This is a genomic window from Streptomyces sp. NBC_01551, assembly GCF_026339935.1.
In the GTDB taxonomy this organism is placed as follows: Bacteria; Actinomycetota; Actinomycetes; order Streptomycetales; family Streptomycetaceae; genus Streptomyces.
Map to the genome: position 1 here is coordinate 4226933 of NZ_JAPEPX010000001.1, position 112208 is coordinate 4339140.

The 112208-nt window shown below is 71.4% G+C and carries 104 protein-coding genes and 2 pseudogenes (2 of these 106 running past the window's edge); 66 read left to right on the top strand and 40 right to left on the bottom strand.

Going from position 1 to position 112208, the window contains the following annotated elements; all coding sequences use genetic code 11:
• The 7 genes from OG982_RS19205 to OG982_RS19235 all read left to right on the top strand — a co-directional run.
• On the top strand, positions 1-165 hold the end of the coding sequence (locus OG982_RS19205) for a DUF5936 domain-containing protein (RefSeq protein ID WP_266791853.1). It extends 726 nt beyond the left edge of the window; the window shows 165 of its 891 coding nt (coding positions 727-891); its start codon lies beyond the left edge, outside the window; the stop codon is at positions 163-165.
• A 3-nt stretch (positions 166-168) separates the two neighbouring features.
• Entirely contained in the window at positions 169-1458 is a 1290-nt protein-coding gene (locus OG982_RS19210; protein ID WP_266948959.1) for a sensor histidine kinase, read from the top strand.
• On the top strand, positions 1455-2141 hold the full coding sequence (locus tag OG982_RS19215) for a response regulator transcription factor (protein ID WP_266785139.1): 687 nt from the start codon (positions 1455-1457) through the stop codon (positions 2139-2141). Before OG982_RS19210 ends, OG982_RS19215 begins: the two co-directional genes overlap by 4 nt.
• A 110-nt stretch (positions 2142-2251) precedes the next feature.
• Positions 2252-2467 carry a hypothetical protein gene (locus OG982_RS19220; RefSeq protein ID WP_266948961.1) on the top strand — a complete coding sequence of 72 codons (216 nt, stop codon included), beginning with the start codon at positions 2252-2254 and terminating at the stop codon, positions 2465-2467.
• Positions 2464-3114 (top strand): pilus assembly protein TadG-related protein, encoded by a 651-nt coding sequence (locus tag OG982_RS19225; protein WP_266948963.1) that lies wholly within the window; start codon positions 2464-2466, stop codon positions 3112-3114. Before OG982_RS19220 ends, OG982_RS19225 begins: the two co-directional genes overlap by 4 nt.
• A 30-nt stretch (positions 3115-3144) precedes the next feature.
• The gene (locus OG982_RS19230) at positions 3145-3729 is read left to right on the top strand and encodes a hypothetical protein (RefSeq protein WP_266948964.1); all 585 of its coding nucleotides are present in this window, start codon (positions 3145-3147) and stop codon (positions 3727-3729) included.
• A 4-nt stretch (positions 3730-3733) separates the two neighbouring features.
• Positions 3734-4372, top strand: a complete 639-nt coding sequence (locus OG982_RS19235) for an OmpA family protein (RefSeq protein WP_266948965.1) — start codon at positions 3734-3736, stop codon at positions 4370-4372.
• Between the two features lie 206 nt (positions 4373-4578).
• Here the strand turns inward: OG982_RS19235 and OG982_RS19240 are convergent, their stop codons facing one another.
• Entirely contained in the window at positions 4579-5118 is a 540-nt protein-coding gene (locus tag OG982_RS19240) for a TetR/AcrR family transcriptional regulator (RefSeq protein ID WP_266785129.1), read from the bottom strand.
• Between the two features lie 140 nt (positions 5119-5258).
• Here OG982_RS19240 and OG982_RS19245 point away from each other — a divergent pair, with 140 nt between their 5' ends.
• Both OG982_RS19245 and OG982_RS19250 read left to right on the top strand, forming a co-directional pair.
• Complete coding sequence (locus tag OG982_RS19245) at positions 5259-5681, top strand: nuclear transport factor 2 family protein (RefSeq protein WP_266791851.1); 423 nt, start codon at positions 5259-5261, stop codon at positions 5679-5681.
• A 71-nt stretch (positions 5682-5752) separates the two neighbouring features.
• Positions 5753-6583, top strand: coding sequence for an alpha/beta fold hydrolase (locus OG982_RS19250; RefSeq protein WP_266785127.1), 831 nt, complete (start codon positions 5753-5755; stop codon positions 6581-6583).
• 10 nt (positions 6584-6593) lie between these two features.
• Here OG982_RS19250 and OG982_RS19255 read toward each other — a convergent pair whose 3' ends face one another.
• Positions 6594-7175 (bottom strand): TetR/AcrR family transcriptional regulator, encoded by a 582-nt coding sequence (locus tag OG982_RS19255; protein WP_266785125.1) that lies wholly within the window; start codon positions 7173-7175, stop codon positions 6594-6596.
• 123 nt (positions 7176-7298) lie between these two features.
• Here OG982_RS19255 and OG982_RS19260 point away from each other — a divergent pair, with 123 nt between their 5' ends.
• The 3 genes from OG982_RS19260 (at position 7299) to OG982_RS19270 (ending at position 10487) form a co-directional block, all read left to right on the top strand.
• Positions 7299-8894 (top strand): MDR family MFS transporter, encoded by a 1596-nt coding sequence (locus tag OG982_RS19260; RefSeq protein WP_266785123.1) that lies wholly within the window; start codon positions 7299-7301, stop codon positions 8892-8894.
• Positions 8895-9154: 260 nt separating this feature from the next.
• Complete coding sequence (locus OG982_RS19265) at positions 9155-10036, top strand: polysaccharide deacetylase family protein (RefSeq protein ID WP_266785121.1); 882 nt, start codon at positions 9155-9157, stop codon at positions 10034-10036.
• A 127-nt stretch (positions 10037-10163) separates the two neighbouring features.
• Entirely contained in the window at positions 10164-10487 is a 324-nt protein-coding gene (locus OG982_RS19270; protein ID WP_266785119.1) for a nuclear transport factor 2 family protein, read from the top strand.
• Positions 10488-10500: 13 nt separating this feature from the next.
• Here the strand turns inward: OG982_RS19270 and OG982_RS19275 are convergent, their stop codons facing one another.
• Complete coding sequence (locus OG982_RS19275; RefSeq protein WP_266785117.1) at positions 10501-11643, bottom strand: serine hydrolase domain-containing protein; 1143 nt, start codon at positions 11641-11643, stop codon at positions 10501-10503.
• A gap of 179 nt (positions 11644-11822) precedes the next feature.
• Here OG982_RS19275 and OG982_RS19280 point away from each other — a divergent pair, with 179 nt between their 5' ends.
• On the top strand, positions 11823-12443 hold the full coding sequence (locus OG982_RS19280; protein ID WP_266785115.1) for a hypothetical protein: 621 nt from the start codon (positions 11823-11825) through the stop codon (positions 12441-12443).
• A 155-nt stretch (positions 12444-12598) separates the two neighbouring features.
• Here OG982_RS19280 and OG982_RS19285 read toward each other — a convergent pair whose 3' ends face one another.
• From OG982_RS19285 to OG982_RS19295, 3 genes are all read right to left on the bottom strand, one after another.
• Positions 12599-13834: an extracellular solute-binding protein gene (locus OG982_RS19285; RefSeq protein WP_266785113.1), complete on the bottom strand. Its 1236-nt coding sequence runs from the start codon at positions 13832-13834 to the stop codon at positions 12599-12601.
• A gap of 366 nt (positions 13835-14200) precedes the next feature.
• A complete protein-coding gene (locus tag OG982_RS19290; RefSeq protein ID WP_266785111.1) occupies positions 14201-14818 on the bottom strand; it encodes an SMI1/KNR4 family protein in 618 nt (205 codons plus the stop codon).
• 59 nt (positions 14819-14877) lie between these two features.
• Entirely contained in the window at positions 14878-15309 is a 432-nt protein-coding gene (locus OG982_RS19295) for a DUF192 domain-containing protein (protein WP_266785109.1), read from the bottom strand.
• 152 nt (positions 15310-15461) lie between these two features.
• Here OG982_RS19295 and OG982_RS19300 point away from each other — a divergent pair, with 152 nt between their 5' ends.
• Positions 15462-16181: an A24 family peptidase gene (locus tag OG982_RS19300; RefSeq protein ID WP_266948966.1), complete on the top strand. Its 720-nt coding sequence runs from the start codon at positions 15462-15464 to the stop codon at positions 16179-16181.
• Positions 16182-16312: 131 nt separating this feature from the next.
• Here OG982_RS19300 and mgrA read toward each other — a convergent pair whose 3' ends face one another.
• A complete protein-coding gene (gene mgrA, locus OG982_RS19305; RefSeq protein WP_266785105.1) occupies positions 16313-17350 on the bottom strand; it encodes an L-glyceraldehyde 3-phosphate reductase in 1038 nt (345 codons plus the stop codon).
• 127 nt (positions 17351-17477) lie between these two features.
• Here mgrA and OG982_RS19310 point away from each other — a divergent pair, with 127 nt between their 5' ends.
• The 5 genes from OG982_RS19310 (at position 17478) to OG982_RS19330 (ending at position 23193) form a co-directional block, all read left to right on the top strand.
• Positions 17478-18239: an isoprenyl transferase gene (locus tag OG982_RS19310; protein ID WP_266785103.1), complete on the top strand. Its 762-nt coding sequence runs from the start codon at positions 17478-17480 to the stop codon at positions 18237-18239.
• Between the two features lie 353 nt (positions 18240-18592).
• Positions 18593-19909: a PhoH family protein gene (locus OG982_RS19315; RefSeq protein WP_266785101.1), complete on the top strand. Its 1317-nt coding sequence runs from the start codon at positions 18593-18595 to the stop codon at positions 19907-19909.
• 432 nt (positions 19910-20341) lie between these two features.
• Positions 20342-21049 carry a transglycosylase SLT domain-containing protein gene (locus tag OG982_RS19320; protein WP_266785099.1) on the top strand — a complete coding sequence of 236 codons (708 nt, stop codon included), beginning with the start codon at positions 20342-20344 and terminating at the stop codon, positions 21047-21049.
• Between the two features lie 129 nt (positions 21050-21178).
• Positions 21179-22492 (top strand): AI-2E family transporter, encoded by a 1314-nt coding sequence (locus tag OG982_RS19325; protein ID WP_266785097.1) that lies wholly within the window; start codon positions 21179-21181, stop codon positions 22490-22492.
• A gap of 20 nt (positions 22493-22512) precedes the next feature.
• On the top strand, positions 22513-23193 hold the full coding sequence (locus OG982_RS19330) for a hypothetical protein (RefSeq protein WP_266785095.1): 681 nt from the start codon (positions 22513-22515) through the stop codon (positions 23191-23193).
• Positions 23194-23269: 76 nt separating this feature from the next.
• Here the strand turns inward: OG982_RS19330 and OG982_RS19335 are convergent, their stop codons facing one another.
• Positions 23270-23809: an alkyl hydroperoxide reductase gene (locus OG982_RS19335; protein WP_266785093.1), complete on the bottom strand. Its 540-nt coding sequence runs from the start codon at positions 23807-23809 to the stop codon at positions 23270-23272.
• Between the two features lie 3 nt (positions 23810-23812).
• Positions 23813-24367 (bottom strand): peroxiredoxin, encoded by a 555-nt coding sequence (locus tag OG982_RS19340; protein WP_266785091.1) that lies wholly within the window; start codon positions 24365-24367, stop codon positions 23813-23815.
• 135 nt (positions 24368-24502) lie between these two features.
• Here OG982_RS19340 and OG982_RS19345 point away from each other — a divergent pair, with 135 nt between their 5' ends.
• Positions 24503-25450, top strand: a complete 948-nt coding sequence (locus OG982_RS19345; protein WP_266785089.1) for a hydrogen peroxide-inducible genes activator — start codon at positions 24503-24505, stop codon at positions 25448-25450.
• 90 nt (positions 25451-25540) lie between these two features.
• Here OG982_RS19345 and OG982_RS19350 read toward each other — a convergent pair whose 3' ends face one another.
• From OG982_RS19350 to OG982_RS19370, 5 genes are all read right to left on the bottom strand, one after another.
• Positions 25541-27880 (bottom strand): ABC transporter permease, encoded by a 2340-nt coding sequence (locus OG982_RS19350; protein ID WP_266785087.1) that lies wholly within the window; start codon positions 27878-27880, stop codon positions 25541-25543.
• A complete protein-coding gene (locus OG982_RS19355) occupies positions 27877-28563 on the bottom strand; it encodes an ABC transporter ATP-binding protein (RefSeq protein ID WP_266785085.1) in 687 nt (228 codons plus the stop codon). The genes OG982_RS19350 and OG982_RS19355 overlap by 4 nt, the downstream gene beginning before the upstream one ends.
• Complete coding sequence (locus OG982_RS19360) at positions 28560-29084, bottom strand: PadR family transcriptional regulator (RefSeq protein WP_266785083.1); 525 nt, start codon at positions 29082-29084, stop codon at positions 28560-28562. Before OG982_RS19360 ends, OG982_RS19355 begins: the two co-directional genes overlap by 4 nt.
• Positions 29085-29247: 163 nt before the next feature.
• Positions 29248-29514, bottom strand: a complete 267-nt coding sequence (locus OG982_RS19365; RefSeq protein ID WP_266785081.1) for a hypothetical protein — start codon at positions 29512-29514, stop codon at positions 29248-29250.
• The gene (locus OG982_RS19370; protein WP_266785079.1) at positions 29511-30461 is read right to left on the bottom strand and encodes an SPFH domain-containing protein; all 951 of its coding nucleotides are present in this window, start codon (positions 30459-30461) and stop codon (positions 29511-29513) included. Before OG982_RS19370 ends, OG982_RS19365 begins: the two co-directional genes overlap by 4 nt.
• A gap of 233 nt (positions 30462-30694) precedes the next feature.
• On the opposite strand from OG982_RS19370, the gene OG982_RS19375 reads away from it, so the two are divergent.
• Entirely contained in the window at positions 30695-32974 is a 2280-nt protein-coding gene (locus OG982_RS19375) for a transglycosylase domain-containing protein (RefSeq protein WP_266785077.1), read from the top strand.
• Positions 32975-33045: 71 nt separating this feature from the next.
• Here OG982_RS19375 and OG982_RS19380 read toward each other — a convergent pair whose 3' ends face one another.
• From OG982_RS19380 to OG982_RS19390, 3 genes are all read right to left on the bottom strand, one after another.
• Positions 33046-35271, bottom strand: coding sequence for an ATP-binding SpoIIE family protein phosphatase (locus OG982_RS19380; protein WP_266785075.1), 2226 nt, complete (start codon positions 35269-35271; stop codon positions 33046-33048).
• Positions 35272-35524: 253 nt separating this feature from the next.
• On the bottom strand, positions 35525-36235 hold the full coding sequence (locus OG982_RS19385) for a DUF402 domain-containing protein (RefSeq protein ID WP_266785073.1): 711 nt from the start codon (positions 36233-36235) through the stop codon (positions 35525-35527).
• Positions 36236-36339: 104 nt separating this feature from the next.
• On the bottom strand, positions 36340-37755 hold the full coding sequence (locus OG982_RS19390; protein WP_266785071.1) for an aspartate ammonia-lyase: 1416 nt from the start codon (positions 37753-37755) through the stop codon (positions 36340-36342).
• A gap of 105 nt (positions 37756-37860) precedes the next feature.
• Between OG982_RS19390 and OG982_RS19395 the strand changes: the two genes are divergently transcribed.
• Positions 37861-39384 (top strand): ricin-type beta-trefoil lectin domain protein, encoded by a 1524-nt coding sequence (locus OG982_RS19395; RefSeq protein WP_266785069.1) that lies wholly within the window; start codon positions 37861-37863, stop codon positions 39382-39384.
• Positions 39385-39534: 150 nt separating this feature from the next.
• Here OG982_RS19395 and OG982_RS19400 read toward each other — a convergent pair whose 3' ends face one another.
• Complete coding sequence (locus tag OG982_RS19400; RefSeq protein ID WP_266785067.1) at positions 39535-40302, bottom strand: glycerophosphodiester phosphodiesterase; 768 nt, start codon at positions 40300-40302, stop codon at positions 39535-39537.
• Between the two features lie 53 nt (positions 40303-40355).
• Between OG982_RS19400 and OG982_RS19405 the strand changes: the two genes are divergently transcribed.
• Positions 40356-40712: a hypothetical protein gene (locus OG982_RS19405; protein ID WP_266785065.1), complete on the top strand. Its 357-nt coding sequence runs from the start codon at positions 40356-40358 to the stop codon at positions 40710-40712.
• On the opposite strand, the gene OG982_RS19410 is transcribed toward OG982_RS19405, so the two are convergent.
• Complete coding sequence (locus OG982_RS19410) at positions 40618-43518, bottom strand: hypothetical protein (RefSeq protein ID WP_266948969.1); 2901 nt, start codon at positions 43516-43518, stop codon at positions 40618-40620. The genes OG982_RS19405 and OG982_RS19410 overlap by 95 nt on opposite strands.
• Positions 43519-43684: 166 nt before the next feature.
• On the opposite strand from OG982_RS19410, the gene OG982_RS19415 reads away from it, so the two are divergent.
• On the top strand, positions 43685-44260 hold the full coding sequence (locus OG982_RS19415; RefSeq protein WP_266785061.1) for a hypothetical protein: 576 nt from the start codon (positions 43685-43687) through the stop codon (positions 44258-44260).
• A gap of 60 nt (positions 44261-44320) precedes the next feature.
• Here OG982_RS19415 and OG982_RS19420 read toward each other — a convergent pair whose 3' ends face one another.
• Positions 44321-45985, bottom strand: coding sequence for a fumarate hydratase (locus OG982_RS19420; protein WP_266785059.1), 1665 nt, complete (start codon positions 45983-45985; stop codon positions 44321-44323).
• Positions 45986-46157: 172 nt separating this feature from the next.
• On the opposite strand from OG982_RS19420, the gene OG982_RS19425 reads away from it, so the two are divergent.
• Positions 46158-46823: a DUF1707 domain-containing protein gene (locus OG982_RS19425; protein ID WP_266785057.1), complete on the top strand. Its 666-nt coding sequence runs from the start codon at positions 46158-46160 to the stop codon at positions 46821-46823.
• A gap of 207 nt (positions 46824-47030) precedes the next feature.
• On the top strand, positions 47031-47405 hold the full coding sequence (locus OG982_RS19430; protein WP_323139296.1) for a WhiB family transcriptional regulator: 375 nt from the start codon (positions 47031-47033) through the stop codon (positions 47403-47405).
• Positions 47406-47515: 110 nt separating this feature from the next.
• Here the strand turns inward: OG982_RS19430 and glpX are convergent, their stop codons facing one another.
• On the bottom strand, positions 47516-48547 hold the full coding sequence (glpX, locus tag OG982_RS19435) for a class II fructose-bisphosphatase (RefSeq protein ID WP_030159594.1): 1032 nt from the start codon (positions 48545-48547) through the stop codon (positions 47516-47518).
• A 213-nt stretch (positions 48548-48760) separates the two neighbouring features.
• Here glpX and OG982_RS19440 point away from each other — a divergent pair, with 213 nt between their 5' ends.
• The gene (locus tag OG982_RS19440; protein ID WP_266791848.1) at positions 48761-49285 is read left to right on the top strand and encodes a DUF4245 domain-containing protein; all 525 of its coding nucleotides are present in this window, start codon (positions 48761-48763) and stop codon (positions 49283-49285) included.
• 96 nt (positions 49286-49381) lie between these two features.
• Here the strand turns inward: OG982_RS19440 and OG982_RS19445 are convergent, their stop codons facing one another.
• From OG982_RS19445 to OG982_RS19460, 4 genes are all read right to left on the bottom strand, one after another.
• On the bottom strand, positions 49382-49975 hold the full coding sequence (locus tag OG982_RS19445) for a malonic semialdehyde reductase (protein ID WP_266785054.1): 594 nt from the start codon (positions 49973-49975) through the stop codon (positions 49382-49384).
• 99 nt (positions 49976-50074) lie between these two features.
• On the bottom strand, positions 50075-50317 hold the full coding sequence (locus OG982_RS19450) for an exodeoxyribonuclease VII small subunit (RefSeq protein ID WP_266785052.1): 243 nt from the start codon (positions 50315-50317) through the stop codon (positions 50075-50077).
• Between the two features lie 35 nt (positions 50318-50352).
• On the bottom strand, positions 50353-51588 hold the full coding sequence (xseA, locus tag OG982_RS19455; RefSeq protein ID WP_266785050.1) for an exodeoxyribonuclease VII large subunit: 1236 nt from the start codon (positions 51586-51588) through the stop codon (positions 50353-50355).
• A gap of 32 nt (positions 51589-51620) precedes the next feature.
• The gene (locus OG982_RS19460) at positions 51621-52994 is read right to left on the bottom strand and encodes an APC family permease (protein ID WP_266948971.1); all 1374 of its coding nucleotides are present in this window, start codon (positions 52992-52994) and stop codon (positions 51621-51623) included.
• An 86-nt stretch (positions 52995-53080) separates the two neighbouring features.
• Here OG982_RS19460 and OG982_RS19465 point away from each other — a divergent pair, with 86 nt between their 5' ends.
• Together OG982_RS19465 and ppgK are read left to right on the top strand one after the other, a co-directional pair.
• Positions 53081-54073 carry a 4-hydroxy-3-methylbut-2-enyl diphosphate reductase gene (locus tag OG982_RS19465; RefSeq protein ID WP_266785046.1) on the top strand — a complete coding sequence of 331 codons (993 nt, stop codon included), beginning with the start codon at positions 53081-53083 and terminating at the stop codon, positions 54071-54073.
• Between the two features lie 26 nt (positions 54074-54099).
• Positions 54100-54843 (top strand): polyphosphate--glucose phosphotransferase, encoded by a 744-nt coding sequence (gene ppgK / locus OG982_RS19470; protein WP_266785044.1) that lies wholly within the window; start codon positions 54100-54102, stop codon positions 54841-54843.
• A gap of 25 nt (positions 54844-54868) precedes the next feature.
• Here ppgK and OG982_RS19475 read toward each other — a convergent pair whose 3' ends face one another.
• Complete coding sequence (locus OG982_RS19475) at positions 54869-55387, bottom strand: DUF6542 domain-containing protein (protein WP_266785042.1); 519 nt, start codon at positions 55385-55387, stop codon at positions 54869-54871.
• 135 nt (positions 55388-55522) lie between these two features.
• Between OG982_RS19475 and ychF the strand changes: the two genes are divergently transcribed.
• A complete protein-coding gene (gene ychF / locus OG982_RS19480; RefSeq protein ID WP_266785040.1) occupies positions 55523-56611 on the top strand; it encodes a redox-regulated ATPase YchF in 1089 nt (362 codons plus the stop codon).
• 200 nt (positions 56612-56811) lie between these two features.
• On the opposite strand, the gene OG982_RS19485 is transcribed toward ychF, so the two are convergent.
• Complete coding sequence (locus OG982_RS19485; protein ID WP_266785038.1) at positions 56812-57426, bottom strand: antibiotic biosynthesis monooxygenase; 615 nt, start codon at positions 57424-57426, stop codon at positions 56812-56814.
• 136 nt (positions 57427-57562) lie between these two features.
• Between OG982_RS19485 and OG982_RS19490 the strand changes: the two are divergent.
• The 4 genes and pseudogenes from OG982_RS19490 to OG982_RS19505 all read left to right on the top strand — a co-directional run.
• A pseudogene (locus OG982_RS19490) lies at positions 57563-57763 on the top strand (type II toxin-antitoxin system Phd/YefM family antitoxin); the annotation flags it as partial.
• 49 nt (positions 57764-57812) lie between these two features.
• Positions 57813-57911: pseudogene (locus OG982_RS19495) on the top strand (DNA-binding protein); the annotation flags it as partial.
• 130 nt (positions 57912-58041) lie between these two features.
• On the top strand, positions 58042-58458 hold the full coding sequence (locus OG982_RS19500) for a hypothetical protein (protein ID WP_266950001.1): 417 nt from the start codon (positions 58042-58044) through the stop codon (positions 58456-58458).
• Between the two features lie 23 nt (positions 58459-58481).
• Positions 58482-59015, top strand: coding sequence for a hypothetical protein (locus OG982_RS19505; protein WP_266948973.1), 534 nt, complete (start codon positions 58482-58484; stop codon positions 59013-59015).
• Positions 59016-59358: 343 nt separating this feature from the next.
• Here the strand turns inward: OG982_RS19505 and OG982_RS19510 are convergent, their stop codons facing one another.
• On the bottom strand, positions 59359-59940 hold the full coding sequence (locus tag OG982_RS19510) for a Uma2 family endonuclease (protein WP_266948975.1): 582 nt from the start codon (positions 59938-59940) through the stop codon (positions 59359-59361).
• 111 nt (positions 59941-60051) lie between these two features.
• On the opposite strand from OG982_RS19510, the gene OG982_RS19515 reads away from it, so the two are divergent.
• Positions 60052-60543, top strand: a complete 492-nt coding sequence (locus OG982_RS19515) for a cupin domain-containing protein (protein WP_266785032.1) — start codon at positions 60052-60054, stop codon at positions 60541-60543.
• An 86-nt stretch (positions 60544-60629) separates the two neighbouring features.
• Here OG982_RS19515 and OG982_RS19520 read toward each other — a convergent pair whose 3' ends face one another.
• Positions 60630-61619, bottom strand: coding sequence for an SMP-30/gluconolactonase/LRE family protein (locus OG982_RS19520; protein WP_266785030.1), 990 nt, complete (start codon positions 61617-61619; stop codon positions 60630-60632).
• 121 nt (positions 61620-61740) lie between these two features.
• Between OG982_RS19520 and OG982_RS19525 the strand changes: the two genes are divergently transcribed.
• The 4 genes from OG982_RS19525 to OG982_RS19540 all read left to right on the top strand — a co-directional run bounded on the left by OG982_RS19525 (position 61741) and on the right by OG982_RS19540 (position 65491).
• Entirely contained in the window at positions 61741-62178 is a 438-nt protein-coding gene (locus tag OG982_RS19525) for a MarR family winged helix-turn-helix transcriptional regulator (RefSeq protein WP_266785028.1), read from the top strand.
• Positions 62179-62321: 143 nt separating this feature from the next.
• Positions 62322-63470, top strand: a complete 1149-nt coding sequence (locus OG982_RS19530; protein WP_266785026.1) for an esterase family protein — start codon at positions 62322-62324, stop codon at positions 63468-63470.
• Between the two features lie 171 nt (positions 63471-63641).
• Positions 63642-64700 carry an esterase family protein gene (locus OG982_RS19535; RefSeq protein WP_266785024.1) on the top strand — a complete coding sequence of 353 codons (1059 nt, stop codon included), beginning with the start codon at positions 63642-63644 and terminating at the stop codon, positions 64698-64700.
• Entirely contained in the window at positions 64697-65491 is a 795-nt protein-coding gene (locus tag OG982_RS19540) for a serine protease (RefSeq protein WP_266785022.1), read from the top strand. Before OG982_RS19535 ends, OG982_RS19540 begins: the two co-directional genes overlap by 4 nt.
• 1 nt (position 65492) lies before the next feature.
• Here the strand turns inward: OG982_RS19540 and OG982_RS19545 are convergent, their stop codons facing one another.
• Positions 65493-66416, bottom strand: a complete 924-nt coding sequence (locus OG982_RS19545; RefSeq protein WP_266785020.1) for an EamA family transporter — start codon at positions 66414-66416, stop codon at positions 65493-65495.
• A gap of 131 nt (positions 66417-66547) precedes the next feature.
• Positions 66548-67660: a pyridoxal-phosphate dependent enzyme gene (locus OG982_RS19550; RefSeq protein ID WP_266785018.1), complete on the bottom strand. Its 1113-nt coding sequence runs from the start codon at positions 67658-67660 to the stop codon at positions 66548-66550.
• A 252-nt stretch (positions 67661-67912) separates the two neighbouring features.
• On the opposite strand from OG982_RS19550, the gene OG982_RS19555 reads away from it, so the two are divergent.
• The 7 genes from OG982_RS19555 to OG982_RS19585 all read left to right on the top strand — a co-directional run bounded on the left by OG982_RS19555 (position 67913) and on the right by OG982_RS19585 (position 76458).
• Entirely contained in the window at positions 67913-69496 is a 1584-nt protein-coding gene (locus OG982_RS19555) for a S8 family peptidase (RefSeq protein ID WP_266785016.1), read from the top strand.
• A gap of 103 nt (positions 69497-69599) precedes the next feature.
• Positions 69600-70793 carry a DUF4190 domain-containing protein gene (locus OG982_RS19560; protein ID WP_266785014.1) on the top strand — a complete coding sequence of 398 codons (1194 nt, stop codon included), beginning with the start codon at positions 69600-69602 and terminating at the stop codon, positions 70791-70793.
• Between the two features lie 179 nt (positions 70794-70972).
• The gene (locus OG982_RS19565; protein WP_266785012.1) at positions 70973-71725 is read left to right on the top strand and encodes a GntR family transcriptional regulator; all 753 of its coding nucleotides are present in this window, start codon (positions 70973-70975) and stop codon (positions 71723-71725) included.
• Between the two features lie 630 nt (positions 71726-72355).
• Positions 72356-72550: an SPOR domain-containing protein gene (locus tag OG982_RS19570; protein ID WP_266785010.1), complete on the top strand. Its 195-nt coding sequence runs from the start codon at positions 72356-72358 to the stop codon at positions 72548-72550.
• 38 nt (positions 72551-72588) lie between these two features.
• Entirely contained in the window at positions 72589-72981 is a 393-nt protein-coding gene (locus OG982_RS19575; protein WP_266785009.1) for a (deoxy)nucleoside triphosphate pyrophosphohydrolase, read from the top strand.
• A 280-nt stretch (positions 72982-73261) separates the two neighbouring features.
• Positions 73262-73690, top strand: coding sequence for an ATP-binding protein (locus OG982_RS19580; RefSeq protein ID WP_266785007.1), 429 nt, complete (start codon positions 73262-73264; stop codon positions 73688-73690).
• 185 nt (positions 73691-73875) lie between these two features.
• A complete protein-coding gene (locus OG982_RS19585; RefSeq protein WP_266791846.1) occupies positions 73876-76458 on the top strand; it encodes a SpoIIE family protein phosphatase in 2583 nt (860 codons plus the stop codon).
• 210 nt (positions 76459-76668) lie between these two features.
• On the opposite strand, the gene OG982_RS19590 is transcribed toward OG982_RS19585, so the two are convergent.
• From OG982_RS19590 to OG982_RS19620, 7 genes are all read right to left on the bottom strand, one after another.
• A complete protein-coding gene (locus OG982_RS19590) occupies positions 76669-77388 on the bottom strand; it encodes a PspA/IM30 family protein (RefSeq protein WP_266785005.1) in 720 nt (239 codons plus the stop codon).
• Positions 77389-77435: 47 nt separating this feature from the next.
• On the bottom strand, positions 77436-79520 hold the full coding sequence (locus OG982_RS19595) for a TPM domain-containing protein (RefSeq protein WP_266785003.1): 2085 nt from the start codon (positions 79518-79520) through the stop codon (positions 77436-77438).
• Positions 79521-80049: 529 nt separating this feature from the next.
• Positions 80050-83124, bottom strand: a complete 3075-nt coding sequence (locus tag OG982_RS19600; protein WP_266948977.1) for a protein kinase — start codon at positions 83122-83124, stop codon at positions 80050-80052.
• An 86-nt stretch (positions 83125-83210) separates the two neighbouring features.
• Positions 83211-83984 (bottom strand): succinate dehydrogenase/fumarate reductase iron-sulfur subunit, encoded by a 774-nt coding sequence (locus OG982_RS19605; RefSeq protein ID WP_266784997.1) that lies wholly within the window; start codon positions 83982-83984, stop codon positions 83211-83213.
• Positions 83981-85894: a fumarate reductase/succinate dehydrogenase flavoprotein subunit gene (locus tag OG982_RS19610; RefSeq protein ID WP_266784995.1), complete on the bottom strand. Its 1914-nt coding sequence runs from the start codon at positions 85892-85894 to the stop codon at positions 83981-83983. The genes OG982_RS19605 and OG982_RS19610 overlap by 4 nt, the downstream gene beginning before the upstream one ends.
• A 1-nt stretch (position 85895) precedes the next feature.
• Complete coding sequence (locus OG982_RS19615; protein WP_266784993.1) at positions 85896-86717, bottom strand: hypothetical protein; 822 nt, start codon at positions 86715-86717, stop codon at positions 85896-85898.
• A gap of 108 nt (positions 86718-86825) precedes the next feature.
• A complete protein-coding gene (locus OG982_RS19620) occupies positions 86826-87047 on the bottom strand; it encodes a hypothetical protein (protein ID WP_214935280.1) in 222 nt (73 codons plus the stop codon).
• 371 nt (positions 87048-87418) lie between these two features.
• On the opposite strand from OG982_RS19620, the gene OG982_RS19625 reads away from it, so the two are divergent.
• The 13 genes from OG982_RS19625 to OG982_RS19685 all read left to right on the top strand — a co-directional run bounded on the left by OG982_RS19625 (position 87419) and on the right by OG982_RS19685 (position 105193).
• Complete coding sequence (locus tag OG982_RS19625; RefSeq protein WP_266784988.1) at positions 87419-89845, top strand: ABC transporter family substrate-binding protein; 2427 nt, start codon at positions 87419-87421, stop codon at positions 89843-89845.
• Positions 89846-90175: 330 nt separating this feature from the next.
• Positions 90176-92080, top strand: a complete 1905-nt coding sequence (gene typA, locus OG982_RS19630; RefSeq protein WP_266784986.1) for a translational GTPase TypA — start codon at positions 90176-90178, stop codon at positions 92078-92080.
• A 438-nt stretch (positions 92081-92518) separates the two neighbouring features.
• Positions 92519-94144 (top strand): ABC transporter substrate-binding protein, encoded by a 1626-nt coding sequence (locus OG982_RS19635; RefSeq protein WP_266784984.1) that lies wholly within the window; start codon positions 92519-92521, stop codon positions 94142-94144.
• Between the two features lie 94 nt (positions 94145-94238).
• A complete protein-coding gene (locus tag OG982_RS19640) occupies positions 94239-95186 on the top strand; it encodes an ABC transporter permease (protein ID WP_266784982.1) in 948 nt (315 codons plus the stop codon).
• Positions 95179-96138 carry an ABC transporter permease gene (locus OG982_RS19645; protein ID WP_266948978.1) on the top strand — a complete coding sequence of 320 codons (960 nt, stop codon included), beginning with the start codon at positions 95179-95181 and terminating at the stop codon, positions 96136-96138. The genes OG982_RS19640 and OG982_RS19645 overlap by 8 nt, the downstream gene beginning before the upstream one ends.
• 13 nt (positions 96139-96151) lie before the next feature.
• Complete coding sequence (locus OG982_RS19650) at positions 96152-97210, top strand: ABC transporter ATP-binding protein (protein ID WP_266784978.1); 1059 nt, start codon at positions 96152-96154, stop codon at positions 97208-97210.
• Complete coding sequence (locus OG982_RS19655) at positions 97203-98255, top strand: ABC transporter ATP-binding protein (protein WP_266784976.1); 1053 nt, start codon at positions 97203-97205, stop codon at positions 98253-98255. Before OG982_RS19650 ends, OG982_RS19655 begins: the two co-directional genes overlap by 8 nt.
• A 128-nt stretch (positions 98256-98383) precedes the next feature.
• Entirely contained in the window at positions 98384-99322 is a 939-nt protein-coding gene (locus OG982_RS19660) for an N-acetyltransferase (protein WP_266784974.1), read from the top strand.
• A 106-nt stretch (positions 99323-99428) separates the two neighbouring features.
• Positions 99429-101063 carry an ABC transporter substrate-binding protein gene (locus OG982_RS19665; protein ID WP_266784972.1) on the top strand — a complete coding sequence of 545 codons (1635 nt, stop codon included), beginning with the start codon at positions 99429-99431 and terminating at the stop codon, positions 101061-101063.
• Positions 101064-101093: 30 nt separating this feature from the next.
• Positions 101094-102017 (top strand): ABC transporter permease, encoded by a 924-nt coding sequence (locus tag OG982_RS19670; RefSeq protein WP_266784970.1) that lies wholly within the window; start codon positions 101094-101096, stop codon positions 102015-102017.
• A 112-nt stretch (positions 102018-102129) separates the two neighbouring features.
• Positions 102130-103080: an ABC transporter permease gene (locus tag OG982_RS19675; protein ID WP_266791844.1), complete on the top strand. Its 951-nt coding sequence runs from the start codon at positions 102130-102132 to the stop codon at positions 103078-103080.
• Between the two features lie 12 nt (positions 103081-103092).
• Positions 103093-104067, top strand: a complete 975-nt coding sequence (locus OG982_RS19680) for an ABC transporter ATP-binding protein (RefSeq protein ID WP_266784968.1) — start codon at positions 103093-103095, stop codon at positions 104065-104067.
• Complete coding sequence (locus tag OG982_RS19685; RefSeq protein WP_266784966.1) at positions 104060-105193, top strand: ABC transporter ATP-binding protein; 1134 nt, start codon at positions 104060-104062, stop codon at positions 105191-105193. Before OG982_RS19680 ends, OG982_RS19685 begins: the two co-directional genes overlap by 8 nt.
• Before the next feature lie 5 nt (positions 105194-105198).
• Here the strand turns inward: OG982_RS19685 and OG982_RS19690 are convergent, their stop codons facing one another.
• The gene (locus OG982_RS19690) at positions 105199-105699 is read right to left on the bottom strand and encodes a DinB family protein (RefSeq protein WP_266784964.1); all 501 of its coding nucleotides are present in this window, start codon (positions 105697-105699) and stop codon (positions 105199-105201) included.
• A gap of 333 nt (positions 105700-106032) precedes the next feature.
• Between OG982_RS19690 and OG982_RS19695 the strand changes: the two genes are divergently transcribed.
• The 3 genes from OG982_RS19695 (at position 106033) to OG982_RS19705 (ending at position 107592) form a co-directional block, all read left to right on the top strand.
• Positions 106033-106227, top strand: a complete 195-nt coding sequence (locus OG982_RS19695) for a hypothetical protein (protein WP_008737225.1) — start codon at positions 106033-106035, stop codon at positions 106225-106227.
• A 73-nt stretch (positions 106228-106300) separates the two neighbouring features.
• On the top strand, positions 106301-107197 hold the full coding sequence (mshB, locus tag OG982_RS19700; protein WP_266784959.1) for an N-acetyl-1-D-myo-inositol-2-amino-2-deoxy-alpha-D-glucopyranoside deacetylase: 897 nt from the start codon (positions 106301-106303) through the stop codon (positions 107195-107197).
• Positions 107194-107592 (top strand): DUF6113 family protein, encoded by a 399-nt coding sequence (locus tag OG982_RS19705; protein ID WP_266784957.1) that lies wholly within the window; start codon positions 107194-107196, stop codon positions 107590-107592. The genes mshB and OG982_RS19705 overlap by 4 nt, the downstream gene beginning before the upstream one ends.
• A gap of 283 nt (positions 107593-107875) precedes the next feature.
• Here OG982_RS19705 and OG982_RS19710 read toward each other — a convergent pair whose 3' ends face one another.
• Entirely contained in the window at positions 107876-108325 is a 450-nt protein-coding gene (locus OG982_RS19710; RefSeq protein ID WP_266948979.1) for a hypothetical protein, read from the bottom strand.
• Positions 108326-108807: 482 nt separating this feature from the next.
• Here OG982_RS19710 and OG982_RS19715 point away from each other — a divergent pair, with 482 nt between their 5' ends.
• The 4 genes from OG982_RS19715 to OG982_RS19730 form a co-directional block, all read left to right on the top strand.
• Positions 108808-109941: a hypothetical protein gene (locus OG982_RS19715; protein ID WP_266948980.1), complete on the top strand. Its 1134-nt coding sequence runs from the start codon at positions 108808-108810 to the stop codon at positions 109939-109941.
• A gap of 176 nt (positions 109942-110117) precedes the next feature.
• Positions 110118-111083 (top strand): ABC transporter ATP-binding protein, encoded by a 966-nt coding sequence (locus OG982_RS19720; RefSeq protein WP_266948981.1) that lies wholly within the window; start codon positions 110118-110120, stop codon positions 111081-111083.
• Entirely contained in the window at positions 111077-111832 is a 756-nt protein-coding gene (locus OG982_RS19725; RefSeq protein WP_266784951.1) for an ABC transporter permease, read from the top strand. The genes OG982_RS19720 and OG982_RS19725 overlap by 7 nt, the downstream gene beginning before the upstream one ends.
• A protein-coding gene (locus OG982_RS19730) for a sensor histidine kinase (RefSeq protein ID WP_266784949.1) crosses the window boundary here: on the top strand, positions 111829-112208 show its 5' portion. It continues 745 nt past the right edge of the window; only the first 380 of its 1125 coding nucleotides appear in the window; it begins with the start codon at positions 111829-111831; its stop codon lies off the right edge, out of view. Before OG982_RS19725 ends, OG982_RS19730 begins: the two co-directional genes overlap by 4 nt.

Below are 112208 nucleotides of genomic sequence, written 5' to 3' on the forward strand. Positions count from 1 at the left end.
CGCCGCACGGACGCCCAGAACGCCCGGCGCAGGGCGGCGCGGGCGGTGCCGAAAGCCACGTTCGCGGTCACGACGTTCATGCTGCCGGGAACGCTCATCCTCCTCGTCTGCGGCTTCGTCTACGGGGCGGACGTCGACTTCGCCGCGCTCCTCGGGGGTGGCTGAGCGATGGCGGTACTGGACGTCACGCCGGCGGGGAAGGACCGTGCCCGCACCGGCACCGGCACCGGCACCCGCACCGGCACCCGCACCGGCACCCGCACCGGGACCGGCACCCGCACCGGGACCCGCTTCCCTGAGCCCTCGCTCGCGCTCCGGGCCAACGCGCTCCAGGCGCTGTGCCGTCAGGTCTTCGCGTTCCGCCTGGTGATGATCGCCCTGGGTGCGCCGCTCGCCCTGGGACGGACGGCGCCCGGGGGGCCGACGTACCTGGTGGGCGGGGCCATCCTGGTCACGTTCATGCTCTCGTACGTGCTCTTCCGCGACTGGGAGCGCTTCGGGCCGCTGCTGCTGGGGCACCGCTGGCTGCTCGCGGCGGACATGGCGTTCAGCGCGCTGTTGCTGATCGCGGCGCGGCCCGAGTCCCCGCTGGGACTCGTCGCGGTCTGCACGCCGCTGCTGGCCGGTCTGGTCTACGGCTGGCGGGGCTCGGCCGTGTACGCGGCGCTCCAGGCGGTCATCGTCGCGGTGTCGGCCGACGGGCTGACCCTGGCGGTGCTCTGCGTACTGGCGGGCGCGGCCGGTGCCCGGCTGCGGGAACTCCTCTTCCGCTTCGGCTCGGCGAGCCGGGCCCTGACGCAGACCCGGGCCCGGCTGGCGGTGGCCGAGGCGGTCCGGGCCGAACGGGAGCGGCTGGCCCGGGACATGCACGACTCGGTGTCCAAGACCCTGCACGGCCTGGCCCTGTCGGCGGACGCCCTGGCCCGGACGACGGATCCGGCGCAGATACGGCGTCAGGCCGAACTGCTCTCCGGCGCGGCCCGCCGCGCGGCGGCCGAATCCCGCGAACTGCTGACGGACCTGCGCCGCGACCTGGACGCCCCGGGGGTCTCCCTGCTGGGCGAACTGCGCCGCCTCGCGCCCGCCGGTACGGAGATCCGCGCGAGCGGGACCCTGCCGGTGGTGCCCGCAGCGGTGGCCCGGCAGCTGCTGGCGGTGACGGCGGAAGCCCTGGAGAACGCCCGGCGGCACGCGGGAGCCGAACGCATCGAGGTCGAGGCCCGCGCCGACGCCACCCGCCTCGCGCTGGCGGTCCGGGACGACGGCCGGGGTCTGCCGGCCGGGACCGACCTGTCGGCGCTGCGCGAGGGGGGCCACTTCGGGTTGCTCGGCATGACGGAACGCGCCGCCGCGATCGGAGCCCGCCTCCACATCGGCGCCCGCGCCGACGGCTCTTGCGGCAGCGAGGTCCGCCTGGACCTCCCGCTCGCCGCCCTGACCGGGGAGGGTGACGCATGACGCCGCTCCGCGTCCTGATCGCCGACGACAACCCGGTCGTCCGGGCCGGCCTGAGCGCCCTCCTCGCCACGGCCGAGGGCATCGAGGTGATCGCCCAGGCGGCCGACGGAGGCGAGGCGTTGCACCTGACCCGGCTCCACACCCCGGACGTCGTCCTGCTGGACGTGCGCATGCCGGGCGTGGACGGCATCTCGGCGCTCCCGCACCTGGTGCGGCTGGCGCCGGTGCTGATGCTGACGTACAGCCGCGAGACCGAAGTGGTCCGGGAGGCGCTGCTGTTGGGCGCGGGCGGCTACCTGGTCCACGGCGAATTCACGCCGGACCACCTGCTCACCGCCGTCCGCGACGTCCACGCGGGCCGCCCCCACCTCAGCCCGACGGCGGCGAGCACCCTGCTCGCCGACCTACGGGCCTCTTCGCATCCGCAACGAACTGTGGCACAGTCTTCTCAGCGCCTGCCCAACCACATTGCTTTCGGGTTGAGTTCACGCGAGGAGGAGGTCATGGATCTCATCGCGTCCGGGATGAGCAACCAGCAGATCGCGGCCACCTGCTTCATCAGTGAGAAGACGGTCAAGAACCACATCAACCGCATCTTCGCGAAGCTCCAGAGCGCGACCCGCAGCGAGGCCATAGCCCGATGGCTGGGAACCGCCCGTCCGGGGGTGGCCGGACATGGGTAGACGCCATGCGCAGTGGGTCCGTAATTGGGCCCCGGGACCCTTTGCAACTGCTGCCGTCCCGCCGTACCGTCCGCGAATCGACACCGGCGACGGACCTGGAGAGGCCCCCTATGCAGAATCTGATGCTGCTCAAGGAGATCGTCGAACAACGCCTCCGCTCACGCGCCCGCCGCGCCGGGGACGAGGGTCAGACGGTCTTCGAATACCTGGGGATCATCGTGATCATCGTCCTGATCATCGGGGCGATCGTGGGCACGGGTCTCGCCGACACCATCGCGAACGCGATCTCGACGGCGGTGGAGAACATCACATCTCAAGGCGGATGACCGGGTCTGCGTCGCGGGACCGAGGGCAGGCCTTCCCCCTGTACATCGCGGTGGTGGCAGGTCTGCTCTTCGCCGCGCTCGCGTTCTTCGTCGTCGGAATGGCCGGTGACACCCGGAGCGACGCACAGGGCGCCGCCGACGCGGCGGCGCTCGCGGCCGCCCGTGAAGCCAGGGACACCGTGTTCGTGGGGGGCGATCTCGTCGCTTTCACGCCCGCAGATTGGGAGAAGATCCTTCAGGGCGACCGCTTCGAACTGCGGGGTGCCTGCGCCAAGGCTCAGAACTTCGCCGCCTCGAACGATGCCACCGCGGAGTGCGAACCGGCGCTTCCCAAGTTTACTGTCGCCGTGACCACGAACGGCACCGTCGGGAAATCGGTCGTCCCGGGCAGCGAGAACGTACACGGCAAGGCCACGGCCACCGCCGTGATCGAGTCGCGCTGCACGCTGAAGTCTGTTCCGACACCGACGGACACACCCACTGCAACGCCCAGCGCGACGCCTTCACCCGGCGGCGATGACACGGACAAGCCCGCTGTCGTCGCGTTCACGTGCAAGGGCGGTGCGTCCCTGGACGTAGATCCCTTGAAACCAGGCTCTTTGACACAGCTGGCGAGAAGACTCTTCAGCATTCGACTCACTGACTGACAGCGAACGAGAGACGAGGAAGCGGCGTAAATGAGCATTCGGCAGAAGGCGAAGGTCCGTGGGGGAGCGGCCGTTGCGGTTGCGGCGGTCTTGGCCCTCGCGTTGGCCGGGTGCGGAGGCGGCGACAAGCCGAAGGAGTCGCAGAAGCCGGCTTCCTCCCAAAGCCAGGGGGGCGGGGCTCAGAAGCCCGCGCCCAGCAGTGGCAACAGCACGGCGGCTCTTGAGGTGATCGCGACGGCGAAGGGGCCGGCCGGCATTGTCCTGGAGGTCAACTCGGTTGTGCGCGACGAGGACGGGTACCTCACCGTCAACGGCCAGCTGAAGAACACCGGGTCGCAGGCCTTCGTGCGGACCTCCGAGTGGAACGGTGTGGAGAAGAACGCCAGTCCGGCCTCCGTCGCCGGAGCCACGCTGGTCGACAGCGTGGGCAAGAAGCGGTACTACGTGCTGCGGGACACCGAGGGCAGGTGCGCGTGCACCACCGGTCTATCGCGCATCGGGGCTTCGGAGACCGTCCCCTTCTTCGCGCAGTTCCCCGCACCGCCGACCACGACCACCGAGGTCGTCTTCGGCCTGCCGACCTTCGACACGGCCACACTCAAGATCTCCGGGTGACCCCATGACCACACGCCACCGCACCACCGCCGCCACGGCCGTCGTCGGTCTCGTCATCGCCGGCGCCCACTTCATAGGCGCCGCCAGCGCCCACGCAGACGACGTCAAGCCGTCCACACCCCCCGGCACCGAGCCTTCCGCCTCGCCGCCCGTGGTCGTCAAGCCCGACTCCCCGCGCCTCAAGCTCCCGCAGGGCGGGGTCCTCGCGCCGCCCAAGGTGCTCGACATGGTGGAGGTCGTCGAAGACCTCGGCGGCGAGCAGCGCCGCCAGGAGACCAACCAGACCGTCATGATGGCGCTCCAGTCCGAGGTGCTCTTCCCCGAGAACAGCGCCGTGTTCAACGCCCAGGCCGCCGCCCGGATACAGGCCATCGCCAACGAGATCAACCAGCAGAAGGCGACCCGCGTCCGGGTCTTCGGGTTCACCGACGACCAGGGCAGCTACGAGCACGGCAAGGAGCTCTCCAAGCAGCGGGCCGACGCCGTGCAGGTGGAGCTGGCCAAGACCGTCACCAACCCCAGCGTCATCTTCGACGTCCGGGGCTACAGCGAGGACTACCCGATCGCCGACAACGGCACCGAGGAAGGCCGCAAGAAGAACCGCCGGGTCGAGATCACCTTCCCGCGCGGCGCGGCCGGCTAGCCCCGCAGGCAGGGCGATCGTCCGTGCTCAGCAGCAGGCGGCCGCCCGGGTTCCACCCGGCGATGCTCGCTCACGCCTGCGGCGGATCCACCCGATCCGCACGCGTCTGCCCCGGAGCAGCGGCGTTCCACCGGGCCGGGCGAGCACGCCCAACGGCGCCCACCGTGCCGCGTCCCAGTCGCGGCCACGCGGAGGGCGGCCCGCGTTCAGCGGCTCGCGTCGAGCAGGACGCGCGCCGCCTCCCCGGCCCGGGTGGCCGGGGCGGGGCCCGGGGTGAGGGCCGCCACCGCCGTCGCGCCCTCGGCCAGGAGCAGGAGCTGGTCCGCCAGGGCCTCGCGGTCCGGGCCGACCAGCTCGCCCAGCAGGGCCCGTAGCTCCGTCTTGTGGCGGCGCACCACGTCCAGGACCCCGGCCGGGCCCGCGCCCAGTTCCCCGTACGCGTTCAGGAACGCGCAGCCGCGGAAGTCCGGCTCCGAGAACCACCGGCCGAGCCAGTCGAAGACGGCCGCGACCGGATCGGCGGCGCCCGCCACCGCCTCGCGCAGGCTCGCCGTCCAGCGCCGGTCGCGGCGTTCCAGGTAGGCCGTGACCAGGGCTTCCTTGGCGGGGAAGAGCCGGTAGAGCCGCTTGAGCGGGACGCCCGACTCGTTGCGGATGCGGTCCATGCCGACGGCCTGGACGCCCTCGGCGTAGAAGAGCGCCTCGGCGGCGTCCAGCAGGCGGGTCCGGGCCTCTTCGTCGTCCATGCAGGCAGCGTAGCCCAGAACCGCTTGCGCTGAGAACGCCCGTTCTCTATGGTCGAGAACGAGCGTTCTCCCGCTCGTCGGGCCGTTCCCGCCGCTTTCGAGAGGTGTCCTCCATGACCGACGTGACTGACATGACTGCCATGACCACTACCGCCGTACGCCCGCCCCTGCCCCCCTTCACCGAGGAGAGCGCCCGCGCCAAGGTCCAGGCCGCCGAGGACGCCTGGAACAGCCGCGACCCCGAACGCGTCGCCCTCGCCTACACCGAGGACTCCGTCTGGCGCAACCGCGACCGCTTCCTCACCGGCCGCGCCGAGATCCGCGCCTTCCTCGCCGACAAGTGGGAGCGCGAGCTCGACTACCGGCTGCGCAAGGAGCTGTGGGCCTACACCGGCAACCGCATCTCCGTCCGCTTCGAGTACGAGTGGCACGACGCGTCCGGCCAGTGGTGGCGCAGCCACGGCAACGAGCAGTGGGAGTTCGACGCCGACGGCCTGATGCGCCGCCGCGAGGCCAGCATCAACGACGTCCCGATCGAGGAGTCGCGCCGCCGCCTGCGCTGAGCCGCCGCGCCGCTGAGCCGGACGCGTGACGCCCGGGGTCGGTGGCCCCCGTCCGAGGTATGTCTGTGGGCATGTCTCGGGTGCGGGTGAACGGCGTCGACCTCTTCTACGAGCTCGCCGGCGCGGGCGAACCGCTCGTCCTGGTGCACGGTTCCTGGACCGACCACCGCGGCTGGCGGTTCGTCCTCCCGCGCCTGACGCGTTCGTTCCGGGTGCTGGTCTACGACCGCCGGGGCCACAGCCTCAGCGAGCGCCCGCCCGGCCAGGGCACCCGGGCGCAGGACGAGGCCGACCTGGCGGCTCTCGTCGAGACCCTGGACCTGGCCCCGGCCCACGTCGTCGGGAACTCCTTCGGCGGGGCCACCGCGCTCGGCCTCGCCACCCGCCGCCCCGAACTCTTGCGCACCCTCGCCGTCCACGAGCCCCCGCTCATGGACGTCGTCGACGGCGACCCGGAACTCCGGCCGCTGATGCGGGCCACCCGGCGCGACATGGACGCCGTCCTCGAAGCCCTGCGCGCGGGCGAGGAGCGCGAGGGCGCCCGCCTCTTCGTGGAGCGCGTCGCCTCCGGGCCCGGCGAGTGGGAGCGGATGCCGGAGCGGATCCGGGAGGGCTTCGTCGCCAACGCGCCCACCTTCGCCGACGAACACGGGGACCCGGACTGGGCGCGCCTCGACCTCACCCGCCTCGCCGGCCACGCCGGACCCGTGATGCTGACGTCGGGCGGCGAGGGCCTGCCCTGGTTCCCCGTGATCATCGGGAAGCTCGCGGCCGTGCTCGGGCGGGCACGGGTCGAGACCCTGGAGGGGGCGGGCCACGTCCCCCACCTGACCCACCCGGACCTGTACGTCGACCGGCTCACGGCCTTCATCGAGGCGTCGGCCGCCCCGCCCCGCCCCTGACCGTTCGGGTTCAGTGCGAGTGCGCCTGCGTGATGAGGTCCATGGCGACCGTGAGGGCCGCCTGGCGGGTCTCCTCCGGGTCGGCCTTCACGTGCTGGAGGAACATCATCCCCGCGTGCAGCGTGAACAGGGCGCTCACGCAGCGGACCTGGTCGTCCAGCGGGCGGTCCGCGGCCTGGAGGAGTTCGACCAGGACGAAGAGCCGGCGCTTCATCGTCTCGCCGATGCTCAACTCCCGCATCGTCGCCTGGTTCTCCTGCATGAAGCGGAACAGCGGCGCGCCCGCCGCCATCGCCTCGCTGTAGCGGCGCAGCACCTCCCGCTTCATCTCCAGCGTCTTCGGCTGCTCCTGCGCCCACTCGATCAGCTCGTCGACCGGCCGCGTCAGGTCGTCGAAGAGGCTGATGATGATGTCTTCCTTGGTCTTGAAGTGGTAGTAGAGCGCCGCCTTCGTGACGTCGAGCCGCTCCGCGATCTCCCGCAGCGACGTCTTCTCGTACCCCTGCTCGGCGAAGAGCTCCAACGCGACGTCCTGGATCCGCTGGCGCGTGTCGCCCCGCCGCTGCTGCGGACTGCTGCTGCTGCTGGACATGACGCTCTCCCCAAAGTTACTTACTTGACGCCCGGCTAGTGGCGGGTCTACCTTCCCCATTGTAGAGAACTAGCCGGGCGTCAAGTAAGTGCCGGTGCCAGGTGCCAGGGGAGTGGAAAGAACATGAGTGACATCACGAAGACGGCGGAGACCTCGGAGGAGGTGAAGCCGCGCAGCGTGCGTGTCGTGCTCATGGCGCTCATGATCGCGATGCTGCTGGCCATGCTGGACAACATGATCATCGGCACCGCGATGCCGACGATCGTCGGCGAGCTCGGCGGCCTGGAGCACCTGTCGTGGGTGGTCACCGCCTACACCCTCGCCACCGCCGCCTCCACCCCGATCTGGGGCAAGCTCGGCGACATGTACGGGCGCAAGGGCGCGTTCCTCACCTCGATCGTGATCTTCCTGGTCGGCTCCGTCCTCAGCGGCATGGCCCAGGACATGGGCCAGCTCATCGGCTTCCGTGCCGTCCAGGGCCTCGGCGCCGGCGGTCTGATGGTCGGCGTCATGGCGATCATCGGCGACCTGATCCCGCCCCGCGAGCGCGGCAAGTACCAGGGCATGATGGCCGGCGTGATGGCTCTCGCCATGATCGGCGGCCCGCTGGTCGGCGGCACCATCACCGACCACATGGGCTGGCGCTGGTCCTTCTACATCAACCTGCCGCTCGGCGCGGTCGCGCTGGCCATGGTCACCGCCGTGCTGCACCTGCCCAAGAAGCGGGCCCAGGGCAAGATCGACTACCTGGGCGCCGCGCTGCTGACCGTCGCCATCACCTCCACCGTCCTCGTGACGACCTGGGGCGGCACCGAGTACGCGTGGGGTTCCGCCGAGATCGTCGGCCTCATCGTCGTCGGCGTCCTGTCGACCGCCGCGTTCCTCTTCGCCGAGACCAAGGCCGCCGAGCCGGTCATGCCGCTGCACATCTTCCGCAGCCGCAACTTCAGCCTCACCAGCGTCATCGGCTTCCTCGTCGGCTTCGCGATGTTCGGCGGCGTGCTCTACCTCCCGCTCTTCCAGCAGTCGGTCCAGGGCGCCTCCGCCACCAACTCGGGCCTGCTGCTCCTGCCGATGCTGCTCTCGATGATGGTCGTCTCGCTGATCGCGGGCCGCATCACCACCAGCAGCGGCAAGTACAAGGTCTTCCCGATCGTCGGCGGCGCGTTCATGGTCGTCGGCATGTTCCTGCTCGCGCAGATGGACACCGGTACGAGCCGCCTCGTCTCCGGCGTCTACATGGCCATCCTGGGCGCCGGTCTCGGCTTCCTGATGCAGATCACCATGCTGGTCGCGCAGAACAGCGTCGAGATGAAGGACATGGGCGTCGCCTCGTCCTCGGCCACCCTCTTCCGTACGCTCGGCGGCTCCTTCGGCGTGGCGCTGATGGGCTCCCTGTTCACCAGCCGGGTCACGGACACCATGGCCGAGCGCCTCGGCCCCGAGGCCGCGAAGGCCGCCGGCTCCGCGCAGCTCGACGCCGCGAGCCTGGCCAAGCTGCCGGAGGCGGTGCGCGACGCGTACCAGCACGCCGTCGCCGCCGGTACGCACTCGGCGTTCCTGCTGGGCGCCGGGATCGCCGTACTGGGCTTCATCGCCGCCTGGTTCATCAAGGAGGTCCCGCTCAAGGGCGCGGGTCCGGCCAAGGCCCCGGCGGACGGCGAGACGGCCACCGGTGACGGTGCGTCGGCCCGGCCGCAGGACGCCGTCGCCCACTGACCGACCTGCGCGACGTAGACGACGGACACCGCGTACGCGACGCACACGACCCACTACGCGCGCCCGCCCCGGCCGCTTCGGGAACTTCCCGGAGCGGCCGGGGTTTTGGTTTGGGTCGCGAGCGATTTAGGGTGATCAAGGACTAAAGGCCCATGGCGTAAACGTAGATTTAGGGCCTATTTGGTGGGAACCCCTCCGCTGGAGCCGACGTCATGACCCTTGGAGGGGCTCACCGATGGCGGTACGGGGAGGGGACGTTCATGGGGTTCAAGGAGCGCATACGCAGCCAGGGCGTACGGGCCCGGATAGCCGTCGCGGCATCGGCCGCGGCCGTGGCGGCGACGGTGTGGGGAGTGGTGGCACTCGTCGACCCGGGCCAGCAGAGCCTGCAGGACAACGCCTCACGGCAGGCGCAGCACCCGACACCGGACGGCAAGGACGGCAAGGGTGGGAAGGACGGCAAGGACGGCCAGGGCGGCGGCGACGCCGCGGGCGGCGGTCCCCGCGTGCCCGAGACCATCGCCCACGCCTCCGAGAGCGGCGGGAACGCCGTCAACATCACCATCGACGACGGCCCCGACCCCCGCTGGACCCCCCAGATCCTCGACATACTGAAGCGCCACGACGTCAAGGCCACCTTCTGCATGGTCGGCCCGCAGGCCAAGGCCCACCCCGACCTGGTCAAGAAGGTCGTCGAAGGCGGCCACCGGCTCTGCGACCACACCATGGACCACGACACCTCCATGGACAAGAAGCCCGTGGCGTACCAGGAGCAGCAGATCCTGGAGGCGAAGAAGCTGATCGAGGAGGCCGCGGGCGGCGCGAAGGTCGAGTACTACCGGGCCCCCGGCGGCGCGTTCACCCCCGACAGCCGGCGCATCGCCGCCGCGAACGGGATGCGTCCGCTCGGCTGGAACGTCGACACCAAGGACTTCCAGAAGCCCGGCGTGGCCGCGATCGTCAACTCGGTCAAGCGGGAGATCGGCAACGGCCCGACGGTCCTCTTCCACGACGGCGGCGGCAACCGCACGCAGTCCGTCGAGGCCCTCGACCAGGTGCTCGCCTGGCTGAAGGACCAGGGCCGCCCGACCGGCTTCCCCGTGCGCACGGTCGACGACAACCCCGGCCCCCCGGCCTCCTGACGCCCCGCCCGCGAAGGCCGCCTGACACGCCGTCGGGCGGCGAACGGGTGAGGGTCGCCGCCCCCGCCCCGCCCGCGGTGTTCCCTGGTCGGGCAGCAGCATCCGCACGCCTGACCAGGAGGCCCCCGTGATCGCCCCGAGCCGGCTGTCCGACCCCGCCGTCCGCGCCTTCGTCCACGCCGTCAACGCGGGCGACCGGGCTGCCTTCCAGCAGGCCCTCGCCCCGGACGCGACGATGTCCGACGACGGCTCGGACCGCGACCTCGCCCAGTGGGCCGAGAAGGAGATCTTCTCCTCCGGCGGCCACATGGACATCGAGACCGAGTCCGACGGCGGACGCGCCCTCGTCGTCAACTACCGCAACGACACCTGGGGCGAGATGCGCACCGCCTGGCAGTTCACCGTCACCGCCGACGGGCGCGTCAGCCGCTTCGAGACCGGCCAGGCCTGAGCGCCCGGGGCACCTACCCCGCCGCCCGCGCCGCCTTCAGCACCGCCGCCGTCAGGCGCTCGTTCTCCGGAGCCACCCCGCCCGGGAAGCCGAACCGGCGGCGCGTGTACGCGTACGCCACGCCCGTCGCCGGGTCGGCGAAGCCCAGCGCGCCCGCAGCGCCGGTGTGCCCGAGGGCCTGCGGCCCGACCGCGGGCATCAGCTCGAAGCCCAGCGCGAAGTGGTCCGGCTCCGGAGTGACCAGGTCCGGGCCCGGCGTGTGCGGCTTCGCGAACTCGGCGGCCGTGTCCGGCTTGAGGAGGGCGGCGCGGCCGTCCACCTCGCCGATCGCCGCGGCGAACATGCCCGCGACGCCGCGCGCCGAGCCGGTCCCGCCCGCCGAGCCCGGGCCGAGCGCCCTCACCTTCGGGTGGTTGGCGAACGCCACCAGGTCCATCGGCGGGTCGGTGTGCCAGTTGAACGCGACGTTCATCAGCGCGGGCGGCGCCGGCTGGTCCGCCAGCGCGGCCAGCTGCTCGGGCGTCGGCAGCGGCTCCAGGATCGGCTTCCAGCGCCCCTCCGCCGCGGTGGGCAGGCCCAGGTACAGGTCCAGGCCGTACGGGGCGCGGATCCGCTCCTCGTAGATCTCCTGGAGGGAGCGCCCGGTCGCCCGCCGCACCACCTCGCCGGTCAGCGCGGCGATGACGAACGCGTGGTACCCGGAGCCCTTTCCGGGCTCCCAGTACGGCTTCTGGCGGACCAGCTCCGCCGCGAGCAGCGCGTCGTCCGCCAGTTCCTCGATGGTGAATCCCTCGGGCCTGTTGATCAGGCCGGACTTGTGCGCGACCAGCTCGCGCACGGTCAGCCGCTCCTTGCCGTCGCCCGTGAACTCCGGCCAGTACGCCGACACCAGCTGGTCCAGCTCCAGGACGCCGTCCTGCACGAGCAGCGCCACCACCAGGTGGGAGGCGGCCTTGGAGATCGAGTAGACGCCGGTCAGGGTGTCCCCGTCGGTGTCCTCGCCGGCCCACAGGTCGACCACGGTCCGGCCGTGGTGGCGTACGGCGAACTGGGCTTCGGGGGAGTGGGTCTCGGCCGCGACGAACGCGGCGAACTCCTCCCGCACCGACTCCCAGCCGGCCGCCACCGTGCCGTGGACGCTTGTGTTCTCGCTCATGTGATCCCCCGTGAATCAGATCGTTCCGTCATTCCTGAACCGGACCAACTGAAGATCATCGGCTGATATTCCTGGGGTCGCGGCGACTGTGTCACCTTGCCGTCCGGTGCGCTCTCCCTTACGGGTGAACGCGCGCCCGGCGTCGTTCCGGCCCGCAGCGGGCCCCCGTTGGACCGGGCATGAAGCGCACCCGCATCGCCGTCCTCGCCCTCGCCGCCGCCGCGGCGGCCCTCGCCCCGGCCCTCGGTCAGGGCGCCACCGCGGCCGAGGGCACGTACCTCCAGGACCCGGGCGGCGGCGAGAAGTCGATGAAGTCGATGTGGACCAAGGACGAGATGCACAAGGTGGAGGGGCAGCTCCGCTTCTTCCCCGGGGTCCAGTACAAGACGGTGACCCGGCCCGGCCCTTCCGCCGCACCGGAGTACGAACGGCAGGTGGGCGACCCCAAGACGCTGGCCTGGCAGCCCTCGTACGAGTTCGCCTGGGCGGTGTCCGATTCGACGCTGGTGAAGAAGACGCTGACCACGAAGGAGGGCGGGCACCCGATCGTCGTGCACGCCGTCCTGCGCGCCCCCGACCGGAGCAAGGCGGGCGAGGTGCGGCGCGAGCTGCGCGAACGTCCGGCCACCGGGCGGGAGAAGATCCCGGGCGGGAAGCGGATCGCATGTGACACCGGTGAGTACACGGTGGAGTGGTCGGTCACCCGCTCCGGCTACGGAACGCTGTCGGGGACCCTGCGCTGGGACTCCGGCTGCGAGCAGTACCGCACGGCGTTCGCCGACGGCAACGGGCCTCGGTAGCCCTGAAGGGTGAGGGGCCGGCCGCCCCGGGCACCTCGTGAGTGCTCGTCGGGCGGCTGGTCCGCGGCCTTGGATCAAGAGCCGTGGCAGCCATGATGCCGCACGGGGTGGGCGGCGGCAGGGGTCGAAGGTCCCGGATCGGCGGGTGGGGCCGGTCAGTGCTTCCGGGTCGCGTCGTTCGCCTTGGACGCGATCTCCTCGAGAACGGCCTTGGGATCGCCGGACGGTTCCACGGCGCGGCCGATGTTGCGCTTGACGGTGTCGCTGACCGTCACCCAGGACGGGTCGTTCACCGGGTAGAGCTGGGCACCGCGCAGGGCGGTCAGGAAGAACTCGTCGGTGTCGTCGAGGCCCCCGCCGGCCAGCGTGCGGGACGCGGAGACGGTCGAGGGCAGCAGGTGGTAGCGGTTGGCGAACTCCGAGAGGTTCTTGTCCTGGTAGACGTAGTCCAGGAACTTGCCGATCTCGGCCCGCTTGCCGTTCTGCTTGAACGCCATCATCCAGTCGGCCACCCCCACGGTCGGCGGGGTCTCCCCGGCGCCGAGCGAGTCCGAGACCGGCATGGAGACGGTGCCGACGCTGAGGCCCTTGGCGCGCGCCTCGTGCAGGAGCGACGGGTAGCCGTTCAGCATGCCGACCTCGCCGCGTACGAAGGCGGCGAAGGCGTCGGCGCGGTTCAGCTTCGACGGCGGGGTCGGACCGGTCAGGCCGGGGGAGACCAGGTGCTCCTTGAGCCAGCGGAACGTGTCGATGTTCTGGTCGGAGGCGAGGCTGTAGTTGCCGCTGTTGTCGGCGTAGCCGCCGCCGTTGCTCAGCTCCCAGATCATCGCCTCGGCGTGCGCCTCCTCGGGGCCCAGGGGCAGGGCGTACGGGTACTTCACGCCCTTGCCCTTGAGCGCCTTGGCGGCGGACTCCAGGTCGGACCAGGTCTTGGGCTCGGCGGCGCCGGCCTTGGCGAACAGGGCCTTGTTGTAGAAGAGGAGGCGGCTGCTCGCCACGAAGGGCAGGCCGTAGAGGGTGTTGCCGACGGAGCCGGCCTCGGCGAGCGGCTGGAGGAAGTTCGCCTCGGCGGTGATGGAGAGGAGTTCCTCCGCGGAATAGAGCTGGTCCTGCGCCGCGAAGTCCGAGTAAGAGCCCATGAGGGCCATGTCCGGCGCCTTGCCGGCCTTGACCATACGGGAGACCTCGCGGTCGATGTCGGCCCACGGCAGGAGCTGGACCTCGACGTTGATGCCGGGGTTGGCGGCGGTGAAATCGGCGGAGACCTTGTCCCAGTAAGCCTTGGAGCTGTTGGCCGGGCCGTCGCCGTATTCCGCGGCGACCAGGCGCAGCGTACCGCTGTCACCTGCGTCGTCGCCGGAACCGCCGCAGCCGGTGAGTGGTATCAGCATGCCGAGCACAACCGCGCTCGCGGCCGCGCTGAAGATTCTTCGTCGCACGGGTGGGTTCCCCTGAATTTCTTTTGAGTCCCGTTACTACGTATGCGTTGCTCCGGGCCGGGGTGTCCCTCAGCGACCCGTTGGCCGGAATTCTCTCCCGACAACGGGGCGGTTGATTCCATTGGGGCGGTACTTGTGGTCAATGCTCCAAGTGGGCCTTTTCCGGCTGGTGTTTTCCGATATGTGATCCACAATTCCAACGCGCGTAGACGTGCCGAAAAGCCCGTTTCCGGCAGGGGAACGGGTTGAACGGCGATCAAAGTGGTGTCGGCGGAGTCACACCCCTGCCGACACCGCGCGGGGCCGCTGGGCGGGCCGCTAGTCGGCGAACTCGCCCGCGTACGGGTCGGGCTCGCCCGTCTCCGGGTTGCGGCCCTCCTGCCAGCGGCGCTGGGCCTTGCGCCAGTGCACGAAGCTGAGGTGGCCGCCGTCCCAGAAGGTGATGCTGACGGGGCTGACGTCGAACTCGTCGGAGCACAGCCGGTAGAGGAATTCAGCCATTCCGTACGGGTACACGGCGAACGAGTCGGCGGTGTGCCGCCCGCAGACCAGGACCGGCCAGCGGTCCGGGTCGGGGTCGCCGGTGAGCCAGCACAGGATGTCGGAGCCGCCGGTGACGCCCCAGGCGATGATCGACTCCGGGTCCACGTCGAAGGCGGCGCGGCCGCCCTCCGCCTCCCAGGCGTGCCGGGCGTTCTCCGTCTCCTCGGCCATCTCGGCCGGATCCCACTGGAGTCCGGGCTTGGGCAGCGGCAGCAGGATGCTGGCCTCGCCGTTGATGGAACCGGCCCCGAAGCGGCCCATGAAGGCGACGAAGTCCGCCGGGAACCGGGTGCCCCAGGCCGCCTCGGCGGCCCGCCAGTCGATGTCCTCGTCGGCGCCGTGCGTCGCCGGCATGATCTGCTCCAGCGCCTTGACCCGCGCGTTCTCCGTCATGCCGCTCCCCTGACACCCCAGCCCAACCGCCCCAACCTACCGCCGCGCCGGGGTGGCGCCTAGCCGCGGCCGGGACGCGGCGGAGTCTGCACGGCCAGCGCGGTCCCGATGCGCAGGCCCCATCCGGCCATCGCGCCCGCCGCGGCCTCCAGGACGTGCCGAGAGCGCGGCCGGGGCAGGCCGAGCCGGCCGGGGGCCATGGTGGTCAGCGCGATGACGCGGAGGTTCCGGTCGAGGTACGCCACGTCGATGGCGAACCGCATCCGGATGGTGTGCACGCTCGCCGCCGGCGTGAGCAGCAGCGCCCCCTCGACGCCGTCGCGCCCGAGGAGCCCGCGGGTCCGGGCGCGGTAGGAGGCCGCGATCTCCAGCGGCACCTCCAGGGGGGCCTCCGCTGCCTCCGCCGCCTCCACCGTCGCCGCCGGATCGCCGACGCCGACCCGGAGCACCGCCTCGCCGTCGCGCCAGCGCCGGTACGGGTGTCGCCGCATGCCGTCCGCCCCTCCCTGAGCCGCGTCGTGCGCCACCCTAGTGCTGCGCCGTGTCGGGCGCCGCGGGCCGGTGCGCCTTTCCCGGCACGGTGCTGGGCGGGTTGGGCCCCCGGGCCCGTGCCCGGCGCGGCGGCGGGGCCTACCGTCGGCGGATGGGCGTGATCGTGATCATCCTGCTCGCCGCCGCGTACGGCGCGGCCGCCGGGCTGTTGCTGCCCCGCGCCGCCTACCGGCTGTCGGTGGCCCCGGGGGAGCCTTGGCGGGCCCGGTGCCCCGAGGGGCACCCCGTCGCGCGCTGGCTCGGCCCGGCCCGCTGCCACGGCGCGCTGTACGGGGCGTCCGGCCCCCGGGTCGCCGCCGCCTGCGCGCTCGTGTGCGGGGCGCTCGCGGCGGCCGGCGGGGCCCGGCCCGAGGCAGCCGCGTACGTGGGGCTCGCACCCGTGCTGGTCCTGCTCGGCCTCGTCGACCTGGCGGTGCACCGGCTGCCCGACGTACTCACCCTGCCGCTGGCCGCGCTCGCCGCCGCGCTGCTCGGGGCGGCCGCCCTCGCGCCCGGCGCCGCCGGGTCCTGGCGGCTCGCGCTGTCCGGCGGAGCGGCGCTCGGGGCCTCGTACCTCCTGCTGTACCTGATCAACCCGGCCGGCATCGGCTTCGGCGACGTCAAGTTGGCGCTCGCCCTCGGGGTCGCTCTTGGGTGGTACGGGTGGGGGGTATGGGCCCTCGGGGCCTTCCTCGGGTTCCTCTACGGGGCCGTATACGGCCTCGGCCTCGTGCTGAAGGGCCGCTCGGGCCTCAAGGCGGCCTTCCCGTTCGGCCCCTTCATGGCGGCCGGAGCGCTCACCGGAGTGCTGCTGGGCGGATTCGGAGCGTAATCATCTTGCGCCAATGCACGCATCACGCTTTACGAAGGGTTATGGTGGAACCCCCCCCTCGGGCCGGTCCGTATCCCCCCCACGGACCGGCCCGTTTTATTTTTTCCCCACCCTCGGGCCAAAGGCGCAGGTCAGCCGCGCTGAGCCCAGATGTTGGTGCCGGGGGTGGAGACGGCGAAGGAGTCGATCTCCTTCAATTCCTGCTCCGTGAGCGGCGCACCGGCCAGGGCCGCCACGTTTTCCTCCAGCTGGGACACGCTCGAAGCGCCGATCAGCGCCGAGGTCATCCGCTCGTCCCGCAGCACCCAGGTGAGCGCCAGCTGCGCCAGCGACTGCCCGCGCCGGGCCGCGATGTCGTTCAGCCCGTTCAGGCGCCGCACGACCTCGTCCGACAGCAGGTCCGGGTTCAGGGACTTGCCCTGGGTGGCCCGCGAGCCCTCCGGGATGCCCTTGAGGTACTTGCCGGTCAGCAGCCCCTGCGCGAGCGGCACGAAGGAGATGCAGCCCATGCCGGCCTCCTCCAGGGTGTCCAGCAGCGCGTCCTCCTCCGTCCAGCGGTTGATCATGGAGTACGACGGCTGGTGGATCAGCGGCCGCACACCCATCTCGCGCAGGATCCCGGCCGCCTCGGCCGTCTGCTCCGCGGTGTACGAGGAGACGCCGACGTACAGCGCCTTGCCCTGCCGGACCGCGGACGCGAGGGCGCCCATGGTCTCCTCCAGCGGGGTGTCCGGGTCGAAGCGGTGCGAGTAGAAGATGTCGACGTAGTCCACGCCCATCCGCTTCAGCGAGGCGTCGAGCGAGCTCATCAGGTACTTCCGGCTGCCCCACTCGCCGTAGGGGCCCTCGTGCATGAGGTAGCCGGCCTTGGTGGAGATGATCAGCTCGTCGCGGTGGGACGCGAAGTCCTGCGCGAAGATCTTGCCGAAGTTGAGCTCGGCCGAGCCGGGCGGCGGGCCGTAGTTGTTGGCCAGGTCGAAGTGGGTCACGCCGAGGTCGAAGGCCCGGCGCAGGATGGCCCGCTGGGAGTCCAGCGACTTGTCGTCGCCGAAGTTGTGCCAGAGGCCGAGGGAGACGGCGGGGAGCTTGAGGCCGCTGCGGCCGGTGCGCCGGTACTCCATGGAGTCGTATCGCGAGGGCTCTGCCCGATAGGGATTGTTATCAGTCACGATGTCCTCCCTATCACGGACTTGTGACACACCGAGTTGGGTACCCGATCCCGGCGCGCAGTAATGTGGCCGCCTCGGGGGAGACCGCAATCCGCACGGGGGCATTGCACGGAGGGGCTCGAAGATCGTGAAGCTGCGCGACCTGGTGTACAGGCTCTATGCACGCCGGGTGGAGGGCCGCCTCGACCATGATGAGGCGCCCAAGCACATCGGCGTCATCCTGGACGGGAACAGGCGCTGGGCGAAGGCGTCCGGTGGTACGACGGAACAGGGCCACCAGGCGGGGGCCGACAAGATCTCCGAGATGCTGGGCTGGTGCACCGAGACCGACGTCGAGGTCGTCACCCTGTGGATGCTCTCCACGGACAACCTGGACCGGCCCGAGGTCGAGCTCCGGCCGCTGCTGAACATCATCGAGAACACGGTCCGGGGCCTCGCCGCGGACGGCCGCTGGCGCGTCCACCACGTCGGCAACCTCGACATCCTGCCCGCGCGGACGCAATCCGTGCTGAAGGAGGCCGAGCAGGCCACCCACGACGTCGACGGGATACTCGTCAACGTCGCCGTCGGCTACGGCGGCCGCCAGGAGATCGCCGACGCGGTCCGCTCGCTGCTGCTGGAACACGCCGAGAAGGGCACCTCCTTCGAGGAGCTCGCCGAGATCCTCGACATCGACCACATTGCGGAGCACCTCTACACGCGCGGCCAGCCCGACCCGGACCTCGTGATCCGCACCAGCGGCGAGCAGCGCCTGTCCGGATTCATGCTGTGGCAGAGCGCGCACTCCGAGTACTACTTCTGCGAGGTCTTCTGGCCGGCCTTCCGGAAGGTCGACTTCCTGCGGGCGCTGCGCGACTACGCGGCACGCCACCGGCGGTACGGGACCTGATCCCGGCCACGACCTGACGCCCCCTCGGAACCTGCCGGGCGTCACCCCGTGGGCCACTCGGGCCCCTCCTGCCCTCCGCGCAAGGCCTTCACCAGGGATTCACCGAGCGTCCGTCATATGCCATGGCATGGCCGGGCCTGTTCGGGGAATATCCCTTTCAGGTCGACGCCCGATCCACGGGTGTCGAGTCTCAGCGGACGGCATGGGGTCGTCCGCCCGGGAGGCCCTTTGCACCAGGACGCACGTGCGGCTCGCACGGACGGAGTGGGAGGGCCGGAAGTCGGCCCTGCATGGGTGCCGATGACCGGTCCGGTCTTCATGGCCCGACCTCTTCCGAGGGGGTACGTCCTTCCGTGGTGACCAGCACAAAGCGCCGCCTGCCCGACAGGCGGACCTACGTCCTCGACACCAGCGTCCTGCTGGCAGACCCCAACGCGATCTCGCGCTTCGACGAGCACGAGGTCGTGCTCCCGATCGTGGTGATCACCGAGCTGGAGGCAAAGAGGCACCATCCCGAACTCGGCTACTTCGCCCGCCAGGCCCTCCGCCTGCTCGACGACTTCCGGGTTCGCTACGGTCGCCTCGACGCCCCCATCCCGCTGGGCGAGCTGGGCGGAACCCTGCGTGTCGAGCTCAACCACTCCGACCCCGGTGTCCTGCCGGCCGGCTTCCGGTTGGGGGACAACGACTCGCGGATCCTCGCGGTCGCCCGCAACCTCCAAGCCGAAGGCTACGACGTCACGGTCGTCTCGAAGGATCTCCCGCTGCGCATCAAGGCCTCCTCGGTGGGGCTGCTCGCCGAGGAGTACCGGGCGGAGCTCGCGATCACCGGCGCCGGCTGGACCGGCATGAGCGAGCTCAGCCTCTCCGGGGAGCAGGTGGACCTGCTCTACTCCGAGGAGCGCCTGTACGTTCCGGAGGCGGCCGAACTGCCCGTGCACACCGGTCTGGTCCTCCAGTCCGAGCGCGGCAAGGCCCTGGGCCGCGTCACGGCGGACGGCAACGTGAAGCTCGTACGGGGCGACCGTGAGGCCTTCGGGCTGCACGGGCGCAGCGCAGAGCAGCGCATCGCGCTCGACCTGCTGCTCGACCCGGAGATCGGCATCCTCTCCATGGGCGGCCGGGCCGGCACCGGAAAGTCGGCGCTGGCGCTGTGCGCGGGCCTGGAGGCGGTGCTGGAGCGCAGGCAGCACCAGAAGGTGATGGTCTTCCGGCCGCTGTACGCGGTCGGCGGCCAGGACCTCGGCTACCTGCCCGGGGACGCGTCCGAGAAGATGAGCCCCTGGGCGCAGGCGGTCTTCGACACCCTCTCGGCCGTGGCGGGCCGCGAGGTCATCGAGGAGGTGCTGAACCGGGGGATGCTGGAGGTCCTGCCGCTCACGCACATCCGGGGCCGTTCGCTGCACGACGCGTTCGTGATCGTCGACGAGGCGCAGTCGCTGGAGCGGAACGTCCTTCTGACCGTTCTGTCCCGGATCGGTGCGAATTCGCGGGTCGTTCTGACCCATGACGTCGCCCAGCGGGACAACCTGCGGGTCGGCCGCTACGACGGAGTCGTCGCCGTGGTCGAGAAGCTGAAGGGGCATCCGCTCTTCGCGCACATCACGCTGACGCGTTCCGAGCGTTCGCCGATCGCCGCGCTGGTCACCGAGATGCTGGAGAACCTGTAGGGGTCCGCATAACTCGAAAGGGTCAAAACCCCCATAGCGGGAAGGCGAGTTGGCGCCGCCCGGCAAAGGCCCGAGAGCCTAGCCGGGCGGCGCCTCGCTGCACAGCCCTTTGTTCAAAAGAACGGCGACACGGCAGGTGTGACCTTTCCCACGCAACTCAGAATTGCCTTGCGGCGTCGGGGTCCGGCAGAGTCTGGTTTCCGTCAGGCCCCGCATACGGCACATCTGTATCACCCGTATCCCCTCGGGGGTGCGCGCAGCACCACAACTCCAGAACCGACCGCCGTATGCCGCCCGGTTTCACGCGCCGCTCCTCGCAGAGGAGTTGCCCACGGGCCCGCGTCTCCAGTGACCGCATCACCACGGAGGCCAGTGTCGAGGGGCACTCTTGCGCCCGCGCGGTCACTGCGGACGCTGCTGGAAGGACACCGTGTGAGCCGGATCTCGGTCCGGGGGTTCGCCGTGGCTTCGGCCACCGCGGTCACCACCGTCGGCGCAGTCGTCGGCGTCGCGACGGGCGACCCCGCCACCAACGACCTTGAGACGACCGCGTCCGGCGCGACTCTCCTCACCGACATCCCGGTCGGCGACCAGGCCGTCGTCCAGAGCGCGTCCCTGACGCAGCAGGCCGACTCCATCGCCCACGCCGCCGACGCCGACGCCAAGCGCTCGGCGGAGGAAGCCGCCCGCGTCCAGGCAGCCGAGGACGCCAAGGCCAAGAAGGCCGAGGCGCAGAAGGCGGCCGACGAGAAGGCGGAGAAGGAGAAGAAGGAGCGGGAGGAGAAGGAGCAGGTCGCCAGCCGCTCCGCCACCCGCGACGCCGGTGACTTCGAGGTCCAGAGCTCGTACACGGTCGCCCAGGTCAAGGCCATGGCCCAGCAGATGATCCCGGCCGGGCAGTTCCAGTGCTTCTCCAACATCGTGAACCACGAGTCCACCTGGAACTACAAGGCCGTCAACGCCTCCTCGGGCGCGTACGGTCTGGTCCAGGCGCTCCCGGGCACGAAGATGGCCTCGGCCGGCGCCGACTGGCGCACCAACCCGGCCACCCAGATCAAGTGGGGCCTGAACTACATGAACGAGCGCTACGGCAGCCCCTGTGGCGCGTGGAGCTTCTGGCAGGCCAACAGCTGGTACTAGAGCCAGGTCCGGCCCCGTGCCGGCCGCTCAACCCCGGGGAGCCCCGCACCGTCCTACGGTGCGGGGTTCCGCGCGTGTACGGTCGTGCGAGGTGTGACCGAGTGGACCGGACGGGGGGAAGGGAACGACATGGCGAAGAGGGCAGGCTGGCTCGGGCGGCTGGGGAACCGGCTGAGCCGGATGGAGGCGCGCCTCGACGAACGGCGTGCCGAGGTCGAGGCCGAGACCTCCGGGGTGCCCCAGGCGCCCGCGGATGCCGCCCCCGCGCCGGCCGCCATACCGGTCCCCGTGCCCGGTCCGCGCGAACGCCCCGATCCCGTCACGGTCGTTCCGTGGGGGATGCGGGTCGCCGCCGAGGTCAGCTGGCGGCTGCTGCTGCTCGCGGGCATGCTCTGGGTGCTGATGAAGGTGATCAGCGAGGTCCGCCTGGTCGTCCTCGCGTTCGCCGCCGCCCTCCTCGTCACCGCGCTGCTCCAGCCCTTCGTGGTCCGGCTGCGCCGGCTGGGGCTGCCGCGCGGGCTGGCCACCGCCGTGACCGCGATCCTCGGCTTCGTCGTCATCGGGCTCGTCGGCTGGTTCGTGGTCTGGCAGGTCATGGAGAACCTCGACGACCTCTCCGACCGGGTCCGCGACGGCATCAACGAGCTCAAACTCTGGGCGCTGGACAGTCCGTTCCACGTGACCGAGAAGCAGATCAACGACATCGCGAAGAACCTGACCGACACCATCGGCACCAACACCGAGGAGATCACCTCCGCCGGCCTGCAGGGCGTGACGGTGCTCGTCGAGGTGCTGACGGGCATGCTGCTCGCGATGTTCTCGACGCTGTTCCTGCTGTACGACGGCAAGCGCATCTGGACCTGGGTGCTGGGCCTGGTGCCCGCCCCCGCCCGGCCTGGCGTCGCGGGCGCCGGTCCGCGCGCCTGGCGCACGCTGACGGCGTACGTGCGCGGCACGGTCCTGGTCGCGCTCATCGACGCCGTGTTCATCGGCCTAGGCCTGTACTTCCTCGACGTCACGATGGCGGTGCCGCTCGCGGTCTTCATCTTCCTGTTCGCCTTCATCCCGCTGGTCGGCGCGGTGATCTCCGGGGCCCTCGCGGTGGTCGTGGCCCTGGTGACGCAGGGCGTGTTCACCGCGCTGAGCGTGCTGGCCGTGGTGCTGCTCGTGCAGCAGATCGAGGGGCACGTGCTCCAGCCCTTCATCCTGGGCCGGGCGGTACGGGTCCACCCGCTCGCGGTGGTGCTCTCGGTGGCGGCCGGCGGGATGATCGCCGGCATCGGCGGAGCGGTCGTCGCCGTCCCGCTGGTGGCCGTCACCAACACCGTGGTGGGATACCTGCGGGCGTACTCGCAGGACCAGCTCCGCGCGGGCGCCCCGGCGATCGGCGCGGCGCCCCACGGGGCGACGGCCGTGAGTGGGGACATGCCGGAAACGGTCTGAGGCCAGGGGGAGGAGCGGGGATGATCGGGGAGCCCGAGTGGGACGGGGACTGGGAGAGCGGGCGTGCGGCCGAGGAGGCCGAGGCCGTCGAGTCCGGATTAGGGGAGCCGGCGCGGGCGCGGGCGCCGTGGGTCTGGGCGCTGGGCGGGATCGTGGTGGCGTCGGCGGTCTGGGCGGGCACGCTGACGGTGCTGAATCGTTTCGCTGACGCCGGGCCGCCGATCGCGTACCGGCACAGCGAGAACCTGTGCGGGGAGGAGCCCCTGACCGCGCTCGGCAAGACGCTCTCGTCGTTCGACTCCGGCCTCCACCGCGAGCAGGAGAATCCCGCGGTGGACTGGGCGTCCTGCATGCACTCCGCGGGTGACCGGACGATGTTCATGGCCACGACGCTGGTCCAGCTGCACAAGAAGACCGACCCCCGGGCGGAGTTCGGTGCCGGGCCGTCGCTCTCCATGGACATGGTCGATTCCGCCCCGGCCAATCAGCAGCAGGTGCCCGGGCTGGGTGAGCGCGCGATCATCACGCACGTCACCGGCGGGACCAGGGGGCCCCGGCTGGAGGTGCTCGACGGCGGCGCCGAGTTCATGATGACCGTCGACTGGTGGGGCGAGGAAGGGCGGGCCGAGCCGGACGAGGACGCGGTCAAGTCCGCGATGATCGAGGACATGCGCGCCCTGATGGCCCGGCTGAAGAAGTGACGCCGCCCCGGTGGTGAAAGGGCAGTGCCCCCGCCGCCGGTGACGGCTGCGGGGGCACTGGACCTCGTACGGGGTACTACTCGGCGGCGAGGGCGGCCTCGGCGTCGAGGGTGACCGCGACGGCCTGGATCACCGAGGCGACCTTGAAGGCCTCCTGGACGGTCTCGCGGTCGACGCCGGCCTTGCGCAGGACCTGCTCGTGCGAGTCCAGGCACTGGCCGCAGCCGTTGATCGCGGAGACCGCGAGCGACCACAGCTCGAAGTCGACCTTCTCCACGCCCGGGTTGCCGATGACGTTCATCCGCAGGCCCGCGCGCAGCGTGCCGTACTCCGGGTCGGAGAGCAGGTGCCGGGTGCGGTAGAAGACGTTGTTCATCGCCATGATCGCGGCGGCGGACTTGGCCGCGGCGTACGCCTCGGGCGACAGGTTCGCCTTCGCCTCCGGCTCCAGCTCACGCAGGACGCGCGGGGAGCGGCCGGCGATCGCGCAGGACAACACGGTGCCCCACAGCTGCTGCTGCGAGAGGGTGTCCTGGTTGCCGATGACCGAACCGAGGTTCAGCTTCAGGTCCTTGGCGAAGTCCGGTATGGCGGACTTGAGGGAGTCGAGGGACATCCGTCACTCACCGGCCAGCAGCGCGCCGGCGTCCAGGGTGCCCTCGCCCTTGTTCCAGTTGCAGGGGCACAGCTCGTCGGTCTGCAGGGCGTCGAGGACCCGCAGGACCTCCTTGGGGTTACGGCCCACGGAACCGGCGGTCACCATCGTGAACTGGATCTCGTTGTTCTGGTCGACGATGAAGACGGCGCGCTGCGCGAAGCCGTCCTCGCCCTCGACGCCGCAGGCGCGCATGAGGTCGTGCTTGGAGTCGGCCAGCATCGGGAAGGGCAGGTCACGCAGGTCGGCGTGGTCCTTGCGCCAGGCGTGGTGCACGAACTCGGAGTCACCGGAGACGCCCAGGATCTGCGCGTCGCGGTCGGCGAACTCGTCGTTCAGCTTGCCGAACGCGGCGATCTCGGTCGGGCAGACGAACGTGAAGTCCTTCGGCCAGAAGAAGACGACGCGCCACTTGCCCTCGTAGGTCTTGTGGTCGATCTGGGCGAACTCGCTGCCCGCTTCCAGCGAGACACAAGCGGTCAGATCGTACGAGGGGAACTTGTCGCCGACAGTGAGCACGCGCTCTCCTAGTGCATTGGAAAGTGACCCTTTTGGGGGCTTTCCGAGAGGGTTGGACGGATCTCACATGCTGGCACACCTGCATTGATTACAGAAATAGATACTCTTGTGGCCGGTGATCGGAGGTGCCTATCAGTGGCTGTCGGTAATAGGGGACTCAAACAGGCGACGCTCGCGCAGCTGCGCGCGTTCGTCGCCGTCGCGGAGCACCTGCACTTTCGCGACGCGGCCGCCGCCATCGGGATGAGCCAGCCCGCCCTCTCCGGGTCCGTCTCCGCGCTGGAGGAGGCCCTCGGCGTCCAACTGCTGGAGCGCACCACCCGCAAGGTGCTGCTCTCCCCGGCCGGCGAGCGGATCGCCGCCCGGGCGCGCGGGGTGCTCGACGCCATGGGCGGGCTGCTGGAGGAGGCCGAGGCGGTACGAGCGCCCTTCACCGGGGTGCTGCGCCTCGGCGTGATCCCCACGGTGGCCCCGTACCTGCTGCCGACGGTGCTCGGGCTGTTCCACCGGCGCTACCCGCGGATGGACCTCCAGGTGCACGAGGAGCAGACCTCCTCGCTGCTGGAGGGGCTGACCGGCGGGCGGCTCGACCTGCTGCTGCTCGCCGTGCCCCTGGGGATGCCCGGGGTCACCGAACTGCCCGTCTTCGACGAGGACTTCGTCCTCCTCGCGCCCCGCGCGCACCCGCTCGCCGGGCGGCGAGACATCCCGCGCGAGGAACTGCGGGGCCTGCAACTGCTGTTGCTGGACGAGGGGCACTGCCTGCGGGACCAGGCCCTGGACATCTGCCGCGAGGCGGGGCGCACCGACGGGGCGGACGTCACCACGACCGCCGCCGGACTGTCCACGCTGGTCCAACTCGTCGCCGGCGGGCTGGGGGTGACGCTGCTGCCGCGTACCGCGCTGCGGCTGGAGACCACCCGAAACGAGTACCTGGCCACCGGCTGCTTCGCCGAGCCCGCGCCCTCGCGGCGGATCGCGCTGGCCATGCGGACCGGCACGGCCCGGCAGGAGGAGTTCCGGGCCATCGCGGCCGCGCTGCGCGAAGCCGTACGCCCGCTCCCGGTGTGGCCGACGGACTGAGCCGGGGCCGCGGGAACGGGCGTACGGGGTGGGCGCCTTAAGGGCGTACGGCTTCGCGCGCGCCCCGTACGGCTTGGCGTGCGCCCGGTGTCACTCCGTGCGCAGGCCGTCCGGGCGCATCAGCCGCAGCAGCGGCGGCAGGCTGAGCAGGGTGACCGCCAGTGCGACCCCGGCGCCGATGCCGGCCATGGAGGCGACCGAGGCCCAGTCGACGCGGACCGAGACGTTGGTCATCCGCATCAGCACCGCCCCGAGCGCGATGCCGACGGTCGAAGCCAGGGCCAGGCCGAGGCCGATCGGCAGGGCCGTCTGCCACAGCACCGACAGGCTCAGCGTGGAGCGCTTCGTCCCGAAGGCGACCAGCGAGGACAGCAGTTTCTTGCGCTCCCGCAACTGCTCCAGCTGCGAGACCAGCAGGCTGGCCCCGATCAGTACCAGCACCAGGGTGGCGCCGACGAACAGGCCCGTCCGGATGGAGCTGAACCGCCCGGAGGTCTCGGTCTCCGCCAGGGTCATGGCGGTGGCCAGCGGGTCGGCCTTGAAGGCCGCGTTGCGGGCCAGCTCCAGGCCGTCCGCCACCTTCGGGTCCAGCAGCACGTACACCTGGGAGAACTGGGACTCACCGAACGCCTTGGGGGCGGCGGCCGGGGTGATCAGCAGGCCCGTGCGCAGCACCCCGATGGGGTCCTTGCGGGCGGCCGCCGGCCGGGCGTCGGCGGGCACGGTCCAGGCGACCGGCTCGCGGCCCTCGCTGTTGTGGAGGTTCCCGACGAACAGCTTCTGCCCCGGCTCGGCGTCGGCGCCGCGCGGCACCGAGGGGTCGGGGGTGCCAGTCACGTAGAAGACGTCGCCGTCCTTGCAGGCGGGCAGCGTCGCGAGCTCGCTCAGAGCGGCGCAGCTGCCGATGTTGACGTCGACCTCCTTGGCGCCCCCGTCCGGGCTGGGCGCGGCGGAGGTGGAGCGCAGCGGTACGGTCTTGGTGACGCCCCTGCCCCGGGCGACCGACTCGGCGATCGCGTTGATGTGCTCGTCACTGACGTTGCGGGACAGGATCGACACCGAGGCCCGGGTCGGGTCCTGGCCGGTGTCCTTGGTGTACTCGCCCTCGGCGCCGGCGAACAGCATCTGCAGGGCGATGGCCCCGGCGACCGCGACCGCGATGCCGTTGACCAGCCGGGCGGCGCTGCCGCTGGTGAGCTGGAGCCGGCGGACGGCCAGCTGCCAGGAGACCGAGCCGGAGCCGCCGAGGCGGCCGACGACCCGTTCCAGGATCCAGGGCAGCAGTACGGTGATGCCGACCAGCAGCAGCACGACGCCGCCGGAGACCTGCCACTGGTTGAACCGGCCGCCCTCGTTGCCGCGGCCCATCATCGGGGCGAGCAGGCCGAGTCCGGCCAGCGGCAGCAGCAGCCGCCACCAGATCCGGCGCCTGCGCGGGGTGGCCGTACGGACGACGCCGAGCGGCTCGATGACCACGCCGCGCAGCGCGAACAGGGTCACGGCGACGGCCGCCGCGGGGACGGCGAGCGCGATGAGCGAGGCCAGCCAGAGCGTCGGGTTGAGGTCGTGGGGGAAGACGCTGCGCTGGTAGACGCTCACGCCGTCGGCGAGCTGCCGGGCGATGAGGAAGAAGCCGGCGCCCACCGCCAGGCCGACCAGCGATCCCGCGAGCGCCTCGCCCGCCGCGATCCGGCGCACCATCCGGCTGTCGGCGCCCACGAGCCGCAGCGCCGCGAGCCGGCGGTCGCGGCGGTCGCCGCCGAAGCGGACGGCGGCCGCGATGAACACGGCGACCGGCATCAGCAGGGCGACGAACATCAGCACCACGAGCAGCGTGAGGACGGGGTCCAGGGGTTGGGCCTCCATGCCGCTCCCGAAGGCCGTGATCCGCTGGACGTACGGGCCCGCGTCCATCGTCCGGAGCCGGTCGGTGCCGGCGTAGAAGAAGAGGTCCCCGGGGCCGACCAGGCCCGCGTCCCCGATGGTGGAGACGATCTTCCCGTCGAGGCGCTCGCGGAGCAGCTTGCCCTCGTCGCTCTTCATCAGCCGGTCGAGGGCGGGGGAGACGGCCATCTCGCCCGGGCCGGGGAAGGCCTTCAGGCCCGGCGGCAGCGGGGCGTCGGGGCCCTCGGGCTGGAGGAGGCGTCCGTCCACGCCGTACGCGCGGTACGACTGGTTCACCTGGGCGGTCAGCAGGGTGTCGCGGCCGGGCTGTTCGGCGCTCGGCGAGCTGAACGTCTCGCGCGCGAAGCCGCGCTCGTCGCGGGCCGAGAGGGCGGACGGCACGGCGCTGGTGAGCAGCAGCAGTGCGACGCCGAGGCCGACGCCCACGCCGGTGAGCAGGGTGCGCGTCCAGCCTTCGCGGCCGCCGGCGAAGGCGAACCGGGCGCCCAGGACGAGGTCGCGCGCCCATGTGCGGAGCTGGCTCATACGATGCGCTCCATGTCGCGGGACTTGCCGTCGCGTACGACGATCTCGCGGTCGGAGTAGGCCGCCACCCGGGTCTCGTGGGTGACGAGGACGACGGCCGCGTTGGCGGACCGGGCGGCCTCGGTGAGCAGCTGCATGACCAGCTCGCCGTTGAGGGAGTCGAGGGCGCCGGTGGGCTCGTCGGCGAATATCACGCGCGGCTGGGTGACCAGGGCGCGGGCGACGGCCACGCGCTGGCCCTGGCCGCCGCTGACCTCGCCGGGGCGCTTGGCGCCGAGGTCGGCGACCTCCAGCTTGGCCATCCAGTGCAGGGCGGTCCGCTCGGCCTCCTTGCGCTTGACGCCGGTCAGGCGCAGCGGCAGGGCGACGTTCTCCACGCAGGTGAGCTCGGGGACGAGCTGGCCGAACTGGAAGACGAAGCCGAACTCGCTGCGCCGCAGGGCGCTGCGCTCGGCGTCGTTCATCGCGGAGAGCTCGCGGCCGGCGTAGGTGATGGTGCCGGAGTCGGGCGTGACGATCCCGGCGAGGCAGTGCAGGAGCGTCGACTTGCCGGAGCCGGAGGGCCCCATGACGGCGACGACCTCACCGGGGTGGATCGAGAACTCGGCGCCGTCGAGGGCGCGGGTGGGCCCGTACGCCTTGCGGAGATCCGTGGCGGAGAGCAGGGTGCCGGCCGGGGTCATCGGCGTACCTCCTGGGCGAGCTGGTCGAGGCGGGCGGCGGTGAGCTCCAGCCACCGCAGATCCGCTTCGAGGTGGAACAGGGCGTGGTCGCACACGAGCTGGTCGGCGAGGTCGCCCTTGCGCTTGCGCTGGGTCAGGACGCGCATGAGCCGCAGGTGCTCGGCGCGCTGGGTGTCCAGCAGCTCGTTGGCGCTGCGGCCTGTGAGCAGGGCGAGGACGACCTTGGTGTACAGGGTCGAGTGGAGGTACGGCTCGGGCTTCTCGGGCTGTGAGAGCCAGCTCTCGACATCGGTGATGCCGGCGTCCGTGATGGCGTACCGCTTGCGGTCGGGACCGCCGCCGCTCTCGATCCCGTCGACCTCGACGAGGCCGTTCTTCAGGAGGCGGGACATGGTCGAGTAGACCTGCCCGTAGGCGAGGGGGCGATCGTGGCCGAACTTCTCGTCGAAGGCGCGTTTGAGGTCGTAGCCGTGGCGCGGGCCGGCCTCCAGGAGGCCGAGCAAGGTGTGACCGATGGACATGGCGAGGACTGTACACGGGGTGTATACCCTCGCTGTATACGCACGGCGTATAGTCCTCGCCTGAATCATCGTTTCCCCAGGTCAGGGGCGTTCGTCACGATTTCGAACGGCAGCGGCCCCGGACCTCCGCAGAGGTCCGGGGCCGCATCGCGATCCGTACGTCCTAGCCCCGCCCGGGCCCCTGGTCGGGAGGCTTGGGCGGGCGGCCGCGCGGTGGGATCGGGCCTGCGCCGCCCGGCAGGCGGCCCGCTTCGCCGAGGGCGCGGCGGAGCAGGAACTCGATCTGCGCGTTGGCGCTGCGCAGCTCCTCGCCCGCCCAGCGCGCGAGCGCGTCGTACACCTGAGGGTCGAGCCGGAGCAGCACCTGCTTGCGCGTCTGCCGACCCGCCCTCGCGGGCGGCTCCGGTCCGCCGTCGGGGTCGGGGCTCACTGGTAGAGGGTGCCCGTGTTGACGACCGGCTGGGCCGCGCGGTCGCCGCAGAGGACCACCATCAGGTTCGAGACCATCGCCGCCTTGCGCTCCGCGTCCAGTTCCACGATCTCCTCCTCCGCCAGCCGTGTCAGGGCCAGCTCGACCATGCCCACCGCGCCCTCGACGATCTGCTTGCGCGCCGCCACGACCGCCCCCGCCTGCTGGCGCTGGAGCATCGCGGAGGCGATCTCCGGAGCGTACGCGAGGTGCGTGAAGCGGGACTCGATGATGTGGACGCCCGCCGCCTCGACCCGGGCGTGGAGCTCGACCGCGAGCTTCTCGGTGATCTCCTCGGCGTTGCCGCGCAGCGACAGGCCGCCCTCGTCGTGCGAGTCGTAGGGGTACTCGATGGCGATGTGGCGCACCGCCGCCTCGGTCTGCGTCTCCACGAACTCCGTGAAGTCCTCCACCTCGAAGACCGCCCGCGCCGTGTCCTCGACCCGCCAGACCACGACGGCCGCCAGCTCGATGGGGTTGCCGTACGCGTCGTTGACCTTCAGGACGGCCGTCTCGTGGTTGCGGACGCGGGTGGAGATCTTCTCGCGGGAGGTCAGCGGGTTGACCCAGCGCAGTCCGTCGGCGCGGATCGTGCCCCGGTAGCGGCCGAACAGCTGGACCACCCGGGCCTCGCCCGGCGCGACCGTGTTGAGCCCGCTCATCGCGACGATCGCGGCGAGGACCACCAGGATGCCGCCGAGGATGAGCGCCACCTTCGCGCCGACCGCCGCGGCCGCCGCGCCGAAGGCGATCAGGCCCGCGCCGGCTATCACGCCCAACAGGCCCAGAAGAAGCGCCAGTCCGCCGCCGACGCTGCGCGCCGCGAACTCCCGTACGTCGTGCGACGTGCCCGTGCCGGAGCCCGTGCCGGGGCTCGTGCCCGCGTCCGTGGCCGATGCGTTTGTCATTGCCTGCCCCCGTTTGTTCGGTCGTGGCCCCTCGGATCTCTTAGCAAAGTGATATCACTTTTTGGGATCTCCGCAACCCTTCGGTCATCCTGTACGTCGGTTCCAGTGATGTGGGTGCTGATTCTCACGTCCGAATTGACCTGTATTGATCAGGGTTGGCCAACCTTTGTCACAGCCTGCGGTGTTAGCTTTCTGAGCTGACGTCGGGGGGGTAATCGAGCGGAGCGGGAGCGATGGGCCGAGCAGATGCGCGACGGGCGCAGCAGCAGCGCGGAGCGCGGCGGGCACCTGGCGGGCGCGCCAAGGGTGACAAGGGCAGCGCCGGCAAACCGAAGGGCATACGTCGCTTCTTCACCTGGAAGAAGCTCCTCGGCACGTTCTTCGGGCTGGTGCTGCTCGGCATGGGCGGCCTGGTGTTCCTGTACTACTCCGTGGAACCGCCGAACCCGAACAAGAACGCGACGCTCCAGAGCAACGTCTACAAGTACGCGGACGGCTCGATCATGGCGCGCACCGGCGGCCTCAACCGCGAGATCCTGCCGATCAGCAAGATCCCGGAGGACGTCCAGACGGCCTTCATCGCGATCGAGAACAAGTCCTTCTACCAGGACAGCGGCATCGACCTGATGGGCGTGGCCCGCGGTGTCTTCAACACCGCCACGGGCAAGGGCAAGGCCGGTGGCTCGACGATCACCCAGCAGTACGTCAAGAACTACTACCTGACCCAGGACCAGTCGGCGACGCGCAAGATGCGGGAGCTGATCATCTCCCTCAAGGTCGACCAGCGCATGGAGAAGCCCGACATCCTCGCCGGGTACCTGAACACCAACTTCTACGGCCGCAACGCGTACGGCATCCAGGCGGCGGCCCAGGCCTACTACGGGATCGACGCCGAGAAGCTGTCGCTGGCGCAGGGCGCCTACCTCGCCGCCGTCATCCAGGCCCCCAGCCAGTACGACTGGGAGACCGCCGGCCCGAACGGCAAGCGGCTGGTCATGATCCGCTTCAACGCGGTCCTCGACAACATGGTCGAGATGAAGAAGCTGACCCCGGAGAAGCGCAAGGAAATCGAGTTCGTGCCGCCGGTCAAGCCCAAGGCGACGCCGGGTCTGGAGGGCCAGAAGGGCTACCTGGTCCAGGCCGCCGAGGACGAGCTCGACCGTCAGGGCATCCCCGAGTCGGAACTCAAGGCCGGCGGCTGGACGATCACCCTCAACATCGACAAGAAGCGCCAAGAGGCGATGGAGAAGGCCGTCCAGGACGAGCTGGAGTCCAAGCTCGACCGCAAGGACACCAAGAAGCGGCCCGTCGACCAGAGCGTGCAGGCGGGCGCCACCTCCGTGGACCCGAAGACCGGCGCGATCGTCGCCATGTACGGCGGCCTGGGCCGGTCCGAGCAGTGGAACAGCAACGCCCTGCGCACCGACTACCAGCCCGGCTCGACCTTCAAGCCGGTCGTGCTCGCCTCCGCCCTGGAGAACAAGGCGACCACCCAGGACCACAAGCCGATCAACCCGAACACGCTCTACGACGGCACCAGCAAGCGCAAGGTCGTCGGCAGCGACGTTCCGTTCAACCCGCAGAACCAGGACGACAAGAACTACGGCGATCCGATGATGACCGTGCAGGAGGCCACCAACTGGTCGGTGAACTCCGTGTACGCGCAGATGATCGTGGACGCCAAGCCGAAGGCCGTGAAGAAGACGGCCCTCGAACTCGGCATGCAGGACCGTGACGGCTGGCCCGACGACAAGCCGGCCATGACGCTCGGCACGATGAGCGCCAACACCCTGGAGATGGCCGCCGTCTACGCGACCTTCGACAACCACGGCAAGAAGGTCACCCCGAGCATCGTCAAGAGCGCGACGCACAAGGACCGCGAGTTCAAGCCGACCCCGGCCATCGGCGGCCAGGCCATCACCCGCGAGACCGCCGACACCGTCACCAAGGTGCTCACCGGGGTCGTCAACGAGGGCTCCGGCAAGGTCGTGAAGAGCTCCGCCTACGAGGCCGCCGCCAAGACCGGTACCACCGAGAAGAACGTGGCCGGCTGGTTCACCGCGTACACCCCGGAGCTCGTGACCGTCGTCGCGATCTTCGGTGAGGAGCCGGGCACCCACAAGCAGGTCACGCTGACCGGCGCCGCCGGTGGTGGCCGCGCCGGTGGTGGTACCTTCCCCGCCGAGATCTGGCAGGCGTACACCCTCGCCGCCCTCAAGGGCGTCAAGACGGGCGACTTCAAGCTGCCGGACGCCGAGATGGGCACCCCGCAGGTGCCGAGCCGCAGCGCCTCCCCGTCGAGCTCGGCCAGCCAGTCCGCCAGCACCAGCCAGTCGCCGAGCACCAGCCGGTCGCCGAGCAACACCCCGGACCCGAGCCAGAGCTCGACCAAGCCGGACCCGAGCACCAGCCAGAGCCCGGTGAAGCCGAGCAACAGCCAGAGCCCGGTGAAGCCGAGCAACACACAGAGCCCGGTGAAGCCGCCGCCGGTCCTGCCCGTACCGGGCAACTGACACGACACACCGCCGCCCCGCAGCGTTCGCGCTGCGGGGCGGCGGTGTTTTCCCTGCTCTTCGCAGTCTGCTCAGCGCCGGTCGGGCGCCGCCGGCAGCGGGAGTTCGAACCAGACCACCTTGCCGCTGCTCAGCCGGGTCGCGCCCCAGCGCCGGGCCATCCGGTTGACCAGGAACAGGCCGCGGCCGCCCTCGTCGGTGTCCCGGGCGCGGCGTTGGCGGGGCAGCTGCGGGGAGTCGTCGCCGACCTCGCAGCGCAGCACGTCCGTACGGAGCAGGCGCAGTGTGACGGGCCGCTCCGCGTACCGCACGGCGTTCGTGACGACCTCGCTCACCAGCAGCTCCAGCGAGTCCTGGAGCTCCTCCAGGCCCCACCGGGTCAGCGCGCGGCGGGCGAACCGGCGGGCCCGGCCCGGCGCGGTCTCCTCCGGGTCCAGGAACCAGTACGCGACGTCGCTCGGCGCGATCCCGTCGAAGCGGGCCGCGAGCAGCGCGATGTCGTCGTCCCGGTCGCCCGGGCCGAGCATGTCGAGGACGTCGTCGCAGAGCGCCTCCAGCGGCGGCGGGTGGTCCAGGCCGGTCAGCTGGGCGGTGGTGGCGAGGCGTTCGCGCAGCTGCTCGATGCCGGTCCACACGTCGCGCAGCCGGGACTCCACCAGGCCGTCGGTGTAGAGCAGCAGCGTGGCCCCGGCCGGGGCGTCCAGCTCCACGGCCTCGAAGTCCACGCCGCCGACGCCGATCGGGGCGCCGGGCGGCACCCGGAGCACCTCGGCGCGGCCGCCCAGGTGCAGCAGCACGGGCGGCGGGTGGCCGGCGTTGGCGATGGTGATCCGGTGCGAGACGGGGTCGTAGACGGCGTACAGGCACGTGGCCATCCGGTCCGAGCCGAGCCGCTGCGCCTGCTCGTCGAGGTGGTGCAGCACCTCGGCCGGCGGCAGGTCGAGCTGCGCCAGCGTCTGGGCCGTCGTCCGCAGCTGGCCCATGATCGCGGCGGAGGTCATCGAGTGGCCCATGACGTCGCCGACGACGAGCGCGACCCGGCTGCCGGGCAGCGGTATGGCGTCGTACCAGTCGCCGCCGACCCGGGCCGTCTCGGCGGCGGGCAGGTAGCGGGAGGCGAGGCGGACCCCGGTGGGCTGGGGGAGGCTGTCGGGGAGCATGGTGCGCTGGAGTTCGTCGGCGATGTACGCCTCGCGGCCGTACAGGACGGCCTTGTCGATGCCGAGCGCGGTGTGCGTCGCCAGCTGGGCGGCGACCAGGAGGTCGTTGGTCTCGAAGGCGGGCCGGTCCGGGGTACGCAGGAACACGGCCGCGCCGATGACCCGGCGGCGGCCCCGCAGCGGGGCCAGGATGGCGCGCTGGCCGCGCGGCACGGGGTGCTCGGAGCCCAGCAGCTCGGGGAGGGCCGCCTTGGCGGCGGCGGAGGACCCGAAGACGGGCCGCACGCCGCGCAGCACCTCGGCGAGGGCCCCGCCGGAGCGGATCTCGCACAGCTCGGCGGCGGGCAGGTCACCCTGCGGGCCGACCAGCGGCAGCTGGCTGAAGTCGAGCTCGCCGGACGCCCCCGGAGGAGCGCCGCCGAGGAGCCCCGGGCCCGTCATCAGGCCGGTGGTGACCGGGACCCCCGCGGTCCCGGCACTTCCCGCGCCCGCGGCGCCCTCGGCCCCGGTGAGGTCGTCGATCGGCCGGAGCCGGTCGGTGCGCCGGAGCCTTAAAACGACCGGGCCGACGGGGCGTTCGTCGCCCACCGGGAGGGGGTCGCGGAGGTAGACGAGGATGGCGTCCGAGAAGGTCGGCACGGTGGCCCGGCACAGGCCGAGCACGATCTCGTCGAGGTCGATGCCGCGCGCGATCCGCCGGGTGGCGGCGCCGACGAACCGCAGCCGGTCGCCTTCCCGCCGGGCGGTGCCGATCTCCGGTATTCCCTCGACACCGGACCGGCCGGAACCGGAACCGGCGCCCGCGACGGGACCCGGGGCACCCGCGTCCACGGCGTCCGCCGCGTTGCGGGCGGCCGCGCCGTCGCGGGTACGGGCGTTGCCCTGGCCGCCTTCGCCGGCGCCGCCGGCGGCCGCGTCGGCCGTCGCGCGGGGCCGCGGCAGGCCGGCGGACTCGGAGTGCGGGCGGGCGTCGGACGCCGCCGCGGTGGCGCCGCCCGGTTCGTTGCCCGGGACCTGCGCATGCGTGCGCACGGCCTCGGCGGCCGCGATCGGGGCCTTGCCGTGGCCGGCGTCATCCGTTCCTCCGCCGGAGGCGACGGGCTGCGGGCCCTCCTGGGAGGTGGGGTACTCCGTCACGCGTGGAATTCCGTCCGTTTGCGCTCGATGTGCGCTGCACTCAACTCGGTCAGTCGCGGTATACCCGCTCAGCGGCAGGGGCACCACCGCCCCGGGGTTCCGCGTCCCGCTCGTTACCTCTCGCTCTGCGTTGATCTCCGGTCAAGTTCCGTCTACGGCACGTTATTTACGGATGTACAGGTGCGCGGCGACACCGCGCACTACCCAGCGGAGGACGATCCTACGTTTGAACCCCGGGGGCGCATCAAGGGTCTCATGAGGTCATATGCGCCGGGGTGCGGTCCCAGTCCTCCGGCAGAACCGGAACACCCCAGGCCGGATCCGGTCTCCAGTCCTGCCAGTGGTCGCAGAACGGCGGCCCCCAGGCCCGGATCACGTCCACCGCGGCGTGCCCGGCCTCCCGGACCCGCTCGGCCTGCTCACGGCCCATCAGGCCGAGCCGCTGCGCCTGCGCGAACTCGTCCTCGTCCAGCCACTTCCAGCTGCGGTCGGGGTTCACGGAGATGTCCAGGAAGTGGTCCTCGGAGTCCACTCCACCGGCCCAACGGGTGCGCGGCTCCTCCAGGTTCACGTACCAGTTCCTGAACCGCCAGTCCCCGTCCCAGAACAGCCACACCGACCAGGGGTCCCCGGGTCGGGCCAGCTTGAGCACCCCGGCGCCGGACCAGTGCGCCCGTACGGTGGTGCGCGGCGCGGTGTAGCGGGTGGCGAGCGGCTCCGCGTGGACGGACGTGCCGTCGGCGAGGACCGGCTTGACGCACTCGGTCCCGGGGGCCATCCACACGGCCAGCAGCTCCGGGGTGTCCTGGACCACCGTGACCGGGCGGCAGATGTGGACCTGGCCCTTCAGCCCCGGGGCGTGGTCCCGGTACCGCCAGAGGATCTGCTCCCCGGGCGCCCAGTGTGTGTCCGCCCAGCGCGTGTCCTGCGCGTCGCCGCCCCCGCGGCCTCCGGTACCTGTCATGCGCAGATCTTAGGGCGGGTGCCCCCGCGCCCGCTGCGGTGCAGGTCACCGAGGTGTGCGGGCGGGGGAAACGACCGAATCCGGCCCCCGGGGAGAAACGTTTTTCAGGGTCGCGTCATGCCCAGTACGTCAAGGGCCGCGTCCAGCTGTTCCAGGGTCAGGTCGCCGCGCTCGACGTAGCCGGACTCCAGCACGACCTCCCTGATCGTCTTCCGCTCGGCGAGGGACCTCTTCGCGACCTTGGCGGCCTCCTCGTACCCGATGTAGCGGTTCAGCGGGGTCACCACGGAGGGCGAGGACTCGGCGTACTCCCTGGCCCGCGCCACATTGGCGGTGATGCCGTCGACCGTCCGGTCGGCCAGCAGGCGGCAGGCGCTGCCGAGCAGCCGGATGGATTCCAGCAGGTTCTTCGCCATCACCGGGAGCATCACATTGAGCTCGAAGTTGCCCGCCGCGCCCGCCACGGCGACGGCCGTGTCGTTCCCCGTCACCTGCGCGGCGACCATGAGCACGGCCTCCGGGATCACCGGATTGACCTTCCCCGGCATGATCGAGGACCCCGGCTGGAGGTCGGGGAGATTGATTTCGGCCAATCCTGTGCGCGGCCCCGAGGCCATCCAGCGCAGATCGTTGCAGATCTTGGTGAGCGAGACGGCGATGGTGCGGAGCATCCCCGAGGTCTCGACCAGCGCGTCCCGCGCCCCCTGGGCCTCGAAGTGGTCGCGGGCCTCGGTGAGCGGCAGCCCGGTGGCGTCGGCCACCTCGGCGATCACGGCGGCCGAGAACCCCGGCGGGGTGTTGATCCCGGTACCCACCGCGGTCCCGCCGAGCGGGAGTTCCGCGAGCCGCGGCAGGGCGGCGCGCAGCCGCTCGACCCCGTAGCGCACCTGGGCGGCGTACCCGCCGAACTCCTGGCCCAGGGTGACCGGGGTGGCGTCCATCAGGTGCGTGCGGCCGGCCTTGACCACCTCGGCGAACTCGGCGGACTTGCGCTCCAGGGCGGCCGCGAGGTGCTCCAGGGCGGGGATCAGCTCGCGGGTGACGGCGGCGGTCGCGGCGATGTGGATGGAGGACGGGAACACGTCATTGGAACTCTGCGAGGCGTTGACGTGGTCGTTGGGGTGCACCTCGCGGCCGAGCCGCTCGGTGGCCAGGGTGGCGATCACCTCGTTGGTGTTCATGTTGGACGAGGTCCCGGACCCGGTCTGGAAGACGTCAACCGGGAAGTGCTCGTCCCAGCGGCCCTCCGCGACCTCGGCGGCGGCGGACCCGATGGCCTGCGCGAGGTCCTCGTCCACCACGCCGAGGCGCGCGTTGACCACCGCGGCGGCGGCCTTGACGCGGGCCAGGGCCTCGATGTGGGCGCGCTCCAGCCGCTGCCCGGAGACCGGGAAGTTCTCCACCGCGCGCTGGGTCTGGGCCCGCCACTTGGCGTGCGCGGGGACCCGTACCTCGCCCATCGAGTCGTGCTCGATCCGGTAGGCGTCCTCGTCGTTCTGTCGGCTCTGATCGTCAGTCATGTGTGGTGCCTCCTCAAAAAGTTGAGCAATTGTCTTGTTCGAAGTGTTCCCAAGTCCCCTACCGGCCAGTAAATACCGTGGGTAACACCGACAGGGGAGGCGTTCATGACACGTGTACGTACGAGACCCAGGCTCAGATCTACCTTCGCCGCCGCCGCGGCGATCGCGGCCGCCCTCGGGGGCGTCACCGCCATCACCCCCATGGCCCAGGCAGCTCCCGCCGCGGCGGTCACCCCGCTCTCGCCCGAACTGGAGGCCATCCGCGCGGCGGAGGCCACCAAGATCTACGGCGACCCGGCGATCCGCCCGCTGGGCGAGCGCAAGACCGGCCTGATCTCGCTCGGCGACAGCGAGATTTCGGGCGAGGGCGTCGGCAACTACGATCCGGCGACCAACACCCCGAACAACCAGTGCCACCGCTCGCCGGATTCCGCGATCCACCGCACCGGCATCCCGGCCGACCTGACCTTCAACGTCGCCTGCTCCGGCGGCTACACGGGCAACATCCGCATCGGCGGCAGCAAGCAGTACGCCGACGAGCTGGTGCAGAGCGACAGCCTCGCCATCAAGGCCCGCAACACGAAGATCAAGATGGTGCTGCTGGTCGCCGGCGCCAACGACGACCTCCAGTTCGGCCCGGTCATGACCGACTGCGTGACCCGCTGGGTGCTCAGCCAGGGCACCTGCGAGCCCAAGTACGGGCCGGGCTGGCAGGCGCGCGTGGACGGCCTCAAGCCCAAGGTCGAGTCCACGGTCGCCGACCTCAAGACCGTCATGCGCGACGCGGGCTACGCCGACTCCGACTACAAGCTCGTCGTGATGGGCTACCCGAGCCCCATCGGCCCCGACTTCCACGACAACCCGAACTTCCCCGGCAAGCTCCCCGGCGGCTGCGCCGGCTACGACTCCGACGCCCAGTGGGGCCGCAACCACGCGGTGCCGACCTTCGAGAAGGGCATGCGCGCGGCCGCCCTCGCGTCGGGCGCGACCTACCTCGACAACTCCCGCCTCTTCCACGGCCACGAGGTGTGCATGGAGGACACCTGGGCCCGCGGTCTCTACCTCGACCTCGGCGACCACTTCCCGTGGGACGAGAACACCGCCCGCCAGTCCTTCCACCCCAACTACCGGGGCCACGGCGCGTTCGCGTCCTGCCTGACCCAGCTCTACGATTCGGGCCTGCGAGAGGCCTCCTGCGCCGACCCGGCGAGCACGGGCACCCCGGTCCTCCAGGCCGGAGCCTGGGACTCCCTCTACGCCCCGCTGAAGAACGAGGCGACCGGCAACTGCCTCGACTCCTACGGCGGCTCCAGCGCCAACGACACCAAGGTGGTGGGCTGGGACTGCCACGGCGGCCGCAACCAGAGCTGGTGGTACGACTCCGCGAAGAAGTCCGTGCACATCGAGCTCACCCACGACCGCTGCCTGGACGCCCCGGGCGCCAACTACGGCGCCGGCACCGGCCTGATCCTCTGGAACTGCCACGGCGGCGCGAACCAGCAGTTCCTGCGCGACGGCGCCACCCTGCGCCCCGCGGCCGCGACCGGCATGTGCCTGACCGTGGCCGCCGCCCACGAACCGCTGCGCCTCCAGCCCTGCAACGGCTCGGCGAACCAGCGCTTCGCGTAACCCCGCCCCGATCACCCCGAACCCCCCACACCCGGCCGGCGCACCCCGGCCGGGTGGCTCCACCCGGGGCGGCGCTCCTTCGTGGGGCCGTGCGGCCGTGGGGCCGTGCGGCCGTGGGGCAGGGCCGTGGGGCAGGGCCGTGGGGCCGCCCTACGCCTTCTCCACCAGCTCCCGTACCTCCCGGGGCCGGTTGGTGATGATCGTGTCCACACCGAGGCGCAGGCACAGCTCCACGTCCTCCGGCTCGTCCACGGTCCACACCCGCACCGACAGCCCCTTGGCCTTCAGCCGCCCCACCAGCCCCGGGTCAGCGCGGACCAGGTCGATCCCCGGGCCCGCGTGCGTGGCGTACGGGGGCCGCGGCGGCCGCAGCCGCCGCTCCATCAGGTACACGGCGGGCAGCCCGGGCGCCAGCCGGTGCATCCGGGTCAGCGCGGTCCGGGAGAAGCTCATCACCTCGACCAGGCCCGAGCGGCCGTCGGCCAGCCCGTACGCGCGGAGCATCCGCACCAGCTCGGCCTCCAGCGCTCCGCCCGCGCGCGTCGGGTGCTTGGTCTCGACGGCGAGCCCGACGGGCCGGTCCGCGTCCAGCGCCGCCCGGAGCAGCTCCTCGAACAGCAGCACCCGCGCCCCGCGGTGCTCCTCGCCCTTCCAGCCGCCGAAGTCGAGCGCGGCCAGCTCCCCGTGCGTCATCTCGGAGACCACCCCCCGCCCGTCGGAGGTCCGCTCGACGCGCCGGTCGTGCACGCAGACGAGCTGCCGGTCGGCGGTGAGCCGTACATCGCACTCCAGCGCGTCGGCCCCGTCGGCGATGGCCTGCCGGTAGGCGGCGAGCGTGTGCTCGGGATGCTCGTGGGAGGCCCCGCGATGGGCGACCACCCTGGTCGCGCGGGCGGTGGAGAGGAACAGCTGGGTCATGGCGTAGACGTTAACCGGATGCGATGACCGGCCCGCGACGGCATCCTCCACGGATGGCGGAACAGTTCGTGACACTTCACTGCGAACCCTGCCCGTCCTGCCGGTACGAGGCCTGGCAGCAGGTGGTCGACGGTCGGCTGCGCTGGTACGAGTCCGAGCACTGCCCGGTGTACGAGGTGCAGGCGTGCGGCGGCGGCTGGGGCCCGCCCCCGCCCTGGGTCCGCGACCGGATCGTGGCCCGCGAGGGCACGGAACACCTCGCGGTCGGCGGCCCGGACGGCATCCCGCTCAAAGCCGTCCGCGAGACGTACGGGCTCACCCTGCCGCAGCTCCGCCACGCCCGCACCCACGGCATCGAGGCCACCCCGACCGAGGCCGCCTTCCTGCGCTCGCCGCCGCCGGCCCCGTGACCGCGGGCCCCCGCACCGGGCGGCCGCCGCTCCCGGGTCGCCTTGCGCCGCGGCGTACCGGGGGGCGTCCTCGGCCGCCCGCGCCCCGCGCCCCTCGGCTTCGGTCAGTCCCCGGGCCCGAGGCCCGGACGGCGCGGGCCGGTCTCCGGGGGCGGGGGCGTGGGGCCCGGGCCCGACGCGGGCCGGGGCGGGGGCCCGCCTCTTCCGGGCCGGGATACGCCGAGCTGCCAGAGGTGCGCCCCGGGCGCCCCCGGCCCGCCGGGGCCGCCTCGGGCGCGGGGGTCGTGGGGCCGGCCGGGGTCGCGGAGGTAGCCGGGTCCGGGGTCGCGGAGTCGACCGTGGCGGCCCGGGGCGTGGGGGCTTCCAGGCCCATGGTGGCGGCTGGGGTCTCCGGGGCCACGGGGGCGACCTCGGCGGCCGGGGTCGTCGGCGTCGGGGCCGCCTTCGGCGGCTTCCAGCGGTCCGGTACGGCCGACAGCCGCTGTACCGCCCCCGGGTCCCCGTCCCGCACCTGCGCGACGGCGCGTGCCCGGAGCGCGCTCTGCCGGGCGACGGGGGCGAACCCCGGCGCGGCGTTGCCCGTCTCGGAAGGCAGCGCGCGCAGTCCCATCTGGTTCAGCTCCTGCTGGATGTCCGGGGCGAACACCTCGCGCGGCAGCTGCCAGGAGGCCGCGCCGTCGACGTCGACCCGGTGCTCCGTGCCGTCCACGTCGAAGGTGAGGCCGTATCCGAGGTACTGGTCGTCCCGGTCGAACAGCAGGTCCCCCCGGACCCGGCCGCCCCGGTCCCGTACGTCGTCCGCCAGCACCTGCACGGCGGCGGGCAGCGGGTTCGTACGGCCGAGGCTCGCGACGTAGCCGTCCGCGTCGACCGTCACCGTCTCCGCGTTCTTCTCCTGGCTGGTCTTGTACGTCATCCGGAAGCGGGTCCGCCCGTCTTCGCCCCGGACCGTCTCGATCTCGCCGATGCTCGCGTAGCCGAACTCCAGCCGCCCGTCACCCTTTTCCCGGCCCCACTTGGCAGCCATCTGGTCGAACTGCACCTGGTGGGCCAGGGCGGCCGGCGGATCGCCCCGACCGATGATGGTGACCCGCGCGTTGGGGTTCTCTTGCAGGATGATCTCGGCGTTCGCGACTCCGGTTCCGCCCGATCCGGCGATGATCCAGTGGTCGGCGTCGAGCGCGTTGAACCGGTTCTCGGCGACCTCGTCGCCCATCAGCGCCCGCCCGGGGGCATCCTCGCGCGCGGCCTCCCACTTGTGGGTCGCCTCCAGGACCCCGAAGCAGTTCCCGATACGGAGGGCGGGCCCGCCGTCCCGACCGGTCCGCAACAGGTCCTTCAGCTGGGACGCTTCCAGCAGCTCCAGCACCGTACGGGTGTCGGCGCCGCCCCGCTCGGCCCGCGTCAGCGAGTCACGCAGCTGCTCGGCCCCGGCGACGCCCTCGCCCTCGAGCTCCCGCAGCCGCTCCCCGACCAGCCGCAGGGCTTCGCCCCGGCTCTCCACGCCGTACTTGCCGCGGATGTTTCCGGGCACGAGTTCCGGCGGCAGGCCGGTCGCCACGACGGGCGTACCGTCGCAGGCCACCCGCAGCGGCTTCTTCGCCGCGGCACCGTCCCCGTTCAGGGTGTTGATCTCGGCGATGAGCCCGCCGTTCGTGCCGAGCAGCAGCCGTGCGTGCCCGTTCACCACGTCGCCCTGGGTGGCCAGCTGGTCCTCCCAGACGCGGACCGCGTTGATGGGCACCCGGTCCCGGGGGTCTTCCACTGCCGCGTACGGGTCCACGCCCATCCACTGGGCCAGATCCCGGTCCTGGTCCGCCGACTGCACGATCCCGACACCGGGGTCCAGGTGCCACCGCCCGCCGGCGTCGATCAGCAGTGCATCCGTGTCACGGCCGCTGAGGCTCGCCCCACCGCCGATCGCCACCCTGCGCAGCGGGACCTCCCCGCGGGCGAGCTGCTCCTGGATCTTCTGCTCGGTCCGCGTACTGACCTGCCCCCGCCAAACCGCCCACTCGCCTGCGGCGGCCCCCGTCTGGTCGAACGGCAGCGGGAGCCCGTTCTGGTCGTAGCCGGGCATGGCCATGGTGACCTCACGCCGCCCGATGAACGCCGCGACCTGCCGCTCGGCGCGGGCGGCGGCCTCGCGGGAGGCCTGGAGCGCGGCGGCGTCGGCGCGGTCGAGCTGCTCGATGGGGCGGGCGAGGTCTTCGAGGAGGCGCGCGGAATGTATGGACATGGAGCCGACCGAAATACCGAACCGAACGACTGCTGCTTCCTCTTGGGAGAGGAATGCGTCCTGGTCATCGAGCGTGGCGGTCGGCCGCAGTCCGTATGGGTCGAGCAACGCGGAGAATTCCGCACGCGCCGCAGCCTGCTCTTGCGACGAGAGGCCGCGGTCTGCACTTCGTGCGGCCAGCCAGTCGAGCTCGGCTATGCGTCCCACGTCCGCGGCGGACAGCTCCCGCTCGGCCGGAAGCTCGGGACCTTCGCGGAGGAGGTCTTCGGGTACAGGAGTCAGGCCCTCGGCCGCTCGCTGACGCACGGTGGTGAGTTCGCCCAGCTCGTGGGCGAGTATGCGTCCGAGCAGTTCGCGCGGAAGGCGATCGGAGACGAGGATCACGTAGTTCTGTGACTTGGTGTTCGTCGCCGTGGCGACGATTCCCTCCGCCTCCAGCGGAAGGGCGTCCACCCAGATGGTCGCCGCGCCGTCGTTGCCGTCCCGCAGCTTGAAGTACTGGCGTCCGTCATCGCTCTGAAGCGACTGGAAGCCCGCGAGCCGCTCGCGCAGGACAGTGGCGGCCACCCCTTCCATGTCCTGCGCCGCAGCAGATACGAGCTCTTGCTGCTGCCCGGACCTGTACGGAGGTAGGGTCCCTGTGCCCATCCGAGGGTAGGTCGACCGCTCCACGTGATGCCCCTCCCCAGGCAGCGCCATATGCACATCGCACAACAGACTTTAGGATCATGTCATGTTGAGAGCTCGCTCTTCGTCGGAAGCGCACCTGTACATGGATCTGCACCCCTGTGAGTGCGGGGGTGCGGATTTCGAGCGTCGGCATCATCTGGAGCAGCACGGTGATGACCTGGTGGCGGTGTATGAGGGTGTGTGCCGCAACTGCGGTCGGGAGCGTCGCTTCGAGTTCGTGATGGCCGTGGAGATTCCGCCGCCTCCGCCTGCTTACGGTGGCGCCGAGCCGTCCGCGATCATCGATCCTGGTGAGTTCTCCGATGTAGCAGATCGTTACCGACGCTGGGCCGGGACCGGAGTGCTCAACTCGCCGGAATCCGAGCGCCACAAGTACCGGGGTGCGATGGCGAGTGCGCTGGCCGCAGTCGAAGAGGTGTTGAAGTTCATTCCGGAGGGCCAGGACGCGGTTCCGGCCTCCGCGTTCACCTCTGCGCGCGGGAGGGCGCGGTACGAGAAGGACCCGGAAAAGTTCTCCCGTGAATTCCTTGAGATCGAGCGCCGCGTCACGATCAGGTCCCTGGCGGTCATCGACAGGGTGGCGCGCTCGTCCGGCGGAGCCGATCCCGCCGCCGAGTGAACGGGAGAGGGGCCCCGCGCCGCCGTTCGGCGGTGCGGGGCCCCTCGGCCCTTCCTCAGGTCACAGACCCGGGCCGCGGACCGGGATGTGGGTGAACGTGGGCTCCGGGGCCGGGTTCTGGAAGAAGTCGTTGCCCTTGTCGTCCACGACGATGAACGCCGGGAAGTCCTCGACCTCGATCTTCCAGACCGCCTCCATGCCGAGCTCCTCGTACTCCAGGACCTCGACCTTCTTGATGCAGTCCTGGGCCAGGCGCGCCGCCGGGCCGCCGATGGAGCCGAGGTAGAAGCCGCCGTGCGCGGCGCACGCGTCGGTCACCTGCTGCGAGCGGTTGCCCTTGGCCAGCATGACCATCGAGCCGCCCGCCGCCTGGAACTGCTCGACGTAGGAGTCCATGCGGCCGGCCGTGGTCGGGCCGAAGGAGCCCGAGGCGTAGCCCTCGGGGGTCTTCGCCGGGCCGGCGTAGTAGACCGGGTGGTCCTTCAGGTACTGCGGCATCTCCGCGCCCGAGTCCAGCAGCTCCTTGATCTTGGCGTGCGCGATGTCGCGTGCCACGACCAGCGGGCCGGTAAGGGACAGGCGGGTCTTGACCGGGTGCTTGGTCAGCGTCGCGAGGATCTCGGCCATCGGCTGGTTCAGGTCGATGGAGACGACGTCCGAGGAGTCGCTGAGGTGCTCGTCCGTGGTGTCCGGCAGGAAGCGCGCCGGGTCCCGCTCCAGCTGCTCCAGGAAGACGCCCTCGGCGGTGATCTTCGCGGTCGCCTGGCGGTCCGCCGAGCAGGACACGGCGATCGCGACCGGCAGGGAGGCGCCGTGGCGCGGGAGGCGGACGACGCGCACGTCGTGGCAGAAGTACTTGCCGCCGAACTGCGCGCCGATGCCGATCTTCTGGGTCAGCTCGAAGACCTGCTGCTCCAGGTCCAGGTCCCGGAAGCCGTGGCCGAGCGGGGAGCCCTCGGTGGGGAGCTCGTCGAGGTAGTGGGCCGAGGCGTACTTCGCCGTCTTGAGCGCGTGCTCCGCCGAGGTGCCGCCGACCACGATCGCCAGGTGGTAGGGCGGGCAGGCCGCCGTGCCCAGCGAGCGGATCTTCTCCTCCAGGAACTTCATCATGGAGGCCTCGTTGAGGACCGCCTTGGTCTCCTGGTAGAGGAACGACTTGTTGGCCGAGCCGCCGCCCTTGGCCATGAAGAGGAACTTGTACGCGCCGCCGTCGGTCGCGTACAGCTCGATCTGCGCGGGCAGGTTCGAGCCGGTGTTCTTCTCCTCCCACATGGTGAGGGGGGCCATCTGCGAGTAGCGCAGGTTGAGGCGCGTGTACGCGTCGTAGATGCCGCGCGAGAGGGCCGCCTCGTCGGCGCCCTCCGTCAGCACGTTCTGGCCGCGCTTGCCCATCACGATCGCCGTGCCCGTGTCCTGGCACATCGGCAGCACGCCGGCCGCCGCGATGTTCGCGTTCTTGAGGAGGTCGAGGGCGACGAACTTGTCGTTCGACGAGGCCTCGGGGTCGTCGATGATGCGGCGCAGCTGCGCGAGGTGCGCGGGGCGCAGGAAGTGCTGGATGTCGTGGATCGCCTCTTCGGCGAGCTTGCGCAGCGCCTCGGGCTCCACCTTGAGGAACGTACGGCCGTCGGCCTCGAAGGTCGAGACGCCCTCCGAGGTCACCAGCCGGTAGGGGGTGGCGTCCTCGCCCAGGGGCAGCAGGTCGGTGTACGCAAACTCTGGCATGACGGCAGTCATTCCTCACTCGGCAGACAGCACTGACGACCAATTTGGCAGCGCGGCTATCCAGCGTAGGACCTCTGCCGGAAGCTGTGCTTGTGAGGTAAGGCTCACTCGACGCGCGCGGGACTCCACGGAGGAGTATCGCGATCTATCGTGTCTGGCTATGCTGGGTCGCGTGGACTTGGAAAAGCACGCCGCCGCCCCCGCCGCGCCCGCCGATCTGCGCGCCTCCGACGCCGACCGGGACCGGATCGCGCAGATCCTCGCCGATGCCCTCGCGGAGGGCCGGCTGACCGCCGAGGAGCACTCCGAGCGCCTGGACTCGCTGTACGCCCTCAAGACCGTCGGGGAGCTGGAGGTGCTGGTACGGGACCTGCCCGCGCCCGGCGTCACCCCTCCGGCCCCGGCCTCCGCGGCCGCCTACGCCACGGGGCCGGCGTCGGCCGCCGCCACCGACACCGTCGTCGCCGTGTGCAGCAGCTCCGCCCGCAAGGGCCGCTGGCGGCCGGGCGCGCACACCCGGGCCGTCTCCGTCATGGGCGACATCTGCATCGACCTCACCGAGGCCGTCTTCGAGCAGCAGGTCACCGAGATCAACGTGACCTGCGTCCTCGGCAACGTCGAGATCCTGGTCCCCGAGAACGTCACCCTGCGCGGCTACGGCAGCGGCGTCCTCGGCAACTTCGAGGTGCGCGGCCAGGGGCGGGGCGAGTCCGACCCGCAGGCGCCCGTGGTGATCGTGCGCGGCTTCGCGCTGCTCGGCAACATCGAGGCCCGTCCCAAGCTCGGCGCCCGCCTGGTGGACCTCGCGCTGAAGCTGCGGAAGCGCACGCAGAAGTAGCGGCCGGCCGGCGCGGGCGGAAGCGGAACGCGCGTGACGGCGCCGGGCGCGCACCGGCGCATGTCGCCGTCATGTTTCGGTCGAAGGCCCGCCCCGGGCGGCACCCGGTGCATAGGGGCGCGTACAGCGGGTAGGGACAGGTGCATCGTCTCTCGCTTGCGTATACGTCGTCAGGAGTAGACCGTGCAGCATCCGCCGCATCAGTCCCTGCAGGTAGCCGCCGTACAGACCCTTCGGGCGCGTCCGGCCGCCGTGCCGAAGCCGCGGGTGCCGGCGAGGGAAGAGGACGGCCCATGGCACGCGGAGGCGGTGTGCCGCCGGGACGAGGCGGGGCTCTTCTTCGCCCCCTCCAAGGAGCCGACCGCGGCCCGGCTGTCGCGCGAGGAGGCCGCCAAGCGGGTCTGCGCCCGCTGTCCGGTGATGGTCGCGTGCCGGGAGCACGCGCTGCTCCAGCCGGAGCCGTACGGGGTGTGGGGCGGGCTCACGGCCGCCGAGCGCCGGGTGGTGCTGGCCCGCAGGCGGCGCCGGGCGGCGGAATTGCGCCAGAGTCCGGGAGCCGGGCCGATCGCGGCCGCCGGCTAGCGGATCTGCGCCGGTCGCCGGGCACGGAGTCCTGGAAACGCCGGAGGGGCGGTCCCGCCGCACACGGGAACCGCCCCTCTCGCCGTACCGTCGGCCGGCCCGGTCCGCCCCTACTGGGCGCGGTCGAAGTCGATCGCGCTGTACGCGCGCAGCTTCGACAGCCGGTGGGTCGAGTCGATCTGCCGGATCGTGCCCGACTTCGAGCGCATGACCAGCGAGGACGTGGTCGCGGTCTCCGAGCGGTAGTGGACGCCGCGCAGCAGCTCGCCGTCCGTGATGCCGGTGGCGACGAAGAAGACGTTGTCGCCGGAGACCAGGTCGTTCGTGTGCAGCACGCGGTCCAGGTCGTGGCCCGCGTCGATCGCCTTCTGGCGCTCGGCCTCGTCCTTGGGCCACAGCTTGCCCTGGATCGTGCCGCCGAGGCACTTTATGGCGCACGCCGAGATGATGCCCTCGGGGGTGCCGCCGATGCCGAGCAGCAGGTCCACGCCGGTGCCCTCGCGCACCGCCATGACCGAGCCCGCGACGTCGCCGTCGGAGATGAACTTGATGCGCGCGCCGGTCTCGCGGATCTCCTTGACGATGCCCTCGTGGCGGGGGCGGTCCAGGATGATCACGGTGACGTCCTCGACGGCCATGTTCTTGGCCTTCGCGACCCGGCGGATGTTCACCGAGACGGGCGCGTTGATGTCGACGAAGTCGGCGGCCTCGGGGCCGGTGACCAGCTTCTCCATGTAGAAGACCGCGGACGGGTCGAACATGGTGCCGCGGTCGGCGGCGGCCAGCACGGCGATGGCGTTCGGCATGCCCTTGGCGTTCAGGGTGGTGCCGTCGATCGGGTCCACGGCGATGTCGACCTCGGCGCCGGTGCCGTCGCCGACCCGCTCGCCGTTGAACAGCATCGGGGCTTCGTCCTTCTCGCCCTCGCCGATGACGACGACGCCGTTCATCGAGACGGTGGAGATCAGGGTGCGCATCGCGTTGACCGCGGCGCCGTCGGCGCCGAGCTTGTCGCCGCGCCCGACCCAGCGGCCGGCGGCCATGGCGGCGGCCTCGGTCACCCGGACGAGTTCGAGAGCGAGGTTGCGGTCGGGGGCCTCGGGAGAGACTTCGAGCTGGGGCGGCAGGTTGTGCTCGGTCATCGGAGCGCACCTTTCTGTACGACGACGGCCGGGATGTGAGGGTGCTGGAACTCTATCGGTACGTCGATAAATTGAGCAGACCGGGTCACGTATGAGCGGTATATAGGTCAGCTGATTGGCCTGAGCGGACGTCTTGCGCGTCTGCCGGCCCGCCGCGCCCACCCCGCGCGGTGATCGCTCCCGGTGATGCGGGACGATGGTGCCGTGGCAGGTATGAAAGGCAAGCAGACGATCTGGGACATGGTCCGGTCGCTGGCGGTGATCGGTCTCCTGGTCGCGGGGATCTACATCTTCATCCCGCATGACGAGGACGCCGATCCGACACGCGTGGTCGACTACCGGGTGGAGGCGATCACCGCCCGGCGCGCGGCCCCGTACCCGCTGGCCGCGCCCGTCGGCCTGCCCGAGAAGTGGCGGGCGACCTCGGTGGCGTACGAGCGCAAGAACGCCGACTCCTGGCACCTCGGCTTCCTCGACCCGCAGGACCAGTACGTGGCCGTCGAGCAGTCCAGCGAGGCGACGCCGAAGTACCTCGCCAAGGTCACCCAGCAGGCGAAGGCCACCGGGCGCACGCAGCAGGTCGGCGACGCCGCCTGGGAGCGCTGGGAGGGCGAGAAGTACGACGCCCTCGTGCGGCAGGGGGAGGGTTACGTCACCGTGGTGACCGGGACCGCCTCCTTCGAGCAGCTGGGCGCGATGGCGGCGGCGCTGGAGTTCAAGAAGGCGCCCGTCCAGTAGGGGTGCGCCCCCTCGGTACGTGAAGAAGCCGCCCGCCCCGGAGACCGGGGCGGGCGGCTTCTTCGTACGGCGGTGCGGTGCGGCGTCGCGCGGTGCTCAGACGGTCGTGACGACCTGGTCGAACTCCAGGCGCGGGGCGCGGTCGAACGGTGCGGGCTCGTCGCTCGGCTTGCCGATGTTGACGACCATCACCGGGGTGTGGTCGGCGTCCAGGAACTCCTTCTGGAGGCCCGCGAAGTCCACACCGGTCATCGGGCCGGCGGCCAGGCCGGCGGCGCGGATGCCGACGATGAAGTAGGCGGCCTGCAGCGCGGTGTTCAGCAGCGCGGACTGCTCGCGGACCGGGCGCTCCGAGAAGAAGACGTCCTTGGCCTGCGGGAAGTACGGCAGCAGGTGCGGGAGCTCCTCGTGGAACTCGTTGTCCGCGGACAGGATCGCGACCAGCGGCGCGGCGGCGGTCTTGTCCTTGTTGCCGTCGGCCATGTGCTTCACGAGGCGCTCGCGGGCCTCGGCGGAGCGGACCAGGGTGATGCGCATCGGGGTCTGGTTGAAGGCGGTGGGGCCGTACTTCACCAGGTCGTAGATCGCCTGGACCTGCTCCTCGGTCACCGGCTCGTCGGAGAACGAACCAACGGTGCGAGCCTCGCGGAACAGCAGGTCCTGCGCGGCGGAGTCAAGAACGAGAGACATCGGAAAGCCTTCTTACGTACAGGGGGGTGAAGCCGATGCCCCGACTCTACGACGGAGATAGATGAAACTTCAACTAAATCCGTTCCGAGGTGAGAGGGATCACTTCCGGCCATCCTCCGACTCCCCGGGCTCGGCCCCCGCCTCCCGGGCCGCCAGCGCCGAGTCCAGCCGGGCGCGGGCCCCCTCCAACCAGTGCCGGCAGACCTGCGCGAGCTCCTCGCCCCGCTCCCACAGGGCCAGGGAGTCCTCCAGCGAGGTGCCGCCGGCCTCCAGCCTGCGGACGACCTCGACGAGTTCGTCGCGCGCCTGCTCATACCCCAGCGATGTATCGGTTTCAGCCATTCCCGTTTCCCACCTCGATTGTGTGTGCGGCCAGTTCAGTGCTGCGGCGAGCCGTTGACCCGCGAGCCGTCGACCCGTACGTGAAACTCGCCCTCCGCGACCCGCGCGCGCAGTTCGTCGCCCTCCGCGACGTCCTGCGGCGAGCGCACCACGTGCCCGTCCGCCCGCTGGAGCACCGCGTACCCCCGCTCCAGCGTCGCCGCCGGGGACAGCGCCACCACGCGGGCCAGGGTGTGCGTGAGCTCCGAGTCCGCCCGGTCCAGCAGGTGCCCCAGCGTCCGCCGGCTGCGCGCCAGCAGCGCCTCGACCTCGGCCTCCCGGGTCTCCACCATCCGCTGCGGGTGGACGAACACCGGGCGCGCGAGCGCGTGCGCCAGCCCCCGCTCCTCCCGGTCGAGCAGCCCCCGCACCGCCCGCAGCCCCCGGCCCTGCAGCTGACGTACGCGGTCCAGCTCCTCGCCCACGTCCGGGACCACCTTCTTCGCGGCGTCCGTGGGCGTGGAGGCCCGCACGTCCGCCACCAGGTCCAGCAGCGGGGAGTCCGGCTCGTGCCCGATCGCCGAGACCACCGGGGTACGGGCCGCCGCGACCGTCCGTACGACCTCCTCGTCGGAGAACGGCAGCAGGTCCTCCACGCTGCCGCCGCCGCGCGCCACGATGATCACGTCCACCTCGGGCAGCGCGTCGAGCTCCTTGACCGCCTGGATCACCTGGGGCACCGCGCGCACCCCCTGGACCGCCACGTTGCGCACCTCGAAGCGGACCGCCGGCCAGCGCCGCCGGGCGTTCTCCAGGACGTCCCGCTCGGCCGCCGAGGCCCGCCCCACCACCAGCCCGATCAGCTGCGGCAGGAACGGCAGCGGCTTCTTGCGGTCCAGCGCGAACAGGCCCTCGGAGGCCAGCGACCGCTTCAGCTTCTCCAGCCGGGCCAGCAGCTCGCCGATGCCGACCGGCCGTATCTCCGTCGCCCGCAGGGACAGCTGCCCGCGCGGGGCGTACCACTCCGGCTTGGCCAGTACGACGACCCGCGCGCCCTCCGTCACGGCGTCGGCGACCTCGTCGTAGACCTGCCGGAAGCAGGTCACGCTGAGCGAGATGTCGTGCGACGGGTCGCGCAGCGTCAGGAAGACCACCCCCGCCCCCGGCCTCCGCGAGAGCTGCGTGATCTGCCCTTCCACCCACACCTGGCCGAGCTTGTCGATCCAGCCCCCGATGAGCCGGGACACCTGTCCGACCGGCAGCGGCGCGTCAGCCGACGTATTCAGACCCATGCACGCAGGCTAACGGGCGACACCGACACAGGTCAGAGGGCGTCGCCCGGTGTGCCCTCCGCGCGTCGCCCGCGCTGGGCCACCAGCACGCACAGGCCCACCACCAGCCACACCGCCCCCACCAGCTGCGCCGTCCAGGACGCCTCGACGATCACCGCGACGGTCACCGCCGCGCCCAGGACCGGGACCACCAGGTGCTTCCACCAGATCGGCGGTCCCTCGGCGCGCCGGACCACGAACCAGCCGACCACCGAGGCATGCAGCAGGGTGAACGCCACCAGCGCCCCGATGTCGACCACCGAGACCAGGTGGTCGAGGCCGTCGTCGCGGCGCGCCGCCCACACCGCCGCGACCAGCGTGATCGTCGCCGCCACCAGCAGGGCCGGCCGCGGCGTGCCGTCCGAGGTGTGCGCGAGGGCGCGCGGCAGCCGCCGCTCCCGGGCCATCGCGAACACCAGCCGGCCCGCCGCCGCCTGCCCGGCCAGCGCCGCGAACGCCGCCCCGATCGCCTTGCTGACGGCGACCAGGTCGTGCAGCCAGTTCCCGACCGAGAACTCCACCGCGTCGTAGAAGGCCGGCCCCTGCTGCGCCGGATCGGCCGCCAGCTCCGCCGAGGACACCGGCGTCAGCAGCGCCGCCAGGTAGCTCTGCGCGACGAACAGCACCCCGGCCATCGCCAGGCAGAACAGCACCGCCCGCGCCACCTTCTCCGAGCCGCCCGTCACCTCCTCGGCGAACGAGGCGATGGCGTCGAACCCCAGGTAGGAGAGCACCGCGACCGACACCGCCCCCAGTACGGCCGCCGTCGAGAAGCCCAGCGAGCCGTCACCGGTCAGCGGGGACAGCCAGCCGCGCTGCGCCCCGCCCCGCACCAGCACGGACACCGCCGCGACGACGAACACCAGCAGCACCGCGATCTCCAGGGCCAGCACGGCGAACCCCACCCGCGCGGCCGCCCGTACGCCCCACAGGTTCAGCAGGGTCGTCACGACCACCGCCAGCGCCGTCCACACCCACCGCGACACCTGCGGCACCAGCGCGTTCATCGCGATCCCGGAGAACAGGTACGCCACGGCCGGGATCAGCAGGTAGTCGAGCATCGCCATCCACCCGGCGATCAGCCCCGCCCCCTCGCCGAGGCCCTTGCGGGCGTACGTGAACACCGAGCCGGCCTGCGGGGCGACCCGCACCATCTGGGCGTAGGAGAAGGCCGTGAACCCCATCGCGATCGTCGCGAAGACGTACACGAGCGCGACGGCCCCGTGCGACTTGGCGTCGAGGGTCCCGAAGATCCCGACGGGGGCCATCGGCGCGATGAAGAGCAGCCCGTAGACGACCAGGTCACGGAAGCCGAGGCTCCGCCGCAGCGCGGACTGCTCCGTGGCGGGCTCGGTAGCGGACGTCATCGTTCCTCCGGGGGGCGGGGAGTACGGACATTCGACCCAGTTTGTGCCGAACGGGCGACGACCGGCCTCCTGGAGACCCCCGTACGATGGAGCCTATGACTGCTCCCGCTTCCCGCCGTGTCCTGCTCGCCGCTCCGCGCGGCTACTGCGCGGGCGTGGACCGAGCCGTGATCGCTGTCGAGAAGGCTCTCGAGCAGTACGGTGCGCCGGTCTATGTCCGCCACGAGATCGTGCACAACAAGTACGTCGTCCAGACGCTGGAGAAGAAGGGCGCCATCTTCGTCGAGCGGACGGAGGAGGTGCCCGAGGGCTCCATCGTGATGTTCTCCGCGCACGGCGTGGCCCCGGTGGTGCACGAGGAGGCGGCGCGCGGCAAGCTCGCGACGATCGACGCGACCTGCCCGCTGGTCACCAAGGTGCACAAGGAAGCGATCCGGTACGCGAACGAGGACTTCGACATCCTCCTCATCGGCCACGAGGGCCACGAGGAGGTCATCGGCACCTCCGGCGAGGCCCCGGACCACATCACGATCGTCGACGGCCCCCACGACGTGGAGAAGGTCCAGGTCAGGGACGAGTCGAAGGTCGTCTGGCTGTCGCAGACCACCCTCTCGGTCGACGAGACGATGGAGACGGTCGACGCGCTGAAGACCAAGTTCCCGCTGCTCGTCTCGCCGCCCAGCGACGACATCTGCTACGCCACCTCCAACCGCCAGGCCGCGGTCAAGGTGATGGGCGCCGACTCCGACCTGGTCATCGTCGTCGGCTCGAAGAACTCCTCGAACTCGATCCGGCTGGTCGAGGTCGCGCTCGACGCCGGCGCGCGCGCCGCGTACCTCGTCGACTTCGCGAGCGAGATCGACGAGGCCTGGCTGGAGGGCGTCACCACCGTCGGCCTGACCTCGGGCGCCTCGGTGCCGGAGGTGCTGGTCGAAGAGGTCCTGGAGTGGCTCGCGCAGCGCGGCTACGCGGACGTGGAGATCGTCAAGACGGCCGAGGAGTCCATCGTCTTCTCGCTGCCGAAGGAGCTGCGCCGCGACCTGCGCGCCGAAGCGGCCCGGCTGATCGCCGAGAAGTAGGGCGCGACGTTTCGTACGGTGAGTCCATGCAGATCTTCGGCGTGGACATCGGCGGTTCCGGGATCAAGGGCGCTCCCGTGGACCTGGACCGTGGCGACCTGGCGCAGGAGCGCCACAAAGTACTGACACCGCAGCCGGCCACCCCCGACGGGGTGGCCGGCTGTGTCGTCGAGGTGGTGCGCCACTTCGACTGGGACGGGCCCGTGGGGGTGACCTTCCCCGGGGTCGTCACCGGCGGCGTCACGCGGACGGCCGCCAACATGGACAAGGGCTGGATCGGCGTCGACACGGCGGCGCTGCTCAGCGCCCGCCTCGACGGCCGTCCGGTGACGGTGCTGAACGACGCGGACGCCGCCGGGGTCGCGGAGATGACGTACGGGGCGGGGCGCGGCCGCTCCGGCACGGTCATCCTGCTGACCCTGGGTACCGGCATCGGCAGCGCGCTCTTCACGGACGGGCACCTGGTCGCGAACTCGGAGCTCGGGCACCTGGAGCTCAAGGGGCACGACGCGGAGAAGCGGGCGTCCGTCAAGGCCAAGGAGGACGAGGAGCTCAGCTGGGAGCACTGGGCGCACCGGCTGCACAAGTACCTCGCCCACGTGGAGATGCTGTTCTCCCCGGACCTGTTCATCATCGGGGGCGGGGTCAGCCGCAAGCCCGAGAAGTTCCTCCCGCTGATCGAGGGCATCCGGGCCGAGATCGTGCCGGCGAAGCTCCAGAACAACGCGGGCATCGTCGGGGCGGCGATGGCGGCGAAGCCGCAGGCGTAGCACCTGGGGCGGCTACGCCGTCCGGCTACGCCATCCGGCGCCCGGGCCGCTTCCCGATCAGCACGGCCTTGCGCACCAGGGCGATCAGCGCGGCGACGAGGGTCCCCGCGTAGAGCCAGCCGGCGTGCAGGGACAGCGCCGAGACCACCCCCATCAACTGACCGCCGAAGCCGCCGGAGCCGCCCGCGATGGGCCACACTCCGGCGGCGAAGGCGATGGGGGCGCTGATCGGTGCCGTGATCAGGTCCGCCGGCCGCACCCAGACGGCGGTGGCGGCGGCGACGGGCGGGAAGAGCAGCCCGTAGACGAAGAGCGAGGCCCCGAAGAGCAGCCAGGCGATGCCGCCGACCAGCAGCATCGCGACGCAGGCGAACAGCCCGCCGCCGAGCCCGGTCAGCTTGGGGCGGGGCAGCCGGCGGCGGGGTGCGGGCGCACCGGGCCGCCGTCCGCCGCTCTGGGCGGGCACACCGGAGAGGGCGGCGGCCGGGCCGGCCGGCTGCTGTCGCTGCGCGTGAACGACGGGTCGCGTCCTGTATTGCTCCACGTCACCAAAGTAGGCGCGGACCGTGCGGTTCCGGCGGCCGGACACGCGTACATCCACCCCCACTCATCGGAAAGTAAACTGTCCGGTGGCCCACTCCCGGGCCGCCGCCCCCTCCAGCTACGGGAAGTCGCCAACGTGTCGCTCACGATCGGAATCGTCGGCCTGCCGAATGTCGGCAAGTCGACCCTGTTCAACGCCCTGACCAAGAACGACGTGCTGGCGGCCAACTACCCGTTCGCCACGATCGAGCCGAACGTCGGCGTCGTCGGCGTTCCGGACTCGCGCCTCGCGGTCCTGGCCGGCATCTTCGGCTCGCAGAAGGTCCTCCCCGCGACGGTCGACTTCGTCGACATCGCCGGCATCGTGCGCGGCGCCTCCGAGGGCGAGGGCCTGGGCAACAAGTTCCTCGCGAACATCCGCGAGTCGGACGCGATCTGCCAGGTCATCCGCGCCTTCAAGGACGAGAACGTCGTCCACGTCGACGGCAAGGTCTCGCCGAAGGACGACATCGAGACGATCAACACCGAGCTGATCCTCGCCGACCTCCAGTCCATCGAGAAGGCCGAACCGCGCCTGACGAAGGAGTCCCGCCTCCAGAAGGAGAAGGTCGCGGTCCTCGCGGCCGTCGTCGAGGCCAAGAAGATCCTCGAAGCGGGCGACACCCTCTTCTCCAAGGGCATCACCAAGGGCACGGAGCAGGGCGACCTCCTGCACGAGCTGCACCTGCTCACCACGAAGCCGTTCCTCTACGTCTTCAACGTGGACGAGGACGAGCTGACGGACGACGCCTTCAAGGCGGAGCAGAGCGCGCTGGTCGCCCCGGCCGAGGCGATCTTCCTGAACGCCAAGCTGGAGCAGGACCTCTCCGAGCTGGACGACGAGGAAGCCCTCGAGCTCCTCCAGTCGGTCGGCCAGGACGAGCCCGGCCTCGCCACCCTCGGCCGCGTCGGCTTCGACACCCTGGGCCTCCAGACGTACCTGACGGCCGGCCCGAAGGAAACCCGCGCCTGGACGATCAAGAAGGGCGCCACCGCCCCGGAGGCCGCCGGCGTCATCCACACGGACTTCCAGCGCGGCTTCATCAAGGCCGAGGTCATCTCCTTCGCGGACCTGGTCGACTGCGGCTCGGTCACCGAGGCCCGCGCCAAGGGCAAGGCCCGCATGGAGGGCAAGGACTACGTCATGCAGGACGGCGACGTGGTGGAGTTCCGCTTCAACGTCTGATTGGACGTGAACAACGGCCTGACCTGCGAGAAGGCAGGTCAGGCCGTTGTGCTGTCCGCGGCAGTCCGCAGAACCTGGAGCGGCTGCGTGTCGTAGACCGTGGAACGGTGTCCGACCTGTACGACCCACACCACCCCTGTACTGACTCGGAATCGCGGTGTCAGTTCGACTGCTGGCCCGGCGCGCGAGGCGGCCCAGGGTCAGGAGTGGGGGACCGCCGTGGCGAGGACCACCTCGAATTCCTCCAGGCTGCGGGTGGTTGCGCGAGCCTTCGCGGTGGCCTCTCCGCGGACCGCCGCGACGGCGCCACGGGATGCCACGAGTGCGTCGCGGTCGGCGTAGAGCGAGCCGACAGCGGCTCTGCCCCGGTCGCGATCGATGAGCAGGGAGATGCCGGCCAGTCCGGGGATTTTCTGGACCTTGGGCAGTGAGGTGTCGCGGAACGTGTCCACCAGCAGGTCGATGTCAGCCGGCTCGACGTCCATGTGGACCAGCCGGAACCCCGCGCCCGGCACGAGTTCCTCTGCGCGCCGGGCGACCGCCGCTTCCCAGTTGTCGACCGTCACGGTCTGCGCGAAGGGCGCCATCATCTCGGCCCGCCGCTTGCTCAGGTTCTCGTAGCTGGCCTGCCGGGAGGCCTCGTCCTCCCACCACGATCCCACCAGGAGCTTGCCGAGCTCGCGGTCGGCGAACAGCCCCATCCCGCGAAAGCCCGGTTCCGCCGACAGCAGCGCACGCCCGTCGGTCCGGAGCGCCTCGGCGACCCCGTCGAGCTCGGCCGGATCACCCGTTGCATAGATGCTGCGAACGTACATAGCGCCCTTTCCTGCCTTCCGGTGGCCCCGCGCGGGCTCGTGCTCCCACTCCATGCGATGACCGGGGCGGATGGGGGGCAACGTGGCAGGGGCATTCAGGTGAAGAGGCGGGCGGTCGCCGGGCGCGTGTGGCTTCTCGAAACACGGCAATGCCGTGCTCGTCTCGGCCGAGGACTACGCGGCGCTGCGCGAGGGTTCGTACCTGCTGCGCTCGCCGGCGAACGCCCGGCGGCTCCTCAAGGCGTACGAGAACGCGCTGGCCCACGTCAATGTGTCGGAGCGCGAGCTGATCGATCCGGACTCGGCGGACGCGGGTGCGGGTGCGGGTGCCGCGTGAGGCTTGTCTTCGAGGATCAGGGCTGGGAGGACCACACGTCCTGGCTCTGGTGCTCTCCGGGCTGCGCGTAGTCCCGGTGGGCGACGAGGAGGCGAGGACGGCCTCGAAGCTGCGGATGGACCCTGGCTCGCACGGGAGGAGCTCGGCGGACAGCTCCTGGACGGACCGGTCGAGAGTCATCAACGGCGGGCTATGGCTGCTGACTTGCTGTGCGCGCCCGTATGGTTGCGACAGCACGTGGAGTCACGAGATCGTCCTGCGTCTTCCAGGAGGAATGTGTGGACCCGCAGATCGTCGCAGTTGCCGGCGCGACTGGCACCGCCATCGTTTCGGCGATGGCTACGGATGGCTGGCAGCGCGCGAGGGATGGCGTCGTAGCGCTCTGGCAACGGTTCCGGCCCGAGTCTGCCGACGCGATCCATGAGGATTTCGAGGAGAGCCGGAGGGTTCTCGTTGGTTCTCTCCAAGCGGGTGATGAACACGCGCACGCCGCGCTTGTCGCTGCATGGAACGGGCACTTGCTCGGATTGCTCGTCGCACGACCTCAGGCTCTTGACGACCTCAGGCAGCTCACCGCGGTGCTCGCGCAACAGCACACCAGCGGTGCCCACCCCTCCCTGAACATGACCGCCAATGCGAGCGGCAACGGGCAGGTGTTTCAGGCCGGACGCGACCAGAAGATCACCCAGCCGTGACTCCGGCCCGTCAGGACGGAGAGATGAACGAGTCCTGGTCGATGTGGGCCGATGCCTCCGATGCGGCCCAGATCCATCAGGCCGGTAGAGATCAGCACTTCGTTCAGAACCACTACCACTTCGACCCCGCGACACCTCGCTTCCGCGAGACGGTTCAGGACGATGACGATGACGACGACGATGGCGAGTATGTCTTCTACATGGGGCCGTGGCACATCCCGCTCACGGTCTTGCTCTATCTACTTGCCCCGGTGCCATTGCTCGTAGCCGGCACCAGCCTGCAACTTGTCTTCGAGGCTGACCCTGGACCTTCAATCTGGTGGGCCATGGTCTACACGGCATGCGCCATGGCCGTCAGCGTGACCATTGAGGTCATCGTGCTGAACAAGGCACTTCTCCGCAGCCCGTGGAGCTTCAACACCGACACATACGTCAGGGTTCTTCACGGACTGGCCGCCGCCGGGCTCTTCATCTATTCCTTGATCCGATCCCCTGGCGAAGCCGGAAGCATCGGACGCCTCGCCCTTGATTGCGCGGAGGTTCTGGGACCGTTGTAGCGCCGGTTTTCCGGGCGATCGGCAGCAACGGCGACCGCATGTGCCTTGGCGTGTTGCGGCGTGAAGGTGCTGCTCATCGGAGGCGCTGGTTCCTGTTGGCGCGCACGATCAGGTTGCAGGCGTTGCGAGAAGCCCGCAGCTCTTGGTGCATTGTCGGCGTAGCTGTGTAGTGCCGGCGGTCCTGAACGTTCTCGTACCTCGTCGCGGATCCCGCGCTGGGATGGAGCCGGGATGACGCCGCAAATGTGCAGGTCAAGGCCTTGTGGTGGAGTTCCGCTTCAGCGTGTGATCCCAAGAGGGGCCGGACTCTGCTGAGACCGACCCCTTTTTTTGTGTTCCCTTCTCAGCTGCTTCGGGGTGGTGTGAGCTTGTCGAGGTCCAGGCTGATCTCGAAGGGCACCGGGCGCTGGAGGGTGCCGCGGAAGATCCCGGCGGGCGCGTATGCGCCGGTGGGTTCGTCGAGCTCGTAGACGTGGACGACGGGTGCCCCGTCCTCGTCCTCGATGCACCAGTAGTGCGGGATGCCGGCCTCCGCGTACTTGCGGAGTTTGACGGTGCGGTCGCGGTGGGCGCATTCGGGGGAGACGACCTCGATCACGAGCCGGACCTCGTTGGGCGCGAACCAGGTGCGGTCGGCTTCGTAGTCGGCCGTCGTCACGAGCAGATCCGGTTCGGGCCGGTTGCGCTGGTCGAGCTTGATGGTCATCTCGCGGCCGACTCTGGCGTCTGCGGGTACCTGCTCCATCAGGGCGACGGTGAGCATGGTCACGAGGTGGCCGTGCCACCACCGCTGGGGCGACATCATGAAGACGAGGGCTCCGTCGATGAGCTCGGTGTGGCGTGGTGCCTCGGGGAGGCGGTCCAGGTCCTCCGCGAACCAGCCTTCCGCGCGCGGCGGGCGCATCCAGTCGGGCAGTGCGGTCATGGCTTCACGGTAGCGGCCTGCGGGCCGGGGGGAATAGCGCGGTGGTGTCGCGGTTGATCATGACGGGGGCAGTGCCTCGCCTCCGGCAGGGTCGTCTACGAGGGGGTCGTGATGTCGTATCCGGAGTACCCGGAGCAGGTGTACAGCCGGGAAGAGGGCGAGGTCAGCGCGGTCTTCCGGACCGTGGACACCCCGCCCGAGTTCGGTGTCGCGGGCGGGGACGCGATTCACTACCTGGCCACCAAGGCCTCCACGAACGGTGAGTTCGGGCTCTACCGGGTGGAGATGAGCCCGAAGGCGGGCGGGCCCAAGACGCACTTCCACAAGACGATCTCGGAGTCGTTCTTCGTGCTCGACGGCACGGTCCGGCTGTTCAACGGCGTGGACTGGATCGACGCGCAGAAGGGCGACTTCCTGTACGTGCCGCAGGGCGGGCTGCACGCCTTCCGCAACGACTCGGACGCGCCCGCCGAGATGCTGATGCTCTTCGCCCCGGGCGCGCCGCGCGAGGAGTACTTCGAGGGGCTGGCGGCCCTCGCGGACGCGACGGACGAGGAGCGCACGGAGTTCTTCGTGCGCCACGACTCCTACTTCGTCGAATAGCGCCCGGGGCAACTGCGCGGCAGTTCCCAGGCATCGCTTGGGGAGCGCGGACTCCGGCGGCGGCGCCGCCTGCGGCGTCTCGCCGGTCAGAGGCCCTGGACCGCGGCGATCGTGAAGGTCGTCGGGGTGCCCGTGGAGGGGGTCAGGGGGCCGTCCTTGTCGAACTGGGAGCGGACCACCAGGGTGCGGCCCGGGATGTGGGCCAGGGTGGTGGGGATCTGGAGGCCGGGGTCCGTGATCGTGCGGGTCAGGCGGGCGCGGGTGCCGTCCGGGGAGACCTGCCAGCGGGTCAGCGTGTTGCTGGTGTTGTGGGCCACGCGCAGGGTGCCGTCGGGGGAGAGGTCGAGGCCGTCGGCGGCCTTGAGGTCGCCGCCGGTCAGGGCGACCCGGGTGATGGCGCCGGTACGCAGGTCGAGGCGGTGGAGGTCGCCCGCCGTCATGTCCACGGTGAGCAGGTAGCGGCCGGACCGGTCGGCGACGATGCCGTTGAGGTTGAAGGTGCCCGCGGGGCGCGGCGCCAGGTGGCCGCTCAGGTCGAACGCCGGGAGCAGGGCGCCGGAGCCGGCGGCCAGCTGGGCCGGGGTGACGCGGTAGACCACCGCGCGGACGCTGTCCGTCAGGTAGGCGGTGCCGTCCGGGGTGATGGCCAGGTCGTTGACGAAGAACGGGCCGCCGCCCTCGACCTCGAAGTGGGCCAGGCGGGTTCCGGTCCGGGCGTCGTACACGGCGACGCCGGTGGTGGAGTCGGTGACCCACAGGCGGCCCCGGGCGTCGACGCGCAGCCCGTTCGCGGTGTCGCGGCCGTCGGTGCCGGCGGGCAGGAACACCTCGGCCTTACGGGCGCCCGGGCGGGCCCGGTAGACGGTGCCGTCCGCGTACGAGCCGACGTAGACCGTGCCGGTACGGGGGTCGGCGGCTATGCCCTCGGGGTAGACCTTCTCGCCGGGGATCGTGAACGCGGTCGAGACGCGGGGGGAGGGGCTCGCCCCGGCCGTGGTGCTGCCGAGGGTCAGGGTCGTCGCCGTCACGGCGAGGGTGGTCAGGGCGAGCGTGATCAGTCGCGGGCGCATGGACATGGAGGTGGGCATAGGCGTGGGCACGGGCATGGATGTGGGCATGGTGTGTGTCCTCTTCCGGTGTGGTGAATGCGAATCTATGTTAGAGCTCTAATGTTTGCAAGGGTCGTAGTATGCGGGGATGACCTCCATGCCCGCCGAGGAGCGCATCGGCTCCCACATCAAGCGCGCCGAGCAGGCGCTCCTCGCGGCGAAGAACGCGGCCCTGAAGCCCGCAGGCGTAACGGTTCCGCAGTACGCCGCCCTGCTCTGGCTCTCCGAGAAGCCCGGCATCTCCGCCGCCGCCCTCGCCCGGCTGTGCGGGGTCACGCCGCCGACCATGAACACCGTGCTGAAGAACCTCCAGGAGCGCGGGCTCATCGAGCGGACCCCGCACGAATGGCACCGCAACGTCCTGGAGACCCGGCTCACGGAGGAGGGGGAAGCGGTGATGCTGCGCGCGGACGCCGACGCCGTGCGCGTGGAGCGGGCGCTCGCCGCCGAGTTCTCCGGTGAGGAGCGGGAGTCGCTGATCGCGCTGCTCGGGCGCTGCGCCCAGGTGCTTGACGAGCAGCGCTGAGGCAGGAGGCCCCGGGAGCCTCGGCGTTCATGTTTTTTACCCGGATTTGGAACTGCCCCGGCCATTCCCCCATCAGCACTAGGGGATGCCCAGCCGCTCTGTCCCGCCCCCGGGACAGCCATGACCGTTCGGAGCGAAGTTTCGTGCACGACTACCCGCAGCGTCCGCAGTCCGATGGCCAGGACCCGTCCGAGCCCGTGCGCACGCCCCGGCGGTCGCGCCGCCCGATTTGGATCAGCACGGGTGTGGTGTGCGCGCTCGTCCTCGGCGGCGGCGGCTTCGCGGCCTGGAAGTACGAGTGGTTCTCGGGCAACGGCGAGACCGTGAGCTTCGGCAAGAACCGGCCGCCCGCCGAGCCCGAGCGGCAGGACGCCCCGGTTGCCCCGGCCGCCCCGGGCGAGCCCTCGCCGGCCGGGCCGACCGGCGACCCGGACGTGCTCATGCCGGCCGGCCCGAAGGCCGCGTTCAAGCAGACCGCCAAGCTCGACGACGGCACGATCATCGCGAAGACCCGCCTCGCGGGCGCGAAGTCCGGCTTCACCGGCGACGTCTGGGTGTGGGCGCCCAAGGAGTACGACGACCCGAAGTACGCCAAGGCCGCCTTCCCGGTCCTCATCGCGCTCCCCGGCGGCAACGGCTACCCCGCCAACTACTGGTCCGACCGCAGTCTCGGCCTCCAGAAGGCCATCACCGACGGGGTCAAGGCGGGCACCAGCCTGCCGTTCATCGTGGTCATGCCGGTACTCAACCCGGACGCCAAGTACTACTACGACGGCTCCGACATACCCGGCCAGGCCAAGATGGGCACCTGGCTCTCCGAGGACATACCCGACTTCACCCGCGCCAACTTCCGTACGTACAAGTCCCGCGACGGCTGGGCCTTCATGGGCTCCTCCTCGGGAGCGTTCGTCGGCATGAAGCTGCTCCTCCAGTACCCGGACCGGTTCAAGGCAGTGATCGCCAGCGGCGGCGAGATCGTTCCCGACTCCCCGCTCTGGAAGGGACACCAGGCGGAGATGGACGAGAACAACCCCGAGAAGCTCGCGCAGAAGCTGATCGACACCAACGGGCCCGAGGTGTACATCAACTTCCAGGTCGGGACCAAGGAGAGCGGCAAGCAGCGGATGACGCAGTTCAAGAACGCGTACGGCAAGGGCCCGGTCAAGATGACCATCCGCGACATCCAGAACGGCGAGCACAACGGCTGGCACTACGTGCGCGGCATGAAGGAAGGCTCGCTGGAGTGGATCAGCAAGGTGCTGAAGGCCCCGAAGCCGGAGGGCACCGGCTGAGAAGGGGGTCGGCGGTGTGAGGAGGCGGGCTAGGCGCGGAGTGGTGTTCGCCACGCCCCCGGGCCCAGGCAACCGGTCCGGTCGTTCAATCCTCTGTAATGGGTGTAAGGGGGACCGAACGGTCCCACCCGCGCTCCCGCAGGAGCGCCGGAGAGGGAACGGGACATTTCCGTGCAGCGACAAGACCACCAGGGCCCCCGGCGGCGTCGGCGCCTCCTCCTGATCAGCGGCGGGCTCGCACTCACCCTCGCCGCCGGCGGCGGCCTGGCGGCGTACCAGTTCGGCCTCTTCTCCGACATAGGGGATCCCACCTCCTTCGGGAAGACCCAGCAGAAGACGGCGGCCGCCGCCGACATCCGCCCGGGCGTGAGCATGCCCACCGGCCCGGCCGCCGAGTTCGTCCGCACCTCCCGGCTGCCCGACGGCACGCAGATCGCCCGCACCACCCTCACCGGCAAGAAGTCCGGCTTCACCGGCGACGTCTGGGTGTGGGTCCCCAAGGAGTACGACGACCCGCGCTACGCCAAGAGCGGCTTCCCGGTCCTGATCTCCCTCCCCGGCGGCCGCGGCTACCCCAAGAACTACTGGGGCACCGGCCCCGGCCTCGGCCTCCAGCAGGCCGTGACCGACGGGGTGAAGGCGGGCACCAGCCTGCCCTTCATCCTCGTCATGCCGGTGATCAACGCCGACACCAAGCACCACTACGACGGCTCGGACATCCCCGGTGAACCCCGCATGGGCACCTGGATGGCCGATGACATCCCGGATTTCACGAAGGCCAATTTCCGCACCTTCACCGACCGCGACGGCTGGGCCTTCATGGGCTCCTCCTCGGGCGGTTTCGGCGCCTTCAAGCACGTCCTGAAGTACCCCGACCGCTTCAAGGCGGTGATCGCCAGCGGCACCGACTTCGTCCCCGACTCCCCGCTGTGGAAGGGGAACACGCAGGCCATGGACGAGAACAACCCCGAGAAGCTCGCTGCGAAGCTGATCGAGGAAGGCGGCCCGGACGTGTACGTGAACTTCCAGATCGGCACCGAGGAGAGCGGCCGCGAGCGGGCCGAGCAGTTCATGCGGGAGTACGGGAAGGGTCCCGTGCACACCCGGCTCCAGGTGATCGAGGATGGTCAGCACAACGGAAAGTCGTACGTGCGCGGCATGAGGGAGGGCTCCCTGGAGTGGATCAGCAATGTGATGCGGCCGCCGACGCCCGACCCCGCCGTGGGATGAGCCCCGTGGTGAAGGGGGCCTGCGCGGCGGTCGCCGCCGGGGCCACCGCCGTGTTCGCGGTGGCGCTCCTGAAGGCGCCGGCCGAGTCGGCGGAGCCGGAGGACCCCTTCCCCACCGTCGGCGTGCTCATGGCCAACGGGGAGCACTGGTGCACGGCCAGCGTGGTCGACAGCCCCCGCGGCAACGTCGTCGCCACCGCCGCGCACTGCGTGGCCCCGGCGGGCGAGGACGGGGAGCCCGGCGAGGTCGCGCACGACGGCCTCGCCATCGGCGAGCTCTCCTTCGCCCCCGGCTTCTCCGGGGAGGGCGCGGGAACCCAGCCCTTCGGGGTGTGGAAGGTCCGCGCGGTCCACGTGGACGAGCGCTGGACGAAGTGGGGCGACGACACCGCCGACTTCGCCTTCCTCACCATCGAGCCCGGCCCGGACGGGCGCAGCCTCCAGGAGGCCGTGGGCGGCGGCGAGGCCCCGAAACCCGACTGGACCTCCGGCTACGAGCGCGAGGTCACGGTGGTCGGCTATCCGGAGTCCGACCGCAACCCGCAGAACAAGCCCGTCTCGTGCACCACCCAGACCCGGCACGACGAGGACGACCCCGACATGCTGTACATCGGCTGCGCCGGGTTCTGGACGGGCACCAGCGGGAGCCCCTGGATCGCCGACCGGGGCGGGCCGGGGGAGCCGGGCCGCCTGATCGGCGTACTGAGCGGCGGGGAGACGGACGTCGACTCGACCGCCGCCCTGTACGACGAGCGCGCGAAGGCCCTCTACGACCGGGCCGCGCGGGGCTGAGCTACGCCTTGCGCTCCGTGCTGACGATCACGCACACCGCGGCCACCACGACGGCGCCGCCGAGCAGGATCGGCCAGGTCAGGGCCTCGTCGAGGATCAGCGCGCCCAGCGCGACGGCGACGACCGGATTGACGTAGGCGTACGTGGCGACCAGCGACAGCGGCGCCGACCGCAGCAGCCACACGTACGCGGTGAAGGCCACGAGCGAGCCGAAGACGACCAGGTAGCCGAGCGCCAGCCAGGAGGACGTGGAGTAGCCCGCCGGGTCCAGGCCGTGGTGCTCGCCCCGGATCAGGCCGACCAGGACGTCGGCGGTCCCGCCCGCGAGCATCTGGTACGCGCTCCCGGTGAAGGGGTTGGCGGGCAGCTCCAGCCTCGGCGCGGAGAACGAGCCCAGCGACCAGAGCACCGAGGCCGCCAGCACCAGCAGCACCCCCGACAGCTGCACCGCGCCGCCGATCCCCGGGCTGGTCAGCACCGCCAGGCCGCAGAAGCCGAGCAGGACCCCGCCGAGCGTGCGCGCCGGCGGCCGGTCCCCGGTGGCGGCCCGCAGCACCACGAGCCACATCGGCACCGCGGCCACCAGCAGCGCGGCGAGGCCGGAGGGGATCGAGGTCTCGGCGAGCACGACGAGCCCGTTGCCGCCGAGGACCAGCAGCAGGCCGACCACCACGGCCGAGCGGACCTGCGCCGAGGTGGCCCGCAGCGCCGCCGGGCCGTCGCGCAGGGCGACGATGCCGGCCAGCAGGAGGCCGGCGGTGATGAACCGGACCCCGGCGGAGAGGAAGGGCGGCATGGTCTCGACGACGATCCGGATGGCGAGGTAGGTCGAGCCCCAGACGACGTAGACGAGGGCCAGGGCGAACCAGACGGTGCCGGTGACCTTCGGGGCCTCGGAGCCGGGCGCGGCGGTGGAGGGGGGCATGGCCGGATCCTATGGTCGTTGGCGCATGCAGGCATCCGGGTGTCCCACCCCCTGAGCGGGCGTGGCCGCCCCCACCACCTGAGCGGCGGGGGTATGCCGCCCCCTGAGCGGGCGCCACCTCGACGACAGGTCTAGCGGGCCAAGCCCGTCTTCGCCCCCGCGCCGCACAGCGGCAGCACCGCGGTGCGCCCCTGCAAGGGGTCGCCGGGCGCGCCCGGGCCCACCGCCGCCCAGCAGGCGGCGGCCGTCGGCTCGACGAAGAGGCCACGTCCCGCCAGGTCGAGCTGGGCCGCCCGCAGCCGGTCGTCCGGGACGGTCAGGAAGGTCCCGCCGGACTTGCGGACCGCGGCCAGGATCTGCCGGGCCCGCGGCGGGGCCGGGATGGCGATCCCCTCGGCCAGGGTCGGCCGCTGCTCCACCGGGTCGGCGTCCTCGGCCCCCGCCGCGAAGGCCTCGGCCAGCGGGGCCACCGCCTCGGACTGGACCGCGATCAGGGCCGGCGGCCGCACCCCGCGCCGCGCCAGCTCCGCCACCGCCAGGGCGGCGCCCAGCAGCAGGGTGCCGTTGCCCACCGGGACGACCAGCGCCTCCGGCAGTCGGCCGCCGAGCTCCTCCCAGATCTCGTACACGTACGTCTTCGTACCGTGCAGGAAGTACGGGTTGAAGACGTGGCTCGCGTAGAAGACGCCGGGCTCCTCCGCGGCCGCGCGGGCGGCCAGCGCGGCGGCCTCCCGGCCCCCGGGGACCACGCGGACGGCGGCCCCGTGGGCCCGCATCTGTTCCGTCTTCTTCTCCGAAGTGCCCTCGGGCACGAAAACTTCACAACTCAGTCCGGCCCGCGCGCAGTAGGCGGCGACGGACGTTCCCGCGTTGCCGCTGCTGTCCGCGACCACCCGCCGCGGGGCCAGCCGCCGGGCCACCTCGGCGAGCATCACGGCACCCCGGTCCTTGAAGGACAAGGTCGGCATCAGGTAGTCGAGTTTGGCGTGAATGCGCTCGGCCATCGGGACCAGCGGAGTGTTGCCCTCCGACAGGGTGACGGCGAAAGCCCCCGGCAGCGGCAGCACGGAGCCGTAGCGCCACAGCGAGTGGGGGCCGGCGGCCGGGGTGAGGGGCGCGGCCGGGTCCGGCGTGAAATCGAGGTCCCAGGGACCGCCGCACAGGGGGCAGCACCAGGGCGCCGTCCGCACGTCGCTGCGCGTGCCGTCGTCCGGGCAGACGTAGCCGGGCAGTGCGTGCGTCATGTGCGGTCCACCTTTGCTCAATCATGGCCGTTGTATGGCACGGATGTTACGCGTCTGTTGTCCTCTTGTGGGATGCCCGGAGGGTGGGTCAACCTTTCGTTGGCGGCGGTCCGGCCGACAGGAATTCTTGTCATGGGCATGCCTACGCCGGCAGTCCTGTGTGTCCACGCACCCCCACGCACGGCTGTCCGTATCCCCATGGCCCGCCCGGACCGCCGCCGCCACCCCCCGCCTATCAGGAGGACACCTCACATGTCCGTGATGCGTCACACCCGCCGGAAGATCGCCGGCGTCAGCGCGACCGCCGTCGTGGCCCTCGCGCTGGGCACCGCCGCCGCGTTACCCGCCGCCGCGGCGGACAGCGCCCCCCAGGGCGTCATAGAGAACGCGGGCGCCGCCGACGCGGTCCCCGGCAGCTACATCGTGACCTTGAAGGACTCCGCCGCCCGCTCCACCGCCGACAGCGGCAAGGCCGTCGCCAAGCGGTACGGCGCGAAGATCGACCGGACCTACAGCGCCGCCCTCAACGGCTACTCCGTCGCCGTCTCCGAGGCGCAGGCCAAGAAGCTCGCCGCCGACCCGGCGGTCAAGTCGGTCGTACAGAACAGGGTGTTCACCGTCGACGACGCCCAGGGCACCCAGCCCAACCCGCCGTCCTGGGGCCTGGACCGCATCGACCAGCGGGCCCTCCCGCTCGACACGAGCTACACCTACCCGGACAAGGCCGGCGAGGGCGTCACGGCGTACATCATCGACACCGGAGTCCGCATCACCCACGGCGAGTTCGGCACCCGTGCCTCCTACGGCTACGACGCCATCGACAACGACAACACCGCCCAGGACGGCCACGGCCACGGCACGCACGTCGCCGGCACCGTCGCGGGCAACTCGTACGGCGTGGCCAAGAAGGCGAAGATCGTCGGCGTCCGCGTGCTCGACAACAACGGCTCCGGCACGACGGCCCAGGTCGTCGCCGGCATCGACTGGGTGACCCGCAACGCCGTCAAGCCGGCCGTGGCGAACATGTCGCTCGGCGGCGGCGCGGACTCCGCGCTCGACACCGCCGTGCGCAACTCCATCGCCGCCGGCATCACGTACGGCGTCGCGGCGGGCAACGAGTCGACCGACGCGAGCACCAAGTCCCCGGCGCGCGTCGCCGAGGCCATCACGGTCGGCGCCACCACCAACACCGACGCCAAGGCCAGCTACTCCAACTACGGCTCCATCCTGGACATCTTCGCCCCGGGCTCCTCCATCACCTCCTCGTGGGGCACCGGCGACACCGCCACCAACACCATCTCCGGTACGTCGATGGCCACGCCGCACGTCGTGGGCGCGGCCGCCCTCTACCTCTCGCAGAACCCGGCGAGCACCCCGGCCCAGGTCTCCTCGGCCCTGGTGAGCGCGGCCACCCCGAACGTGGTGACCAGCCCCGGATCCGGCTCCCCGAACCGCCTGCTCTACGTCGGCGGCGGCACCACCCCGCCGAACCCGGGCACCCGCTTCGAGAACCTGGCCGACTACGCGATCAACGACAACGCCACCGTCGAGTCGCCGGTCACCGTCAGCGGGATCTCCGGCAACGCCCCGGCGACGCTCCAGGTTCCGGTCGACATCAAGCACACGTACACCGGTGACCTGAAGGTCGACCTGGTCGCCCCCGACGGCACCGTCTACAACCTGCACAACCGGACCGGCGGCAGCGCGGACAACATCGTCAAGACCTTCACGGTCAACGCCTCCTCGGAGGTGGCGAACGGGGTCTGGAAGCTGCGCGTGAACGACAACGCGAACATCGACACCGGGAAGATCGACTCCTGGGCGCTCCAGTTCTGACCTGAGCCGCGCATGACAGAGGGGGCGACCGCCTGAGCGGTCGCCCCCTCCGCTTACCATTCGCGCATTCGTTCGCGCCCCTGTCGATGGAGCACCCTGCCCCGTGAGCACCCCGCCCCCGCAGTACCCCGTACCCGGCCCGGGCCACTCCTGGCCCCCGCCCGCACCGCAGCAGGGGTGGGGGCCGACCGGGTACCACCCGCGGCCGGAACTCAACGGCTTCGCGCTGGGCTCGCTGCTGGTCGGGCTGCTGTGCTTCCCGCCCCTGGGCATCGTCTTCGCCATCGTGGCGCTCGTACAGATCGGGAAGAAGCGGGAGCGGGGCAAGGCGCTCGCGATCGTGGGCCTGGTGGTCTCCGGGGTGCTGACCCTGGGCATGGGGGCGGTCGTCGTCGCGGGCCAGTACGGGGACGCGGTCTTCGGCCGGCTCGGTGCGGCCCGCTCGTCCGGGGAGGCCGAGGGCGAGCTCACCGCCATCGACGACATGCGGACCGGCGACTGCTTCAACGTCCCCGACGGGGACATGTACGACGACTCCTCCTACGTCTACGCGATCGGCTGCGCGCAGGTCCACGACGGCGAGGTCACCTCCTCGACCGTCCTGCACGGCACGGCCTACCCCGGGTCTGAGCAGCTGCGCAAGACCGCGACGGACACCTGCTGGACGTCCATGGACGAGTACGCGATGGACACGTGGGCGCTGCCCGGCCACGCGGAGATGTTCCACTTCTCGCCGTCGGCCGCCTCCTGGCGGCAGGGGGACCGGCGGCTGGTGTGCGTGATCGGCACGCCGGACGAGGAGCAGCGGGGCAGTCTGCGCAAGGACGCGGGGATGCTGACGCAGGAGCAGGTGGACTTCCTGCGCGTGATGAACGCGGCCGACCAGGCGCTGGGGCGCGAGCCCGAGGAGGAGCCCGACCGGGACATGGACGCGCACCGGCGGTGGGCGCGCGAGGTCGAAGGGGCGCTGGGCGGTCAGGTACGGGTGCTGGAGGGTGCGAAGGGCCGCCCGGGCGTGGGCGGGCCGGCCGGGGCCCGGCTCAAGGAGCTGGCGGCGGCGCGCAGGGAGTGGCGGACGGCAGCCGGGGCGACGCGGCCGGCGGAGTTCGACGTGGCCCGGCGGCGGGCGGGTGCGGCGCTCTCCCTGGACGCGGAGAAGGCGCTGCGCGGCGCGTACGGGCTGTCGACGACGGTTCCGGACTGGGCGACCGAAAACCCGTCCGACGGGCCGGGCGGTGCGGGGGGTGGACCGTCCGCGGAGGCGGTGACGTGGGGGCGGCGCGGGACCGGGGAGTAGTCGGGGCGGGGTCGGCGCGGGATCGGCGCGCGGTCCGCGCGGGGCTCAGTGGGTAACGCGCGGTAACGGGTTTGAGTGACCAGGCTTCATCACTTCGGGTGAAACTCTGGCCCTTGCTTGCGGTGCACAACCGTCGGTTGCCAGGGTGTAGCTGTCTGTCAACCTGATGGGAGTGGCCAGTGACTTTCGGTGAGCAGCCGGCCTATCTGCGCGTCGCCGGGGATCTGCGACGGAAGATCGTCGATGGGTCCCTGCCCCCGCATGCCCGGCTTCCCTCGCAGGCCCGGATCCGCGAGGAGTACGGGGTTTCGGACACGGTCGCGCTGGAGGCGCGCAAGGTCCTCATGGCGGAAGGGCTGGTCGAGGGCCGGTCCGGGTCGGGTACGTACGTACGGGAGCAGCCGGTGCCGCGGCGGGTCGCACGCTCCGGGTACCGCACGGGGGGTGCCTCGACGCCGTTCAGACAGGAGCAGGCGGAGTCGGGTGCGCGGGGGACGTGGGAGTCGAGCAGCGAGCAGACGTTTGCGCCGGCCGAGATCGCGAAACGGCTCGGCATCTCGGCGGGTGACCGGGTGATGCGGACGCGGTACGTCTTCCGTGACGCGGGGGAGGCGATGATGCTGTCGACCTCCTGGGAGCCGCTGTCCGTGACGGGGCGGACGCCGGTGATGCTGCCGGAGGAGGGGCCGCTGGGGGGCTCGGGGGTCGTCGACCGGATGGCCGCGATCGACGTCGTGGTGGACAACGTCGTCGAGGAGGTCGGCGCGCGGCCGGGGCTGGCGGAGGAGATCGTGCTGCTCGGGGGAGTGCCCGGGCACGTGGTGCTGGTGATCGGGCGCACGTACTTCGCGTCCGGACTGGCCGTCGAGACCGCCGATGTGGTGGTGCCGGCCGACCGATACCGACTCGCGTACCACCTGCCGGTGCGGTGACGAGGCCTGGCCGGTGAGGTGACCTGGTCGGTGAGGCGTCTCAGCGGGTGGAGTGGTCCGGTCTGGTGGGGGATCCGGCCGGTGGGGCGTCCCGGGCGGTGAAGTGGTCCGGCCGGTGGGGTTCGCCGGCGGGTGGAGCGGTCCGGCCCCGTGGGGCCCTGGCGAGTGGAGCGGTCCGGTCCGGTGGGGGGCCAGTGAAGTGGCCCGGCCGGTGAGCTGACCTGGCCGGCGAGGTGGCCCGGTCGGTGGCGTGGCCCCGGGCGGTGGGGCGGGGGTGGGGTGGGTGACGGGGCGTCATGGGGTGGGATTCGGCGCGATGGTGATCCCTCTCACCTGCGCCGCCGCCGGACTGGCCCCCGCCGCGCGCCCGTTGGCCGCAGGGGTGCGCCGCCACACCCGCCCCGCCCGGTTCGCCCCCTTCACGCCACCTGCGGCGACGTCCGCCGGCGGCCGCGGTGCGCCCGGTGTGAACCGGCGCGCACGGCCCGCTCGTACGCATGGCCGGATGCGTACGCCTGCGAGGTACCTCTTCGTGAAAAACCGTATCCGCTCCGTAAAGGTCGGGCGTAAGCTCGGGCATATGCGCAATGGGGTTTCCCGGGCAGGTACATCGGCGGAGGGTGAAGCGCGATGAGCGAGAGCGGTGCCCTGCTTCCATGGCTGGTCATACGTCAGGACGACAACGGCAACCGCTACCGGGTGGGCCGGTACCCCACCCGGTCCGAGGCCCAGAAGGTCGTCGACAGCCTCGACGACCGCGGGCACAAGCAGCTCTACTGGGTCGAGCGGCTCGGTCAGGGCAGCCAGACGGCCACCACGAACTGAGTGCCGGGGCAGTCCCGGTGCTGGCATAGGCTCCGCCCATGACGGAACGAGTGGTCGTGGGCGGAGCCCTTTGTCATGAGGGGCGCCTGCTGGCCGCCCGCCGCAGCGCGCCGCCGGAGCTGGCCGGCCGCTGGGAACTGCCGGGCGGGAAGGCCGAACCCGGCGAGTCCGTCCCCGACGCGCTGGTGCGCGAACTGCGAGAGGAGCTCGGCATCGAGGCCGAGCCGCTGGAGCGGATCCCGGGGGAGTGGCCGCTGAGGCCGGGGCTCGTGCTGCACGTGTGGACCGCCCGGCTGGTGTCCGGCGAGCCCGCGCCGCTGGAGGACCACGACGAGCTGCGCTGGCTCGGGCCGGAGGAACTGGACACGGTGGACTGGCTCGACCAGGACCGCCCGGCGGTCGCGGAGGCGGGGCGCAGGCTGCGCGCCTGATGGCGGGACGCCGGGACGCCGGGACGCCGGGGCGCGGAGGCGCGGGGGCGTAGGGGCCCGACGGAGGCGCGGAGGCGGGGGGCCGGGGGGCACGTCGGGTCGCACTGGGGCGCGTGCCGCTCATGCTGTAGGCCGTCTGCGCCACAATGCGCCGGTGCGTGTGGGATCGAGTGGTACGACGCCCCGAATATCGGGTATGTCGCTATTAGTCCCTATCTCATGCTCTCCCTCGTGGCTCTGTCCCTGCTGAACCCGACTGGGGTCGCTGCCGGCCCGGGAAGTGATCGGCGTGATCGACACAGACGGTGAATGTGCCGAGTGGGCCTTTCCCGCCGAGCCCGGTGCCGTCCGCACCGCCCGCCACGCCGTGCGCGGAACACTGCGCGACTGGGGCCTGGAAGCAGTCGGTGACGTGACCGTCCTGCTGGTCAGCGAGCTGGTCACCAATTCCCTGCGGTACGCGTCCGGCCCCATCGGGGTCCGTCTCGTGCGGCCGAAACCGGCCCACGAGGGCTCGGTGGGGGGCGCCGCGCTGCTCGTGGAGGTTTCGGATCCGCTTCCGGATCCGCCGCGCGAGCGCATCGCGCAGCCCGACGACGAAGGCGGCCGCGGACTCCATCTCGTCGCCGTCTCGGCGCAGCGCTGGGGTACCCGGCACGGGAAGTCGGGCAAGACCGTGTGGTTCGAGTTGGCTCTTCCTGGTGAGTAACAAGGGGAAGGGTGGCCGACGATCACCGGACATGGCTGGAAACTAACGGGACCTTTTTGTGATCGTGAACGCCGTGCCGTCCGGGGCCGTGGTGCTGAATACTTCGGTCATGGCCGGTCCGGTTGCGGTGAGCTGGAGGGGACGGTCGCGTGAGCGAGATACCTGCGCAGGCACATCAGGCCCGAGTGCCCGGGGAGTCATGGCATGACTCCTTGTGGCACAGCAGCCCGCCTGGCTCGATATATGACTACATAAAGGTCGCTTCGTTCTCGATCGGCCCGGACGGGCTCGTCGACCAGTGGAGCCTGCGCGCCGAGGAGCTGTTCGGCCTCAGCGCGGCCCAGACGGTCGGCCGGGACCCGGTCGAGGCCTTCATGCCGCCGGAACTGCGCGCCGGCGGGCACCGCAAGGTCGCCGAAATCCTCGACGGCCAGGAATGGACGGGCTTCGTCCCGTTCCGCATCCCCGACGGCGACGGCGCGCACGGCGTGGCCGAGATCTATGTGATGCCGACCAGGGCCGCGACCGGTGAGCGGGCCGCGCTGTGCGTCGTGGTCGACGTACGCGCGCTGCGGCGGATTGAATCCGATCTCGCCGCCTCGCAGGCCATATTCGGCCAATCTCCCTTCGGATTCCTCCTGTTCGGTACGGATCTCACCGTGCAGCGGGCCAACCGCCGCTTCGCGACCGTGTTCGGCGGCGCCGCCGAGGAGCACCGCGGCCGCACCGTCCACGACTACCTCCCCCCGCACGAGGCCGACCGGATGGCCGAGGCGCTGCGGCGGGTGTTGGAGACCGGGGAGGCCGTCACCGACCTCCGGATCACCGGCGCGGCGCCGGGCAGCCGGGACAACCGCCACTGGTCCATCAACCTCTACCGGGTGCACAGCGGCAACGGCCGCCCCATCGGCGTGGCCGGCCTCGGCACCGACGTCACCCGGCGCCACCTCGCCGCCCGCGAGGCGGCCGGGGTACGGCGCAATCTCGCCCTCCTCAACGAGGCCGGCCACCGGATCGGGAACTCCCTCGACCTGGAGACCACCGCCCGGGAACTCCTCGACGTCACCGTCCCCGGCTTCTGCGACCTGGCCTCCGTCGACCTCTACCAGGGGCTGCTGCTCGGCGACGACGACCGGCCCGCCCGGCCGCAGGGCCCCGGGGTGCCGTCGCTGCCCGGGCAGGGGTCCGGGCGCGCGCCGTCCGCGCCGCTGCGGCGGGTCGCCTTCGCCTCGGCGGTGTCGGACGCGCCGCTGTCGGGTCCCGGCGCGCTGGTCTCCGTAGGAGAGGTCCACCGGTATCCGGCCGCGTCGCCCGGCGCGCTGGCGCTGCGGACGGCGCGGCCCCGGCTGCTGGTGTCCGGCGGGGCGGACGACCTCGTCCAGTCGACGCTGGTGGTGCCGCTGGTGGCGCACGACACGGTGGTCGGACTCGCCCAGTTCTCCCGTACGAAGGGCAGCGAGCCCTTCGGGGAACGCGACCGGGCGGTGGCCGTGGAACTCGCCGCGCGGGCCGCGGTCTGCATCGACAACGCGCGGCTGTACCGGCGCGAGCACGAGCGGGCGCTGATACTGCAGCGCAGCCTGCTGCCCCCGGGTGACCCGGAGGCGGCGGGCCTGGACATCGCCTGCCGGTACCTGCCGGGGAACGCGGCGACCGAGGTCGGCGGCGACTGGTTCGACGTCATCGAGCTGCCGGGGCACCGGACGGCGCTGGTCGTCGGGGACGTCATGGGACGCGGGCTGCGGGCCGCGGTGGCCATGGGCGAACTGCGGACGGCGGTACGGACGCTCGCGCTGCTGGACCTGGAGCCCGCGGAGGTGCTGACGGCGCTGGACGAGATCGCGCGGGGGCTCGGTGCGCCCGGCGGCTCCCAGCAGGCCTCGCGGGCGGCGCTGCACTCGCGCGACGCGGACCGCTCGGAGGTGTACCTGGCCACCTGCGTGTACGCCGTCTACGACCCGGTCACGCGGCGCTGCACGATCGCCAACGCCGGCCACATGCCGCCGGTGCTGGTGGAACCGCCGGAACCGGGCGGCGAGCCGCGGCCGGGTCTGCTGCTGGAGGTGCCGCCGGGGATGCCGCTGGGGGTGGGCGGGGAGCCGTTCGAGGAGGTCGAGGTCGACCTTCCGGAGGGCGCGCTGCTGGCGCTGTACACCGACGGGCTGGTCGAGTCACGGGACCACCCGCTGGAGGAGGGCCTGCGGGGGCTGCGGGAGGCACTGGCCGATCCGGTGCGACCGCTGGAGGACGTGTGCGACCACGTGCTGAACACGCTGGACACGCGGCACGGGGAGGACGACATCGCGCTGCTGATGGCGCGGGTGCAGGGGTTGCCGATGGATGCGGTGGGGGACTGGCAGCTGCCGCGCGAGGCGCGGTCGGTGGGCCGGGCGCGGGAGCTGGCGCGGGCGAAGCTGCCGGCGTGGGGTCTGGAGGGGCTGCTCGACACGACCGAGCTGCTGGTCAGCGAGCTGGTGACGAACGCCTTGCGGTACGGGGAGGGGGAGATCCGGCTGCGGCTGCTGCTGGACCGGACGCTGGTGTGCGAGGTGTGGGACGGGAACCTGGTGCAGCCGCGGCGGCGGCGGGCGCGGGACACCGACGAGGGCGGGCGGGGGCTCCAGCTGGTCGGCATGCTGTCGGCGGGCTGGGGGACGCGGCGGACCCACCGGGGGAAGACGGTGTGGTTCGAACTCCCGCTGCCGGGCGCTGACGCGGAGTCCGTCTCGGAGCTCTCGGCGGAGCAGCTGCTGAGCATGTACGGCTGACCGGCGCCGGGCCGGTCCCGTGCGGGTCCCGTGCCGGGTGCGGGTGCGGGTGCGGGTGCGGTGCGGGTCCCGTGCCGGGTGCGGCCGTGGGCGGGGCGTGGGCGGGTGCGGCGCCGCTGCCGGGGGCGCTGCCCCCGGACCCCCGCGCCTCAAACGCCGGCGGGGCTGGGGTGTGCCGGCGGGGCTGGTTTCGTGGGCGGGGGTGGTGGGTCAGGCGGCCTTGCGGGACTTCAAGGCGGCCAGGCGGGCCTCGATCTCCGCGGATTTGTCCAGGTCGTCGAGGGCCTCGAACTGCGCGTCCAGGGAAGAGGCGGCAAGCTCCTGCTTGCCCAGCGCCTTCGCCTCCTCCCGCCGGACCTTGTCCTCGAACCGCGCCAGGTCGCTCGTCGGGTCCATGACGTCGATGTTCTTCACCGCGTCCATCATCGTGTTCTGCGCCTGCGCCGTCTTCGCCCGTGCCACCAGCTCGTCGCGCTTCGCCGTCAGCTCCGTCAGTTTGTTCCGCATCGAGTCCAGCCCGGACTTCAGCTTGTCCACGACCTCCGTCTGAGCCGCGATCGTCGGCTCCGCCGTCCGCGCCTCCTTCTCCGACTGGAGCTGGCGGCCCAGCGCGACCTTCGCCAGGTTGTCGAACTTGTCCGCGTCCGCCGCCGCGCCCGACGCCCGCAGTTCGTCCGCCTTCCGGCTCGCCGCTAGCGCCTTGCCGCCCCACTCCGCCGCCGCGTCGACGTCCTCCTTGTGGTCCGCCTCCAGCAGCCGCAGGTTGCCGATGGTCGTCGCGACCGCCGTCTCCGCCTCCGCGATGTTGTTCGTGTAGTCCCGGATCAGCTGGTCGAGCATCTTCTGCGGATCCTCCGCCTGGTCCAGCAGCGCGTTGATGTTCGCCTTCGCGAGCTGGGTGACGCGGCCGAGGACGGTCTGCTTGCTCATGGTCGTGATCTCCTTGGATGAAGGGGGTGCCTCTGGTCGCGGCCGCCTCAGAAGCGGCCGCCGCCGCCCATCCGGCCGCGGGTGCCGCCGCCGCCGAAGGAGCCCGGGCCGGGGCCGCCGCCCCCGCCGAAGCCGCCGCCCCCGAAGCCGCCGCCGCCCCGGCCCCCGCCACCGCCCCGCAGGATCTCGCCGAGGATGATCCCGCCGAGCACCGCGCCGCCCATCCCGCCGCCCTGCTGCCGCCCGCCACCCGCGTACTGGTCCCGGTAGCCCCGTACGTCCTGCTCGGCCAGCTGCTGCGCCTGCCGCGCCAGCGCGTCCGCCTGCTGGGCCTCCGCGAGGGCGCCCGCCGGGTCCGAGCCCGCGAGGGACACCGACCGCTCCAGGTGACGCTGCGCCTCCGCCAGCCGGGTGCGGGCCTGGCTGCCGACCGCGCCCCGGCTGGTCGTGACGTAGTCCGTCGCCGCGCCGATCGCGCTGCGGGCCGACAGCAGCGCCTGGTCCAGCAGCGCCGCCGCCCGCTGACGCCCCGACTCGCGTTCGCGCGCCCCCGCCAGCGCGTCGTCGAGCGCCGCGTCCGCCTCCTCGGTCCGGCGCAGCGCGTCGAGGGGGTCGTACCGGCCGGCCGCCTGCTCCCGCCGTACGTCGGCCAGCACCGCCTCCGCCCGGCCGATCCGGCCGCGCAGATCCGCCGTGGAGACCCCCTCGGCGGTGCCGGTCAGCAGGCCGCGCGCGTCCGCGAGGTCCGTCTCCGTCTCGGTGAGCGCGCCGTCCAGCTTCCCGGCCGCCTCCGCCAGCTCCTGCGCCCGGCGTTCGACCGCGTCCACCAAGGTCGCCACCTGGTCGACGGCGCCCTCGGCGGCCCGTACGTGCACGGCCGCCTTGCCGTTGTCCCCGGCGTCGATCGCCGTCCGCGCCTCGCCGAGGTTCGTGGTCGCGAACAGCAGCCGGTCCTTGGCCTGGGCGGCGTTGGAGGACACCGGCGCCGACGCCGAGTCCGCGTACCGGCCGGCGAGGGCGGTGAGCGTCGCCTGCGCCGTCGTCGTACGCCCGGCCAGCTCGCTGAAGTGCGCCTCCACGGTGGCCAGCGCCGCAGGCGCGTTCTTCTCCAGGTCCCGCAGCCGGTCGAAGTCCGCCGACTCGGAGTCGAGGCGCCGGTTCGCCTCCGTGCAGCGGGCCACGATCTCGTCCAGCATCCGCCGGCGGGTGGCGTCGTCCTCCGGGTAGGCGTCGTCGAGCTGCTGGCGCAGCCGGAAGGCCTGCGTGAGCTCGTCCCTCGCGTACGCCAGGGCCGCGGTGAAGGTGGCGACCGCCCCGTCGCCGAACTGGGCGGAGGCGAAGCCGAGTTCCTCGGTGCTGGTGCGGACCGCGTCGTCGGTGTCGACCAGCAGCGCCTTGGCCTTGGTGTCGAGTTCGGGCAGCGGCAGGGCCGTCGTGGTGGCGGGCTGGGCTCCCCAGCCGGTGGTGGTCCTCGTACCGGATCCGGCGGCGCCCTTGCGCTTGCGGCGGGTGTACGCGTACGTCGCGAGGGCGCCGGCCGCGCCGACGACGACCACCGGGAGCACGAAGTCCCCGGCCCCGCTCTGGCCGCTCTCGCCGCCGCCGGGGTCGGCCTCGCCGGGGGTGATCTTCGGTACGGGTACGGGCTGCCCGCCGAGCACCGCGTCGTAGCCGTTGGCCGCGCCGATCGCGGCACCCGCCCAGTCGTTCTGCCGCAGGGCGGGCTCGATGGCGGTACGGGCGACATCCGCGAGCTGCTCCTCGGTGAAACCGGAGTCCACGTCGGCCGAATAGGCGTACTGCCGGGCGCCGGTCGCCACCGCGAGCAGTACGTCGTCCTGGCCGAGGCCGTTCTTCTGGGCGGTGGCGTCGGCCCAGCCCTGGGCGGAGCGGCCGGAGAAGTCGTTGACGTAGGTGACGAAGAGCTGGATCTTCCGGTCCGCGTACAGCTTGTCGAGCGCGGCCGTGACGGCGGGCTGCCGGTTGCCGAGGGCTCCGACGCGGTCGGTGATCTGCCCCTGGCCGGAGAGGGTGACGGGGTCCTCCGCGCGGGCGGGGGGCGCGCCGGCGATCCCCCACCCGCCGAACGCGAGCAGCGCGGCGGCGAGGGCGAGGGCGGACCGAACGGACATCGGCGTCCTGCTTCTCGGCGGTGTCACATTTGGGAGCGTATGGGCGCTCCCATACCCCCGCACCCGGAACCGTGCGCCCTGCGCCGCCCCGCCGCGCGCTGCCCCGACCCCCGCGCCTCGGCTCCCTGCCGCCCGGCACGCCCCCGCGAGGTCGACCCCGGCCCCCACCGCGCCGAGCCGCCGCCTGTCGGCCTTCGCCGTGTCCGGCTGCTGCCTGTCGGTTACCGCCGTGTCCGGGCGCCGCCTGTCGGTTACCGCCGCACCCGGCTGCTGCCTGTCGGCTACCGCCGTGTCCGGCCGCTGCCCGTCGGCCGCCGCCGTGCCCGGCCGTCTGCTGGCCCCCGCTGCGCGGAGCCGCTCCCCGCCACGCCCTTCCACCGTTCCCTGGGGCTCCGCCCCAGACCCTCCCTCAGACTCCGTCCGGGGGTACCTTCACGCCTCAAACGCCGGGGCGGGCCGGCCCCGCCGGTGTTTGAGGTGCGGGGGGCCGGGTCCTGGCGGCGGATCGGGCCCGTGCCGCCCGGCAGGGCTACGGCAAGGCGATCGCCGTGAGTTCGGGGGTCGTGAGGACGATGCCGTCGGCCGACAGGAGCGCGCCGACGGTGTAGGGGCCGGGACGGTCCCACTGCCAGACCGGCTTGCCGGTGCTCAGTTCCAGGCCCGTCAGGAACGGGGCCCGGCGGGTGCGGCCGAGCAGGCCGCCGCGGCCGGCGTCCGAGGACTTCACGTAGAGCACGCCCCGGCGGATGCCCAGCGGTTCCAGGGCGCAGGCGGGGCCGCCGCGCCGGACCACCCGCTGCTGCCACAGCACGGCGCCGCTCTCCGCGTGCAGCGCGTACACCACGTCCCAGCCCTCCTCCGGCCGGAACACCGCCGCGTAGACCACCCCGCCCTCCACCAGCGGCCGCGGCGCCGGCGAGCCCGCCTCGAACCGCCACAGCTCGCGGCCGTCGTGGCGGCGCAGCGCGCGGACGGTGTTGCCGTCCATCACGTGCACCGGCCCGCCGGGAAGCCGCGGCCCGGGCACGTGGTTGTTGCGGGGCCAGGACCACAGCGGCTGACCGTCGGCCGCCCGCAGCGCCGTGAGCAGCAGCCCGTCCGCGAGGACCAGGCAGTCGCCCGACACCACCGGCCCGCGCGAGCCGCCGCCCTGGACCGGGCGCCGCCACACGGTCGCGCCGGTCGCCCGGTCGAGCGCGACCAACTCGCCCCGCGCCCCGCACAGCACCAGCCCGCCGGCCAGGGTCAGCGCCGGGCCCTGGCCCATCCGGGTCTCCGGCAGGTCCCGCCACCACCGCACCCGGCCGTCCTCCGGCTCCCGGGCCAGCAGCCGGACCCCGGGCCCGTCGGGCGCCTCCACGGCGACGACGGCCGAGTCCGCGTCGGCCGCGCACCGCACCCGCGCCCGCGGCCCGTCCGCCCGGAGGGAGTTCGGCAGCGGCCGCGCCGGCACGCCCTCGTCGGCGTACGCGCTCCAGCGGCCCGCGCCGGTGGCGGCCCACACGGAGCCCACCGCGTCGCGCTCGGACCACACCACGCATTCCCCGGCCGCGTGCAGGGCCGCCGGGGAGACCTGCCCGCGCCCGGGGAGCAGCCCGGGGAGCATCCCGGGGCCCACTGCCGCCCGCCAGCGGATCTCACCGGGAGCCACCCCGGGGCGGACCCGCCCCGGGGTGGCGCCGGGGAGGAAGGCCCGCTCCCGCGCGGGCGGGGTGCCGGGGCCGGCCGCCACCTCCGACAGCCACGGCTGGTCGCCGACGCACTCCAGGGCGATCCGGGTCAGTTCCCGCACCCGCGAACGGGGCTCGTGCCCGGCCCGGGCGGCGGCCGCCCGCTCCCGTGCCGCGGCCGGATCCAGCGGCCGCAGCCGTGCCCGGGCCCGCTCCAGGGCGGCCCGCGCGTCGGCCACCTCCGGGTCCGCCGGGCCCCGGACCGGGCCGCCCCGCGCGGAGTGCTGCCGCGCGAGCAGGGCGAACTCCTGTTCCGCCCGCTCGACGAACAACTCGCCGGGGTGCCCGGCGACGCGCAGTGCGGCCGCGACCTCGCACAGCGCCTCGACGCGCCGGTCCCCGCCCGGCATGCGCTCGATCAGCCGCAGTGCCGGTTCGGGGTCGTGGGCCGCGACCGCCACGGCGGCGGCCAGCTCGGCCGCCTCCTTCGCGCTCGCGCGCTGCCACGGGACGGGGATCAGCTCCAGGTACGCGTCCAGCCGCGCGGGATCGGTGCGGGCCGCGCCCTCGGCCACCCGCAGCCAGATCCGTTCGTCCGAGACCCCGTCGGGCGGGACGTCGCCGAAGTGCCGCCGGGCGAGCACGGCGGCCCGCTCGGGCGCGACGCGGGCGAGTTCCTCCGCCACCGACGCGAGCGGGCCGTGCCGGCCCGGCGGGAACACGGTGAACAGCGCCTGCTCGGCGGCGGTCAGCAGCCGCTCCGTGCGCGCGGGGGCGTGCGGCCCGGTGTGCCGGGCCAGCGCGGTCAGCCGCCGGGCCACCGTGACGCCGCTGCCGGAGTCGGCCCGCCAGGCCGAGAGCTCCGCACTCGCCAGCAGCCGCTCGGCGAGTCCCGCGTCGAAGCGCGCCGCGGCGTCCGCCGCGCGGGCGAGGACCTCGACGGACGGGTGGCCGTGCCAGACGTCGCCGGAGTCCCGCTCCAGCTCCTCCAGCTCGTCCACCGCCTCCAGCAGCAGCCCGCGCACGAACTCCCGTACGGACTCCCGCGTCTCAGGCCCCGCGGCGCTCGCGCCGGACCCATCGGGGGAGACGCCCCCCGGCCCTCCCAGCAGCCCCCGCAGCGTCTTGCCCACCGCCTGCGCCGACTCGGGCCGGTCCGCCGGGGACTTCGCCAGCAGCGCCCGTACCAGCGCGTTCAGCTCCGGCCCCACCGCCAGCGGCTCCGGTTCGTCCTCGATGTGCCGGCGCATGAGTACGTAGGGCCCCTCGGCCGAGCCGAACGGCGGCTCCCCGCTCAGCAGGGCGTACAGCACGCACCCCAGCGCGTACAGATCGCACCGGGCGTCCACCGCCTCGCCCCGCCACTGCTCGGGCGCCATGTACGGCGGGGTGCCGAAGATCCGGCCGGTGACCGTCCAGCCGGCCGTCGCGTCCGAGGAGTGCGCGATGCCGAAGTCGCAGATCTTGAGCCGGCCTCCCCCAGAGCCTTCGGCACGGGAGGTACCCCCGGACAGCAGGAAGAGGTTCCCGGGCTTCAGGTCGCGGTGCACCACGGCCTGTTCGTGCGCGGCCGACAGCGCCTCGGCCGTCTGCGCGGCCAGGTCGAGGGCCGTCCGCTCGGGCAGCCCGCCCGGCGAGCGCGCCAGCACCGAGGCCAGGTCCTCGCCGGACAGCAGCTCCATCACGATGAAGAGCCGGCCGTCCTGGCGGCCCACGTCGTGCACCACCGTGATCCCCGGGTGCTGGAGCCGCGCCCCGATGGTGGCCTCGCGCCGGAACCGGGCGACCACCTCGTCGTTCGTCGCCGCCTCCAGCAGCACCTTCACCGCGACGGCCCGCTCCAGATCCAGGTCGTGCCCGCGCCACACCTCGCCCATGCCGCCCTGGCCGAGCCGCTGGTCCAGCCGGTAACGGCCCGCCAGTTGATCCCCCACCCGCACCGCGCATGCCCCCTGACTCCACGTCAACGACGTCTCCCCAGGGGGCATTGTGTACCGCCAAGTGAACGGCCGGGGGGGCGCTACGGGGCGCTGCGCCGACGGATCTTGCTTCCCAGCCACACCAGCGGGTCGTACTTGCGGTCCACGGCCCGTTCCTTCAGCGGGATCAGCGCGTTGTCGGTGATCTTGATGCCCTCGGGGCAGACCTCCGTACAGCACTTGGTGATGTTGCAGTAGCCGAGCCCGTGCTCCTCCTGGGCGGTGCGCTTGCGGTCCAGGCCGGCCTCCCGCGCCGCGTCCAGCGGGTGCATGTCCAGCTCGGCCACCCGCATCAGGAAGCGCGGGCCGGCGAACGCCGGCTTGTTCTCCTCGTGGTCACGCACCACGTGGCAGGTGTCCTGGCACAGGAAGCACTCGATGCACTTGCGGAACTCCTGCGAGCGCTCCACGTCCACCTGCTGCATGCGGTACGCGCCCGGGGCCACCCCCTCCGGCGGCACGAACGCCGGGACCTCCCGCGCCTTGCGGTAGTTGAACGACACGTCCGTCACCAGGTCCCGGATCACCGGGAAGGCACGCAGGGGGGTGACGGTGATCGTCTCCTCCCGTGTGAAGGTCGACATCCGCGTCATGCACATCAGCCGCGGCCGCCCGTTGACCTCCGCGCTGCAGGAGCCGCACTTGCCGGCCTTGCAGTTCCAGCGGACCGCGAGGTCCGAGGCCTGGGTCGCCTGCAGGCGGTGGACGATGTCGAGCACCACCTCACCGTCGTGCACCTCGACGGTGAAGTCCCGCAGCTCGCCGCCCTCCGCGTCGCCCCGCCAGATCCGGAAGCGGGCGTCGTAGTCAGTCACTCGTAGAGCTCCTCTTCGGCGAGGTACTTGACCAGCTCGTCCTTCTCGAAGAGGGCGAGCAGGTCGGGGCGGATGGGTTCGGTACGGGTGCGGACGAGGGCGATCCGGTCGGCTGCCGGATCGGCGGGCACCGGGTCCACGGGGCGGCACAGGAGGTTGACCGGGCGCCAGTCCCGCTCCATCGACGGGCAGTCCTCGCGGGTGTGGCCGCCGCGGCTCTCGGTGCGCTCCAGGGCCGCGCGGGCCACGCACTCGCTGACCAGCAGCATGTTCCGCAGGTCGAGCGCGAGGTGCCAGCCCGGGTTGAACTGCCGGTGCCCCTCGACGCCGGCGCGGGCCGCGCGGACGCGCAGGGCCGCGAGTTTCTCCAGGGCCTCGGCCATCTCGCCCTCGCGGCGGATGATGCCGACCAGGTCGTTCATGGTCGTCTGGAGCTCCTGGTGGAGCGTGTACGGGTTCTCCGCGCCCTCGGCGGCGTGGAACGGGGCCAGCGCCTCCTGCGCCGCCGCGTCGATCTCGGTCTGGGAGACCGCCGGGCGCCCCGCGGACGTGGCGTACCGCGCCGCGTGCAGCCCGGCCCGGCGGCCGAAGACCAGCAGGTCGGAGAGGGAGTTGCCGCCGAGCCGGTTCGAGCCGTGCATCCCGCCCGCGACCTCGCCCGCCGCGAAGAGCCCCGGGACACCGACGGTGGCGGCGGATTCCGAGTCGACCGCGATGCCGCCCATCACGTAGTGGCAGGTCGGGCCGACCTCCATCGGCTCGGCGGTGATGTCCACGTCCGCCAGCTCCTTGAACTGGTGGTACATGGACGGCAGCCGCCGCTTGATCCTCTCGGCCGGCATCCGGGTGGACACGTCGAGGAACACCCCGCCGTGCGGGGAGCCGCGGCCCGCCTTGACCTCGGAGTTGATGGCCCGGGCCACCTCGTCGCGGGGGAGCAGCTCGGGCGGACGCCGGTTGTGGTCCGGGTCCTCGTACCAGCGGTCGCCCTCCGCCTCGGACTCGGCGTACTTCTCCTTGAAGACGTCCGGAACGTAGTCGAACATGAACCGCTTGCCCTCGGAGTTGCGCAGCACCCCGCCGTCACCGCGAACGGACTCGGTGACGAGGATGCCCTTGACCGAGGGCGGCCAGACCATGCCGGTCGGGTGGAACTGCACGAACTCCATGTTCAGCAGGGGCGCCCCGGCGAGCAGGGCCAGCGCGTGGCCGTCGCCGGTGTACTCCCAGGAGTTGGACGTCGTCTTGAAGGACTTGCCGATCCCGCCCGTGGCCAGGACCACCGCCGGGGCCTCCAGGACGAAGAACCGGCCGGACTCGCGCTCGTAGCAGAAGGCCCCCGAGACCCTCTGTCCGTCCCCCGGGCCGCGATCCTTCAAGACCCTGGTGACCGTGCACTCCTGGAAGACCTTGAGGCGGGCCTCGTAGTCCCCGTACTCCTTGAAGTCCTCCTGCTGGAGCTGGACGATCTTCTGCTGGAGGGTGCGGATCAGCTCCAGGCCGGTCCGGTCGCCCACGTGCGCGAGGCGCGGGTACTCGTGGCCGCCGAAGTTGCGCTGGGAGATCTTCCCGTCGGGCGTGCGGTCGAAGAGCGCGCCCCAGGTCTCCAGCTCCCAGACCCGGTCCGGGGCCTCCTTCGCGTGCAGCTCCGCCATCCGCCACTGGTTGAGGAACTTGCCGCCGCGCATGGTGTCGCGGAAGTGCACCTGCCAGTTGTCGCCCTCGTTGACGTTGCCCATGGAGGCGGCGATCCCGCCCTCCGCCATCACCGTGTGGGCCTTGCCGAACAGGGACTTGCAGATCACGGCCGTTCGGGCACCCCGCTCGCGGGCCTCGATCGCGGCCCGCAGCCCGGCGCCGCCCGCCCCGACCACGACCACGTCCCACTGCTGCCGGTCGACTTGAGCCATCTCAGAAGAACCTCGGATCGGTGAAGGTGCCGCTGGCCAGCAGGTACACGTAGAAGTCGCACAGGGCCACGCTGATCAGGGAGGCCCACGCCAGTTGCATGTGACGGGTGTTGAGGCGGCTGACCCAGCCCCACGCGCGGTAGCGCACCGGGTGCTTGGAGAAGTGCTTCAGGCGGCCGCCCATGATGTGCCGGCAGGAGTGGCAGGACAGCGTGTACGCCCAGATCAGCGTGATGTTGACCAGGAACAGCAGGGTTCCCAGGCCCATGTGGCCCCACGCGTACTGCTCGTCGCGGAAGGTCAGCGCCGTGTCGTACGTGAGGATGCCCGCGACCGGCAGCGCCGCGTAGAAGAAGTACCGGTGCGCGTTCTGGAGGATCAGCGGGAAGCGGGTCTCGCCGGTGTACTTCGCGTGCGGCTCGGCGACGGCGCAGGCGGGCGGCGAGGCCCAGAAGCCCCGGTAGTAGGCCTTGCGGTAGTAGTAGCAGGTCAGCCGGAAGCCGAGCGGGAAGACCAGGATCAGCAGGGCGGGGGACAGGCCCCACCAGCTGCCGAAGAGGTCGAGGTTGGGCCCGCCGCGCATCTCCTCGCAGTTCTCCGCCAGACACGGGGAGTAGAACGGGGAGACGTACGGGGCGGCGTAGTAGTCGGCGTTGGCGAAGGCCCGCCAGGTCGAGTAGACGATGAACGCGAGCAGCCCGGCCGCGGTGCCGGCGGGGGCGAGCCACCACCGGTCGGTCCGCAGGTGCCGGGCCGCGATCGCGGCGCGGGAGGGGCCGTGGACGCCGGTCAGCTGTTGGGGTGGTTCCGTGCCTGTGGCCAAAAGGGACTCCGGGAGGAGTGATGAGGGGTGACCCAGGAGGCCCAGCCGCGGGAGGCGGCTGGGCCTGGAGGGATGTACGGGGTGAGCGGTGGGTGCGGGGGTTCCTCGTCAGGGGGCGCGGCGGTCGCGCGCGCCGAGCCCCTCGTCGTCGGAGTCCGTCCACAGCGAGCTGTCGTACGGCGTGTCCGGGACGGTGACCATCCCCGCCGGGCCCGGAGGCTTCGGCGCGGCCGGGGCCTGCCGGGCGACGTCCTTCTCCAGCTGCTCCACCGAACGGACCAGCTCGTTCAGATTCCGTCGTACGGCGGTCAAATCGTCTTGCAGGGACATGACTTGCCCTCACTTCCGCAGGGTGCGGTGGCAACGCTCATGTGCGCCTGCGAGTGTCGCGCTTCCCGTCCCCGGTTGTGAAGGGACGTGCAGCGATTGCGGGCGCGCAGGCGCGATCTGTGCGCCCCTCCCTGCCCCCATTCTCATCCCTCTCCCGGGGGACCGCGCGTCAGTTCCCGGGTGTGACCGCAAGCCGGATTGGTCCGCACGGGTGGGGTTAGCGGCGTGGCGCGGGCCCCCTGCGGGAGGTGTGGCGGGCTGTGGATTTCAGTGGGTTTCGGCACCCAGTGTGATCAGCTCCATATACCGCCAAACGTGATCAAGACACCTGAGCCCCCGCTTCCCCACGCCCCGCCCCGGAGGTACCACCCATGTCCCAGAGAAGGCGCAGGTCCTTGGCGCTGCTGACCTCGGGAGTCCTCGCACTGCCGCTGCTCGCGGGCTGCGGCGCGGGTGAGGAGGAGGGCGGTCCCGTCGCCGCCGGACAGGACATCGCGACGACCTCCCGCGACCAGGTCGCCGACGGCGGGGTCCTGCGCTGGGCCGTGGACACCCTCCCCGACACCCTGAACACCTTCCAGGCCGACGCCGACGCCACCACCGCCCGGATCGCCGGGGCGGTGCTGCCGCAGCTGTTCGTACTCGACGCCAAGGGCCAGCCGGTGGCCAATGCGGACTACCTGGAAAAGGCCGAGATCGTCGCCCGCGAGCCCAAGCAGGTCGTCCTGTACAAGCTCAACCAGAAGGCGGTGTGGAGCGACGGCAGGGAGATCGGCGCCGCCGACTTCGTCGCCCAGTGGCGGGCCCTGAACGGCAAGGACTCGGCCTACTGGACGGCCCGCAACGCCGGGTACGAGCGGATCGAGAAGATCGAGCGCGGCAAGAACGACCTGGAGGTCAAGGTCACCTTCGCCAAGCCGTACACCGACTGGCGCTCCCTGTTCACGCCGCTCTACCCGAAGCAGGTCACGGGCACCCCGGACGCCTTCAACGAGGGGGCCCGCGGCGCCCTCAAGGTCACCGCCGGACCCTTCAACCTCGGCGCGATCGACAAGAAGACCGGCACCGTGGCCCTGACCCGCAGCGCCCGCTGGTGGGGGCGGCCCGCCAAGCTGGACACGCTGGTGCTGACGGCGGTGCCCCGGGCCGAGCGCCCGGCCGCGCTGGCCGCCGGCCGGCTCGACCTCGCGGAGATCGACCGCGCGGGCGCCGACCGGATCGCCCTGGCGCACCGGGACGCCGAGCGGGCCAAGGGGGCGAAGGGGGCCGCCGGGGCTCCCGCCGCCGGGGCGGCCGCCGCCCCGGCCCACGGGCCCGGCGCCTCGGTGACCGCCGCACAGGCCACGATGTCCTGGGCGATCGCGTACGGGGCGGACGAGGAGCGGGCCAAGGAGGAGCAGGCCAGCCGCGCGAAGAGCGCCGCCGACGCCAAGAAGTACGCCGAGGAGCAGATCGCCCTGCGCACCTTCGCCGTCCGCCGTTCCCTGGAGCCGGCCTACACCCAGCTCGCCATGAACGGGGCCTCGGGGCCGCTGGCCGACGAGCGGGTCCGGCGGGCGGTGGCCCGGGCCCTGGACCGCAAGGCTCTGGCCGAGATCGTGCTCAAGCCGCTGGGGCTGCCGGCCAAGCCGGTCGGCAGCCACCTGGCGCTGGCCGGGCAGCGGGCGTACGCCGACAACAGCGACGCCCTCGGCGGCCAGGACACCCAGGCGGCCCAGGCCCTGCTCGCGGACGCGGGCTGGCGCCGGGGCGGCAAGCTGACGGAGCCCTCGGGCGCAAAGGCGGGCCCCGAGTCGAGCACCGAGGACGACGGGAAGACCCCGTCCGGGCCGGGCACCGGCAACGACGGCCTGTACATCGTGGGCCAGGACGACGAGCGCAACGGCGACGAGCGGGGTGGCGGGGAGCGGGGCGGCGAGGGCCGGCCGGCATCCGACCCCGGCCTGACCCCGGCGCTGGTGGCGGCCCCGCTCGCGGCGCAGCAGGAGGCCTGGCTGCGGGCCCAGGCGGACGCGGCGCGAGCCGCCGCCGACGAGGGCGGCACCGAGGACGCGGTGGGCACGGCCGACGCGGCGGGCACGGCCGGAGCCGAGGACGCTGCGGACGCGGACGCCAAGGGCACGGCCGACGCCAAGGGCGCCCCGGCCCGCGACGGGGCCGATTCCACCAAGGCCTCCCCGGCCCCGGCCCCGGCCAAGCAGGCCCGTACCTCCGGCGCCATGCTGGCCAAGGACGGCAAGGCGCTCAGCCTGCGCTTCGTCCTCCCGTCGGGCCCGGGCTCGGAGTCCCTGCGCGCGGTCGGCGAGCGGATCGCCCGGATGCTCCAGAAGATCGGCATCCACGCCGAGCTGAAGAAGGTGGCCGACGAGAGCTTCTTCAAGGACCACATCGCCTCGGGCCAGTACGACCTGGCGCTCTACTCCTGGCCCGCGACGGCCTACCCGGCCACCGACGCGCGGCCGATCTTCGCCAAGCCGGAGCCGGCCGCCGACGGCTCGCTCCTCGTCGAACAGAACTACACCCGGGTCGGCACCGACCACATCGACCAGCTGTTCGACCAGGCGGTCGGCGAGCTGGACGAGGCGGCCTCCCGCGAGCTGATGCGCAAGGCCGACGCCCGGATCTGGGCAGCGGCCGGCTCCATCCCGCTCTACCAGCGCCCCGAGCTGGTGGCGGTCAAGCCGAGCCTGGTCAACGCGGGTGCCTTCGGCCTCGGCGCTCCCGCCTTCCAGGACATCGGCTGGAAGAAGCCCCCGGTGGCCAAGGAGAAGAACGCCAACGGCAAAGAGAAGAAGTAGTGACAAAGAGGGGCCAGTCAGGTTGACCCACGGGTAGCAAGCTCAGATGTGACTCAATTCGCTTGCCCGCCGGGCACCCCGGCGGGCAAGGTCGTGCATACCCGTTGACCCGCGTGTTTTCCCGTAGTTCCACCGCACCACCGATGCCCGGGACCCCCCACCCCAGACCCGGCTCTGCTCAGTCGTCCGGCCTCTTGACAGACCCCCCGGCGGGCGGTTCCCGCCACGCGACGTACGATGGGGTAAGGCCGTGGCAGGTTTTCCGCCCGGTCGAGGCGCGCGTGCCGGACCGTACGCGACGCCATCCACGATCCCGGGAGAAGCGCCGAAGTGCCCACGCGCCACGACATCCGTAACGTCGCCATCGTCGCCCACGTCGACCATGGCAAGACGACCATCGTCGATGCCATGCTCAAGCAGGCCGGTGCCTTCGCCGCCCACCAGCACCTCGACGACCGCATGATGGACTCGAACGACCTGGAGCGTGAGAAGGGCATCACGATCCTCGCCAAGAACACGGCGGTGAAGTATCACCCCAAGGACGGCGGGGCCCCGATCACGATCAACATCATCGACACCCCCGGCCACGCCGACTTCGGTGGTGAGGTCGAGCGCGGTCTGTCGATGGTGGACGCCGTCGTCCTGCTGGTGGACGCCTCCGAGGGTCCGCTGCCCCAGACCCGCTTCGTCCTGCGCAAGGCCCTGCAGGCGAAGATGCCGGTCATCCTCTGCATCAACAAGACCGACCGCCCGGACTCCCGGATCGACGCCGTCGTCAACGAGACGTACGACCTCTTCCTGGACCTGGACGCGGACGAGGACCAGATCGAGTTCCCGATCGTCTACGCCTGCGGCCGTGACGGCGTCGCCTCGCTGACCAAGCCGGAGGACGGCACCGTCCCCGCGGACAGCGACAGCCTGGAGCCGTTCTTCTCCACCATCCTGGAGCACGTCCCGGCCCCGGTGTACGACGAGGAGGCCCCCCTCCAGGCCCACGTCACCAACCTGGACGCCGACAACTTCCTCGGCCGCATCGCGCTGCTGCGCGTCGAGCAGGGCGAGCTGCGCAAGGGCCAGACCGTCACCTGGATCAAGCGTGACGGCACCCAGTCCAACGTCCGCATCACCGAGCTGATGATGACCGAGGCGCTCACCCGCAAGCCGGCCGAGGTGGCGGGCCCGGGTGACATCTGCGCGGTCGCCGGTATCCCCGACATCATGATCGGCGAGACCCTGGCCGACCCGGAGAACCCGATCGCGCTCCCGCTGATCTCGGTCGACGAGCCGGCGATCTCCATGACCATCGGTACGAACACCTCCCCGATGGTCGGCCGCGGCGGCAGCGGCAAGGGCGCGGACGCCAAGTCCGCGGTCAAGGACCGCAAGGTCACCGCGCGCCAGGTCAAGGACCGTCTGGACCGCGAGCTGATCGGTAACGTCTCGCTCCGCGTCCTCGACACCGAGCGCCCGGACGCCTGGGAGGTCCAGGGCCGCGGTGAGCTCGCGCTCGCCATCCTGGTCGAGCAGATGCGCCGCGAGGGCTTCGAGCTGACCATCGGCAAGCCGCAGGTCGTCACGCAGGAGATCGACGGCAAGGTGCACGAGCCGGTCGAGCGCATGACGATCGACGTCCCCGAGGAGCACATGGGCGCGGTCACGCAGCTCATGGGCGTCCGCAAGGGCCGCATGGACAACATGTCGAACCACGGCTCCGGCTGGGTCCGCATGGAGTTCGTCGTCCCGTCGCGCGGCCTCATCGGCTTCCGTACGGAGTTCCTGACGAACACCCGCGGTACCGGTATCGCCCACTCGATCCACGAGGGCCACGAGCCGTGGTTCGGCCAGCTGGTCACCCGTAACAACGGCTCCCTGGTCGCCGACCGCGCCGGCTCCGTGACGCCGTTCGCGATGATCAACCTGCAGGAGCGCGGCGTCCTGTTCACCGACCCCGGCACCGAGGTGTACGAGGGCATGATCGTCGGCGAGAACTCGCGCTCCGACGACATGGACGTGAACATCACCAAGGAGAAGAAGCTCACCAACATGCGTGCGGCTTCCGCGGACAACACGGAGAACGTGATTCCGCCGCGCAAGCTGTCGCTGGAGCAGTCCCTGGAGTTCTGCCGCGACGACGAGTGCGTCGAGGTGACCCCGGAGGCCGTCCGCATCCGCAAGGTCGTCCTGGACCAGAAGGAGCGCTCGCGTACCGCGTCGCGCGCCAAGTCCGGTAAGTAGTACGCGGGTTCCCCAGGCGCCGCCTGGGGACCGCCCGTATCCCGGCTGACGAACAGCCCCTCCCGCCACGTGTGTCGTGGCAGGAGGGGCTGTTCGCGTTTGTCAAGCGGATTATTGCGTTCAGGTGTCCGCATTCCGACCGTGACACTCCGGAAGGTGAGCTAACCGTCCGTTTCGCACGTGTCTGTCTCCTATCCGTTTGTCCGGATTTCGGGTTTTCGCCATGCGGTGATGTTGTGAAAACGAGACCACTTAAGTGTGGTTTACGGTCTGGGCGTCCCTGAGGATGGCTCCATTGAGCTCGGGTCAATGGGTCACGCGCTGTGGGGAGCGCCGACTCACGAGCACACACGATGGGACCGGATTTCGCTGTCAGGGGTGTCAGCGGGAGCCGGGTCCTTCACGTATCGACAGTGACTCCTGAGGAGGCAATTACCCATGCGCGGAGCAACGAGCGCCAAGTGGGTCGCGGGTGCCGTCGTCGTGGCGATGGCCGCTACGGCTTGCAGCACCAGCAAGGACTCTGACTCCGCCGGCAAGTCCGGCGGCAACATCACCGTGGTGCTCGGCGAGCCGCAGCACGGCCTGGTGGGTCAGAACACCGCCGAGTCCGAGGGCGCGGAGGTTCTCAACGCGCTCTTCACCGGCCTGGTCGAGTACGACAACAAGACCAACGAGCCGAAGCTCGCGGTCGCCGAGTCGATCGAGACCACGGACTCGAAGACGTGGACGATCAAGCTGAAGGACGGCTACACGTTCCACAACGGCGAGAAGGTCGACGCGCAGTCGTTCGTCCGCGCCTGGAACTGGGGCGCCAACCAGGACAACGCTGCTGAGGGCATGCCCTTCTTCGACAAGATCGAGGGCTCCGAGGAGCTGGCGCCGGGCAAGGACAAGAAGCCGACCACCAAGGAGCTCAAGGGCCTCAAGGTCGTCGACGAGAAGACCTTCACGGTCACGCTCAAGGCTCCGTTCTCCCAGTTCAAGACGATGCTGGGCTACAACGCCTTCTACCCGCTGCCGAAGGCCTTCGAGGCCGACCCGCAGAAGTTCGGCGAGAACCCGATCGGCAACGGCGCCTTCCAGATGGACGGTGCCTGGGAGCACAACAAGCAGATCAAGGTCAAGCGCTACGACAAGTTCCCGGCCGAGGGCCGCGCGAAGCTCGAGGGCGTCACCTTCAAGATCTACGACAACCTGGACACGGCGTACAACGACCTGCGCGCCGACAACATCCAGATCGTCGACAAGCTCCCCGTGTCCGCGCTCGCCACCGTCTCCCAGGAGTTCGGCGACCGCTACATCTACAAGCCCGAGTCGGGCGTCGGCTACCTCGGCCTGCCGCTGGCCACCAACCCGGAGGCCTTCGGCAAGATCGAGATCCGCAAGGCGATCTCGATGGCCATCGACCGGGACGCCATCACGAAGACCATCTTCAACGGCACCCGCAAGCCGGCCGACGACTTCATCAGCCCCATCATCCCGGGTTACCGCAAGGGCGCCCTCGGCGAGGCGGGCACGTACAACCCGACCAAGGCCAAGGAGCTTTGGACCCAGGCGGGCGGCGTTCCCGGCAACAAGCTGGAGCTCGGCTACAACGCCGACGGCGGCCACAAGGAGTGGATCGAGGCCGTCGCCAACCAGCTGAAGGCGAACCTCGGCGTCGAGGTCACCGCCAAGCCGTACGCCAAGTTCGGCGACATCCTGGACGACCTCCAGGCCAAGAAGTACAAGGGTCCGTTCCGCATGGCGTGGTCGATGGACTACCCGGCCGCGGAGAACTACCTGCGCCCGATCTTCTCGAAGATCGCGATCGAGACCGGCTCCAACTACGGCGGCTACGTCAACGAGGAGTTCGAGTCGACGATGGCGGAGGCCGACAAGGCCACCGACCCGGCCGAGGGCCTGAAGCTGTACCAGAAGGCCGATGACATCATCATCAAGGACCTTCCGTACATCCCGGTCTTCACCTACATGTCTTCTTCGGCCTACTCCAAGTCCGTGAAGAACGTCGAGATCGACGCCCAGGGCCGTATGGACCTGGCCAAGGTCGAGCTCAACTAACACCCCTCTTCACCAAGGGGACACAGGGGGCGGGCAGACGGAATCAGGTTTCCGTCTGCCCGCCCTATCCCCTGTTCTTCATGTTGGAGGTCTGATGGGCCGCTACCTCATCCGCCGACTCATACAGGCGATCCCTGTACTGCTCGGTGCCACGTTCCTGATCTACGCGCTGACGTTCGCCATGCCGGGCGCTGACCCGATCCAGCTCCTCGCGGGCGAGAAGAAGGCCGACCCGCTCGTCGCGGCGATGCTGCGCGAGAAGTACCACCTCGACGACCCGTTCCTGCTGCAGTACTGGAACTACATCACCGGTGTGTTCCAGGGCGACCTCGGTGAGACCCTCACCGGTCGCAAGGTCCTCGACATGATCACCGAGGCCTTCCCGTACACGATCAACCTCGCCCTCGTCGCCTTCGCGATCGAGGCCGTCGTGGGCGTCGTGGCCGGCATCATGGCCGCGCTGCGCCGCGGCAAGTTCATCGACCAGCTGGTGCTGCTCTCCACCCTCCTGGTCATCTCGATCCCCGTCTTCGTCACCGGCTTCGTGCTCCAGCTGACGCTCGGCGTCAAGCTCAAGAACGACTGGGGCATCGACTTCTTCTCCCCGTCCTTCAACGAGGCCGACGGGTTCCGCGCCTACCTCCTCCCGGCGTTCGTGCTCGCCTCGACCTCCCTCGCGTACGTGGCGCGACTGACGCGCACCAGCCTCATGGAGACGATGCGTGCGGACTACGTCCGTACCGCGACCGCCAAGGGCCTGCCCCGGCGCCGCGTCGTCGTCAACCACGGTCTGCGCAACGCCATGATCCCGATCGTCACCTTCCTCGGCGCCGACCTCGGTGGCCTGATGGGCGGTGCGGTCATCACGGAGCGCATCTTCAACATCCACGGCGTCGGCGGTCTGCTCGCCAAGTCCGTGTACCTGAAGGAAGGCGCGGTCGTGGTCGGCGGTGTGACGCTGCTGGTGCTCGTCTACCTCATCGCCAACCTGATCGTGGACCTGCTCTACGCCGTGCTCGACCCGAGGATCCGCTATGCGTGACACAACTACGGTGGAGGACTCGATGACCGACACCCAGATCGCCGGAGCCCCCTCCGCCGACGCCGCGGTCTCCAAGGGCAGCCGCAAGAAGAAGAAGGACCGCGAGGCCAGCCTCTGGTCGGACGCCATCGACGACCTGCGCCGCAACCCGGTCTTCCTGATCGGTGCGTTCCTCGTCCTGTGCCTGCTGGTCATCTCGGCCGTTCCGCAGTGGTTCACCGACGGCAGCCCCTTCGACAGCACCGCCTGCGTGCTGCAGGACTCGCTCAAGACGCCTTCCTCGGACCACTGGTTCGGCTACGACATCCAGGGCTGCGACGTCTACACCCGCACGGTGTGGGCCGCCCGCAACTCCGTGATCGTCGGCATCGTCACCACGACGCTCGTCGTCGTCGTCGGCGGAGCGCTCGGCCTGCTGGCCGGCTGGATGGGCGGCCTCGTCGACAGCATCCTGTCCCGCTTCACCGAGATCTTCTTCGCGATCCCGCTGCTCCTCGGCGGCATGCTCATCATGTCGGCCCTGCCGGGCAACGCCTGGACGGTCTCGCTGGTGCTCGCGATCCTCGGCTGGCCGCAGATCTTCCGCATCATGCGGTCCTCGGTGCTGCAGAACAAGAACAACGACTACGTGGTGGCCGCCCGCGCCCTCGGCGCCGGCACCCTGCGCATCACGCTGCGCCACATCCTGCCGAACGCCATCGCCCCCGTCATCGTGGTCGGTGCGATCAGCCTGGGTGTCTACATCTCCGCCGAGGCGGCCCTGTCGTACCTCGGCATCGGTGTCCAGCCCCCGGAGATCTCCTGGGGCCTGATGGTCAGCGACGCCTCCGTCCGCTGGCTCCAGGCACCCCACGTGCTGCTGTTCCCGGCCGCCGCGCTGAGCATCACCGTGCTCGCGTTCATCATGGTCGGCGACGCGGTACGCGACGCCCTCGACCCGAAGCTGCGCTGAGGAAGGGCGTACGTTGACCATCATCGACAAGACCTCGAACGTCCCCGCGCCCCGTTCGGCGCCGGAGGGCACCACCCCCCTGCTCGAAGTGCGCGACCTGCACGTCGAGTTCCACACCCGCGACGGTGTCGCCAAGGCCGTCAACGGTGTCTCGTACTCCGTGAACGCCGGCGAGACCCTCGCCGTGCTCGGCGAGTCCGGCTCCGGCAAGTCCGTGACGGCGCAGGCCATCATGGGCATCCTGGACATGCCCCCCGGCAAGATCGCGGGCGGCGAGATCCTCTTCCAGGGCACGGACCTGCTCAAGCTCCCGGCCGAGGAGTACCGCAAGATCCGCGGCTCGAAGATCGCGATGATCTTCCAGGACGCGCTCTCCTCGCTGAACCCGGTGCACACCGTCGGCGCCCAGCTCGGCGAGATGTTCCGCGTCCACCGCGGCATGTCCAAGAAGGACGCCACGGCCAAGGCCGTCGAGCTCATGGACCGCGTGAAGATCCCCGCCGCCAAGGCGCGCGTGGGCGACTACCCGCACCAGTTCTCCGGCGGTATGCGCCAGCGCATCATGATCGCCATGGCGATGGCCCTGGAGCCCGACCTGATCATCGCCGACGAGCCCACCACGGCTCTCGACGTGACGGTCCAGGCCCAGGTCATGGACCTGCTCGCGGAGCTCCAGCGCGAGATGAACATGGGCCTGATCCTGATCACCCACGACCTCGGCGTCGTCGCCGACGTCGCGGACAAGATCGCCGTCATGTACGGCGGCCGGATCGTCGAGAACGCCCCGGTCCACGAGATCTACGCCCGCCCGGCGCACCCGTACACCCGCGGCCTGCTCGACTCGATCCCGCGTCTGGACCAGAAGGGCCAGGAGCTCTACGCGATCAAGGGCCTGCCGCCCAACCTGCTGAACATCCCGACCGGTTGCGCCTTCAACCCGCGCTGCCCGAAGGCCCAGGACATCTGCCGCACCGACGTGCCGGTCCTGCACCCGGTCACCGAGCAGGACGGCACCGAGCTGCCGGGCCGCGGCAGCGCGTGCCACTTCTGGAAGGAGCAGCTCCATGGCTGAGCTCACCAAGAACGCCACCGAGCGCGAGCCGATCCTCCAGGTGCGCAACCTGGTCAAGCACTTCCCGCTGACCCAGGGCATCCTGTTCAAGAAGCAGGTCGGCGCCGTCAAGGCCGTCGACGGGGTCTCCTTCGACCTCTACCAGGGCGAGACCCTCGGCATCGTCGGCGAGTCCGGCTGTGGCAAGTCCACCGTCGCCAAGCTGCTGATGAGCCTGGAGAAGGCCACCGCCGGCGAGGTCTTCTACAAGGGCCAGGACATCACCAAGCTGTCCGGCCGCGCCCTGAAGGCCGTCCGGCGCAACATCCAGATGGTGTTCCAGGACCCGTACACCTCGCTGAACCCGCGCATGACGGTCGGCGACATCATCGGCGAGCCCTTCGAGATCCACCCCGAGGTGGCCCCGAAGGGCGACCGGCGCCGCAAGGTCCAGGAGCTCCTGGACGTCGTGGGCCTGAACCCGGAGTACATCAACCGGTACCCGCACCAGTTCTCCGGCGGCCAGCGCCAGCGCATCGGCATCGCCCGCGGCCTCGCGCTCAACCCGGAGATCATCATCTGCGACGAGCCGGTCTCCGCGCTCGACGTGTCGGTGCAGGCCCAGGTCATCAACCTGATGGAGAAGCTCCAGGACGAGTTCAACCTGTCCTACGTCTTCATCGCGCACGACCTCTCGATCGTCCGGCACATCTCGGACCGCGTGGGCGTCATGTACCTCGGGAAGATGGCCGAGATCGGCACCGACGCCGAGATCTACGAGCACCCGACGCACCCCTACACCCAGGCGCTGCTGTCGGCCGTCCCGGTCCCGGACCCGGGCGCCCGCGAGGGCCGCGAGCGGATCATCCTCACCGGTGACGTCCCCTCGCCGGCCAACCCGCCGTCGGGCTGCCGCTTCCGCACCCGCTGCTGGAAGGCCGAGGAGCGCTGCTCCACGGAGGAGCCGCTGCTGGCGATCCCGACGCGCTTCCAGGGTGTGAACACCCCGGCCGCGCACGAGTCGGCCTGCCACTTCGCGGAGGAGAAGGCCATCCTGGCCGTCTGATCCCGCACCGCGGTACGCACTCCCGGACGCCCGGGACCGGAATCATCCGGTCCCGGGCGTCCGTGCGTCGAAGGGCGTTCGCGCAAAGGCGGTTGCGGCCGCAGCGCGGCCGGGCCGAGAGTGGGCCGATGACCGACATGCTCACCGTCCGGCCCGCCGGGCCCGGGGACGCGGCCGACATCTGCGCCCTGCTCAACGCCGTCGACATCGTCGAGATCGGCAGACCGGAGACCGACCTCGGCACCGTCGAGGCCGACCTCCACCACCCCGACGTCAACCTCGCCACCGACTCCTGGCTCGCCTTCCAGCGCGGTCGGCTGGTGGCCTACGCCCTGGTCTGGGCGGACTCCGGACCCGGCCGCGTCGACTGCGACCACTACGTCCTGCCCGGCCACCCGGAAGCCGCCGCCGCACTGTTGGACCGGATGGCGGTCCGGGCGCGCGCCATGGGAGGCGCCGCCGAGCGAAGTGTGCTGCGGCTCCAGCTCAACGTGAAGCCCACCCTCGACCTCGCCCTCCTCACGCGCCGCGGCTACCGCACCGTGCGCCGCTACCAGGTGATGACACGGGCGCTGGATCCGGCGGCGGACCTCGCGCCGGCGCCGCCCCAGGGCCTCACCCTGCGCCACTGCGCCGCCGACGAGGCCGACCGGCGCAGGGCCCACGCCCTCGTCGAGGAGACCTTCGCCGCCCACTTCGGCCATGTGGAGCGCGCGTACGAACCCTGGCTCGACCACCTCGACGCCCGCGACCTCGACTGGTCCCTGGTCTGGATCGCCCAGCTGCCCGGCCACGGCGACGCGGCCGTCCTGCTCACCCGCGACGACCGCACCAGCATGGGTTGGATCAGCCACATCGGCGTACGGGAGGACCTGCGCGGCCGCGGTATCGGCGGTTTCCTGCTGCGCCACGGCTTCGCCGCCTACGCGGCGCGCGGCCGGGACACCGTCGGCCTGGGCGTGGACGTCCACAACGAGACCGGCGCGCTCGGGCTCTACGAGGCGCACGGCATGGGCCTGCACTACGCGGTCGACACCTGGGAGCTGGCTTTGCACCCGCAGGGGTGACAGGCACGAGACGCGAGGGTGCAATCGGCCGAACCGGGAGTGCTCAGGGCCCCACATAGGGTGACATGGGCCCCAAGTGAGTCTTGGGAGCCATAGGAGGCACTCCATGCGCGGAGCCACCCACGCCCAGTGGGCCGCATGTGCGGTGGCCGTCGCCCTCGCGGCGACGGCCTGCGGCGGCGGCAGCGACGGCGACGGAGGCGGTGGCGAGGGTGCGGGGGTCGTCAGTTCCTCGTGGGGTGACCCGCAGAACCCGCTGGAGCCCGCCAACACCAACGAGGTCCAGGGCGGCAAGGTCCTCGACATGCTCTTCCGGGGCCTGAAGCGGTACGACCCGAAGACGGGCGAGGCCCTCGACATGGTCGCCGAGAAGATCGCGACGACCGACAGCCAGAACTTCACCGTCACGCTGAAGGACGGCTGGAAGTTCAGCAACGACGAGCCGGTCACCGCCCAGTCCTTCGTGGACGCCTGGAACTACGGCGCGGACGTGCGCAACAAGCAGAACAACGCGCCGTTCTTCTCCGACATCGTCGGCTACGCGGACGTGCACCCCGCCTCCGGCGAGCCCAAGGCCAAGACGATGTCCGGACTGGTCGTCAAGGACCCCAAGACCTTCACGGTCGCCCTGAAGAACAAGTTCTCCACCTGGCCCGAGACCCTCGGCTACCAGGCCTTCTCCCCGCTGCCCAAGGCCTTCTTCACCGACCACGCCGGCTGGCTGAACAAGCCGATCGGCAACGGCCCGTACACGGTGGACTCGTACACCAAGGGCACCGGCATGAAGCTGCGCACGTGGGCTGCCTACCCGGGCCCGGACAAGGCGCAGAACAGCGGCGTCGACCTCAAGGTCTACACCGACAACAACACCGCCTACACCGACCTGATCTCCGGGAACCTCGACCTCGTCGACGACGTTCCCGCGCAGCAGCTCAAGAACGTCAAGAACGACCTCGGCGACCGGTACATCAACCAGCCGGCCCTGATCATCCAGACCCTCACCTTCCCGCTCTACGACGCCCAGTGGGGCAAGGAGGGCATGGAGAAGGTCCGCCGCGGCATCTCGATGGCCATCAACCGCGACGAGATCACCCGGCAGATCTTCCGCGAGACCCGCACCCCCGCCAAGGACTGGACCTCCCCGGCCCTCGGCGAGAAGGGCGGCTTCAGCGCCACCCTGTGCGGCGACGCCTGCAAGTACGACCCGGCCGAGGCCAAGAAGCTCATCCAGGAGGGCGGCGGACTCCCCGGCGGCAAGATGACGCTGACCTCGAACGTCGACACCGGCTCGCACCGCGACTGGATGGACGCCGTCTGCAACAGCATCAACAACGCCCTCGGCGAGGGCCCGGTCTGCACGGTCAACCCGGTCGGCACCTTCGCCGACTTCCGCAACCAGCAGAGCGCCTTCAAGCTGACCGGCCCCTTCCGCTCCGGCTGGCAGGCCGACTACCCGCTCATCCAGAACTTCCTCCAGCCGCTCTACTACACGGGCGCCTCCTCCAACTACGGGAAGTTCAGCAACCCCGACTTCGACAAGCTCGTCGACGAGGCCAACCAGGAGAGCGACGCCGCCAAGGCGATCACGAAGTTCCAGGACGCCGAGAAGATCCTCGCCGAGCAGATGCCGGCCATCCCGCTCTGGTACCAGAACGGCAGCGCCGGATACGCCGAACGCCTCACCGACGTCGCGCTCAACCAGTTCAGCGTGCCGGTCTACAACGAAATCAAGGTCAGCTGACCCTCCGTCGGATCGATCCTGGAGCAGTCCATGGGACGTTATGTGATCCGGCGGCTGCTCCAGATGATCCCGGTGTTCATCGGCAGCACGTTCCTGATCTTCTTCATGGTGTACGCGCTCGGCGACCCCGTCGCGGCCCTCTTCGGCGACAAGGCCCCCGACCCGGCCACCGCCGCGCGCATCCGCAAGGACCTCTACCTCGACCAGCCCTTGTGGAAGCAGTACCTCCACTACATGGGCCAGATCTTCCAGGGCGACTTCGGCACCGCCTTCAACGGCCAGCCCGTCACCGAGCTGATGGCCTCGGCCTTCCCCGTCACCCTGCGCCTGACCATCGTCGCGATCTTCTTCGAGATCGTCATCGGCATCACCCTCGGCGTGATCAGCGGCCTGCGCCGCGGCAAGTCCGTCGACACGTCCGTGCTGGTGCTCACCCTCGTCGTCATCTCCGTGCCGACCTTCGTGACGGGCTACCTGCTCCAGTACCTCTTCGGCGTCAAATGGGGCTGGGTCAGACCCACCGTCTCCCCGGACGCCCCCTTCAACGAGCTGATCCTGCCCGGCATCGTGCTCGCCCTGGTCTCCCTCGCCTACGTCACCCGGCTCTCGCGCACCTCGATCGCCGAGAACGTCAAGGCCGACTACGTCCGCACCGCCACCGCCAAGGGCCTGCCGCGCCGCCGGGTCATCACCCGGCACCTGCTGCGCAACTCCCTCATCCCCGTCGTCACCTTCATCGGCACCGACATCGGCGCGCTGATGGGCGGCGCCATCGTCACCGAGCGGATCTTCAACATCCACGGCGTCGGCTACCAGCTCTACCAGGGCATCCTGCGCAACAACTCCCCGACGGTCGTCGGCTTCGTGACCATCCTCGTCATCGTCTTCCTGGTGGCGAACCTGCTCGTCGACCTGCTCTACGCGGTCCTGGACCCGAGGATCCGTTATGCCTGAGCCCGAGCGACCGCAGGTTCCCGAGGGGGCCGAGCAGCCCGAGCCCCCCGCCTACGACCCGCTCCAACCCGGAAAGGGGGAAGCCATCGCCCCCACCGGCCAGGGCGGTCCCATGGATCTCGCACTGGACGAGGCCGAAAGCCTGGAACAGAGTGCATCAGCCGCCTCCGGCGGACGGGCCCTGGGCGACGCCCCCACCGGGCCGGGGTCCCAGGAGAAGCCGCGCTCCCTGTGGTCCGACGCCTGGCACCAGCTGCGCCGCAACCCCGTCTTCGTCATCGCCTCGCTGGTCATCCTCTTCCTCGTGGTCATCTCGATCTGGCCGCAGCTCATCGCGAGCGGCGACCCCCTCCAGTGCGACCTGTCCAAGTCCCAGCAGGGCGCCGCGCCCGGCCACCCCTTCGGCTACGACACCCAGGGCTGCGACGTGTACACCCGCACCGTCTACGGAGCCCGCGCCTCCATCACCGTCGGCATCTGCGCCACCGTCGGCGCCGCCCTGCTCGGATCGGCCCTCGGCGGGCTCGCCGGGTTCTTCGGCGGCTGGGGCGACTCGCTGCTCTCCCGGGTCGCCGACATCTTCTTCGGCATCCCCGTCGTCCTCGGCGGCCTCGTCTTCCTGTCCGTCGTCACCAGCACCACCGTCTGGCCGGTGGTCGGCTTCATCGTGCTGCTCGGCTGGCCGCAGCTCGCCCGCATCGCCCGCGGCTCGGTCATCACCGCCAAACAGAACGACTACGTCCAGGCGGCCCGGGCCCTCGGCGCCTCCAACGGCCGGATGCTGCTGCGCCACGTCGCCCCGAACGCCGTCGCGCCCGTCATCGTCGTCGCCACCATCGCCCTGGGCACGTACATCGCCCTGGAAGCCACCCTGTCCTTCCTCGGCGTCGGCCTGCGCCCGCCGACCGTCTCCTGGGGCATCGACATCTCCAACGCCGCCTCGCAGATCCGCAACGCCCCGCACATGCTGCTCTGGCCGGCCGGCGCGCTCAGCATCACCGTGCTCGCCTTCATCATGCTCGGCGACGCGGTGCGCGACGCCCTCGACCCCAAGCTGCGCTGAGGAGTGGGCACCATGCTGCTCGAAGTCCGCGACCTCCACGTGGAGTTCCGTACGCGGGACGGGGTCGCCAAGGCCGTCAACGGCGTCACCTACTCGGTGGACGAGGGCGAGACCCTCGCCGTGCTCGGCGAGTCCGGCTCCGGCAAATCGGTGACCGCCCAGGCGGTGATGGGCATCCTCGACACGCCGCCGGGCCGGGTCGCGGGCGGCGAGATCCTGTTCAAGGGCAAGGACCTCCTGAAGATGAAGGAGGACGAGCGCCGCAAGATCCGCGGCGCGGACATGGCCATGATCTTCCAGGACGCGCTGTCCTCGCTGAACCCCGTGCTCAGCGTCGGCTCGCAGCTCGGCGAGATGTACGAGGTGCACCGCGGCATGTCCCGCAAGGACGCCAAGGCCAAGGCCGTCGAGCTGATGGAACGGGTCAAGATCCCGGCGGCCAGGGAACGGGTGGGGGACTACCCGCACCAGTTCTCGGGCGGTATGCGCCAGCGCATCATGATCGCCATGGCGCTGGCCCTGGAGCCCTCCCTGATCATCGCCGACGAGCCCACGACCGCGCTGGACGTCACCGTGCAGGCCCAGGTCATGGACCTGCTCGCGGAACTCCAGCGCGAACTGAACATGGGGCTGATCCTGATCACCCACGACCTCGGTGTCGTCGCCGACGTCGCGGACAAGATCGCCGTCATGTACGCGGGCCGGATCGTCGAGTCGGCCCCCGTCCACGAGATCTACGCGGCGCCCGCCCACCCGTACACCCGCGGCCTGCTCGACTCGATCCCGCGCCTGGACCAGAAGGGCCAGGAGCTCTACGCGATCAAGGGGCTGCCTCCCAACCTCCTCGCCATCCCGCCCGGCTGCGCCTTCAACCCGCGCTGCCCGATGGCCCGGGCCGCCTGCCGGGCCGAGGTGCCGCCGCTGGCGGACGTCGCCCCGGACCGCGCCAGCGCCTGCTTCTTCTGGAAGGAGTGCCTCGGTGCCTGAGTCGATCCTCGAAGTGCGCGACCTGGTCAAGCACTACCCGCTGACCCAGGGCATCCTCTTCCGCAAGCAGATCGGCGCGGTCAAGGCGGTGGACGGCGTCTCCTTCGACCTGCGGGCCGGCGAAACCCTGGGCATCGTCGGGGAGTCCGGCTGCGGCAAGTCCACGGTCGCGAAGATGCTGGTCAACCTGGAACGCCCGACCTCCGGCGCGATCGCGTACAAGGGCGAGGACATCACCAAGCTGTCCGGGCGCGCCCTGAAGGCCGTCCGGCGCAACATCCAGATGGTGTTCCAGGACCCGTACACCTCGCTGAACCCGCGCATGACGGTCGGCGACATCATCGGCGAGCCCTACGACATCCACCCCGAGGTGGCGCCCAAGGGCGAGCGGCGCCGCAAGGTCCAGGAGCTCCTGGACGTGGTCGGCCTGAACCCGGAGTACATCAACCGGTACCCGCACCAGTTCTCCGGCGGCCAGCGCCAGCGCATCGGCATCGCCCGCGGCCTGGCGCTCCGGCCGGAGATCATCGTCGCGGACGAGCCGGTCTCCGCGCTGGACGTCTCCGTCCAGGCCCAGGTCATCAACCTGCTGGCGCGGTTGCAGAGCGAGTTCAGCCTGTCCTACGTGTTCATCGCGCACGACCTCTCGATCGTGCGGCACATCTCCGACCGGGTGGGCGTCATGTACCTCGGCCGGGTGGTGGAGATCGGCTCCGACGCCGAGATCTACGACCACCCCACCCACCCGTACACGCAGGCCCTGCTCTCGGCCGTGCCCGTCCCGGACCCGCGGGCGCGCGCCCACCGCGAGCGGATCATCCTCTCCGGGGACGTGCCCTCGCCGGCCAACCCGCCCTCGGGGTGCCCGTTCCGCACGCGCTGCTGGAAGGCCCAGGAGCGGTGCGCGCGGGAGGTGCCGCTGCTGGCGGTCCCGGAGGCCTTCCGCACCGCCCCGGCGGGCGACCCCGCCGACCACCCCGTCGACCACCCCGTCGACCAGGCCGCCGCCCACCCCGCCGCCCACCCGTCGGCCTGTCACTTCGCGGCCGAGAAGCAGGTGGTCCCGGCGCCGGGCGACCTCCCCCCACCACCGTCCCCACCGCCGGGCCCGCCGTCGAAGGAGTAGCCGGGTCAGGGCGCCAGGGTCCCCAACTGCCCCAGGTGGGCCAGGGAGTCCGCCAACTGGGCGGCCAGCCGGGCCTCGACGGTCTCGGCGGTGCCGAGCGTGGGGCTCGGGGCGATCCGGGCCAGGTCCCCGGCCGGGGCCGCCGTCAGGCAGCGCTCCACGCGCTCGTGTACGGCGTCCAGGTAGCCCAGCAGCTCCGCCGCGCCCGGGGCGCCGGCGCCCCGGAAGGCGGAGGCTTGGGCGGGGGTGTGCCCGTAGCCGGTGTCCGAGGGGTCCGCCGGGCGGCCGAACCGCGTTGCCCAGCCCTGCTCCACGTACACCTGGGGGAGTCCGGCGATCTCGGACAGGTTCCGGTCCTGGCCGCGCGCGATGTGCCAGACCAGCCACGCCGCGCTGTTCGCGTCCGGCCGCGAGGGCCGGTCGAGGGCTCCGGCCGTCACCGCCGCGGTGAGTTCGTCCCGTACCTGCCGGAACATCCGCAGCGCCAGCCCCTGCCAATCGCTCATTTCTCGCCACCCCCGGAAAACCGTACGAACACTGCCGTCACCACAGTAACTCCGTTTACACGGCGGCAACTTGCCCGTTTCTGTCCCGAGATCCGGCCGATGCAGCCTGGCTGACGTGCGGCCGTGCGGGTGCCGACAGCCGGCCGGGGGGTGAACGAGCCCCCCGGCCGGCCTCTGCGTGCTCCTGAATATGCGCGCCATGCGCCCCCCGTGCTGCCGGATTTCGATCGATGCGCTGGTACGGAAAGTTATGATCGGTAGCGCACGGTGGGTATGAGTTCGCCGAGCACGAGTACGCGTACCGATGTCCGCTCTACGTGGAGGTGAAACGCCGTGGCACTATCGATCTCTGCCGTGGTGCTGCTGGCGATCATCGTCTTCCTGCTGGTGCGCAGGTCGGGACTGAAGGCGGGGCACGCGTGCGTCTGCGTGCTGCTCGGCTTCTACCTCGCGAGCTCCTCCATCGCGCCGACCCTCAGCCAGCTGACCACCAACGTGGCAGGGATGATCAGCGGCCTCAAGTTCTAGCGAAGCACCGCCGGTCGGGCCGGGTCGGCAGCCGGTCCGGCCGCTTCGGGGGGTCACCCTCTACGCTGACCCCATGAACGGTCTTCCCGCCCGTCGTCTGCTCCTCGTGCACGCGCACCCGGACGACGAGTCGATCAACAACGGCGTCACCATGGCCAAGTACGCGGCCGAAGGCGCCCACGTCACGCTGGTGACCTGCACCCTCGGCGAGGAGGGCGAGATCATCCCGCCCGGCCTCGCCCACCTGGCGGCCGACCGCGACGACATCCTCGGCGACCACCGGATCGACGAGCTCGCCGCCGCCATGGCCGAACTCGGCGTCACCGACCACCGGTTCCTCGGCGGCCCCGGCCGCTACCGGGACTCCGGGATGATGGGCACCGAGCAGAACCGCCGCCCCGGCGCCTTCTGGTCCGCCGACCTCGACGAGGCCGCCGCGTACCTCGTCGAGGTGATCCGGGAGCTGCGCCCGCAGGTGCTCGTCACCTACGACCCGAACGGCGGGTACGGGCACCCCGACCACATCCAGGCCCACCGCGTCGCCGTCCGTGCCGCCGAACTGGCCGAGGAGGCGTCGTACCGGCGCGACCTCGGCGACCCGTTCCAGATCCCGAAGGTCTACTGGAACCGGGTGCCGCGCTCGGTGGTCGACGACGCCTTCGCCGAGCTGCGCGCGGCCGGCGGCATGAACGGCTTCCCGAAGCCCGGCTCGCCCGAGGACGTGCCAGGGGTGGTCGCCGACCGGCGCATCACCGCCGAGATCGAGGCCGACGAGGCGTGCGTGGCGGCGAAGGCGGCCGCGATGCGGGCGCACGCCACCCAGATCGTCGTGGACGGCCCCTTCTTCGCCCTGTCGAACGACCTGGCGCAGCCCCTGTTCGCCACCGAGTACTACGAGTTGGTCGCGGGCGAGTCGGGCGCCCGGCCCGGCGAGCGCGAGCGCGACCTGTTCGCGGGGCTGCCGGTATGACGGGCGGGATGGCGGGCGGCGGGCTGACTCCCGCCCGGATCGCCGCCTGCCTCGGCCTGCTGGTCGCCGGCGTGGTGGTCGGCGCGGCCGGCTGGCTCGTGCTGGACCTCTGGTTCCCGGGCGGGCTGCTGCTCGCCCTCGCGGCTCTCCTCGGGCTCTTCCTCGGCGGCCGGATCGCCCTCGGCGGCGGCATCGGGACGGGCGCGGCGGCGGCCGGCTGGTTCCTGTCGTACGTGCTGCTCAGCGTCCCGCGCCCCGAAGGGGACTTCCTGCTCAGTTCGTCCGGAATCGGCCTGTACACATACCTTTTGGGCGGGACGGTGCTGGCTGTGATCTGTGCCACGATGCGGGGCCCGTCCGACCGGCCGGTTCCGGCCGCGAAGCCGCGCGGCTGACAGGCCGTCGGACTCCGTTCGGGGACGGGTACCAGCTGGTTGACGACGGGTCGGCGCGCTGCGGGGGCCGGTATCGCGGGGGCGCGAGGGGGGCTTGGAGGGGGCGAAGGGGAACCCCTGATTCCCCGGCGTCAATTGCGCGCGGGCGACGGCCAGTATGGTGGACGGGCCGCCGAGCTGCCCGCGCACGGTATGACGGGCGGCGGAGCCAACCGGGAGAACCTGCCTTGAGTCGTGAAACTGACAGTTCGTCCTCCGGGCCCCAAGGGCGCGGTGGAGCCGCTTACCCCTCGGGTACGCCGCCGTATGGAACCGGCCAGTATCCGTCCACGGACGCTGCGGCGACCGCCCCGGAGGAGAACCCTGTGACGTCGAAGCCGTCCACGCCCGACACCGACGGGCCGAAGACCGAGACCACCCTGACGACCCGGATCCGGATCAACATCCCGGGTTCGCGGCCGATTCCGCCCGTCGTCGTGCGCAAGCCGGTGGCCGCGGCCGACGCGGACACGGACGCCGCCGCGCCCGAGCCCGCCGCCGCGCCCCCGCGCGAGCCGGGGCCGGTCGGCCGCCCCCGGCCGACCCGCGTCGAGGCGGCTCCCGAGCCGGGCCCCGCGCCCGTCCGGGCCGCGCTGCCGCCGACGCCCGCGACCGGCGGGGCCCCGGCTCCGGAGCCCGCACCGGCCCCGGCCCAGCCCGAAGAGCCGGCCAGCAACTGGTTCGCCCCGCGCAAGCCGACCCCGCCCCCGCCCTCGGCGGCCCTGCCGACCCGGCAGCCCGGCGCCAGCGCCGGGTACCCGAACCAGGCGGGACCCCGGCCCGGCAACCCCGGCGGCCCGGGCTACGACGCGCCCCGCGCCGACGCTCGTACGGCCGTGCCCGGGGCCCCCGCGGGCCCCGGCTTCGACGGACGCCCCGACGGCGGCTACGGGCAGAGCGGCGCGGGCGGCGGGTTCCCCCGGCCGGCGACGCGGGTCCGCGCCCCGGCGCGCCCGGCGCCGGCTACGCGCAGGCCCCGACCGCCCCCGCCCCGGAGCCGGCTACCCGTCCGCGCCCGGCGGCCCGGGCGTCGGCACCGGCGGCCCCGGCGGCCCCGGCGTCGGCCAGGACTTCGCGGCGTACGACGGCGGGCCCACCACCGAGGCGTTCCCCGCCTACACCGAGGCCTACGAGCCCGCCGGTCCGACCGGCGGTCCCGCCCTCGGCACCGCGCCCGTGCGCGCCGACGAGCCGCGCTGGCCCGGCCCGGAGATGGACGCCCCGGCGCCCACGCCCGTCCCGGCCCCGCTGCCCGTCCCGCCGCGCGGCCCGGAGCCGCACGCCGGCGGCGGCGCGCCGCAGGGCGCCAAGGCGGCCAAGGGCACGAAGGGCGCCGCCAAGGCCGCCCCGGCCGCCAAGCCCGCCAAGAAGGGCCGCTCCAAGGTCGTCCTGCTCGGCGGCGCCGTCATCGGCCTGGTCGCCGTGGCCTACGGCGCCGGCCTGCTCCTGAACCACTCCGACGTCCCCAAGGGCACCACCGTCCTCGGCGTCGACATCAGCGGCAGCCGCGACGAGGCCGTAGCCAAGCTCCAGAGGGCCTTCGGCAACCGGGCCGCGGCGCCGCTCCAGCTCGACGTCGCCGGCAAGCAGGTCGAGCTGAAGCCCGAGAAGGCCGGGCTGACCCTGGACGCCCAGACCACGGTCCGCAACGCGGCGGGCAGCGACTACAACCCCGTCACGGTCATCGGCTCGCTCCTCGGCAACGAGCGCGTCGCCGACCCCGTGATGCCCAAGGACGACGAGAAGCTCCAGGTCGCCCTCCAGGAACTCGGCGCCTCCGTCGGCACCGCGACCGAGGGCACCATCAAGTTCGAGCCGAACAAGGCCGTCGCCGTCCCCGGCAAGGCCGGCACCACCCTCGACGTGGACGCCTCCGCCGATCTGGTCTACAAGGCCTTCCGGGACATGGTGGCCACCGGCAAGGCCCCCGTGGCCGAGCTCCCGGTCACCACCAAGGAGCCCGTCATCGGCCAGGAGGAACTCGACCGGGCCATGAAGGACTTCGCCACCCCGGCGATGTCGTCGAACGCGATCGTCAAGGCCGGCGGCAAGTCCGTCCCGTTCGGGCCGAAGCTGTCCCTCCCGAAGATCCTGAGCATGACGGCCGTCGACGGCCACCTCGTCGAGAAGTACGACCTCGAAGCGCTCAAGGAGCTCTACGGGAACACCTTCGACGGCGTCCTGATCACGCGGGGCACCGGCGAGAAGACCGCCGTCACCCCGCAGGACGTCGCGGGAGCCCTCGGCAAGGCACTGCGCGGCAAGACCGTCGCCGAGCGGACCGTCGTCATCGACACCAACCCGAGCTGAGCCGGCCGGCCCCCGCCGGAACCACTGCGCGGAGCCCCCGCCCGGACCCCCGGGCGGGGGCTCCGCCGTGTCGTGCCGTGTCCTGCCGTGTCACCTCGTGGACATGACATCTGTCATCCGCAGCTCACGACCCGCGACACTGCCGCGCGCACCCCCGTACGGGCGATTCTCGACGCATGACGACGACCGCGACGCAGAGCGCCGCCGCCCCGGACACCGGCCCAGACGCCGCCGTGGTGGCCTTCGAGAACGTGACCAAGAGCTACGGCGCCGTCCGGGCGGTCGACGGGCTCTCCCTCACCCTCCACCCGGGCGAGACCGTCGCCCTCCTCGGCCCCAACGGAGCCGGCAAGTCCTCCACCCTCGACCTGCTGCTCGGCCTGCGCCCCGCCGACACCGGCACCGTCCGCCTCTTCGGCACCACCCCCCGCGAGGCCATCGCCGCCGGCCGGGTCGGCGCGATGCTCCAGACCGGCGGCCTGATGGAGGAGGTGACCGTACGCGAACTGGTCACCCTCGCCTGCGCCCTGCACCCGCGCCCGTACCCGGTGGACGAGGTGCTCGGCCGCGCCGGAGTCGCGGAGATCGCGGGCCGGATGGTCAACAAGCTCTCCGGCGGCCAGGAGCAGCGCGTGCGCTTCGCGCTCGCCACGGCCGGGCGGGGCGACCTGATCGTCCTCGACGAGCCCACCACCGGCATGGACGTCACCTCCCGCCAGGCCTTCTGGGCCACCATGCGGGAGCAGGCCGCCTCGGGCCGCACGGTCCTGTTCGCCACCCACTACCTGGAGGAGGCGGACGCGATCGCCGACCGGGTGATCGTCCTCAACAAGGGCCGGCTCCTAGCCGACGGCACCGCCGCCGAGATCAAGGCCAAGGCCGGCGCCCGCCGGATCGCCTTCGACCTCGACCTCGCCGGGGGCGCCCCGGTGGACGAGAGCGCGCTGCGCGCCCTCCCGCACCTCACCGTCTACGAGCGCCACGGCGACACCGTCAGGCTCCAGTCGAGCGACGCGGACGCGACCGTGCACGCCGTCTACGCCCTGGGGCTCTACCCCCGCAACCTGGAGGTCGCGGGCCTGGGCCTGGAGCAGGCCTTCATCGCCCTCACCGAGGCCGAGGAGGCCGACGCGTCATGCTGAACACCGGAACGACGAAGCTCGTCAAGCTCGAAATCACCCGCGCCCTGCGGAACAAGAAGTACCTGTTCTTCACCGTCCTCTATCCGGCGGCCCTCTTCCTGATGCTCGGCGGCACCCTGAGCGGCTCCACGAAGGTCATGGGCACCGAACTGACCATGCCCGCCTTCTACATGGTCGCGATGGCCTCCTTCGGCGCCCTGACCGCCGTCCTGATGGGCAACAGCGAGCGGATCGCCAAGGAGCGCGAGGCGGGCTGGGTGCGCCAGCTGCGGCTGACCGCCCTGCCCGGGCGCGGCTACGTCCTCGCCAAGACCGCCAGCGCCGGCGTGCTCTCGCTGCCCTCGATCGTGGTGGTGTTCGCGGTCGCCGCCGTCGTGAAGGACGTACGGTTCGAGGCCTGGCAGTGGTTCGCCCTCACCGGCGCCATCTGGGCCGGCAGCCTGGTCTTCGCCGCCCTCGGCGTCGCCATCGGCTACCTGGCCAGCGGCGACAACGTCCGCCCCATCACGATGCTGTTCTACTTCGGCCTGTCGATCCTCGGCGGCCTGTGGATGCCCACCGCCGCGTTCCCGCAGTGGCTGCGGTCCATCTGCGAGTGGCTGCCGACCCACGCGTACGCCGGTCTCGGCCAGGCCATCGAGCTGGGCGGTGCGCCGCACGCCAAGGACGTGGCGATCCTGGCCGTGTACTTCGTACTCTTCACTGGTGCCGCCGCCTGGCTGTACCGCAAGGACTCCCTGAAGGCATGACGACGAGACCCGAGAACCGCCGCCAGGCGATCGTGAAGTCGCTGTGGATCGGCGTGTGGCTGTTCTACCTCAGCGCCCCCGTCACCGACCTGGTCCGCGGCGGACACAGCCTCGGGGCCGTGCTGCTCGGCGCCCTGGGCCTGGCGGCCTTCGTCGCCTGGTACCTGATCCTGGTCTTCCGCACCGCGCGGCAGAGCCACGTCCGGCGGGTGCTGCTGTCGGTGGCGGTCCTCGCCGCGCAGGCCACGATCCTGTCGCTGGCCCTGGGCCGCGAATGGCTCGTCCTCTTCGTGTACGTGTCCATCGCGTCCGGCGCCGCGCTGCCGGGGGAGATCTCCCGCTTCACGGTGCCCGGCGCCACCGCCTTGCTGGCGCT

Bases quoted from the DNA above. Each gene is read 5' to 3' on its own strand.
- OG982_RS19645 (WP_266948978.1), top strand. From the start codon at position 95,179: ATGCGTGACACAACTACGGTGGAGGACTCGATGACCGACACCCAGATC.
- OG982_RS19400 (WP_266785067.1), bottom strand. From the start codon at position 40,302: ATGACCCAGCTGTTCCTCTCCACCGCCCGCGCGACCAGGGTGGTCGCC.
- OG982_RS19485 (WP_266785038.1), bottom strand. From the start codon at position 57,426: ATGTACGTTCGCAGCATCTATGCAACGGGTGATCCGGCCGAGCTCGAC.
- OG982_RS19465 (WP_266785046.1), top strand. From the start codon at position 53,081: ATGGAGCCTATGACTGCTCCCGCTTCCCGCCGTGTCCTGCTCGCCGCT.
- OG982_RS19440 (WP_266791848.1), top strand. From the start codon at position 48,761: ATGAAAGGCAAGCAGACGATCTGGGACATGGTCCGGTCGCTGGCGGTG.
- OG982_RS19370 (WP_266785079.1), bottom strand. From the start codon at position 30,461: ATGACAAACGCATCGGCCACGGACGCGGGCACGAGCCCCGGCACGGGC.
- OG982_RS19385 (WP_266785073.1), bottom strand. From the start codon at position 36,235: ATGACAGGTACCGGAGGCCGCGGGGGCGGCGACGCGCAGGACACGCGC.
- OG982_RS19590 (WP_266785005.1), bottom strand. From the start codon at position 77,388: ATGAGCAAGCAGACCGTCCTCGGCCGCGTCACCCAGCTCGCGAAGGCG.
- OG982_RS19515 (WP_266785032.1), top strand. From the start codon at position 60,052: ATGTCGTATCCGGAGTACCCGGAGCAGGTGTACAGCCGGGAAGAGGGC.
- OG982_RS19290 (WP_266785111.1), bottom strand. From the start codon at position 14,818: ATGACGGAGAACGCGCGGGTCAAGGCGCTGGAGCAGATCATGCCGGCG.
- OG982_RS19570 (WP_266785010.1), top strand. From the start codon at position 72,356: ATGAGCGAGAGCGGTGCCCTGCTTCCATGGCTGGTCATACGTCAGGAC.
- OG982_RS19275 (WP_266785117.1), bottom strand. From the start codon at position 11,643: ATGAGCGAGAACACAAGCGTCCACGGCACGGTGGCGGCCGGCTGGGAG.
- OG982_RS19665 (WP_266784972.1), top strand. From the start codon at position 99,429: ATGCGCGGAGCCACCCACGCCCAGTGGGCCGCATGTGCGGTGGCCGTC.
- OG982_RS19325 (WP_266785097.1), top strand. From the start codon at position 21,179: ATGGCGAAGAGGGCAGGCTGGCTCGGGCGGCTGGGGAACCGGCTGAGC.
- OG982_RS19350 (WP_266785087.1), bottom strand. From the start codon at position 27,880: ATGAGCCAGCTCCGCACATGGGCGCGCGACCTCGTCCTGGGCGCCCGG.
- OG982_RS19405 (WP_266785065.1), top strand. From the start codon at position 40,356: ATGGCGGAACAGTTCGTGACACTTCACTGCGAACCCTGCCCGTCCTGC.
- OG982_RS19545 (WP_266785020.1), bottom strand. From the start codon at position 66,416: ATGCCCCCCTCCACCGCCGCGCCCGGCTCCGAGGCCCCGAAGGTCACC.
- OG982_RS19225 (WP_266948963.1), top strand. From the start codon at position 2,464: ATGACCGGGTCTGCGTCGCGGGACCGAGGGCAGGCCTTCCCCCTGTAC.
- OG982_RS19655 (WP_266784976.1), top strand. From the start codon at position 97,203: ATGGCTGAGCTCACCAAGAACGCCACCGAGCGCGAGCCGATCCTCCAG.
- OG982_RS19520 (WP_266785030.1), bottom strand. From the start codon at position 61,619: ATGTCCATGCGCCCGCGACTGATCACGCTCGCCCTGACCACCCTCGCC.
- OG982_RS19355 (WP_266785085.1), bottom strand. From the start codon at position 28,563: ATGACCCCGGCCGGCACCCTGCTCTCCGCCACGGATCTCCGCAAGGCG.
- OG982_RS19635 (WP_266784984.1), top strand. From the start codon at position 92,519: ATGCGCGGAGCAACGAGCGCCAAGTGGGTCGCGGGTGCCGTCGTCGTG.
- OG982_RS19220 (WP_266948961.1), top strand. From the start codon at position 2,252: ATGCAGAATCTGATGCTGCTCAAGGAGATCGTCGAACAACGCCTCCGC.
- OG982_RS19640 (WP_266784982.1), top strand. From the start codon at position 94,239: ATGGGCCGCTACCTCATCCGCCGACTCATACAGGCGATCCCTGTACTG.
- OG982_RS19660 (WP_266784974.1), top strand. From the start codon at position 98,384: ATGACCGACATGCTCACCGTCCGGCCCGCCGGGCCCGGGGACGCGGCC.
- OG982_RS19540 (WP_266785022.1), top strand. From the start codon at position 64,697: ATGAGCCCCGTGGTGAAGGGGGCCTGCGCGGCGGTCGCCGCCGGGGCC.
- OG982_RS19525 (WP_266785028.1), top strand. From the start codon at position 61,741: ATGACCTCCATGCCCGCCGAGGAGCGCATCGGCTCCCACATCAAGCGC.
- OG982_RS19215 (WP_266785139.1), top strand. From the start codon at position 1,455: ATGACGCCGCTCCGCGTCCTGATCGCCGACGACAACCCGGTCGTCCGG.
- OG982_RS19395 (WP_266785069.1), top strand. From the start codon at position 37,861: ATGACACGTGTACGTACGAGACCCAGGCTCAGATCTACCTTCGCCGCC.
- OG982_RS19445 (WP_266785054.1), bottom strand. From the start codon at position 49,975: ATGTCTCTCGTTCTTGACTCCGCCGCGCAGGACCTGCTGTTCCGCGAG.
- OG982_RS19720 (WP_266948981.1), top strand. From the start codon at position 110,118: ATGACGACGACCGCGACGCAGAGCGCCGCCGCCCCGGACACCGGCCCA.
- OG982_RS19555 (WP_266785016.1), top strand. From the start codon at position 67,913: ATGTCCGTGATGCGTCACACCCGCCGGAAGATCGCCGGCGTCAGCGCG.
- glpX (WP_030159594.1), bottom strand. From the start codon at position 48,547: ATGACCGAGCACAACCTGCCGCCCCAGCTCGAAGTCTCTCCCGAGGCC.
- OG982_RS19705 (WP_266784957.1), top strand. From the start codon at position 107,194: ATGACGGGCGGGATGGCGGGCGGCGGGCTGACTCCCGCCCGGATCGCC.
- OG982_RS19210 (WP_266948959.1), top strand. From the start codon at position 169: ATGGCGGTACTGGACGTCACGCCGGCGGGGAAGGACCGTGCCCGCACC.
- OG982_RS19450 (WP_266785052.1), bottom strand. From the start codon at position 50,317: ATGGCTGAAACCGATACATCGCTGGGGTATGAGCAGGCGCGCGACGAA.
- OG982_RS19725 (WP_266784951.1), top strand. From the start codon at position 111,077: ATGCTGAACACCGGAACGACGAAGCTCGTCAAGCTCGAAATCACCCGC.
- OG982_RS19235 (WP_266948965.1), top strand. From the start codon at position 3,734: ATGACCACACGCCACCGCACCACCGCCGCCACGGCCGTCGTCGGTCTC.
- OG982_RS19375 (WP_266785077.1), top strand. From the start codon at position 30,695: ATGGGCCGAGCAGATGCGCGACGGGCGCAGCAGCAGCGCGGAGCGCGG.
- mshB (WP_266784959.1), top strand. From the start codon at position 106,301: ATGAACGGTCTTCCCGCCCGTCGTCTGCTCCTCGTGCACGCGCACCCG.
- OG982_RS19230 (WP_266948964.1), top strand. From the start codon at position 3,145: ATGAGCATTCGGCAGAAGGCGAAGGTCCGTGGGGGAGCGGCCGTTGCG.
- OG982_RS19690 (WP_266784964.1), bottom strand. From the start codon at position 105,699: ATGAGCGATTGGCAGGGGCTGGCGCTGCGGATGTTCCGGCAGGTACGG.
- OG982_RS19295 (WP_266785109.1), bottom strand. From the start codon at position 15,309: ATGCGGCGACACCCGTACCGGCGCTGGCGCGACGGCGAGGCGGTGCTC.
- OG982_RS19610 (WP_266784995.1), bottom strand. From the start codon at position 85,894: ATGGCTCAAGTCGACCGGCAGCAGTGGGACGTGGTCGTGGTCGGGGCG.
- OG982_RS19420 (WP_266785059.1), bottom strand. From the start codon at position 45,985: ATGCCAGAGTTTGCGTACACCGACCTGCTGCCCCTGGGCGAGGACGCC.
- OG982_RS19240 (WP_266785129.1), bottom strand. From the start codon at position 5,118: ATGGACGACGAAGAGGCCCGGACCCGCCTGCTGGACGCCGCCGAGGCG.
- OG982_RS19360 (WP_266785083.1), bottom strand. From the start codon at position 29,084: ATGTCCATCGGTCACACCTTGCTCGGCCTCCTGGAGGCCGGCCCGCGC.
- OG982_RS19245 (WP_266791851.1), top strand. From the start codon at position 5,259: ATGACCACTACCGCCGTACGCCCGCCCCTGCCCCCCTTCACCGAGGAG.
- OG982_RS19260 (WP_266785123.1), top strand. From the start codon at position 7,299: ATGAGTGACATCACGAAGACGGCGGAGACCTCGGAGGAGGTGAAGCCG.
- OG982_RS19620 (WP_214935280.1), bottom strand. From the start codon at position 87,047: ATGTCCCTGCAAGACGATTTGACCGCCGTACGACGGAATCTGAACGAG.
- OG982_RS19285 (WP_266785113.1), bottom strand. From the start codon at position 13,834: ATGCTGATACCACTCACCGGCTGCGGCGGTTCCGGCGACGACGCAGGT.
- OG982_RS19505 (WP_266948973.1), top strand. From the start codon at position 58,482: ATGAACGAGTCCTGGTCGATGTGGGCCGATGCCTCCGATGCGGCCCAG.
- OG982_RS19460 (WP_266948971.1), bottom strand. From the start codon at position 52,994: ATGACGTCCGCTACCGAGCCCGCCACGGAGCAGTCCGCGCTGCGGCGG.
- OG982_RS19255 (WP_266785125.1), bottom strand. From the start codon at position 7,175: ATGTCCAGCAGCAGCAGCAGTCCGCAGCAGCGGCGGGGCGACACGCGC.
- xseA (WP_266785050.1), bottom strand. From the start codon at position 51,588: ATGGGTCTGAATACGTCGGCTGACGCGCCGCTGCCGGTCGGACAGGTG.
- OG982_RS19300 (WP_266948966.1), top strand. From the start codon at position 15,462: ATGGGCGTGATCGTGATCATCCTGCTCGCCGCCGCGTACGGCGCGGCC.
- OG982_RS19595 (WP_266785003.1), bottom strand. From the start codon at position 79,520: ATGTCCGTTCGGTCCGCCCTCGCCCTCGCCGCCGCGCTGCTCGCGTTC.
- OG982_RS19415 (WP_266785061.1), top strand. From the start codon at position 43,685: ATGTTGAGAGCTCGCTCTTCGTCGGAAGCGCACCTGTACATGGATCTG.
- OG982_RS19550 (WP_266785018.1), bottom strand. From the start codon at position 67,660: ATGACGCACGCACTGCCCGGCTACGTCTGCCCGGACGACGGCACGCGC.
- OG982_RS19675 (WP_266791844.1), top strand. From the start codon at position 102,130: ATGGATCTCGCACTGGACGAGGCCGAAAGCCTGGAACAGAGTGCATCA.
- OG982_RS19680 (WP_266784968.1), top strand. From the start codon at position 103,093: ATGCTGCTCGAAGTCCGCGACCTCCACGTGGAGTTCCGTACGCGGGAC.
- OG982_RS19250 (WP_266785127.1), top strand. From the start codon at position 5,753: ATGTCTCGGGTGCGGGTGAACGGCGTCGACCTCTTCTACGAGCTCGCC.
- OG982_RS19510 (WP_266948975.1), bottom strand. From the start codon at position 59,940: ATGACCGCACTGCCCGACTGGATGCGCCCGCCGCGCGCGGAAGGCTGG.
- OG982_RS19335 (WP_266785093.1), bottom strand. From the start codon at position 23,809: ATGTCCCTCGACTCCCTCAAGTCCGCCATACCGGACTTCGCCAAGGAC.
- OG982_RS19575 (WP_266785009.1), top strand. From the start codon at position 72,589: ATGACGGAACGAGTGGTCGTGGGCGGAGCCCTTTGTCATGAGGGGCGC.
- OG982_RS19625 (WP_266784988.1), top strand. From the start codon at position 87,419: ATGTCCCAGAGAAGGCGCAGGTCCTTGGCGCTGCTGACCTCGGGAGTC.
- OG982_RS19670 (WP_266784970.1), top strand. From the start codon at position 101,094: ATGGGACGTTATGTGATCCGGCGGCTGCTCCAGATGATCCCGGTGTTC.
- OG982_RS19265 (WP_266785121.1), top strand. From the start codon at position 9,155: ATGGGGTTCAAGGAGCGCATACGCAGCCAGGGCGTACGGGCCCGGATA.
- OG982_RS19390 (WP_266785071.1), bottom strand. From the start codon at position 37,755: ATGACTGACGATCAGAGCCGACAGAACGACGAGGACGCCTACCGGATC.
- ppgK (WP_266785044.1), top strand. From the start codon at position 54,100: ATGCAGATCTTCGGCGTGGACATCGGCGGTTCCGGGATCAAGGGCGCT.
- OG982_RS19330 (WP_266785095.1), top strand. From the start codon at position 22,513: ATGATCGGGGAGCCCGAGTGGGACGGGGACTGGGAGAGCGGGCGTGCG.
- OG982_RS19280 (WP_266785115.1), top strand. From the start codon at position 11,823: ATGAAGCGCACCCGCATCGCCGTCCTCGCCCTCGCCGCCGCCGCGGCG.